The following is a 115343-nucleotide window of genomic DNA, read 5'->3' as shown; positions in this document are numbered from 1 at the left end:
TTCCGCCGGCCGTCGACGGTCGACGGCGAGATCGTGCCGTTCACGGCGCAGACCCGCATGAGCGGCATCGACTTCGCCGACGGTCGCCAGATCCGCAAGGGCGCCGGCTCGGCTGTCACCGCCTGGGCCCGCGAGACGGGCACCAAGGGCAGCTCGCTGTTCGACGAACTGCAGGAACAGACCGACGCCATCGGCGAGCTCGGCGGAACGCCGCTCGTGGTGGCCGTGCGCGAGCCCGGCCGCCCCGCGCAGATCCTCGGTGTGGTCTACCTCAAGGACATCGTGAAGGAGGGCATCGCCACCCGGTTCGCCGAACTGCGCTCGATGGGCATCCGCACGGTCATGGTGACGGGCGACAACCCGCTCACGGCCAAGGCCATCGCGGCCGAGGCGGGCGTCGACGACTACCTGGCCGAGGCGACGCCCGAGGACAAGCTCGCCCTGATCCGCCGCGAGCAGGAGGGCGGGCGTCTCGTCGCCATGACCGGTGACGGCACCAACGACGCCCCGGCCCTCGCGCAGGCGGATGTCGGCGTGGCCATGAACACGGGCACCTCGGCGGCCAAAGAGGCCGGCAACATGGTCGACCTCGACTCCGACCCCACGAAGCTCATCGACATCGTGGCCATCGGCAAGCAGCTGCTGATCACGCGCGGGGCGCTCACCACGTTCTCGATCGCGAACGACGTGGCCAAGTACTTCGCCATCATCCCCGCGATGTTCGCCGCGGTCTTCCCGGGTCTCGCGCTGCTCAACATCATGCAGCTGCACTCGCCGGCCTCGGCGATCCTCTCGGCGGTCATCTTCAACGCCCTGGTGATCGTGGTGCTGATCCCGCTCGCGCTCCGCGGTGTGAAATACCGGCCGATGTCGGCATCGCGCATCCTGAGCCGCAACCTGCTCGTCTACGGGCTCGGCGGCGTCATCGCCCCGTTCATCGGCATCAAGCTCATCGACCTCGTCGTGAGCCTCATCCCCGGTTTCTAGAAAGAAGGCTCCTGCTCTCATGGCTCCTACACGCGGTTTCGCCCGCCCCTACTGGGTGGCGTTGCGCTACATGATCGTCGCCACCGTCACGCTCGGCATCGTGTTCCCCCTGGCGGTGCTCGGCGTCGGTCAGCTCGTGCTGCCCGCCCAGGCCAACGGCTCGATGGTGACGGATGCCGACGGCACGGTCGTCGGTTCGTCGCTGATCGGGCAGTCGTTCACCGACGACGACGGCAACGCCCTGCCCGAGTGGTTCCAGTCGCGGCCCTCGGCCGCAGGCTATGACGCGGCGGCATCCGTCGGCAGCAACTACGGCCCCGAGAACCCCGACTTCCTGGCCGAGATCGACGCCCGCAAGGCCGCGATCTCGGAGCTGGAAGGGGTGCCGGTGGCCGACATCCCGGTCGACGCGCTCACCACGTCGGGCTCCGGACTCGACCCGCACATCAGCCCCGCCTACGCTCTACTGCAGGTGCCTCGTGTCGCAGAGGCGCGCGGACTGGAGGAGTCGCAGGTTCATGATCTGGTCGAGTCCTTCATTCAGGGCCGTGACCTCGGCTACCTGGGCGAGCCGACCGTCGACGTGCTGCGGCTCAACATCGCGCTCGCCGCGCTCTGACGAGGTGGGCCCCTCGGCGCTCCCTGACGGGGGCCGGTCGTGAAGCAGGGCAGGCTGCGGGTCTTGCTCGGCGCCGCTCCCGGCGTCGGCAAGACCTACGCCATGCTCGAAGAGGGGCGGCGCCTGCGGGCGGCCGGAAAAGACGTGGTGGTCGCCGTGGTCGAGACGCACGGGCGGGCGGCCACCAAGGCGATGACCGCCGGCTTCGAGATCGTGCCGCGCGTGCTCGTGTCGCACCGCGGGGTCGAGCTCGCCGAGATGGATCTCGACGCCGTGCTCGCCCGAGCTCCCGAGTACGCGCTCGTCGACGAGCTGGCCCACACCAACGCCCCTGGCCTCGCCCACGAGAAGCGCTGGCGCGACGTCGAGACCCTGCTGGATGCCGGCATCGACGTGATCTCGACCGTCAACATCCAGCACATCGAGTCGCTCAACGACGTGGTGCAGCAGATCACCGGCGTGCCGCAGCGCGAGACGATTCCGGATGCCGTGCTTCGCGAAGCCGACCAGATCGAGGTCGTCGACCTCGCGCCCCAGGCGCTGCGCGACCGGCTGGCCGAGGGTGTGGTCTATCCCGAAGCGCGGGTGGATGCCGCGCTGTCGAACTACTTCCGGCTCGGCAACCTCACGGCGCTTCGTGAGCTCGCCCTGCTCTGGCTCGCCGACGAGGTCGACTCGTCGCTGCAGAAGTACCGCAGCGACCACGGCATCGGCGACAAGTGGGAGGCGCGCGAACGGGTGGTCGTGGCGCTGACCGGCGGGCCCGAGGGCGAGACGCTCATCCGCCGTGGCGCCCGCATCGCGGCGAGGTCGTCGGGCGGGCGGTTGCTCGCCGTGCACGTGACCAGCCAAGACGGGCTGCGCGACCCGAATCCGGGCGCGCTGGCCGCGCAGCGGCAGCTGGTCGAGAGCCTGGGTGGCAGCTACCATCAGGTGATCGGCGACGACATCCCGACCGCCCTGGTGGAATTCGCCCGGGCGAGCAACGCGACGCAGCTCGTGATCGGGGTGAGCCGGCGCACCCGCCTGAGCGCGCTGCTCACGGGTCCCGGCATCGGCACCACGGTCATCCGCGAGTCGGGCGACATCGACGTGCACATCGTGACGCACGCGGCAGCCGCCCGCGGTCTGCGCGTGCGGTTGCCGGGGTCGCACGGGGCGCTCTCGCTGCGCCGCAGGCTCTACGGCTTCGCCTTCGCGCTCGCCGCGGGGCCCCTGCTCACCTGGCTGCTGTCGGCGTTCCGCAGCGAGGAGTCGATCACGTCAGACGTGCTGAGCTACCAGCTGCTCGTGGTGGTTGCGGCGCTGATCGGCGGCATCTGGCCGGCGCTGTTCGCCGCGGTGCTGAGCGGACTCACACTCGACTTCTTCTTCGTGGCACCGCTCTACACCGTGACGGTGAGCGACCCGCTGCACATCCTCGCGCTCGTGCTCTACGTGGTGATCGCCGTGCTCGTGAGCATCGTGGTCGACCAGGCGGCCCGGCGCTCGCGCATGGCGCGGCGCTCGGCGGCCGAATCGGAACTCGTGGCCACCGTCGCCGGCAGCGTGCTGCGGGGCGAGGACGCCCTGCAGGCCCTCGTCACCCAGACCCGCGAGGCGTTCGGCCTCACCGGCGTGCGCCTGCTGCGCGCCGGCCGCCCCCTCTACACCGACGGCGAGCCCGCCCCCGCGGCCCCCGCCGCGCCCCCGTCCGCCCCCGACGCGCCCCCCACCCCCTCCACCCCTTCGCCGAGTGGTCACGAAGTGCGCCAAAACGCGCCGGATGCCGCCGAAAGTGACCACTCGCGGGAGGGTGGGTGGCGCGAGGAGCGCTCGGGAGGCCGAGGACGCGAGGAGCGGGAGGGTGGGGACGGGGACGGGGTCGTCGAGGTGCGGGTCGACGACGAGACCGTGCTCGAGTTGCACGGGCGGGAGCTGGCGGCATCCGATCGCCGGTTGCTCGCCGTGATCGTGGTGCAGCTCGCGGCAGCACTCGAGCACGCGGGGCTCGAAGAGACCGCGCGCGAGATGGCGCCGCTGGCCGCCGCCGACCGGGTGCGCTCGGCCCTGCTCGCCGCCGTGGGCCACGACCTGCGCCGCCCGCTCACCGCCGCGACCGCCGCCGTCACCGGGCTGCGCGCGCGGCAGTCGTCGCTCACGCCGGCCGACCGCGACGAGCTGCTCGAGACGGCCGAAGAGAGCCTCGCCTCACTTGCGCAGCTGCTCACCGACCTGCTCGACGTCAGCCGCGTGCAGGCCGGGGTGCTCGGGGTCTCGCTCGAGCCCGTCGATCTCGACGACGTCATCCCGGCCGTGTTCGACGAGCTCGGGCTCGGCCCCGAAGAGGTCGACCTCGACATCCCCGCCGATCTGCCGGCGTTCGACGCCGACCCCGTGCTGCTCGACCGGGTGCTGGTCAACCTGCTCTCGAACGCCGTGCGCTACAGCCCCGAGGGTGAGCGGGTCGTGGTGGCGGCGAGTGCGTTCGCCGACACGGTGCAGATCCGGGTGATCGATCGCGGCCCGGGCATTCCGAGCGATCGGCGCGACGAGGTGTTCGTGCCCTTCCAGCGGCTCGGCGACACCGACAACCTCACCGGGCTCGGGCTCGGTCTGGCCCTCTCGAAGGGCTTCGCCGAAGGCATGGGCGGCACCCTCGACACCGAGGAGACTCCCGGCGGAGGCCTCACAATGGTGGTGACGCTGCCGGTGGCTGCGCCAGTCGACCAGGAGGGCGCCGACCGATGAAGATCTTGATCGCCGACGACGACCCGCAGATCCTGCGGGCGCTGCGCATCACCCTCGGCTCGCAGGGCTACGACATCGTCACGGCGGCCGACGGCGCCGAGGCGATCCGGCTCGCCGCCGAGAGCGCTCCCGACCTCATCATGCTCGACCTCGGGATGCCGCGGCTCGACGGCCTCGAGGTCATCCAGGCCGTGCGGGGCTGGTCGGCCGTGCCCATCCTCGTCGTGTCGGGCCGCGCCGGGTCGGCCGACAAGGTCGACGCCCTCGACGCGGGGGCCGACGACTACGTCACCAAGCCGTTCGCGATGGACGAGCTGCTCGCGCGCATCCGTGCCCTCACCCGGCGCGCCACCCCCGGAGCCGCGAGCGACGAGCCCGTCGTGACGTTCGGCGGCGTCACGGTCGACCTGGCGGCCCGGCAGGTCACCCGAGCCGGCGATCGCACCGCCATCCGCCTGACGCCCACCGAGTGGAAGGTGCTCGAGCTGCTCGTGCGCAACCCCGGCCGGCTCGTCACCCATCAGGAGCTGCTCACCGAGGTCTGGGGCACCCATCACGTCAAGGAGACCGGCTACCTGCGTCTCTATCTCGGCCAATTGCGCAAGAAGCTCGAACCCGAGCCCGCGCATCCGCGCCACCTGCTCACCGAAGCGGGGATGGGCTACCGCTTCGTGCCAGACTGATGGTGTGGTAACGATACAAGACGTGGCGAAAGCGGCCGGGGTGTCGCCGATGACGGTGTCGCACGTCATCAACGAGCACCCCCACGTCAAGACCGCGACGCGCCAGAAGGTGCTCGTGGCGATCTCGGCCCTCGACTACCGCGTCAACATCGCCGCCCGCAACCTGCGCACCGGGCGCACCGGCACGATCGGCCTGGCGGTGCCCGAGCTCGACCGCCCCTACTACGGCCACCTCGCGGCCCTCATCACCGAGGCCGCCGCCGAGCACAAGCTCCACGTGGTGGTGGAGCAGACCGGCGCCACCCGCGAGAGCGAGCTGCGCGCCCTCGCCCTCTCACGCAACCGGCTCTACGACGGGCTCATCCTGGCCACCGTGGGGCTCGGCGCCGCCGACTCCGACCTGCTGCGGGTCGATCACCCCGTGGTCATTCTGGGCGAGCGCATCTTCGACGGACCGGTCGACCACATCGCCCTGCCCAACGTCGACGGGGCGCAGACGGCTGTCACGCACCTGATCGAGAGCGGATGCCGCCGCATCGCCATCCTCGACGCCGCCGCGCCCGAGGCACCTCACCCCGACGACGCGGCCCCGGGCGAGCGTGCCGCCGAGGTGAACGTCTCCACGCTGCGGCACACCGGTTACCGCACCGCCCTCGCGGCCGCCGGCATCGCCTACGACCCCGCCCTCGTGACGGGCGTCGAGCGGTTCACCATGCGCGGGGGCGCCGAGGCGGCCACCCGTCTGGTCGAGAGCGGGGTGCCCTTCGACGGGGTGTTCTGCGTCACCGACACCGTCGCGATGGGGGCGCTGCGGGCCTTCGCGACCCTGGGCATCCGGGTTCCCGCCGACGTCAAGGTGATCGGTTTCGACGACGTGCCCGAGAGCGAATACCTGGTGCCGTCACTCTCGTCGATCGCACCCGATCACGACGAGACGGCCCGCACGGCGGTGCGACTGCTGGTCGACAGGATCCAGCACGGCGCGACGGGTCGTCCGGCGCGCGAAGTGGTGAGCGGCTACCGGCTGGTGGCTCGTGAGACCACCGCCGGCTGAGCCGGCGCCCCCGAACACCGAAGACGCGATCGGCCACTCGCCGAGAACAGGATCACCCCATCGTGACCGTGTTGAAGAAGTCCTTCTCGACCATCGAACTCGACCAGCGGCATCCGGTTCGCTCGGTCTTCCACCTGCTCGGCCGCTACCGGGGGCGCGTCGTGGCGTCGGTGGCGTTCTTCGCCCTGAAAGACACCCCGCTCTGGCTGCTGCCCGTCGTGACGAGCGCGATCATCGACGTGGTGGTCGCCGGCGGCCCGGCATCCACTCTCTGGCTCTGGGCGGCCATCGCGCTCGTGGCGCTGGCCCAGAACTACCCCAACCACGTGCTCTACACGCGCTATTTCATGAGCGTGGTGCGCCAGACCGGCGCCGACCTGCGCAACGCCCTCGCGTCGCGGCTGCAGAGCCTGTCGATCGGCTACCACTCGCGGGCCAGCTCGTCGATCGTGCAGACGAAGGTGGTGCGCGACGTCGAGAACGTGGAACTGATGCTGCAGCAGGTGGCGCATCCGCTGCTGTCGGCCACCATGGTGCTGATCGGGGCGATCGCGACCACGGCCATCAACGTGCCGGCGTTCCTGCCCGTCTATGCGCTGGCGATTCCGATCGCGGTGCTGCTGCGGGCCTTTCTCAGCCGGCGCTCGCGGCACGAGAACGAGCAGTTCCGGCTCGAGGTGGAGCGGTTCTCGGCCCGGGTGGGTGAGATGGCGACGCTCATGCCCATCACGCGCGCGCACGGCCTCGAGCGCACCGCGGTCGATCGGGTGGCTCAGGGCGCCGAGGGGCTGCGGTCGGCGGGTTTCAGCCTCGACCTGCTCAACGGCCGCTTCGCGTCGCTGTCGTGGGTGAGCCTGCAATTGCTGGGTGTCGGATGCCTCGTGCTGGCCGCCTGGGTGTCGATCAGCGGCTGGCTGCCCATCACTCCCGGTCAGGTGGTGCTGCTGAGCTCCTACTTCGCGCTGATCACGGGCGCGATGACCAACCTGCTGATGCTGCTGCCGGTCGTGGCCCGCGGAACCGAGTCGGTGCGCTCGATCGCCGAGGTGATGCAGGAGCCCGACCTCGAGTTCAACGAGGGCAAGCACCGGTTCGAGAACGTGACCGGCTCGATGCGGCTCGAGCACGTCGACTATCGCTACGCTCCGGATGACGCGCCGGCGCTCTCAGGCATCGACCTCGAGGTGCGGGCCGGCGAGACCGTGGCGTTCGTGGGGTCGTCGGGGTCGGGCAAGTCGACCATGCTCAACCTGGTGCTCGGGTTCTTGCGGCCAACGGCCGGGCGCATCCTGCTCGACGGCATCGACATGGAGACGGTCGACATGCGCAGTTACCGCCGCTCGGTGTCGGTGGTGCCGCAGGAGTCGGTGCTGTTCGAGGGTTCGATCCGCGACAACGTGACCTACGGGCTCGGGTCGGTGAGCGACGAGCGTGTGACGGCGGCGCTGCGCGACGCGAACGCCCTCGAGATCGTGGAGGCGCTGGCCGACGGCTGGGACTCGGTGGTCGGCGAGCGCGGTGCTCGCCTGTCGGGTGGCCAGCGGCAGCGCATCGCGATCGCCCGCGCGCTCGTGCGCGACCCGCGCCTGCTCATCCTCGACGAGGCGACGAGCGCCCTCGACCCGGAGTCGGAGGCCCTCGTGAAGCAGGCGCTCGAACGCCTGATGAGGGGGCGCACGACGCTCGTCGTGGCGCATCGGCTGTCGACCATCCGCTCGGCCAATCGCATCGTGGTGCTCGAGCACGGCCGTATCGTCGAAGTGGGCAGCCACGACGAGTTGCTCGCCGCGAAGGGGCGCTACGCGACCCTGCACCACGTGCAGTCGGCGTGACGGGGGCGGTTCGCCGCGCGCCTGCCCCGACTGCCGTGCCCTGACCTGCCTTGCCCCCTGACCTGCCCGACCTTGACCCGCCTGCTCCCGCCTGACCTGCCCCTCCCCGCCCCCCAGAAGGAACCCCGCTTGCAGCCCATCACCTACGTCACCGACACCGCCCCCGGCTCCGGAGCGCGACGCGCGCCCCGAGCCCGCCTGAACTCCGACGCGCCCACGCTCTCGCTCGACGGCGACTGGCGCTTCCGGCTGCTTGCGGGCGCTCCCGGCACGCCGGGCGGGTCGGGCGTGCTGCCCGAGGGTGAGGCGACCGACGACGTGGGCCGGCCCGACTACGACGACTCGGGGTGGAGCAGCATCCCCGTGCCGTCGCACTGGGTGCTCGAGGGCGACGGGGCCTACGGGCGGCCGATCTACACCAACGTGCAGCTGCCGATTCCGCTCGACCCGCCTTTCGTGCCCGACGAGAACCCCACCGGCGACTACCGCCGCACCTTCGAGCTGCCCGAGCGGTGGGGCGCCGCCGACGTCGACGCCATCGCGCTGCGTTTCGACGGTGTCGAGTCGCGCTACAAGGTGTGGCTGAACGGGGTCGAGATCGGCGTGGGCAGCGGCAGCCGTCTGGCGCAGGAGTTCGACGTGACGGCGGCGGCGCATCCGGGGCTCAACACCATCGCGGTGCGCGTTCACCAGTGGTCGGCCGCGACCTACGTCGAAGACCAGGATCAGTGGTGGCTGCCCGGCATCTTCCGCTCGGTCACCCTCGAGGCCCGGCCCGTCGGGGGTCTCGACGACCTCTGGCTGCGCGCCGACTACCGGCACGACGGCACCGAGGGCGGCACCGACAGCGGCACCGGCATCCTCACGGCCGAGCTGCGGGGAGCGGGCTCTCCGGTGACCCTCCGGGTGCCCGAGCTCGGCGTCGACGTCACCTGGAACACGGCCACGGATGTCGCGCCGATCGTGATCGCCGGCGTCGAGCCCTGGTCGGCCGAGCAGCCGCGGCTCTACGACGCGGAGGTGTCGAACGCGGCCGAGACGGTGTCGACGCGGCTCGGCTTCCGCACGGTCGAGATCAGGGGCGACCGGTTGCTCGTGAACGGCCGCCGGGTGGTGTTCCACGGCATGAACCGGCACGAGATCCATGCCGAGCGCGGGCGGATGTTCGACGAGGAGTTCGCCCGGGCCGATCTGGCGATGATGAAGCGGTTCAACGTCAACGCCATCCGCACGAGTCACTACCCGCCGCACCCGCGGTTGCTCGATCTGGCCGATGAGCTGGGGTTCTGGGTGGTGCTCGAGTGCGACATCGAGACGCATGCGTTCCACAAGCCGGGCCAGGGCGCCGAGTGGCGCGGCAACCCGAGCGACGACCCCGCCTGGCGAGAGGCCTACCTCGACCGCATCGAGCGCACCGTCGAGCGCGACAAGAACCACCCCAGCATCGTGCTCTGGTCGCTGGGCAACGAGGCGGGCACCGGCGCGAACCTCGCCGCGATGGCCGCCTGGGTGCACCGGCGTGACCCCGGGAGGCCGGTGCACTACGAGGGCGATCATGCGGGGGAGTACACGGATGTCTACTCCCGCATGTATGCCGCGATCGCCGAGGTGCAGGCGATCGGCCGCGACGACGACCGCTCCCTGCTGATGGACTGCTCGGCGGCGCAGTCGGCCTGGCAGCGCACGAAGCCGTTCCTGCTCTGCGAGTACGTTCACGCCATGGGCAACGGCCCGGGCGCGATCGACCAGTACGAAGACCTCGTCGACCGCTACCCGCGTCTGCACGGCGGATTCGTGTGGGAGTGGCGCGACCACGGGCTGCGCACCCGAACGCCCGCCGGCGTCGAGTACTTCGGCTACGGCGGAGACTTCGGCGAGATCGTGCACGACGGCAACTTCGTGGTCGACGGCATGGTGCTGAGCGACGGCACACCGACCCCGGGGCTGTTCGAGTGGAAGCACGTGGTGGCCCCGGTGCGGATGCGGTTCGAGGGCGTGACCGGCCGTGCCGAGCACGTGGGCGGAGGCGCCGGTGAGGGAGCGCTCACCGACGGGCGGATCGTGATCGAGAACCATCGCCATTCGGCCGACACCGGTGACCTGGAGTTCCGGTGGAGCCTCACGCTCGACGGGCGCGACGCGGCCGCGGGCGTGCTCGAGCTCGACGCGCCCGTGCGCGCGGGGGCGACTGCGGCCGTGCCCGTGCCGCGGGCGGCGCTCGACGCGGTGTCGCTCGATGCGGAAGCCTGGCTCACGGTCGACGCGGTGCTCGCTCGCGACACCTCCTGGGCTCAGGCCGGCCATCTGGTCGCGCGCTCGCAGCTGGACGTATCGCTGACGCGCGTGCGGCCAGCGTGGCTGGACTCCGCGACGTCGTCGGCGTTCGCGCGCCCCGCGGTCGGGGCGGCGCCGGCGGTCGAGGTCGCCCCGGCGGGAGTGCCGGCATCCGCTCGGTTCGACGCTCGAGGGCTCGTCGAGCTCGCGGGGCTGCCGGCATCCGGGCCGCACGGCGAGTTCTGGCGGGCGCCGACCGACAACGACAACGGGGGCAACTTCCCCGGTGGCGAGGGGAGCTTCGGCAGCTACGATCTCGTCGATCCCTGGACGAATCGCGGGCTCGGCGTGCCCTCCTACTCGTCGGCCGAGCTGTGGCGCCAGGCCGGTCTCGACCGGCTGACCGCCCGCACCGAGCAGGTCGCATCCGACGGCACCTCGCGTCGCACGCGCTACGCGGCCGCCGATTCGCTCGAGAGCTTCGTGGTGGAGGAGTCGTGGCAGGTCGACGGCGAATCGGCCGTCGTGACCATCGACATCCTTCCAGTGGGCGATTGGCGCATCCATCTGCCCCGCCTGGGCGTGCGGTTCGGCCTGCCCGGCTCGATCGACCGCGTCGCGTGGTTCGGCGCGGGGGAGCGCGAGTCCTACCCAGACAGCCGCCGGTCGACCTTCGTCGGTCGCTACGAGGCCGCGGTCGACGACCTCGTGGTCGACTACGCGCGGCCGCAGGAGAGCGGTCACCGTAGCGACCTGCGCGAGCTCGTGCTGTTCGAAGGCGGCCGCCCGGCACTGCGGATCGAGACGGCACGCGACGCCGGGGGAGCGCTGCCCGGCTTCGCCCTGCGCCGGCACACGGTGCAGCAGGTCGATGCGGCCGAGCACCCGCATGAGTTGCCGGCATCCGATGGCGTCTTCCTCTGGATCGACGCGGCGCAGAACGGACTCGGGTCGAGGGCGTGCGGCCCGGATGTCTGGCCCGACCACATTCTGCGGCCGCGCGCGTGCACGCTCACGCTGCGGTTCACGCCTCTGGCGGAGGGTGCGGCCGGCCCGAGTACCTAGATTGCGGAGCGAATACCTACACGTCGGTTGTCGAATACCTAGATTCCCTCGGGCGCTGTTCAGCGCCACCTAGGGTTGCAGCACGTCGGACCGGGCCCCGTCACACGGGCGCACCCACCGGGCTCCGACACAGCATGGGGGACTTGCTATGACACAGAACCGCCGTCATTCGCGCATGGGCTGGGGAGCGAGGTCGCTCGCGCTCGTCGGGGCGACAGCGCTGCTGGCCTTCGGATCGGTCACGGCCGCGCACGCCGATCCGGGGGATGTGTCGAATGCGACGGGCACCTATCTCGGGGGCTCGATCCTGGGGCTCAACACCGACGTGATCGCCGAGCTCGCGGGCGAGTCGGCGACGAGCGACGGCGTGACGCCCGAGACGAACGCGAATAATCTCGACCTCTCGGTGCTCGACATCCTGACGCTCGAGGCGGGCGGGGGCGTGCAGCTTCCGCTGAGCCTCGTCGACGCCGGCGTGGTCAGCCAGTATGCGAGTGCGCAGACCGATGGGTCGTCGGTCGGGGCATCCGGGCTCGTCAGCGAAGGCGGCCTGATCGGCACCGGCGTGACCCCCGCACCCGGCGTGGCGCCGGGGCCGCTGTCGCTGGAGTTGAGCGATGTGGTCGCGGCGCTCGGGCTCGACGCCGACATCACGGCCGAGCTGGCCGACCTCAGCCTCCAGGTGGGTGTCACGAGCGCCCGCGCGAGTCAGGCGGCGCCGGCTGCGGCAGAGGGCAGCTATGAGATCGCGGGAGCCGACCTGCTCTTCACCAGCCCCACGGTCGCCGGTCTGGCCGGCGAGGTGGGTGACCTGGTCACCGCGCTGCAGTCCAGTGTCGATGAGCTGAGTGTCAGCCTCGACGCGGCGCTCGGGCTGCTCGACCTGGGCGCCCTGGCGACGGTCGACGTCGATGTGAGCTCGGTCACGCTCACCGATGCGATCGCCGGGCTTTTCGACGGACCGGTCACCGACCCGGCCTACCCCGGGGTATCGGTCGATCTGTCGACCGGTGTGGTGTCGGTCGATCTGGATGCGATCCAGCCGCTGAACGGGCTGGACCCGAACACGCAGATCCTCACGCCCGCGGTGATCGAGCAGATTCAGGACTCCGTCTTCAATCTCATCGACGGCGTGCTCGACGACGTGGTCGAAGACCTCACGGAGGCGATCAACGGCATCACCATCACCGGTGGTGTGACCGTGCTGGTCGTCGGGCCCGTGATCACGCTCGACACGAGCGTCGGCGCACTGCTGAGCGGTGACACGTCGGGCATCTCGCTCGCGGGCGTCGGTCTCACGCTGGGGCTCGACCTGATCGTCGACGCTCTGACCGCCCCACTGGACGACCTGATCACCTCGGTCACCTCCGTCGCGACGACGGCGTTGATTCCGGTGAACGAACTGCTCGTGCCGGCGATCACCGACATCCTGTCGCTCGCGCTGTCGCTCGAGGTCAACCACCAGGAGACGAACGCCGGGGTGTTCTCGGAGACCGCGCTCGTGGTCACCGTTCTGCCGGGCCTCGACGCGGTCACCCTCGAGATCGCGAATGCGACGGTCGGGCCGAACGCGATCGACATCACCGACGTGCTGATCACAGGCCCCACCGAGGGCGCGGTGATTCCGGCGGGCCAGGCCACCGAGACCGCCACGGTCATCGTGTCGGGAGAGGGTGAGCCTCTCGCCGACATCGTCGTGTCGATTCCCGGTCAGCCGGATCAGCCGACCACGGTCAACGAAGACGGTACGTGGGAGGTGACGTTCCTCGACCTGCCGGCCGACACCTACACGGCCACCGCCGTGCAGACCGCCGGTGAGGCCGAGAGCGACGACACCGTCACCTTCACCGTGCAGGTCGAGGCCGCCGACGCCGACGCCGACACGGATGCCGCGGCCGACGCCGACGTGGCGGCCGACGCCGATGCTGCGGCCGACGCCGATGCTGCGGCCGACGTAGATGTGGACGTGGACGTCGACGTTGATGCGGATGCGGATGCGGATGTGGATGCGGCGGCTGACGCCGATGCTGCGGCCGACGCCGATGCGGCCGCTGATGTGGACGTGGATGCGGATGTGGATGCGGCGGCTGACGCCGATGCTGCGGCGGACGTGGATGCGGACGTCGACGTTGATGCGGATGCGGATGTGGACGCCGCTGCCGATGCCGCGGCCGACGCCGACGCGGCCGCTGATGTCGACGTGGATGCTGACGTCGATGTAGATGCGGATGTGGATGCAGCGGCCGACGCCGATGCTGCGGCCGATGTGGATGCCGCAGCCGACGTGGACGCGGCGGCTGACTTGGACGTGGACGTGGATGCCGACGCTGATGTGGACGTGGATGCCGACGCTGATGTGGACGTGGATGCTGCGGCTGACGTAGACGCAGCGGCCGATGTGGACGCGGACGCGGATGCTGACGTGGATGCCGCGGCAGACGTGGATGCTGCAGCCGACGTTGATGCGGATGCAGACGTGGATGCCGCTGCTGATGTCGATGCGGCGGCCGATGTGGACGCGGCTGCGGATGTGGACGCCGACGCGGATGCGGATGCCGACGCGGATGTGGATGCTGCGGCGGACGTGGATGCGGCGGCTGATGTGGACGCGGATGTTGATGCTGCAGCCGACGTGGATGCTGCGGCCGATGTGGACGCTGACGCTGATGTGGATGCAGCGGCCGATGTGGACGCTGACGCTGATGTGGATGCAGCGGCCGATGTGGACGCTGACGCGGATGTTGATGCGGCTGCGGACGTTGATGCGGCAGCCGACGTTGACGCTGACGCTGATGTTGATGCGGCCGCGGACGTCGATGCTGACGCGGATGTTGATGCTGCAGCCGATGTGGATGCAGCTGCGGACGTAGACGCAGCGGCAGACCTCGATGCGGACGTGGACGCTGCGGCCGACGCGGACGCTGACGTTGATGCAGCGGCAGATGTGGATGCCGATGCGGATGTTGACGCTGCAGCCGACGCGGATGTTGATGCGGCCGCTGACGTAGACGCGGCGGCTGATGTGGATGCTGCCGCTGACAGTGATGCCGACGCAGACGCTGCAGCCGATGTGGATGCGGCTGCCGACGTCGATGCGGCCGCTGATGTGGACGCCGATGCTGCCGCAGACGTGGATGCTGATGCTGCGGCCGATGCGGACGCGGATGCCGCGACCGACGCTGATGCCGCGACCGACGCTGATGCTGACGCCGCGACTGATGCTGATGCTGCGACTGACGCCGACGCCGCAACGGACGCAGATGCTGCAGCCGACGTGGACGCGGATGCCGCAACTGACGCGGATGCCGCGACTGACGCGGATGCCGCGACTGACGCCGATGCCGCGACGGACGCCGATGCCGCGACGGACGCCGACGCCGATGCCGCGACCGACGCCGACGCCGCGACCGACACCGACGCCGCGACGGACGCCGACGGCGACACCGACGCCGACTACGCGCCCGAGTCGTCGGTCAAGTACTCGAGCATCGTGCGGGGTATGGGGGTGGTGCAAGAGATCTACGGCACCGGCTTCGCCCCCGGCGAGACCGTCACCGCGACGCTCGACGGCTTCACCTTCACCCCGCAGGTCGCCGATGCCGCAGGCAACGTGACCTTCACCCTTCCGATCGGGGCCCAGTTCCCCCTCGGAACCCACGTGGTGTCCCTGACCGGCAGCCAGACCGGCCCGGTTCCCTCAGAGAGGAACAACGCCTCGTTCACCGTCACCGCAGCTCCGGCCACGGCGGGCAGCGGCCCGGCCACCCCGGCCGGGGGCCTCGCGAACACCGGGCTCGACGGCCCACTCATCGGAGGGTTCGCCCTGCTGCTGCTACTCGCCGGCGGAGCAGTGATGGGCGTGCGGAGAATGCGCCTACGATGACCGACCCGGGTGGGCCACGCGACGCCACGTGACCCACCCGCCGATCTCAGACGCAGTGGATGCAACCGTCCACTGCGTCTGAGGTTTCTGAGGGGAAGACAATGACTACTCGCACACAGAAGGTCGCGGCATCCGTCGCCGTCGCGGTCGTGGCCGTCTACATCTTCGTGACGCTCGTGACCGTGCTGCCGTCGAGTCCGCTGCGAAGCTCGGTGGTCACGGCGACCGCTCCCTACTTCTCGCAGAAGTGGAACGTGTTCGCGCCGAGCATCATGAAGACGAACACCGAATTCGTCATCGAGGCCCAGTGGCGCGGCGACGGCGGCGAACTGGTCAAGAGCGACTGGGTGAGCGTCACCGGCATCGAACAGCAGTCGGTGCCCGGCCACGCGATGCCCTCGCGCATCCAGAAGTCGTCGTGGAACGCCATGCTCGCCTACTACGGCCGCTACGTCGCGCTCAACGAACAGCAGCGCGAGGTGGTGCGCGACACCTTCATCGAGCGCGACGGCGAGGGCGGCTACCGCGCCAAACCGCCGGCGCCCCTGATCGAGCAGCTCGAAGCGGTCGACGGAACGGATGCCGCCGCACAGGGCGACATCGTGCGCTTTCTGCGCTACGACTACATGCTCAAGGAGTACGCCACCGACTTCGCCACCGCCTACTTCGGCAAACCGATCGAACGGGTGCGCTGGAAGCTCGTGCGCACCAGGCCGAACGACTTCGACCATCGCTTCGACGAACAACAGCAGTTCGACCCCTACACGGTGACCTTCGGATGGCGCCACGTCGACGACGTGGTCGACCCCGAGACGCTCGCCGTCTACGACGACATGCTCAAGCGATACGGACCGACCTCATGAACCAGCCGAACGCATCCCGTCGCCTCCTGCCGGCACTCCCTGAGCCTCGGCAGGTGCCCGCGCTGCTGATCGGCTGGCTGACCCGGTCGAAGCACGCCACGTTCAGCCTCTCGTTCCTGCGCATCATCTACGGCGGCATCATCCTGGCGTTCCTCGCCACGAACGTCGCCGACCGGCACTACCTCTGGGGCGTCGCCTCGCAGTGGGTCGAGCCCGAGGCGAAGCGCCGCGGCTGGATCGGCCTGTTCCAGATCGCGTTCCCCAAAGACGACGCCGCTCTGTTCGACCTCTCCTACGCGATTCTCGCCATCCTGGCCCTGCTGTTCCTGATCGGCTGGCAGACGCGCTTCGTCACGCCCCTGCTGCTCGTCTTCTGGGTGGGCCTGGCGACGAACAGCACCGTGCTCACCAACGGCGGCGACACGATCATGCGCATCACGCTGCTGTTCCTCGTGGTCGCCGATCTGTCGCAGCACTGGTCGGTGGATGCGTGGCTGCGCCGGCGAGGCGCGCGTCAGGTGCGACCGCTCTGGCGAGGTGTGATCGCCGAGACCGTGAAGAACACGGCGAGCAATGCGGCCGTCGTCCTCTGCGCCTACCAGATCATGCTCGTCTACGTGAACTCGGCCATCTACAAGCTGAGCGGCGTCGAGTGGCGCGACGGCACGGCCTTCTACTACTCGCTCGTGCTCGACGTGTTCCGGCCGTTCCCGGCGCTGAGCGACCTGGCGTGGCAGTGGGACGTCGGGGTCTTCGTGGCCACGTTCCTCTCCGTCTGGGTGCAGCTGCTGTTCCCACTGCTCGTGCTCTGGCGGCCCACCCGCATCGCGGCCCTCATCGTCATCCTCGGCATGCACCTCGGCATCGGCCTGTTTCTCGGGCTCTGGCCGTTCTCGCTCGCGATGATCGCCCTCGACCTGCTGTTCGTGCGCGACTCGTCGTGGCGGCGCATGCTGGCGTGGGGTCTCAGCGCCGTGAAGGCGCTGGTGGGGGCGGTGCGGCCGCTGTTCACCGACCGGCGGCCGGCGCCGAAGCCCGCGGCGACGACGTCGGGGGTCGGGGCTGCCGCCGGGGTCGCGGCGACGGCTGCGGTCGCCCAGCCCGACTCAGGGCGCTGAGCCGGGGCCGTCCGGCGGCAGCACGGGGCCGGTCAGCACCTCGTCGCGATTGCAGACGAGGGTGCCGTCGACGACCCGCACCCGCGCGACCTGGATCGACGACCGCCGCTCGGCGACCGTGTCGAGCGGCCCACCGGTCTGGCGCCCGGGATGGGTGAAGTAGAAGATCGAGGCCATGGAGTCCGACGTCGGCACGACGTCGGCGTGATGACCCACGGATGAATCATCCGGCCCCCTTCCCGGCTGATCGAGAATCAGGCCCTGCGCGGTCCACCCCGCCAGATCGTGGGAGCGGAAGACGCGCTGCCCGTTCCATTCGTCGACGATCATCCACCACCAGCCCCCGAGCGGGAAGACGTTCGGGCCCTCGTGCGGGGCGTGCGTGAGCACCGGGCCGACGACGGTCCAGGTGGCGAGGTCGGGGCTGTCGGCGGCCCAGGTGTGGCTGTCGTCGGCCTCGTCTTTGAACCACATGCGGTGGCCACCGCCGGGCAGGGGAGCGACGGCCGCATCGATGACCCGGTCGGACGAGAGGTCGAGCGTCGACACGAACGCCCAGCGCACGAGGTCGTCGCTGGTGTAGTGGCGGATGCGGCGCGGGTGGCCCGGCCAGCGGTCGGGAACGCCCGTGACCACGCTGACGTACATGTGGTAGCGCGAGCCGTCGTCGATGATCTCGGGCGCCCAGTAGGTGTCGCGGCCCCAGCCGAGGTCGAGCCCGGCGATCGTGCCGCGGTAGAGCCAGGTGAGACCGCCGTCGGGGGTCGAGGCGACGCCGAGGTCGGTGCCGTGCATCCATTCGACGCCGGGCAGCTCGGGGCCCCAGGCGCGGCGGGCGGTGTAGACCATCCACCAGGCCTGCTCGTGGCGGTTCCAGACGAGCACCGGGTCGGCGGCGCCGTCGAAGACGGGGTCGCGGAAGAGGGGTTTCGGCACGGGCGACGGCTTCGTCGGGATGGGGCGTTGCGACATCCTGTAACGATACAACGGCGAGTACCCAGCCGCAGCGAAGTACTCTCAGCACAGGAATCGCACGCGAGGAGGCAAGACGTGGTGATCGTCGACAACGCGGTCTATGTGGCGGGGCGTCGCACCGCCGATCCGGAGAACCTCGACGAGACGTTCGAGGTGATGCGTGCCCGTGCCGGCTTCGCCTGGATCGGCCTCTACCGGCCCGGCCCCGACGAGCTCGACGCGGTGTCGAAGGAGTTCGACCTGCCGCCGCTCGCCGTCGAAGACGCCCTGGCAGGCCACCAGCGGGCGAAGATCGAGAAGTACGGGTCGTCGACCTTTCTCGCCCTGCGGCCGGCGCGCTACATCGACGCCGACGAGCGGGTGGAGTTCGGCGAGCTGCACGTCTTTCTCGGGCTCGACTACGTCATCACCGTGCGGCACGCCGAGTCGCCCGATCTCGCCCAGGTGCGCAAGCGGCTCGAGAACGACCCGGCGCTGCTCGCGAAGGGACCGCTCGCGGTGCTCTACGCCGTGCTCGACCAGATCGTCGACGAGTATTCTCCCGTCATCAACGGCCTCGAGAATGACATCGACGAGATCGAGGACCAGTTGTTCAACGGCGACCAGGAGGTGTCGAAGCGCATCTACCAGCTCTCGCGCGAGGTGATGGCGTTCCAGCGCGCGACGCATCCGCTCTCCGACATCCTCGAGACACTGAGGGATGCGCTCGCCGAGCACGACGCCGACACCCAGTTGCGCGACAACCTGCGAGACGTGCACGACCACGTGCTGCGGATCGTGGAGCGGGCCGACTCGTTCCGGCAGCTGCTGCAGAACGCGCTCATGGTGCACACCACCCTCGTCGGACAGGATCAGAACAACGAGATCAAGAAGATCTCGTCGTGGGCGGCCATTCTGTTCACGCCCACCCTCGTGGGCACGATCTACGGCATGAACTTCGAGTACATGCCTGAGCTGCACTGGCTGCTCGGCTACCCGTTCGCCCTCGCCCTCATGCTCGGCCTCGGCTTCGCCCTCTACAAGATCTTCAAGCGGCGCGGCTGGCTGTAGTCGTTGCGCGGCTGCGTGTGAGTCGCGACCTTCGCGAAGGTGACGGCTGGGCCGGCCCGGGTGGGCGGGGTGCAGGGTGCGGCGGGCCGACGGCTACGCGGCGGGCCGACGGCTACGCGGCGGGCGGGGCCGGCAGGTCGGCGAGGGTGCTCGAGGGGAGCGCCATCCAGCCCTCGCGGCGGGCGCGGGCGAGGTAGAACAGGGGCGGGGGTGCGTAGAGGCCGAGGGCGGCGTTGCGCGCGGCGAGGGCTGCGATGACGGCGTCGAAGGCGTCGCCCGAGGTCACCATGAGCTCGGCGAACGGCGCGAGCGACAGCCAGGGCGCGGCTTCGGCGAGACGCTGCAGCAGGGCGGAGCGCGCGTCGGTGTCGGTGCGGTATCCCGCGGTGTCGAACCCCCAGAGTCGCAGCGAGGCGCCCGGGTACACCTCCACCACGAGTCCGCCGCCCGCCCGGTCGACCTCCACGCCGCGGGCCTCGAGCCTCGCGAGCAGGCCGGCGCAGCGCATCGCCGTGAGACCGAGCCGATCGGTCGACACGCTCAGCGGCCACCGACCGGTGATGCGGCGCGCCTCGCGGTCGGTCTGCCGATAGGCGAGGCTGCGGCGCCAGTCCATGCCGCCGTCGACCGCGGGCGACGACTCGTGGCGGGCGTGCGCCGCCACGAAGCGCACGAACTCGTCGGGCCAGCCGAGTGCGCAGTCGATGCCGAGCTTCGCCACCCCGTGCCCGAGCGCCGCATCGACGATGGTGGCGTCATCCGCGCCGGCCGTCAGACCGACGAGCGTCGCGCCCTGATTCGACCAGTCGATGAGGGCGAGGGCGGTGCCCTTGGCCTCGGCGGCGAGATCGACTCCTGCGGTGAGCATCTGCCCACCCTAACCGGGGCGTCTGCGCCCGTCAGGAGCGTTCGGGTGAGGATGCGATAGTTAAGCGACCTAGCCGTTTCAGAGGGAGTCGACAACGTGCATTTTCTCGCCGTTCTGAGCATGAAGAACCGTGCGCTGATCGCCCTCGTCACGATCGTGGTGGCGGTGTTCGGCGGCCTGGCGCTCACCAGCCTGAAGCAGGAGCTGATCCCGTCGATCGAGTTCCCCCAGCTCGCCGTGCTCACGACCTACCCGGGCGCGAGCCCCGAGGTCGTGAACGACGACGTCTCGACGCCGATCGAGAGCGCCATCCAGGGCGTCGAGGGCATCGAGACCACGAGCGCCACCAGCAGCACGAACCTGTCGATCATCTCGGCGACCTTCACCTACGGCACCAACCTCGCCACGGCCGAGCAGAAGATGACGCAGGCGATCAATCGCATCAAGTCGACGCTGCCCGAAGACCTCGACCCGCAGGTGCTGTCGGGCAGCATCAACGACCTGCCCATCATCTCGATCGCCGTGACGGGCGAAGACACCAAGACCCTCGCGCAGCAGCTCGAGACATCCGCGGTTCCCGACCTCGAAGAGGTGGAGGGCGTGCGCGCCGCGGAGGTGCTGGGACAGGTCGGCCAGCGGGTCACCATCACCCCGTCGCCCGAGTCGCTCGCCATCACGGGCGTCACGACGCAGAACATCAGCGACGCGATCTCGACCAACGGCCAGCTGATCCCTGCGGGCACCCTGACGCAAGACGGCCAGAGCTACTCCGTGCAGGCGGGCTCGAAGCTCACCTCGACCGACGACATCGCTGCGCTGCCGCTGCCGGCGCTGAACGGCGACGGCACTCCGGTGACGATCGGGCAGGTGGCATCCGTCGCCCTCGTCGACGACCCGGTGACCTCGATCTCGCGCGTCAACGGCGAAGACGCCCTGACGATCTCGATCACCAAGCTGCCCTCGGCCAACACCGTCGAGGTGTCGAAGGGCGTGCGCGACCTGCTGCCCCAGCTCGAGAGCGCCCTGCCCGGTGCGACCTTCACCGTCGTGTTCGACCAGGCGCCCTTCATTCAGCAGTCGATCGAGTCGCTCGCCACCGAGGGCCTGCTCGGGCTGTTCTTCGCGGTGCTCGTGGTGTTCGTGTTCCTGCTGTCGATCCGGTCGACGATCGTCACGGCCATCTCGATTCCGACGTCGGTGCTCATCACCTTCATCGGACTGCAGACGGCGAACTACACGCTCAACATCATCACGCTGGGCGCGCTCACCATCGCCATCGGCCGCGTGGTCGACGACTCGATCGTGGTGATCGAGAACATCAAGAGACACCTATCGACGCTCGACCCGCGCGGGCTCACGCCGAAGGAGTCGGGCGCCGCGCGCTCGGCCCTTATCGTCGACGCCGTGCGCGAGGTCGCCGGCGCCATCACCGCCTCGACCATCACCACCGTCGCCGTGTTCCTGCCGCTCGCCTTCGTGGGCGACACCACCGGCGAGCTGTTCCGGCCGTTCGCGCTGACGGTGACGATCGCGCTGCTCGCGTCGCTGCTCGTGGCGCTCACCATCGTGCCCGTGCTGGCCTATTGGTTCGTGCGCCCGCCGAAGCCGAAGGGCGCCTCGCGGGGTGCCGCCCCGGCTGCGCCGACGGATGCCGCCGCCCTCGCCTCGACGGATGCCGGTGCGACCTCTGCCGCCCCTGACTCCTCGCACGCTCCCGCGCACGCGGCCGGGCTCGCGCCTGACGACGCGGCAGCCGCTGAGCACGTGCCCGCCCACGCGGCGCCGGGCGGCGCGGCCGCCGTGCCCGCCGCCGCAGTCGCCGTGGCGCCCGCCCCGACGCGGCGCGAGCGCAACCACAACAAGGCGACGATCGACGAAGAGCCGCTCACCGCCCTGCAGCGCCGCTATCTGCCCATCATCACCTGGACGCTCAAGCACTCGGTCGTCACCATCGTCATCGCGATCGTGGTGCTCGTCGGCACCCTGCCGCTGACGCTGCTGATGAAGACCAACTTCCTCGGTTCCAGCGGCCAGAACACCTTCACCGTCACCCAGACCGTGCCGGTCGGGTCGAGCCTCGATGCGCAATCGGCCGCGGCATCCGACGTCGAATCGGCGCTGGAGGGCATCGACGGCATCGCGACCGTGCAGCTCACCATCGGCTCGAGCGGGTCGGCGCTTCGCGACGCGTTCGTGGGCGGCGGCGACAGTGCCATCACCTACAACATCACCACTGACGACGACGTCGACCAAGACGCCCTGCAGGACACCGTGCGCACCGAACTCGAGAAGCTGCCCGACGCGGGCGAGATCTCGGTTTCGGCGTCGGCCGGTTTCGGGGGCAACTCCGACATCGCCGTCGACGTGACCGCAACCAACCAGACCGACCTCGGCACGGCCGCCGCCGCGGTGCTCACCAGCATGCAAGCGCTGGATGCCGTCAAGCAGGCCTCGAGCAACCTCACCGATTCCCGGCCCTACGTGCAGGTCGCGGTCGACCGGGCAAAGGCCGCGCAGGCCGGACTCAACGAGGTGGCGGTCGGCGGGATCGTCTCGCAGGCGATGCAGCCCACCACCGTGGGATCGATCGTCATCGACGACACCAACTACACGATCTACATCGCGGCCGACAACCCGCCCACCACGGTCGACGCGCTGTCGAACCTGCAGATCCCGACTGTCGCGGGGGTCGTGCCACTTTCGTCGCTCGCGACGGTGTCGATCGTCGACGGTCCGGCCGCGATCACCACGGTGAAGGGGGTGCGCACGGCGACCGTGTCGGTCACGCCGAACAGCGAAGACCTCGGCACCGCCAGCGCGGAGGTGCAGCAGGCACTCGCCGACGTCGAGCTGCCGGCGGGAGCGACGGCGACCGTGGGTGGCGTGGTGACCGATCAGTCCGACGCGTTCTCGCAGCTCGGCATCGCGCTGCTGGTCGCCATCCTGATCGTCTACGTCGTCATGGTGGCCACGTTCAAGAGCCTGCTGCAGCCGATCCTGCTGCTGGTCTCGATTCCGTTCGCGGCCACCGGCGCGGTGGCGCTGCAGGTGATCACGGGCATCCCGCTCGGTGTGCCGTCGATCATCGGCGTGCTGATGCTGATCGGCATCGTGGTGACGAACGCCATCGTGCTCGTCGACCTCGTGAACCAATATCGAGGCCGGGGTCTGCCCGTGCGCGAGGCGTTGGTCGAAGGGGCGAGCCGTCGATTGCGGCCCATCCTCATGACGGCGCTCGCCACGATTTTCGCGCTGCTGCCCATGGCCATCGGCCTCACCGGCCACGGCGGCTTCATCTCGCAGCCCCTCGCGATCATCGTCATCGGCGGCCTCGTGTCATCGACGCTCCTCACCTTGATCGTGCTGCCCGTGCTCTACAACCTCGTCGAGGGCACCCGCGAGCGCCGCCGCAACCGCCGCGAGATCGCGGGCTGACCGGCTGGCTGGCTGGCTGCGGTTGCGGCCGTGCTGCGCGCGGCTGCAACCGGGCGCGCCGCCGCCTCTGCGGCGCGCCGCGACACCTGAGCACGCGGTCGCTGCGCGGCCACGCGCTCAGCCTGGGTCGTCGAGCGCGGCCTGCAGCCTGCGCCCCCGTTCCCCACCCCTCCCGAGAAGTCACGTTCAGCTGCTTCGAGCGCGAACTTGCACCAAGTATTGGCTTCTCGCGGGGGTGGGCGTGCTGTTGACTTCTCGCGGGACGGCCGGCGCGGCTCGCGGCACCCTCGTCCAGTCGCGCACCCTGGTCGACCCCGCCCACCCTCTTTGCCCCCTCCCACCCCCTCGAGAAGTCACTTTTGGGTGCTTGGAGGGCGGATTTGGAGCGAGATTTGACTTCTCGCGGGGTGGGTGGGGGTGCCGCTAGCTCAGCACGAAGAAGATCAGGCCCAGCAGGGGCAGCGTGCCCTGGGTCGCGGCGGCGCGCAGGCGGGAGCGGCCGGTCGAGAGCAGCACGAGCGAGGCCGCGAACATGGATGCCGCCGAGAACACCGCGAGGGCGAAGCCGGCGTCACGAGCGCCCGCCCAGTAGAGGATGACGCCGAGGCCCGCGCCGATGGCGAGGAAGAGGTTGTAGAAGCCCTGGTTGTAGGCCAGGGGAGCGGTGGTGTCGGCATCCGCTTGGCTGGCGAGTCCGAAGCGCTTCCAGATGGCGGGGGTGCGCCAGGCGAGGCTCTCCATGTACCAGATGTAGACGTGGAGCAGGGCGGCGAGCCCTACCAGAACGGATGCGACGACGGCCATGCGGTCAGCCTAGCGGCGAGGCAGCAAGAGGCCCGCGGAAGCCCCGCGCGAGCCCAACGCAAGCCCGGCGCGAGCCCCGCGAGGGCTCCCGCGGGATACTGGAACCACACCCCGACCCGAGGAGCACACATGACACGCATCGTCGTCACTGGAGGAAGCGGAAAGCTCGGCCGGGCGGTGGTGACCCACCTGCTCGACCACGGCTACGACGTGGTGAACCTCGATCGGGCGCCCTCGACGCATCCGGATGCCCGGGCGCAGTTCGTGCGCATCGACCTGAGCGACTACGGCCAGGTGCTCGAGGCGTTCACGTCGGTCGACGACCGCTACAGCGAGGTCGACGCCGTGGTGCACCTGGCCGCCATTCCGGCACCGGGCCTGCTGACCAACTCGGCGACCTTCGCCAACAACGTGCCGAGCACCTACAACGTGTTCGCCGCGGCGCAGGCCGCCGGCATCGACAACGTGGTCTGGGCGTCGAGCGAGACCGTTCTGGGGCTGCCGTTCGGGGAGACCCCGCCGCCGACCTTCCCGGTCGACGAGGGTTACCCGGTGCGCCCGCAGTCGACCTACTCCCTCGGCAAGGCGGTGGAGGAGGAGATGGCGCGGCACTTCACCCGCTGGAACCCCGACCTCAAGCTCATCGGGCTGCGCTTCTCGAACGTCATGGACGAGGCCGACTACGCGGCGTTCCCCGCGTTCGAGAGCGACCCGCCGAGCCGCGCGTGGAACGCCTGGGGCTACATCGACGCCCGCGACGGCGCACAGGCGGTGCGGCTGGCGCTCGAGAGCACCATCACCGGCTTCGAGGCGTTCATCATCGCCGCCGCCGACACCGTGATGTCGACGCCCTCGGCCGAGCTCGCCGCCCGCTACTTCGCCTCGGTGCCGTTCACGCGCCCGGTGGAGGGCGTCGAGACGCTGCTCGGCATCGACAAGGCGCGGCGCATGCTCTGGTATGCCCCGCAGCACAGCTGGCGCGACCACGTCGCCACCCCGGAGGCGTGACGTGAAGTACACCAAGCTCGGCAACACCGGCCTCGACATCTCGGCAATCGCCCTCGGCTGCATGACCTACGGCGACCCGAACCGCGGCAACCACGCCTGGACCCTGCCCGAAGAGCAGAGCCGCCCCCTCATCCGCCAGGCCGTCGACGCCGGCATCACCTTCTTCGACACGGCGAACGTCTACTCCGACGGGTCGAGCGAAGAGATCGTGGGCCGCGCACTGGCCGACTTCGCCGATCGCGACGAGATCGTCATCGCCACGAAGGTGCACGGCGTGATGCGCCGGTCGCCCAACGGCGGCGGCCTCTCGCGCAAGGCCATCTTCACCGAGATCGACGCGAGCCTGCGCCGCCTGGGCACCGACTACGTCGACCTCTACCAGATTCACCGCTGGGATGCCGCGACGCCGATCGAAGAGACCCTCGAGGCGCTGCACGACGTGGTCAAGGCCGGCAAGGCGCGCTATCTCGGCGCGTCGTCGATGTGGGCCTGGCAGTTCAGCAAGGCCCTGCACCTGCAGCAGACCAACGGATGGTCGCGGTTCGTGTCGATGCAGGATCACTTCAACCTGCTCAACCGCGAAGAGGAGCGTGAGATGTATCCGCTCTGCGCCGACGAGAAGATCGGCGCGATTCCGTGGAGCCCGCTCGCGCGCGGCAAGCTCACGCGCGACTGGCACGACACCACCGCCCGGTCGCAGACCGACGAGTTCGGCAAGACCCTCTACTCGGCCGACCTGGGCGACCGCGAGATCGTCGAGACCGTGGCGGCGATCGCGGCCGAGCGCGGAGTGAGCCGCGCGCAGGTGGCGCTGGCCTGGGTGTCGCGGCATCCGGTGGTCTCGGCGCCGATCGTGGGCGCCTCGAAGCCCGAGCACCTCGACGACGCCGTCGCGTCGCTCGAGCTGTCGCTCACCGACGACGAGCTCGCGCGCCTCGACGCGCCCTACCGCGCGCATCCGGTGGCCGGCTTCTGACCCGCGACCGGCGGATGCCGCCAACTGCCTGAACCTGACAGAAATCTCCTAATCTGACCGATCGTGCAGGCGCTGACCGATCGGTCAGATTAGGGTCGGAACGTGTCTTCGATTCAGCCGATTCCGCGCATCCAGAACGATGTGAACGCTGAGTTGCGCCTGATCGCCCTGCAGATGTTCGCCGAGAACGGCTACGCCGGCACGAGCCTGCAGCAGATCGCCGACGCGGCCGGCTACTCGAAGTCGAGCGTGCTCTACCACTTCCGGTCGAAGGAGGCCCTGCTCGAGGAGTCGCTCGCGCCCGCGCTGAGCGAGCTCGGCGAGTTCCTCGACTCGGTCGTCGCCCGCGCGTCGAGCGACGAACTGCGTGCGGCGTTCGTGGAGGAGTTCGTCGACCTGCTGCTCGAGCACCGTCTCGCGGCACACATCATCATCAACCAGGGTCAGACGCTCGCCGACATCCCGGCCATCGACGCGGCCCGCGGCTACATCGACCGCATCGGCGAGTCGTTCATGTCGGAGCTGCCGACCACCAAGCAGCGCATCCGTCTCGGTGTCGCCCTCGCGGGCGCCGCCTACGTCCTCGTGGCCGCGCGCCCGAGCACCGCTGAGATCGAATCCGTCGACGAGATCAGGGAGGCTCTCATCGACGTCGTGTCCGAACTCATCACCGGCCTTTCCGCCTGACCGCGGATCGACGAAACCGGCGACCGAACACCACCCCAGGCACCACCCCCGAACACAACACCCGAGATCACCGAGGAGCCCTCCCGTGGCGACACTGCTCTACCGAATCGGACGATTCGCCTTTCGCAAAGCCTGGTATGTCGTCGCGGCCTGGGTGCTGATCCTCGGCGCACTGCTCGGTGGGGGCATGCTGCTCGGCGGCCAGACCCAGGAGAGCTTCACCATCCCGGGCACCGAGTCGCAGCAGACCATCGACAAGCTCGAGAACCTGTTCCCCTCGGCGGCCGGTGCGGCGGCCACGGTGGTGGTGGTCGCACCCGACGGCCAGAGCGTCAACGACGACACCGTCAAGCAGCAGATCAGCGACGTGGCCGACGACCTCGCCGACCTCGACCAGGTCTCCGCGGTCATCTCGCCCTACTCCGAATATGCCACGAACGCGATCTCCGAAGACGGCACGACCGCCCTCGTGAAGGTGCAGTTCGACGGGCCGGCGACGGATGTCACCGACGCCACCCTCGAGCAGGTGACCACCGCGGGCGACACCCTCGACGCCGACGGCATGACCGTCTCGTACGGCGGCGAGGTGTTCTCGAACCAGACCTTCGGCATCACCATCACCGAGGGCCTCGGCGTGCTTTTCGCCGGAGTGGTGCTGTTCATCACGTTCGGCTCGCTGCTCGCGGCGGGCCTGCCGCTGCTGTCGGCGCTGATCGGCGTGGGCGTGTCGTTCGCGGGCATCTCGGTGGTGGCCGCGTTCACGAGCGTGTCGAGCACCGCCCCGATGCTCGCCGTGATGATCGGTCTCGCGGTCGGCATCGACTACGCGCTGTTCATTCTGTCGAGGCATCGATCCCAGCTCGCGCGGGGGATGGGTCCCGAGGAGTCGGCGGCCCAGTCCGTGGCCACCGCCGGCGCCGCGGTCGTGTTCGCCGGTCTCACGGTGATCATCGCGCTGCTCGGCCTGCTGGTGGTCGGCATCCCGTTCCTCTCGGTGATGGGCGTCGCCGCGGCCTTCGCCGTGTTCGCCGCCGTGAGCATCGCCATCACGCTGCTGCCCGCCATCATGGGCATCGCCAAGGGCAGGCTCGCCGCCAAGCCCGGGTCGCGGGCCGCGCGCCGCGCGATCGCCGAGGCGTCGCACGACGACGAGGAGACGACCGCGGCTGCCCAGGGCACGCCGGCCACCGCGGCGGCGCAGGGCGCGCCGGCCACGCCCGCGAAACCCGCGAAACCGGCCAAGCCCTCCCTCGGCGGCCGCTGGGTGCGGCTCGTCATGAAGGCGCCGATCGTGTTCATCGTCGCGGTGATCGGGCTGCTCGGCGTCGTGTCGATCCCGGCGTTCAGCCTCGACCTCAACCTGCCGACCGCGGCGTCGCAGCCCGAGGGCAGCTCGTCGCGCACGGCCTACGACACCATCGCCGACAAGTTCGGCGCCGGCTACAACGGCACGATCGTGGTGGTGGCCGACATCACGCAGACCACCGACATCCAGAACGTGCTCGAGGGCATCCGCACCGACCTCGAGGCGGTCGACGGCGTCGCGACGGTGGGCCCCGGCATTCCCGACGAGACGCTCGACACCGCGATCTTCCAGGTGGTGCCCACCACCGCGCCCGACGACCCCGCCACGAAAGCATTGGTCGAGCGGCTGCGCGACATGAAGGGCGAGGTCGACGACCAATACGGCACCCCGTTCACGGTGAGCGGCCAGACCGCGGTCGCCATCGACGTGTCGAACCAGCTCTCGAACGCACTCATCCCGTTCGGCATCCTGGTGATCGGCCTCTCGATCCTGCTGCTCGCCATGGTGTTCCGCTCCATCGCGGTGCCCGTCAAGGCGGCCCTCGGGTTCGCCCTCTCGGTCGGCGCCTCGTTCGGCGTGACGGTGGCGGTGTTCCAGTGGGGCTGGCTGGCCGACCTGCTGAGCGTGCACTCGCAGGGGCCCATCATCAGCTTCCTGCCGATCCTGCTGATGGCCATCCTGTTCGGCCTCGCGATGGACTACGAGGTGTTCCTGGTGTCGGGCATGCGCGAGGAGTACGTGAAGACGAAGGATGCCCGGCGCGCCGTGCGCGTCGGCTTCCAGCACGGCGCCCGGGTCGTCACGGCGGCCGCGCTCATCATGTTCTTCGTGTTCTTCGCCTTCGTGCCCGAGGGCGAGGGCGCCATCAAGGCCATCGCCCTGGCGCTCGCGGTGGGCGTGTTCGTCGACGCCTTCCTGGTGCGCATGACACTCGTGCCGGCCATCATGACCCTGCTCGGCGACCGGGCCTGGTACCTGCCGAAGTGGCTCGGGCGCATCCTGCCGAACGTCGACGTCGAGGGCGAGGGTCTGCGCGACCACATCGACGAGACCGAGTGGGCCGCGCAGCACACCGCCGACGCCATCACCGCCGAGGAACTCGCCGTCGAGGGTGCGGGCGCGCCGGTCTCGTTCGCCGTGCCGGCCGGATCGGTCGCCGTGATCACCGGCCCGACCGCCGCTCGCCGGCTCGTCGGCGCCGCGATCGCCGGGCGCATCACGCCCGAGAGCGGGCACCTGCAGGTGCTCGGCCACAGCCTGCCCTCCGAGGCGAGCGCCGTGGCGAAGCGGGTGAGCCTGGTCGACCTCGAATCGCGGCGACCGGATGCGACCACCGCGGTCGGCGACGCCATCAACGAGCGCTTGCGGCTCGGCCGCCCGTGGTTCCGGCGCGTTCCCCGCGACGGCGCCGACCACCTGGTGCAGCGCATCAACGCCGGGTTGTCGTCGGTCGAGGGCGAGCAGCCGATCGACGTGCACCGCACGATGGACGAATTGTCACCGGTGGCGAGCGCCCTGCTCGCGGTGTCGCTCGGTGTGGCCGACGGAGCGTCGGTGCTGGTGGTCGACGCCGGTGACGGCGAGTTCGCGCAGCCCGCGAGCCCGTCGTTCGCGGGCGCCGTGGTGACCGTGGCCGGCCCCGACATCACCCTCGTGCTCGGCGTGCTGTCGGAGCCCGCCACGCACGCGGCAACCGTGGGCGGCCGGGCGCTGACCCGCATCGAGCTGAGCGACGCGGGCGACCCGAACGACCCGACCGGTTCGAACGGCCCGGGCACAGCGGCGCCGAGCGGCCTGGCGGCATCCGTCGGCGCGTCGAGCGGGCGCGCTCCGGGCGGCCTCGCCGCGTCGGGGGCTCGCTCCGCGGCATCCGATTCCCCCTCCGGCGGCCGCAGCGCCGCCCCCGATTCCTCCTCGAAGAAGGGCCTCCGATGAGCGCCTCCACCACAACGCCGACCCCCCGCACGCGCCGGCGCACCACCATCGCGATCGTGGTGCTCGCCGTGCTGGGCGTGATCTTCACCCCGCTCGCCGTGAACGGCCTGTTCGCCGGTGCCCTCTCGAACGCCGACACCAACCTGTCGACCATTCCGGCCGCCATCGTCAACAACGACAAGATGACCACCACCACCAACGCCGACGGCACCGAGACCACGAACTTCGCCGGCCGCGGGCTCGTCACCGAGCTCACCGGCGACGGCGAGACCGGCTTCGACTGGCAGGCCACGAACTCCGACGACGCCCAGAAGGGGCTCGAGAACGGCACCTACTACGCGGTGCTCACCATTCCCGAAGACTTCTCGGCCACCCTCAACACCGTCGCCACCGCCGACCCGAAGCAGGGTCTCATCGACATCACCACCGACGACGCACACGGCTACCTCTCGGGCATCGTGGCGTCGACGGTCGCCTCGGCGGTGCAGTCGGGCTTCGGCCAGCAGATCACCGCCACCGTCGTCAACGGGCTCTACACCGGCCTCGGCGGCGTCGGCACGAGCCTCTCGGATGCCGCGGGCGGAGCGACCCAGCTCGCCTCCGGTGCCGACCAGCTCGCCACCGGCGCCGGCCAACTGGCCGACGGGCTCAACCAGCTCGGTTCGGGCGCCGCGACGGCCGCGTCGGGCGCGACGCAGCTGAGCACCGGCGTGACCGCCTACACGGGCGGGGTGTCGCAGCTCGCGACCGGGCTCGACCAGCTCGCGGCACAGACGGCGCCGATCGCCCAGCTTCCGGCGGGCATCACCGGCTACGTCGGCCAGGTCGACGTGGCGAAGCAGAATCTCGACAACGCGCTCGCCGAGATCCAGACCAACCCCACCGTCTCGGTCGAGGCGCAGACGGCCCTCGCGACCGCGCAGGGCTACCTCGCGGGTCTCAGCACCACCGGCCCGGGCGGCTCGCAGCTGATCAGCAGCACCGCCGGGCTCGGCAGTCTTCCCGGCGGCATCGCCCAGCTCGCCTCGGGTGCCGACCAGCTCGCCGCCGGCGGCCCCGAGCTCGCGAGCGGGGCATCCGGTCTCGCCGATGGCGTCAGCCAGCTCGCCACCGGCGTTCAGCAGACCGTGCCCGGCGCCCAGCAGCTCGGCACCGGCGCGACCCAGCTCGGTGACGGCGCCCGCACCCTGGCCTCGGGGCTGCAGTCGGGCGCCGACCAGATCACGGCCAACGCGTCGAGCGACGCCGACGGAACCTCGAACGCGGCCGATGTGATCGCGCAGCCCGTGAAGGTCGACGTGAACACGGTCAACCAGGTCTCGAACATCTCGCAGGTCGTGTCGACCATCCTCGTGCCGACCGCGCTGTGGATCGGCGCGCTCGCCGTGTTCCTGTTCCTGCGGCCGTTCTCGCGGGCCGTGCTCGCCAGCTCGGCGTCGACCGCCCGGCTCACCACGCGCACCTTCGCGCGAGCGGGCGGCATCGCTGCGGCGCAGGTCGTGCTGCTCGTCGGCTTCCTGCACATCGGTCTGGGCGTGGCGTGGAGTTCACTGCCGGCGACCCTCGGCTTCTCGCTGCTGGTGGCGCTCGCCTTCACCGCGTTCCACCAGCTGCTGTCGACGGCCTTCGGCCGCGTCGGAGCGGTCGTCTCGCTCGTGCTGCTCGCCCTGCAGCTGGCGGCGACCGGCGGGCTCTACCCGGTCGAGATCCTGTCGGGGCCGTTCCAGGTGATCAGCGCGATCAGTCCGATGAGCTACGCGGTCTCGGGCATCCAGACGATCCTCACGGGTGGTGACGCGGGCACCGTGGTGACCGCGGCCCTCGTGATGGCGGCGCTGCTGCTCGCCAGCATCCTGCTCTCGGGCGTCGCGCTCGCCCGTCGCCGTCGGCCGGTCGAGATCGGCTGGCTGGTGCCCGCTCGCGGCGCCTCGCCCCGGCCGGTGCGGCACCGGCCCGCGTCGCCCTCCTCGAAGCCCACCACCCCGACGCGTCCCAAGCTCGCCTAGGGCGCGGATTCCTGTCGGCTCAGTCGCTCTCGGGGCTGCGGAAGCCTGTGCTGGAGGTCACGGCGAGGTCTCCTGATTCGAGCGCGATGCGGGTGGGGCCGCGGCGCACCTTTCCCCCGGCGGTTCTCGGCAGGTGATTCACGGGCAGTGTCGCGATCGCGAGAGATGGCAGCGAGAACGTGCTCATCAGGCTGTCCTTCACCCGCTGCACGAGCGACTCCAGGCTCTCTCCGGAGGTCGCGACCGTCTCGTCGTCGACCTCGAAGACGAGGCCCACGGCGGAGGGGTGACCGGTCAGCTCGAAGGCCGACCCGATGCCGACGGCGGGCGAGACGGCTCGGGCTGCGGCCTCGATGTCTTGCGGGTAGAGGTTGCGGCCCCGGATGATGATCATCTCCTTGAGCCGGCCGGTGACGTAGAGCTGTCCGTCCACGAGCGCCGCGAGGTCACCCGTGCGCAGGTACGGCAGGTCATCGCCCGGCAGGGAGAGGCCGAAGGTCTCCGCGGTGGCTTCCGGGCGGTGGAAGTAGCCCGGCGACACCATGTACGACGACACCCAGATCTCGCCGACGCGGCCATCCGGCAGCACCTCGAGGGTCTCGGGGTCGACGATCTTCATGGTGACGTCGTCTGCGACGCGGCCGCACGAGACCCACTCGACGGTGTCGTCTCCCTCCCCGTCAGCCGGCACGAGTTCGCCGGATTCGAGCGCCTTCAGGTCGAACCGCCGGATGATCAGGGGCTCGCCCGCGAACTTGGCCGAGACGAGGCCCGACTCGGTCTGACCCATCGAGGGCGCGATGACGTCGGGCGCGAGACCGGCCGGCGCGAACTTCTCGATGAAGGCCCGCATCGTGCCCGGCAGGATCGGCTCGCTGCCGCAGATGAGTGCTCGCAGGCTCGACAGGTCGAGATCGGCCACCTGCTCGTCGGTCACGAGCTGGGTGCACAGCGCGAAGGCGAAGTTCCCCGCTGCGCTCACCGTGCCCTGATGTTTGCTGATCAACTGGAGCCAGAGGATCGGCCTGCGCTGAAACTGCTCGGTCGGCGTGATGACGGTGTCGACGCCGATCGTCGCCGGGATGAGGAGGCTGATCGACAGTCCCGTGATGTGGTGCAGTGGCGCCCACCCCACCATCGTCGAGTCGCCGTCGACGTCGCCGTAGAAGGGCCGGTTGCCGAAGCAGGTCGACGTGATGCTTCCGTGAGCGGCGATCACGCCTTTCGGGTCACCCGTCGAGCCCGAGGTGAAGAGCAGGTAGGCGAGTGAGTCGCCGTCGATGTCGGGTCGCACCCACGCATCCGCATCGCCATCGGCCAAGAGGTCTTCGACGAACACCGTCGAACCTTCGAATCCGGGCAGCGACCCGCCAAGCTTGGCGAGTGCCTGCCGGTCGGTCACGAACAGGCCGGCTTCGGCGGCTCGCCCGATCCCGGCGGCTTTCTCGGCGATGCTGTCGGCCGACCCGTACCCCGCGATGGGCGCCGGAACGAAGCCGAGGCCGGCATACATCACGCCGTACACGGCCGGGGCCCACCCCAGGCCGGGCGAGACGGCGATGAGTGCCGTCTCGCCGACCTCGTGCCCCGCGGCGATCAGGCTGACGGCGATCGAGCGCGCGTTCCGGTCGATGTCGGCGTAGCCGATGAACTCCGACGACGTGGGAGTGCCGTAGTAACGAACGCCTCGATCATTGCCGTGACGGCTGACGGTCGAGCGGAGTGCGTCGACGAGGGTCTGAGGGGGGACTGACATGACGCACCTTTGCGGAGAAGGGGGTGCAGACGGCGCTGGGAACTCGTGACTGCGCTGTCCGACCCTCGGGAGGGCATTCGAGCGTCGGGGGAAGCCCCCGCCGCCTCCAGTGTAGCCAGCGGCCGGTGGGATCGAATCGGCGAGGTGCCGTCAGCATCGGGTGCGAGCGAGCGGGCGCCTGGGCGCGAGCGGGCGCCTAGGCGCGGCCGTCGACATAGACGCGTAGGCGGGCGTAGGCCGCCGACAGCAACGGCACCGAGACGCCGAGAGACGCCGCCCTCGCCACGAGATCGCCGACGATGGCGTCGGCCTCGACGGGCCGGCCGGCCTGCAGGTCGCGGTACATCGAGGTCGTGAAGCCCGAACCGGGCTCGGTCACCTGGCGTTCGACCGCCTCGATCGATCGAGGAGGCAGCGCGAACCCGGATGCCGCCGCCACCGCCGCGCACTCCGCCACGATCGCCCGTGCCGTCTCGGGCCCGGTCGGCGTCGCCGTGATCTGGCCGACCGTGCCGTTCAGCAACGTGGTGACCGCCCCGCCCGACGAGAGGAACACCCATTTCGACCACAGATCGGCCTCGATCTGCTGCGACGCGCGCGCCTTGAACCCGCCGTCGGCGGGGGCAGGCAGCTGGAACTGCTCGTCGAGGGCCCGGATGCGTGGCGACAGCGATCCGTCGAGCTCGCCGTAGGTGATGGTCGCGCCCGGCGCGAGCAGCCGCACCGTGCCGTCGGGGTCGAGTTGCGCGGCCACCACGCACAGGCCGCCGAGCACCCGGTGCTCGCCGAATCGCGCGACCAGCGTGTCGATGTGACGCAGTCCGTTGAGCAGCGGCAGCACCATCGTGTCGGGCCCCACGAACGGCTCGATGTCGTCGAGGGCGGCGTCGAGCGCATAGGCCTTCACTGCCACGACGATCACATCGAAGGGGCCGCCGACCGGGGTGGACCCGTCGGCCACCACGGCGTGCACGTCGTGCAACACCTCGGTGGCGGCATCCGGGGCCGGGCCCAGGGCGACCCGCAGACCGTCGCGGCGGAGCGCTTCCGCTCGCCCGCGGTGCACCAGGAACGACACGTCGCGCCCGGCCGCGGCCAGTCGCGATCCGAAATAGCCGCCGACGGCTCCGGCTCCGACGAAGAGTATGCGCATGAGGTCCTTTCGGGTCGACTCTCACGCTACGCGTAAGATCGAGGGTGCACCCCGCGAGAACACCGAAGACGGACCGCCCTTGGCGGTGACCGACGGCGGCCCGGGAATCGAGACCAGCAGATGAACCGGAAGCGCCGATGAACCGGCTGACCCGCAACGGGTTCCCCTGGACTCTCGTGGTCGGCATCGTGTTCATCGGGTTCATCCTGCGCGGGCCGCTCGTGGCCGTCGCGCCGATCACCGGCCAGATCAGCGAAGACCTGTCGATGACCGCCGCCCAGGCCGGGCTGCTGACCAGCCTGCCGGTGCTGTGCTTCGCGCTCATCACGCCGTTCGCGTCGCTGTTCGTCGGCAAGGCGGGCGCGAACTTCGCCACCACCGTCGCGATCATCGGCGTGGGCATCGGCTCGATCGTGCGATCGGCCGGGGGAGTGGAGGCCACCTTCACGGGCACGATCATCATGGGGGCGTTCATCACGATCGGCAACGTGGTCATTCCGGTGATCATCAGGCGCGACGTGCCGACCGAGCGGGTGGGCATCGTGACCGGGGCGTACACGTCGGCGATGAACGTGAGCTCGATGATCACGTCGCTCGCGACCGTGCCGCTCGCCGTGCTGTTCGGCTGGCGCGGGGCGCTGCTCGCCTGGCTCGGGTTCGTCGTGCTCGCCGCGGCGGCCTGGCTGGTGGCGGTCGGCCCGAAGCGTGCGCTGCACTGGGGGCCCGTGCGGCCCGCCATCGAGACCGGCGCGTTCGAGACGGTGGCCATCGACACCCGCGGCATCCCGCTCGCCGCGCCCGAGCCGCGCACCTGGCGCAATCTCTCGGCCATCTTGCTCGCGCTCGCGTTCGCGGGGCAGGCGTTCTCGTACTACGGGCTCACCGCGTGGTTCCCCACAATCCTCGAGCAGGAGGTGGGCTACACGGCGGCGGCGGCCGGCACCAGCTCGTCGATCTTCCAGATCGCGGCAGTCGTCGGAGCGCTCGGTGTGCCGCTGATCTCGCAGCGCATCGGCATCCCGAAGACCTTCATCGGTGTGGCCGTGCTGTGGATCAGCTTTCCGCTCGGCATGATCCTGGCGCCCGAGGCCTGGCTCGCGTGGGGCTTCTTCGGCGGCGTCGCGCAGGGCGGCGGCATCACCATCGTCTTCATGCTGATCGTGCAGCTGTCGCTCTCGGGCACGCACGCACGGCGGCTCTCGGCCATGATCCAGGGCGTCGGCTACGCCCTCGGCGCCACCGCCCCCACGCTCGTGGGCGCCGTGCACGACGCCACCGGCGCCTGGACCCTCCCCATCGGCGTCGTGCTGGTGGCCACCCTGGTGTTCAGCGGGGCGGGCCTGGCCGGCGCCCTGCGCGCCACGGGCAAGCGGCCCCGCGCGACATAGGGTTGTCGGGTGGACTTCAGAATCTTCACCGAGCCCCAGCAGGGCGCGAGCTACGACGACCTCCTCGCCGTCGCCCGGGCCACCGAGAGACTCGGCTTCGACGGCTTCTTCCGCTCCGACCACTACCTGCGCATGGGGCCGGGTGACCCGGGCTACGGACCGACGGATGCCTGGACCACCCTGGCCGGCCTCGCCCGCGACACCGAGCGCATCCGGCTGGGCACCCTGGTGTCGTCGGTGACCTTCCGCTGGCCCGGTATCCTGGCCGTGCAGGTCGCCCAGGTCGACCAGATGTCGGGCGGCCGCGCCGAACTCGGGCTCGGCACCGGATGGTTCGACGAGGAGCATCGGGCCTACGGCATCCCGTTCCCGCCGAAGCGCTTCGACCTGCTCGAGGAGCAGCTCGAGATCGTGACGGGACTCTGGGCCACCGAGCGGGGCGAGACCTATTCGTTCGCGGGCGAGCACTACACGCTCGAGAACTCGCCGGCCCTGCCGAAGCCGGTGCAGTCGCCGCTGCCGGTGATCGTGGGTGGCAAGGGGTCGAAGCGCACTCCGCTGCTGGCGGCCCGCCACGCCAGCGAGTTCAACGCCCCGTTCCCCGACCCGGGCACGATCCCGGGCTTGTTCGAGAACGTTCGCCGCGCCTGCGACGAACTGGGTCGCGACCCCGACGACCTGGTCTACTCGGCCGCGCTCATCGCGGTGGCCGGCGCCGACGAGGCGGAGTTCCGCCGCCGGGCGGCCGCGATCGGCCGCGAGCCCGGCGAACTGCGCGCCAACGGCCTGGCCGGAACGCCCGCCGAGATCGTCGACAAGCTCGGCGCCCTACGCGACCAGGGCGTCGAACGCGTCTACCTGCAGATCATGGATCTGGGCGACCTCGACCACCTCGACTTCGTCGCCGCCGAGGTCGTGCCGCACCTGGCCGACTGAGCCAGCCGAGTCAACGTCGACACCATACTATTGGTTACGCCATAACCAATAGTATGGTGATCGTATGATCGCGGATGTGCGGAGCTCGCTGACTCCCGGTGGATGGCCGGCAGTAGGTTACGAGCCGAGACCCTGGGCGGCGGAACCGTCACCGTTCGCGTCTCGCCGGCAATCGCTGCGGGCGCGCGGGCCGTACTCGGCCGCGGTGCCGGCGACCATCGCCCGACTCACACCGACCGTCGACTCCGCACTCGCCGCGCGCGCGGAGGAAGCGCTCACCGAGCTCTCGCGATTCGACGCCGAGGTCGGGCGCATCCCGGCGCCGTTCAGCGCGATCCTGCTCCGCAGCGAGAGCGCCTCCAGCTCGGAGATCGAGAACCTCTCGAGCGGAGCGCGCGCTCTCGCCCTCGCGGAGCTCGGTGCGAAGAGCACACCCAACGCGCGGCTGATCCTGGGCAACGTCAGGGCGATGCACGCGGCGCTCGAGCTCGCCGAACACCTCGACTCGACCGCCATCGTGCGCATGCACGATGCGCTGCTGCGTGACTCGCAGCAGGAACACGTGGGGAGTTTTCGCCATGAACAGGTCTGGATCGGCGGTGCCGGCCCCCACTCGGCCGATTTCGTGGCTCCCCATCACGAACGCGTCGCGGAAGGCATCGACGACCTACTGGCCTTCGCTGATCGCACCGATCTGCCGTTGCTCAGCCAGATCGCCATCGTGCACGCCCAGTTCGAGACGATCCATCCGTTCCCCGACGGCAACGGGCGAACGGGGCGCGCCCTCGTTCAGGCCCTGCTGCGGCGAAGCGGCACGACGCGGCATCTCACCGTGCCGGTGTCCGGCGGTCTGCTGGCCGACACCGGTCGCTACTTCCGCGCCCTCTCGGCCTATCGCGAGGGAAGCATCGAGCCGATCGTGTCGGAATTCGCGGATGCCTCGCTCGCCGCGGTGTCGAACGGGCGAGAACTGGTCGCCGATCTCGCGTCGATCCGAGCCGATTGGGCGCGGCGATCGACGTCGCGCCGGGGCTCGCTCGCCGATCGGTTGCTGGACGTCTTGACCGAGCAGCCGGTGATCGATGGCACCACGGCCGCGCGCATGGGCGGGGTGACCCTGGCGAACGCGCTTCTCGGCATCGAGCGACTGGAGGCCGACGGCGTGCTCAGCCGCGTCAACCAGGGCGCACGCAATCGCCTGTGGCAAGCCGCTGAGGTTCTCGACGCGCTGGATCGGTTCGCCGAGAGAGCGCGGCGGGGCGCACGCTGACGGTTCGGGCGGAATCGCGCCTACTGTGTCGCACCCGTCGAGCCGCTGAAGGGGTCTTCGATGGCGGGGTCGTGCTCGTTGATCAGCGCCTTCACGATCTGGTCCCAGTCGCTGCCCTCGACGTTGCCGGGGGAGCCGTCGACCAGGCGGGTGCCGTAGACCGGCTCGCCGCCTTCGCCGACGGGCGAGATGAAGATGAGGTAGCCGAACAGCAGTCCGTCGCGGCCGATCGCCCACTCGGGAGGGTTCTCGCTGAAGGTGAGCGTGTAGGTGCGGTCGCGGTGCAGCATGACCGCATCGCCGAGTTCGAGTGCCATCGCAGTTCCTCTCCCGGCCGGCCAGGGCGGGCGGCCACTCCAAGCATCCGCCCGTTCGCCGCGCCGCACCACCTCGGCGCGCGACCGGTAGACCCGTGCGGGCGAACTCGTCAACCCCCTCACGCAAACCGCCCGACCGGCGTAAGCCGGAAGCATGAGAGCTTTGACCTGGCAGGGAACGATGAAGGTCCGCGTCGACGATGTGCCCGATGCGGTGATCGAAGAACCGACGGATGTCGTCATCCGCGTCACCTCGACGGCGATCTGCGGCTCCGACCTGCATCTCTACGACGTGCTCGGGCCCTTCCTCGCGAAGGGCGACGTGCTCGGACACGAGCCGATGGGCGTGGTCACCGCGGTCGGATCGGCGATCACGAAGTTGCAGGTCGGTGACCGCGTCGTCATCCCGTTCGTGATCGCGTGCGGCCACTGCTACATGTGCGAGAAGGGTCTCACCACCCAGTGCGAGACCACCCAGAACCGTGAGCACGGCACGGGCGCCGACCTCTACGGCTACACCGAGCTCTACGGATCGGTGCCGGGCGGCCAGGCCGAACTGCTGCGGGTGCCGTTCGCCGACTTCAACGCTCTGAAGGTGGGCACCGAGCTGCCCGACGAGCGCTACCTCTTTCTGAGCGACATCCTGCCCACGGCCTGGCAGGGTGTGCAGTACGCCGAGCTGCCCGAGGGCGGTGTGCTCGGCGTGATCGGGCTCGGCCCGGTGGGCCAGTTCGTCGCCCGCATCGGCAAGCACCTCGGCCACCGCGTGATCGCCGTCGACCCCGTGCCCGAGCGCCGCGCCATGGCCGAGCGCCACGGCATCGAGACGCTCGACCTCTCTGACGACGTCGCCGACAGCCTGCGCGAGCTGACCGACGGCCGTGGCCCCGACGCCATCGTCGATGCCGTGGGCATGGAGGCGCACGGCAACCCCGGCGCCGCATTCGCGCAGTACGCGGTGGGCCTTCTGCCCGACGCCATCGCGAAGAAGGCGATGACCACGGTGGGTGCCGACCGGCTCGCCGCCCTGCTGCTCGCGCTCGATGCGGTGCGACGCGGCGGAACCGTCTCGCTGAGCGGCGTCTACGCCGGTGCCGGCGACCCGATGCCGTTCATGACGATGTTCGACAAGCAGATCACCCTGCGCATGGGCCAATGCAACGTGCACCGCTGGCGCGACGAGATCCTGCCGCTGGTCGAAGACCCGGCCGACCCGCTCGGCGTCGACGACCTCGTCACGCACCGGGTGTCGCTCGAGGAGGCGCCCCACATGTACGAGATCTTCAAGAAGAAGCAAGACGGCTGCATCAAGGTGGTGCTCACACCGTGACCGCCGGTTCCGCGCCGGTGCGGTGAGGAATAGCCTGAGCCCATGACAGTGATCTCTCTGCTCGACCTGCACGTCAAAGCCGACGAACTCGACGGCGTCGAAGCGGTGCTCCGCTCGACACTCGTCGCCACGAGGGCGTTCGACGGGTCTCTCGGAGTCGACGTCGTCGTCGACGTCGACGACCCGGCCCACTACGTGCTGGTCGAGAGGTGGCAATCGATCGAGCACGACGACGCCTACCGCGCGTTCCGGGGCACGCCCGAGGGGGCGTCGCCGCTCGGGGCACTGATGGCGGGGCCGCCCACGTTGACGCGGTTCACGGTGGCCGACGGGGTCTGATCGGCCGCGGCATCCGGATGCCGCCGCCGCGGTGGTCGACAAGCCGGCGTTGCTCGTGTAACGTTGGTCAGTCGGCTCTGGACACCGCGAGTTGCATCGCGGAAGGGTTTGTAAGTCTGGTGGGCCGGTTTCCCAGTCAGTGCAATGGATGCGCTGGTCACTGGTGAATGTCGCGTACGACACGGCCCCGGCTACTCCCCGGGATCTAGTTAGCACTGCCAACACATTCGGTGTTGAGGTGTGCGCATTTCGAGATAACCCGGAAAGAATCATGCCCAAGACCAACAAATCCGGTGGCTTCAAAGCCGCCAAGAACTACGAGCCCCGCACGCCCGGCAAGGGCGGCCCGAAGGCCGGCAGCCGCAGCCCCGGACACCGCGGCTACAAGGCCGTCGACGAGACCTCGCCGCGCAAGCAGCGCTGGAACGCCGACGACCGCGCCTCGCGTGGTGCCGCGCCCAGCGGCCGTGGCGCCGAGCGCCCCTCCTACACGGAGCGCTCTGAGCGACCGCTCTACAACGACCGCAACGGCGGCCGCCCGGCCCGCGAGGGCGAGCGCGGCGGCTACGATCGCCCGGCACGCGGCGGCTACGAGCGACCCAGCCGGGAGAACGGCTTCCACAAGTCGGGCACCGGAACCGGCCGCTCGGAGCGCCCGGCCTATGACCGCGGCGACCGTTCCGACCGCCCGTCGTACGACCGCGGTGACCGGCCGGCCTACGACCGCGGCGACCGCCCGGCCTACGACCGCGGCGAGCGTTCCTCCTACGACCGTTCGTCTTCTGACCGTTCCTTCTCCGACCGTTCCGCTCGCGAGGGCGGCCGCGGTGGCGCTCCGAAGCGCACCGACCGCCAGCTGTGGAACGACGCCCGCAACGAAGAGCGCCGTGCTGCTGCCGCCGCCGAGCGTGGCGCCGAGCGCGCCGCGGGTGGCAAGCCCCCGCGCGCCGATGACCGCGGCTACAACCGCAGCGCGCGCCCCACGGCCGACTACCAGCCCGGCGAGCGCGCCGACCGCCCCGCGCGCAGCTACGACGACCGCCCCAAGCGCAGCTACGACCGCGCCGACCGTCCCGCCTACGGCGACCGCGCTCCGCGCACCGGCGGCTACGACCGTGCCGAGCGTCCGGCCCGCACCGAGCGCCCCGCCTACGGCGACCGTCCGGCCACGAGCGACCGCGCGCCCCGCACGACCGGCTATGACCGTGCCGACCGCGCCGACCGCCCGGCCCGTGCCGACCGCAGCGAGCGCCCCGCCTACGGCGACCGCGCCCCCCGCACCGGCGGCTACGACCGCCCGGCCCGCTCGTTCGACGACCGCCCGAAGCGCTCGTTCGACCGCGACGACCGCGCCCCCCGCAGCGGCGGCTACGACCGTGCCGACCGCGCCCCGCGCAGCGACCGCGCCGACCGCGGCAGCGACTTCTACCCGAGCCGCGACGCCAAGCCCGCCTTCCACGGTGACGACGACGTGGTGCTCGAGCGCCTCGAGGCCCAGGCCACGCTGGCCGAAGAGGTCGAGGGCGCGACCTTCGCGAGCCTCGGACTCGGCGGCAACATCGTGCGCGTGCTCGGTGAGCTCGGCGCCGAGAGCCCGTTCCCGATCCAGTCGGCCACCATCCCCGAGGTGCTGAAGGGCCGCGACGTGCTCGGCCGCGGTCGCACCGGATCCGGCAAGACCATCGCCTTCGGCGCCCCCCTCGTGGAGCGCCTGATGGAGAACGGCGGCGGCGCCAACCGCAAGCCGGGCCGCAAGCCCCGCGCGCTCATCCTCGCTCCGACTCGCGAGCTGGCCCTGCAGATCGACCGCACCGTTCAGCCCATCGCGCGCGCCGTCGGCCTCTTCACCACCCAGATCTACGGTGGCGTGCCCCAGGCCCGCCAGGTGGGTGCCCTGCAGCGCGGTGTCGACATCATCATCGGCACGCCCGGCCGCATCGAAGACCTGATCGAGCAGCGTCGGCTCGACCTCAGCGAGGTCACCATCACGGTGCTCGACGAGGCCGACCACATGTGCGACCTGGGCTTCCTCGAGCCGGTGCAGCGCATTCTGCGTCACACCAAAGACGGCGGCCAGAAGCTGCTCTTCTCGGCCACCCTCGACAAGGGCGTGGCCAACCTCGTCGACGAGTTCCTCGTGAACCCGAGCGTGCACGAGGTCGCCGGCGAAGACCAGGCGTCGTCGACCATCGACCACCGCGTGCTGATCGTCGAGAGCCGCGACAAGAGCGAGATCATCCGCCAGCTCGCCGACCGCGACGGCAAGACGCTCATCTTCGCCCGCACCCGCGCCTATGCCGAGATGCTCGCCGAGCAGCTCGAAGACGCGGGCTTCCCGGCCACGAGCCTGCACGGCGACCTCAACCAGTCGCGCCGCACGCGCAACCTGGCCCAGCTCACGAGCGGCCGCGTCAGCGTGCTGGTGGCGACGGATGTCGCAGCCCGCGGCATCCACGTCGACGACATCGATCTCGTCATCCAGGCCGACGCGCCCGACGAGTACAAGACCTACCTGCACCGCGCCGGCCGCACCGGCCGCGCCGGCAAGAAGGGCACCGTCGTCACGCTCATTCCGCGCAGCCGTGGTCGCCGCATGCAGGAGCTGCTCGGCCGCGCCGAGATCGAGGCCGAGATGATCACGGTCGCTCCGGGCGACACCCTCGTGCGGGAGCTCGCCGCCGATCACGAGATCGTGGCCGCGGGAACCCGCGACTGAGGCGCCCACTCGTCGCATGACCACCGCACCACCGTCGAACGCCGGCCGTCTGCCCCTCTGGGCGGCGGTCGGCGTCGCCGTCGTGTGCGGGGTGCTCATGGCGACGCAGTCGCGCATCAACGGTGAACTCGGTCACCGTCTGGGTGACGGCTTCACCGCCGCGGCGATCAGCTTCTCGATCGGGCTCGGAATCGTTGCCCTCATCGTTCTGGCGATGCCCTCTGCGCGGCGCGGAACGAGCGTCGCCCTGGCCGAGGTGCGCGGGCGCCGTCTGCCGGCGTGGATGCTCTTCGCCGGGGTCGGCGGCGCCGTGTTCGTGCTCTCGCAAGGACTGGCGTCGGCCGTGGTGGGGGTCTCGCTGTTCACGGTCGCCTTCATCGGCGGCCAGACCGTGAGCGGCCTCGTGGTCGACCGCATCGGCATCGGCCCGGGCGGCCGCCGCTACCTCACCGTGCGCCGCGTGCTGGGCGCGGCGATCGCGCTCGCCGTCGTGGCCTGGTCGGTGTCGGCGCACATCACCCCCGACATCCCGCTGTGGATGCTCGTGCTGCCGTTGATCGCCGGCGCAGCGGTCGCCGTGCAGCAGGCGGCGAACGGACGCGTCGCGGGCGCGAGCGGATCGGCCGTGACATCCACCCTGTTCAACTTCATCGCGGGCGCGCTCGTGCTGATCGTGATCGCGCTCGTGCACGCGGCGCTCGCCGGCGGGTTCCCGGCCGTCTACCCCACGGAATGGTGGCTCTACCTGGGCGCACCGCTCGGCGTCACGTTCATCTTCGGTTTGGCGACCGCCGTGCGCACGACCGGCGTGCTGCTGCTCGGCCTGTGCTCGGTGTCGGGCCAGCTCGCCGGGTCGATCGTCATCGACGTGATCGCCCCGGGCTCGGGGCACTCGATCGACTGGACGACCCCCATCGCCGCCGCCCTCGTGGTGGTCGCCGTGCTCGTGGTGTCGCTGCCGTCGCGCGGCCGGGTCTGACGCCGTAGAAACCCCAGCCCTACGCGCCGTGCCCTACGCGCCTGGCGCTCAGCCCGCGGCCGCGTGGCCGGAACGCCAGTAGCCCACGAAGGTGATGTCGCCCTTGCCCATCCCGGCCGCTACCAGATGGCGCCGCAGACCGGTCACGAGCGCTGACTCGCCCACCAGGTGCGCATACCCGCGGCCGGGTTCGAGCGGCCCCCCCGCGACGGTCTCGAGGGCGAGCACCCCGGGGGTGCGATGGTCGGTGCGCGGCAGCCAGTGCACGGCGAGGCCGGGTGGTGCGTCGAGGGGTTGGGCGTCGGCGGCATCCGGAAGTTCCAGGAACGCGTGCCCCCGGGCCTGGCGCGGTAGTGCGGCCAGCACCCCCGCGGCCGCCGGCAGGCCGGTCTCGTCGGCGACGATGAGATGCCAGTCGACGGCGGGGTCGGCCACGTAGGTGACACCCTGGTCGAGGATGCCGGCGGTCGCGCCGGGTCGGGCGCTCACCGCCCAGTCCGACGCGGGGCCCGAGGCCGGCTCGTGCACGACGAAGTCGACGTCGAGCTCGGGATGCGCGAGCACGCCCCCGCCGGCCGGGGTTCCCGCGGCCCGGTAGGCGCGCACCGTGTAGTTGCGCACGTAGGGCCGCTGCTGCTTCGGCATGCGGAGGAACTGCGCATACCAGAGGGCGCTCGAGCGGGTCGGCAGACGCAGCACGTCTTGCCCCGCGCGCGGCAGGAAGAGGCGGAACCACTGATCGAGCCCCATCGGCTCGAACTGCCGCAGCGCCTCGCCGCCGAAGGTCACCCGCACGACGTTCGGGCTCACCCGCTCGGTGCGCGCCACCTCGGCGAGGATGACGTGGGCGTTCTGGGGTCTGACCTGTTTCATGCGTTCATCACTCCGATCACGACGGCGGCGGTCGCCGCCCAGAACACCAGCACGAACACCACGTCGCGGGCCCGGAACGGCACCAGGTGCCGCTCGGTGCGGTGCGGTGAGGCTCCGAACGCCCGTGAATCCATGGCGAGGGCCACGCGCTCGGCATGGCGGATGCCACCGGCCAGCAGCGGCACCACGTAGCCAATACGGCGACGGATGCCGGCCACCGGCCCGCGCCCGCCCGCCATGCCGCGCACCCGATGCGCCTGCCGGATCACCTCGAGCTCGTAGCCGAACCGCGGCACGAAGCGGTAGGCCGCCAAAGCCGTGTAGCCGATGCGGTAGGGCACCCGCAACTGCTGCACGGTGGCGCGCACGAGGTCGGGCCCGGTGGTGGTGAGGCCGGCGACGAGCGACAGCAGCAGGATGCCGGCGAGCCGCAGCGCCGTCGTGCCACCCACGCCGAGGGCACCGAGGTAGAGCCGGTAGTCGCCGACCTGCACGAGCACGGGGGTGCTGTCGACCCGGCTCGCGTCGGTCCAGAGCCCGAAGCTCACCGTCAGCACCGCGACCGCGAGCGGCAGCACCACGAACAGCCCGAGCGCGGAGCGCGCCGACAACTGGGCGCCCACGATCAGCAGGGCGAGCGCGATCACGATGAAGGCGAGCGGCACCGCGACGTCGTGCGAGAAGATCAGCACGATCATCGCCGGCAGCGGCCCCGCGATCTTCGCCAGCGGGTTGAGTCGGTGAAGAAACCGGAGCGGCCCGTGGTCGGCCGCCTCGGCATAGGGGTCGCGCGCGGCATCCGTCACGACGCCGCCACCCGGTCGAGGTCGCGGAGCCGGGTGACCGCGTGCCACGCCGGGTCGGCGGCCGCACGCATGGCCCGCACGAGCGGCGGTGCGCGAAGGCCCGCCGCCTCGAGCGCACCCGAGGCGAGGATGCGGGCGGTCGGGCCCTGCGCCTGCACCTCTCCGTCGGCGAGCACCACCATGTGACTGGCGTAGTCGGCCACGAGCTGAACGTCGTGCGTGACCACGAGCACGGTGGTGCCGGCGTCGTTGAGCTGCTTCAGCATGTCGAGCAGCTCGGCGGCGCGCTCGCGATCCTGCCCGAACGTCGGCTCGTCGAGCGCCAGCACCGGCGCGCCGGCGATGAGCGCGGTGCCGACCGACAGGCGGCGCTTCTGCCCGCCCGAGAGCAGGAACGGATGCGTGTCGCGGTGGTTCTCGAGACCGAAGCGCTGCAGCATGCGGTCGACCCGGCGGTCGATCTCGCTGCGGTCGAGGTGCTGCAGTTCGAGCGAATGGGCGAGCTCGTCGGCCACGGTGCTGCGGATGAACTGGTGCTCGGGGTTCTGGAAGACGAACCCGATCGTGCCGGCGAGCCGCCGCACGTCGGCCCGGGCCGGGTCGAGGCCGAGCACGTCGACCGCTCCGCGGGGCGGGGCGACGACGCCCGCGATCGCCTGCAACAGCGTGGTCTTGCCCGCGCCGTTCGTGCCCACGACGGCGACGAACGACCCCGCCGCCACCTCGAGATCGATGCCGTGCAGCAGCTCGGTGCGCGACCTCGACACCCGGAGGCCGGTCACCCGGATGGCCGGCAAGGGGTCGGGTGCCGGTAGGGCAGACGGGAGGGCCGGAGCTGACGGAAAGGCCGGAGCGGCCGGAAGAGCCGGCCCGGCTGCACGACCGGGCAGGGCGTCGAGCAGCGCGGTGAGTTCGGCCGGGGTGAGCGGCAGCCGGGCCACGGCGACGCCCGCCGCGCGCAGGCGCAGCGCCGCGAGCGTGGCGGTGGGCAGCCACACACCGAGACCGAGCAGTTCGTCGGCGTGGTCGCGCATGACCTCGTCGACCGGGGCGTCGAATGCCAGCCGGCCCTCGCGATCGAGCACCACCACCCGGTCGACCAGCCCGATGGCGGCGTCGAGGTTGTGCTCGATCAGCACGAGCGCCCGCGAGCCGTCGCTCACCAGGTCGGCGAGCACCGCGTAGACCTCGTCGATGCCCACCGGATCGAGGTTCGCGGTGGGCTCGTCGAGCACGATCACGGGCGATCGCAGGGCCAGCGCGCAGGCGATCGCCAGGCGCTGCCGGCCGCCGCCCGACAGCCGATCGGGGTTCTCGGTGCGCCGGTGCCAGAGTTTCACCTGACGAAGTGCCGTCTCGGCCCGCTCGAGAACGTCGGCGACCGGCAACGACAGGTTCTCGGGCCCGAAGCACACCTCGTCGAGCACGGTGCCCGTGACGATCTGGGCATCGGGATCTTGGAACACCATCGACACCCGCTCGCTCAACCACGCGACCGAGGTGTCGACGGTCGGCACGCCGTCGACGGCGACCGTGCCCTCGAGCGTCGCCGGAACCGCGTGGGGAACGAGCCCGTCGAGCGCGAGGGCCAGCGTCGACTTGCCGCTGCCCGACGGGCCCAGCACGAGCACGACCTCGCCGGGCCGCACCTCGAACGACACGCCGTCGGGCGTGTCGATCAGGCTGTCGAGGTGCCGGATGCGCACATCCGACACCCGGATGGCGGGGCGGGTCGAACTCATGGCGCCTTTCGTGCCGGCGGCCATCAGCGTGCGCCGCGCACCCCCAGCTTAGGTAAGGCTGCCCTGCCTCGAAAGATGCATGTCGATGGAGATCGGCGCGCGCCCTGGAATTTTTCAGGCAGCACCGGCTAATGTCGAAGGGCCCGCGGCAGTGGCTCCACTGCCCCGGATCAAGGCCAGCACCAGAACCCGAAAGCTCTCCAGTTTGACACCTCCGGACTCGCGATCAGACGGCATGCCGTCTCGCGGAGCGAACCTCGACGCATCCTCGTCGACCCCGCTCACCCGGCGGCACCTGCGCGAGCAGCGCGAGGCGGAGAAGCGTGCGGAGGCACAGCAGCGTGCGGAGTCCGAGCGCGAGCAGCGTGGGGCCGAACGGGCGCCGGTGCCCGTGGTCACCACCGAGATCGTGGTCGTGAAGCCCGCCGAACCCGCTCCGCTCACCCGCCGCCAGGTGCGCGAGCGGGAGCAGCTCGAACGGCAGCGCCAGCTCGAGCTCCAGGCCGAGGAGCTCGCGACGCTCGAGATCGCCGAGATCGGCTCAGCACCCCTCGAGCCCGCGGTGGAGCTCGCGCTCGAACCCGTCGAGGCGGAGTCGGAGTTCGACGGCCTGGCCACGACCGAGATCCCGATGCACGTCGCCGCGACCTACACGCCCCGGGCCCGCTCGCTCGCGCTGAGCCGTGACACCCACGACGCCCGTGCCGCCGCGCTCGCCGAGGCGACGCCGTCGGCCCACGCCCTCGCCCTTCCCGCGGCCGCCGCACGTTCACGCCGCTTCGCGAAGCGCTCGGCCGGCGCTCCGCGGTCGCGGCGCTCGGCCTGGGCGAAGACGGGGCTCAGCGGCGTCGCCATGGCCTTCGTGCTCGGCATCACCGCCGTCACCGCCATCCCGTCGACCGTCTCGGCCAGCCCGGTCGATGTCAACGTGGTCAACCTCAGCCTCAACGCGAACTCCGCTCCGGCCACCCAGCAGCTCATCACCGCGGGGGCGTCGTCGAGCGAGGTCGTCGACCGCGACGGCTACGGCGTGACGGATGCCGGCGAGCTGCAAGCCGCCGGTTACTCGACCGCGCAGCTGCTGGTGGGCCGCTCACTGGCCCAGGAGCTCGTGAACGCCATGGATGCCGGCAAGCTCGTGGGCTCCACGCCCGACCACCTGAAAGAGATCCGCTGGATCGCGCAGGGGGTCACCGTCGCCGACTGCGGCGTCGACTACCGCATCCTCGAGATCATCGCGATCGCCGTGCGCAACTTCGACCAGGTGGGCGTCAGCGACATCAACCGCAAGTGCACCGGCCAGATCGAGGGCGCGGGCTCGAGCTCGTCGCACTACATCGACGGCGGCGGCCACGCGGTCGACTTCTACCTGCTCAACAACCAGAGCCTCAACGGCAGCGACGTGAACACCCTGCGCATGATCACGCTGCTCGACCCGGTGATGCCGGTCGGTGCGCGCGTGGGTCAGGCGGGCTGCCGGGCCTCGGCGGGCGTGTCGGTGCACCTGACGAACTGGACCGAGTTCGACGACACCTGCACGCACATGCACGTCGACGTGCCGGTGACGGATGCCCCGCTGCTGCTCACCGACGCCGACGCGCCGGTGCTCGCCTCGCAGTAGCCGCCGCCCGGTCGTCGACCGGGCGTGCGAGCCCTCGGGCCACGCCGGTCGCGGCCAGAGCTCGGGCGAGGGCGAGCGCGACGAACGTGAACACGATCGGCGACAGCACCGAACCGGCCACCAGCACGACGGCGCCGACGACGTCGAGGTCGCGCGACCCGACGAGGCGGTACATGCCGAACGCCAGCACGATGCCCGAGAAGGCCGCACCGACGACGAACAGCCAGATCGGCCAGTAGCGGTAGCGGGCGATCAGGAACGGCAGTTCCTGCACCGCCCCGATGCCCACGGCGATCAGTGCCGCGCCGAAGCCGAGCGGCTGGAAGGCGGCCGAGACGAGCCCAGAGATCACGGCGACCAGCAGTGCCACGCCGCCCCGGCGGAAGAGGAACTGCGCGATCGCGCCCGGCACGAAGTAGACCCCCAGGGTGAGGCCGTAGAGCATCGGCACGACCGCGTTCACGGTTCCGCCGACGTAGGAATTGACGACGAACAAGATGCCGCCGGCGACGCCGATCGCGGCGCAACTCAGCAGCAGACGGGTGCTCGTGTTCTTCATGGGGCCTCCGGCGCAAGTTTAGAGGCCGCGAGCGTGCTCACGGATGCCGCCCGGCGTGGGACGATCGACGCATGGAGGAACGCTACACAGCCGAGAAGCGCCGTCGCCGTGCCCGGGTGCGCTTCGCCGTGATGGGCGTGGTCGGCGTCGCCGTCACGGTCGTGCTCATCCTGCTGGGCCAGGTCGACATCGCGGCCATCGCCGGCTGGGCGGCGGCCTGCCTGGTCTACCTGGTCTGGATCTGGGCGACCATCGGGGGCATGGACGCCCGCACCACCGAGATCCTCGCCCACCGCGAAGACCCCACCCGCACCACGAGCGACGTGCTGCTCGTGCTCGCCAGCACGGCGAGCCTCGTGGTGGTGGTGTTCATCCTCGTGCTCTCCAACGGCAAGGCCGGGCTGGCGCGCGACGTGCTGAGCGGCGTGGCCATCCTCAGCGTCGTGGTGAGCTGGTTCCTCATCCACACGCTCTACACCCTGCGCTACGCCGTGCTCTACTACTCCGGCACCCGCGGCGGCATCAGCTTCAACCAGAAGGAGCTGCCCACCTACGGCGACTTCGGCTACCTGGCGTTCACCCTCGGCATGACGTTCCAGGTCTCCGACACCAACATCGAGTCGTCGGTGATCCGCATGGCCGTGATCCGGCACGCCCTGCTGTCATATCTCTTCGGCGCCGTCATCCTCGCCACACTCGTGAACCTCATCTCGGGATTCACCTTCTGAGCGACCCGAGCGACGGCAGTGGCCGGCGCCTTTCGGCACCGGCCACGAGTCGATCCGTCGCGAATCTAGTTCTTGAACGCGTCTTTGACGTTCTCGCCGGCCTTCTTCACGTCGGCCGACGCCTGGTCGGCCTTGCCCTCGGCGACCTTCGAGTCGTCGTTGGTGGCCTTGCCGATGGCCTCTTCGGCCTTGCCCTTGAGGTCCTGGGCGGCATTCTTGATCTTGTCGGATGCGCTCATCGCGATCTCCTTCGTTGTGTCGTCATTTCATTTCGGTCAGCAGTGGCACCGGGAGACCCGGGTCACTGCAACCGCGACGCTTTCGCGACGCGGGTCGAGAGCCCGCCGCTGATCTGGATCAGCACGGGAACACGGATGCCGAGCAGCTCGTCGAGCGCGCGCACGGCACGCTCGACCACTTCCACCACCACGGCCGGCGAGACGCCCCGACGGGCGGTCGCCGAGATCTTCAGCACCGGCGTCTTCTTGACGCGGTAGGTCGACACGTGGCTCGACACGATCTCGGGGGAGTCGGCCAGGGCTTCCGAGAGCGCCGACTCCGCGAATCCGGAGTCGATCAGCGTGCGGCCGTCGGCATCCGGTTCGCTCTCGAGCACGCGGCCGTGGTGGCCGCGACCCTGGCGCTGGATGAACACCACGAGCAGCACGACCACGACGGCCAGTGCGGCGAGCGCGACGATCCAGAGCACGCTCAGGGATGTCGCGGCGACCCCGGTCTCGGCGCTGAACGAGCCGAGGGTGCCGATCGCCGACGACGCACCCGTGTCGAACGCGTCTCGGGCGCCGGCGACGAGCCCGAGCGCGATGGCGCCGGCGCCCAGGGCGAGTGCCAGCAGGCCGAAGAGAAGAATGACGAGCCGGTTGGCGCCGCGGTTGGTGCTGTTCATGCGCCCACCACCCCTCTCTTCTCGATCGTCGTGCGGGAGCGCAACGTCGGCGCGAGCCCGCTCTCATCCAACTCCCGTTGCACGGCCTCCGCCGCGGCTGCCCGGTCGATCGGCTGGCCACTGCGCGGGGTCATGGTGACGACGGCCGATCGCCGCGAGACCGAGGCGCGCACGCCGTCGGGCGACACCAGGGCAGCGCGCGAAGCGGTGCGGGCGAGAGCAGAGGCGATCACCTCGTCGTCGACCACCACGGCGCTGCGCTCGGTCACGAGGCGGTGGCGGGCACGGCGGCCCGGTGCGATCGCCACGATGACGAGCCACAGGCCGATGAGCGCGACCACGGCCCCGGCGACCACGAGCAGCCAGGTCTCGACCGAGCTGATCGAGGCGATCGCCGCCGCGATGTCGGCAGGAGCGGCCAGCAACGGCGCGACGCCGAGCAGGTGCAGCACGATCTCGGTCGCGGCGTAGAGGCACGCGACGATGCCGACGATCGCCAAGACGATCGCGAGCGTCGAGCGCGGCGAATGCGACTCGCGTCGCAACAACCGCTTGTAGGGGGCGTCGTAGGTCATGCCACTCTCCGTGTCTGCCTGATCTGTGCCGAGGTGACGCGCAGTGCGACGTCACCCACGTGCGAGCCGGTGAGTTCTTCGACCCGCTCCCGCACGATGCGTCGCGCGTCGTCGGCCCGAGCCACGACCGTGCCACCGAAGTGGTCGATCACCGTCGGGTCGTCTTCGATGCGTCCGAGCGCCGGAATGGCGATGGGGGAGCGGATGACGACTGACACGGCCCCGGCGGAGTCGGTGAGGTCGACCGAGACGCGTGCGGGGTTGACCTGCAGCGCCTCGCCCGCCACCGCCGACACCACCGCCGAGAGGGCGCGAGCCGTGACACGGTTGCGTCCCCGGAAGGCGGCGGGTGCCGCGGCATCCGCCGGTTGCACGGGCGTCGGCCGGTCGGTGGTCACAGTGACGTCCGTCGGCCTCTGACTGCATCGACGAGCCCGGTGACGCTGAGCTTTCCGTCGATCGCCCGGCCGATCAGGGCGCCGATGGCCATCGCGACGGCGACGAACACGAACACCCAGAAGCCGAACACGACCCAGGTGAGGGCGAGCACGGCGCCGATCAGGATTCCGGTCTTGGCGGAGGTCACTGGACTCGCACCTCGGCCTGGGCGTCGGTGTCGTCGGAGGGCAGGTGCACGTCGTTGACGGTCACGTTGACCTCGGTGACCTGCAGGCCGACGAGCGTCTCGATGGCGTCGACGACGGCGGAGCGCACGTCGTCGGCGACCTTCTGCAGCGGCATGGGGTATTCAGCGACGATCGAGATGTCGGCGGCGACCTGGGTCTCGCCGACCTCGACCGAGACACCCTGCGAGAGGTCGGTGGCGCTGATGGCGTCGCGGATGGCTCCGAACGCGCGGGCCGCGCCGCCGCCGAGGGCATAGACGCCGGGAACGTCGCGGGCAGCGATGCCGGCGATCTTCGACACGACGCCGGTGTTGATGACGGTCTTGCCCAGGGTGCCGGTGAGCGGGTCGATGCCCGTGTAGGCGACGGACTCGCCGGAGGTGGACGCGGAGCTGGTGGCGCTCGTGGTGTTGGCCATTGTGTGATCCCTTGTTCGGTGACCGGTCGAGCCGGCCTGCGGGTGGTTCACTAGTAAGACGCATCTCGACCCGAGATCGTCACGAAATCGCTCGAGAAAAATTCTGAACGGGGTGCGATGGCCGACGTGGATCGCCTCTCGTCGCTCGCCGAGGCATCCGATCGCATCCTCGCCGGGCGCGCGGCAGACGGCGACGTGCGCGGTTTCGAGGTGCTGATCCGGCGGCACGGTGCGCTCATGCGCGCCTACGCCGCGCGCATCCTGGGCAGCAATGCCGACGTCGACGACGTGGTGCAGGACGCCTTCATCACGGCCTGGGACAAGCTGCCCGAGCTCGAAGACCTCTCGGCCGTGAAGTCGTGGCTGATGCGCATCGTCAACCACAAGGCGATCGACCGCATCCGGGCCCGGCACGACCACGCGCCCATCGAGGACTGGGACGACCCGGCCCCCGAGCGCGAACAGCCCGAACGGCAGGCCGAGACCCACTCGCAGCAGGACAGCCTGGTGCGAGCCCTCGAGTTGCTGCCCGACGCGCAGCGCAACTGCTGGGTCATGAAGGAGGTGGGGGGCTTCAGCTACGACGAGATCTCGGCCGAGCTGGGCGTGCCCCCCTCGACCGTTCGCGGACTTCTGGCTCGGGCTCGACGACGACTGATGACAGAGATGGAGGAGTGGCGATGAACGCAGCGAACGACGACCCGGCCGACGACATCGTCGACGTGTTGAGCGACTACCTCGACCGCGGCGTCGAACCTCCGCGGGAGCTGATCGAGCAGTCACCCGAGAACCACCTGGCTCTCGCGGCGCTGCTGCGGGTGCGTGAGGCCGCCCGATCGCTGATCGACGTCGACGAGGGCGGGTTGTCGACGGGCGACGAGGGCTGGATCGACTCCATCCTCACCAACCTGCACCGCGAGGTGAAGGCGGGCCGCGCGATTCCGCTGACGCACCCGTCGCCGCGGGCGAACCTGACGCTCACCGAGGGAGCCGTGCGCGGGCTGGTGCGCGCTGCCGGCGACTCGGTCGACGGCGTGCTGGTGGGGCGCTGCGTGCTCGACGGCGACGTGACGGTCGCCGGTTCGCCGGTGGTCGTGCGCGTCGAGGCGAGCGTGTTCTGGGGCGAACCCATCCCGGCCGCGGCGGAGCGGTTGCGGGTGGCCATCGCCGGCGCACTCATCCAGCACACCGAACTCGCCATCGAGGCGGTCGACGTGACCATCACCGACGTGCATCTGCGACGCACCGATGACGAGGGGCAGCAATCGTGAACGACAGCGAACTCGCCCGCGAACTGGGCCGGCTCGTACTCGAGGTGCCGGGCGTGCTGCAGAGCTACGACACCCGGCCCGCGGTGGTTGCCGCCGTGACGGATGCCGCGGCCGCGCTTCTGCGCCAGGCACCGGCCGAGCCCATCACGCTCAGCCGGGGGCCCGAGGGCATCGCCGTGGCGGTGAAGATCGCGGTCGACGACGACCGGCCGGCGGCCGAGACCTGCCGCGACGTCTATTCGGTGCTGATGGATGCCTTGCAGGAGCAGGGGCCTCCCGCCGGAGTCGCGTCGATCTCGGTGGAGGTGAGCCGCATCGGGTGAGCGGGCCAGGCACAGCGATCAGAGCAGCACGATGAGCGCGAACACGGCTCCGAGCGCGGCGGTCGCGATGAGCAGCACGGCGATGCGGGTGAGGGCGGTCCACGGCGAGGTGCCGGTCGATCGTGTGGCCCCGCGGCGGGCGGCGAAGAGCGTCGCGCCCGCGCCCAGGGCGATCAGTGCGGCGATCGCGGTGCCGACGAGAAAGCCGCCGCGCAGGCACGCGAACGCCAGCAGCAGCGCGATCATGGCCACCGACAGCGCCGTGCGCTGCCACGCCAGGGCGGTGCGCTCGGGCTGAAGGCCCGGATCGCGCGCGGGAGGCGGCTGGCTCATCGGCGCACCCGGGCAGGCTCGGCCGTCACGCCGCCTGCGCGATCTCGACCAGCGCGAAGACGCCCAGCACGAGCGCCAGCACGACCACCCCGCCCACGAGCCAGGGCAGCGCGGCGGGAGCGGGCAGCGGCCGGTCTTCGCGCAGGGCACGCTCCACCCGCCGCCACGAGAACAGGGCGGATGCCGCCAGGGCGCCCCCGGCCAGACACGCGACCAGGGCGACGAGGTCGATCACCCACGGCAGGTCGGCGATCGCGGCCACCGTGGTGAGCGCCACGCCGCCGGCCACGAGCGACAGCCCCGTGCGCACCCAGGCAAGGGCGGTGCGCTCGTTGGCCAGGCTGAACCGCACGTCGGGATCGCGGCCGACGCCGTAGACCGAGCGCGGGCGGCGCTCGTCGTGCGCGCCCGGGGTCGCCCCCTGCGCCGATCGGTCGTCCATACCGGCACTCTATTGCGGCGCAGCCAGTCAGCGGATGCAGAAATAACGACGACCGAGGCCGTAGAGGGCGTCGCTCGCCGATATTCCGGCATCCGCTGACCGATCCCGGCCGACGGGGGTCAGGCCAGGGAGAGCATGGCTGCGGCGACGAACGCGAGCACGAGTCCGACGACCTGCACCGGCGCGACCCGTTCCTTCAGCAGCACCGCGGCGAGGACGACGGTGCCCGCGGGGTAGAGCGCGGTGAGCACCGACACGACGGTGAGCTCGCCGGCCCGCAGCGCGAGCAGCAGAAGCACGTTGGCGAGGGCGTCGACCACCCCGCACACGATCGCGAGCGCCAGGGCGTTGCGCGCCCACCGCGGCACGGCGGCATCGGCGGGGGTCGGCGTGGCGGGCCCGTCGGCCGCCGGCGCGGTGAGCGCCGGGTCGGCCGCTCGCCGTCGCCGCAGGGCGAGAAGCGCCAGCACCCCCACGGCCGCGCCCGTGACGACGGTGTTCACGGCGCGACTGAGCAGCAGCGGGGCGAGGCCGGAGTCGGCGGGCGTGAGGTCGATCACCACGAGGAAGACACCGATCAGCGCGCCCGACCCGACCGCCATCACGAGACCGCGCAGACTCGGCCGCGCCGCCCCCTTCTCGGGAACGAAACCCACGAGCACCACGGCGACGAGAGCGATCGCGAGGGCGATGTAGCCGATGAGGGGCAGGCGCTCGCCGCTCAGCAGCCCGACCGTCATCGGCACGAGCGCCGACACGAGAGCGGTCAGCGGCGAGAGGATGCTCATCGGGCCGATCGCGAGACTGGCGTAGAGCAGGGCGATGGCCCCGGCCCCCGCCACTCCGGAGACGATGCCCCACAGCACCGCCTCGGGCGACCAGGCCGCGCCGAGAAGAGGCGAGAGCGCCACGAGCAGCAGCAGGCCCGCGAACGCGGAGAGGGCGGTCACGCGCAGGGGGTTGATGCGCCGCGACGCCAGCGCGCCGAGGAAGTCGGAGCCGCCGTAGATCATGGCTCCGGCCAGGCCGAGGATCGCAGAGAGCATGTGCCGGCCAGCCTAGAGGCAGCCTCGTCGGCCGAGCCACCCGACGGGCCCGCGCGGCGCGGGAACGCCGGAAGGCCGGCCGCGACGAGCGCGACCGGCCTTTCGGCTGTGGAGCGGATGCCTTACATGGGGGGCATCAGCACCGTGTCGATGAGGTACACGGTGGCGTTGGCGGTGTGCACGCCACCGCAGATGACGGCAGACGAGCCGTTCACCGTGAGGGTGTCGCCGCTGCCCTCGACCGTGAGGTCGGCGCCTTCGACGGTGGTGTGGGTTCCGACGATCTCGTCAGGAGCGATCTGGCCGGGAACCACGTGGTAGGTGAGGATCTGGGTCAGCGTCGCAGCGCCTTCCGGGGTCTTCAGGGAGTCGACCGTGGCGGCGTCGAGCTTGGCGAACGCGTCATCGACCGGGGCGAAGACGGTGAACTCGCTGCCGTTCAGTGTGTCGACCAGGTTGACGTCGGGGTTGAGGCCGCCCGACACCGAAGCGGTGAGGGTGGTCAGCAGCGGGTTGTTCGACGCGGCGGTGGCCACCGGGTCTTCGGCCATTCCGGCGACCGAACCGGAGCCGTCCGGCACGGCGTCGGCGTAGGCGGCGCAGCCGGAGCCGACGAGGTCGGCGGCCGGGTCCATCGCGGCGGGCGAGGTCTCCATCGGCGCTGCGGAGGTCTCGGGAGCCGATGACTCCTCCGTCGACGACGCCGTCGTGCTGGAGCCGGAACAACCGGCGAGACCGAAGGTGGCGACGGCCGCGATTGCGAGGGCCGTCAGGGTGTGGCGCTTGGTGATACGCATGGGACTTCTCCTTAGAGGAATGGATGAATCCGGCCGCTGACCTGGGATATCAGCGTGCCGAGCCTTCAGAGGGTCTTCGGAGGAGCCCGGAGATCGGATTGGAATCCGGCTAAGATCGGCTACACCCGACCACGCGTGCGAACGTTTCAGCATGACTCGACGAGGAGAACCAGATGACTCTCAGTTATGACGTCGCGACCGCCCCGGCGGCGCTGGCGGCCACCGGAGCGAACGGACAGCTCGCCCTCATCATCGGCGGCATCGCCGTCGCGGCCCTCATCGTCGGCGGCATCGTGCTGTTCGTGATGCGCCGTCGCCGCTCGGGCGGCAACTAGCCGAACGCCGGTCTGAGCCGAACGCCGGTCTCAGCAGAACGCTGGTCTCAGCCGAACGCCTCCACGATCGGGCGGAACTTCATCTTCGTCTCGAGGTATTCGCGCTCGGGGTCGGAGTCGGCGACGATGCCACAGCCCGCGAACGCGGTGATGTCGCCCGACGGGCTGACCTGCGCCGACCGCAGGGCCACGGCCCATTCGCCGTCGCCGTCGGCGCCTACCCAGCCCACCGGCCCGGCATAGCGCCCGCGGTCGAAGGGCTCGAGTTCGTGGATGAGCGCGAGCGCCTCGGCGCGCGGCGTGCCCGCCACCGCCGCGGTCGGGTGCAGCGCGGCGATCAGGTCGAGCGAGGTGGAGCCGTCGCTCAGCGTGCCGACGACGTCGCTCGCGAGGTGCCAGAGGTTCGGCAGCTTGAGGGTGAACGGCACCTCGCTGGTCACGAGGTTGCGGCTGTGCGGGGTCAACGCGGCCACCACGCTGTTCACGGCGTAGCCGTGCTCGTCGAGGTCTTTGGCCGAGGTGGCGAGAGCGACGGCCTTGTCGTGGTCGGCCGCGGCATCCGCCCCTCGTGAGGTGGTGCCGGCGAGCACGCGGGCGCTCACGGTGCCGTGGTCGACGCGCACGAGGGTCTCGGGGCTCGAGCCGATGAAGCCGTCGACGGCGTAGGTCCAGCAGTCGGGGTAGCCGAGGGCGAGGTCGGTGAGCGGGCGTCGCAGGTCGGACTCGGCCGGCAGGTGCCCCACGAGGTCGCGTGCCAGCACCACCTTGCTGAGCTCCTGGTCGTCGATGCGGTCGACGGCGGCGTCGACCGAGGCGCGGAAGGCGTCGGGCGACACGGCGCCGGGCAGCAGGCTGAGCCGGAACTCCGGCCCGAGCGGCCGGGCGGTGGGCACGGGCACCGAGGCGGGGTCTTCGCCCTCCACCAGGATGCGGGTCACCCAGAAGGTGCCGTCGCGCTTGCCGAGCAGCAGGCGGGGAACGATGAGCACGCTCACCGCGGCGGAGTCGTCGGCGAAGGCGAACGATCCGAAGGCCACGAGACCGGTGCCCGGAGCACCGATCGGGTCGACCACGGTGGCGGCGTCGGCGACGGCCTTCCAGGTCTCGCACGCGTCGCGCATGCGGTCGGGGCCGGTGAACTCGAGTCGCAGCGCTTCGCCCACGCCGGCCATGCCCTGCCCCTTGCGCATCCAGATCAGCGGATGCCGGCGGTCGATGAGAGGGATCAGCAGTTTCAACTCGTCGACCCGGGTCGTTTCGACGTGCAAACGGGGAACCGGGTGCGATGTATCGCTCACATCTCGAGCTTACGCCCGGTCTTGCAGGGCTCAGGCTCCGCTGTCAGGCAACTGAACGTAAACTGAGACGGTGACTAAGGCAGACCTCACCAAACGACCCGAACAGGTCTCCGCGATGTTCGACCAGGTCGCCGCCGGTTACGATCGCACCAACACCGTGCTCTCGGTCGGCAACGCCCTCTTGTGGCGCGTGGCGACCACGCGTGCCGTGGCGCCGCGGCCGGGCGAGCAGATCCTCGACCTCGCCGCCGGAACCGGCACCTCGAGCGCCTCGCTCGCCAAGAGCGGCGCCCACGTGGTGGCCGCCGACTTCTCGCCCGGCATGATCGAGGTCGGCCGGGATCAGCAGGCCGGTGTGCCGAACATCGAGTTCGTCGTGGCCGACGGCATGAACCTGCAGTTCGCCGACGACACCTTCGACGCCGTCACCATCTCGTTCGGTCTGCGCAACATCGTCGAGCCGCGCACGGCCCTCGCCGAGCTCTACCGGGTGACGAAGCCGGGCGGCCGCATCGTGATCTGCGAGTTCAGCACCCCGCTGAAGCCCATCCGCTCGTCGTACTACTGGTATCTGAAGCACGTGATGCCCACGCTCGCGAAGGCCGTCTCGTCGAACGTCGACGCCTACGACTACCTGTTCGAGTCGATCGAGTCGTGGCCCGACCAGAAGACCCTCGCCTCGTGGCTGCGCGACGCCGGGTTCGCGGATGTGCGCTACCGCGACCTCAGCGCCGGCATCGTCGCGCTGCACAAGGGGGTCAAGCCGCTCGGCGCGGCCGACTCCTCCGAAGAAAAGTAGGCTAGTGTCCGTGCCCCCCAGCCTTCGCCGCGCCACCGGCCGGTCGACCCCGGTCTCGCTGGCCGACCGCCTCTTCTCCACCGGCGAAGACCGGCGCACCGCGAAGCTCATCGAAGCGTCGATCGAGTCGCTCGAGGCGCGCCTCGCGACCGAGACCAAGTTCGCCGGTGGTCTCGTCGACGTCGTGGCGCGCTACCTGCTCGACGCCGGGGGCAAGCGGGTGCGGCCCATCCTCGCGTTCCTCACCGCCCAGCTCGGTGACGGCGTGACCGACGAGGTCGTCACCGCCGCCACCTCGATCGAGCTCACCCACCTCGCGTCGCTCTACCACGACGACGTGATGGATGACGCCGACCAGCGCCGCGGGGTGCCGAGCGCCCAGAACGTGTGGGGCAACTCGGTGGCCATCCTCACCGGAGACCTGCTGTTCGCCCGGGCCAGCGCCCTGCTCGCCCAGCTCGGGGAGCGGGCCATCCGCCTGCAGGCCGACACCTTCGAACGACTCTGCCTCGGCCAGCTCAACGAGACCATCGGCCCGCAGCACGGCGAAGACCCGGTCGACCACTACCTGCGCGTGCTCGCCGACAAGACGGGCTCGCTCATCTCGGCGTCGGCGCAGCTGGGCGTGATCTTCTCGAACGGCTCGCCGACCTTCGAGCAGCCCGTGCGCGAGTTCGGCGAGAAGGTCGGCATCGCCTTCCAGCTGGTCGACGACGTGATCGACATCGCGCCGAGCGACGAGGAGTCGGGCAAGACGCCGGGCACCGACATCCGTGCCGGTGTGGCGACGCTGCCGGTGCTCTACCTGCGCCGCGACGCCGAGACCGACCCGGCCGCCGCCGCCCTGCTCGAACGCCTCACCCCGCAGGCGCTCGAGGGCCACGACAGCGACGACGCCATCACGCTGCTGCGGGAGCATCCCGTGACCCAGCGAACGATCGATGAAGCCCGCCGGTTCGCCCGCGAGGCCATCGAGGCGCTCGACCCGCTGCCGTCTGGCACCGTGAAGAAGACCCTCATCCGCTTCGCCAACACCGTCGTGGAGCGCACGAACTGACCTCGCACCTCTGCGCATCCGCCTCGGGTGCGCGCACCTCAGGCGCACAGCGCCTCTCACCAACACGAAGGAATTCACCGTGACCAAGCTCCGTTTGGCCATCGTCGGAGCCGGCCCCGCCGGCATCTACGCCGCAGACCTGCTCGTGAAGGCCGAGCGTCATTTCGACGTCTCGATCGACCTGTTCGAGCAGCTGCCCGCCCCCTACGGCCTCGTGCGCTACGGCGTCGCGCCCGACCACCCGCGCATCAAGGGCATCATCACCGCTCTGCGCGAGGTGCTCGACTCGGGCGTCATCCGCTTTTTCGGCAACGTGCGCTACGGCGTCGACATCACGCTCGACGACCTGAAGAAGCACTACAACGCCGTCATCTTCTCAACCGGCGCCATCCGCGATGCGTCGCTCGCCGTTCCCGGCGTCGAGCTCGAGGGCTCCTACGGTGCGGCCGACTTCGTGAGCTGGTTCGACGGGCATCCGGACGTGCCTCGCACCTGGCCGCTCGAGGCCCAGTCCGTGGCCGTGATCGGCAACGGCAACGTGGCGCTGGATGTCTCGCGCATCCTGGCCAAGCACGCCGACGACCTGCTCGTGACCGAGATTCCCGCCAACGTCTACGAGGGTCTGAAGACCTCGCCCGTCACCGACGTGCACGTGTTCGGGCGCCGGGGGCCGGCGCAGGTGAAGTTCACGCCGCTCGAGCTGCGCGAGCTCGGCGAGATGAACGACGTCGACATGATCGTCTACGACGAGGACTTCGAGCTCGACGAGGCCTCGAAGGCCGCGATCGAGTCGAACAAGCAGGTCTTCGTCATCAACAAGGTGCTCAACCAGTGGCGTGAGCGCCCGGTGGGGCAGGCCTCGCGCCGGCTGCACCTGCACTTCTATGCGAAGCCCCTCGAGATCGTCGGCGACGACGCCGGCCGGGTGGCCGCCATCCGCTACGAGCGCACGAGGCCGGATGCCGCGGGCGGGGTGACCGGCACGGGCGAGATCCGCGAGATCCCGATCCAGGCCATCTACCGCGCCGTCGGCTACTTCGGGTCGCCGCTCGACGGCATCCCGTTCGACGAGCACCACGGCGTCATCCCGAACCACGAGGGCCAGGTGCTCGACGACTCGAACACGGTCATTCCGGGGGTCTACGCCACGGGCTGGATCAAGCGCGGGCCGGTGGGCCTCATCGGCCACACGAAGTCCGACGCCATGGAGACCCTGTCGCACGTCGTGCGCGACCAGGCCAACTGGTGGGCTCCGGCCGAACCCGCCGAAGAGGCCATCCCGGCGCTTCTCGAGTCGCGGGGCATCGCCTACACCGACCTCGAGGGCTGGCACAAGCTCGACCGGCACGAGCTCGCCCTCGGCGAGGCCGCCGGGCGCCTGCGGGTCAAGGTCGTGCCGCGCGACGAGATGATCGACATCTCGCGCGCGTGATCGCGGTGACGCCCGGGCTCTACCGGCACTACAAGGGCAACGACTACGAGGTTCTCGGTGTGGCACGCCACAGCGAGACCGAGGAGGAGTTCGTCGTCTACCGCCCGGTGCTCGGCACGTCAGGGATGTGGGTGCGGCCGCTCGCCATGTTCGCCGAGACCGTGGAGGTCGACGGGCGCACGGTGCCGCGCTTCGCGCCCCTCGCCTGAGCGGCGGGCGCGTAGGCGCGTGGGCGCGTGGCGCGCCATAAATGGTCGGGCGCGCCGGTCATGACGGGCGCGGTCGACCGAATCGGGCGCGCTGAGCGCCGCGCGCGTCGGGGCGCCCTTTGTGGTCGAACGCGCGGGGGCGACTCACTGCCGCCGCACGCGGGCGCGCACCGCGAGTGCGGCGCACGCGATGACCGCGAGCGCCCCCACCACGGTGAGCACCGTCAGCGGTTCGCCGAGCAGCAGTGCCGCCCACGCGATCGTGAGCACCGGTTGCACCAGCTGCATCTGGCTGACCGAGGCGATGGGGCCGATGCCGAGCCCGCGATACCAGGCGAAGAAGCCGAGGAACATGCTCACGACCGACACGTAGGCGAACGCGAGCCACCCGTCGAGAGGGGCGGCGAGCGGATGCGTCGCCGCCGAGAGCACGGTGAGCACGAGCATGACGGGCGAGGCCACCAGAAGCGCCCAGCAGATGACCTGCCACGAACCGATCTCACGAGCCAGCAGGCCGCCCTCGGCGTAGCCGACGGCGGCCGCGACCACCGCTCCGAGCAGCAGCAGGTCGGAGACCTGCACCCCGCCGAAACCGCCCGACGAGGCCAGGGTGAAGCCGATCACGGCGGCGGCCCCGGCGAGGCTCGCCACCCAGAACAGGGGGCTGGGGCGCTCCTTGCCGCGCAGCACGGCGACGGCCGCGGTCGCCGCCGGCAGCAGCCCGATCACCACGGCGCCGTGACTGGCGGGCGAGGTCTGCAGCGCGAACGAGGTGAGGAACGGAAAGCCCACCACGACGCCGGCCGACACGACCACGATGCGCAGCCAGAGCCTCCGTGGCGGCAGGCCGGTGCGGGTGACCAGCAGCACGATGCCGGCGAGGATCGCGGCGACCACGGCCCGCCCGGCCCCCACCACGAGCGGGTCGAGCGTGGCCACCGCCACGCGCGTGAACGGCAGGGTGAACGAGAAGGCCAGCACGCCGACGAACCCCCAGACGAGCCCAGGCGAGAGGGTGCGGGCCCCCGATAGCGGACGAGCGCTCGAGACAGTAGCGCTATCATCGTGTGTCATGAGCAACAGTAGCAGTGCTGCGCGCATCGCGGCCGACATCCGGAGCGACCTCGGCGGGCTGCGTGCCGGGGCCCGGCTGCCGTCGACCCGCGCGCTCACCGTGCGCTTCGGGGCGAGTCCCGTGACGGTGCAGCAAGCGATCCGCATGCTGGTGCGCGACGGGCTGGTCGAGTCGCGCCCCGGCGCGGGCAACTTCGTGCGGCACGAGCGACCGGCACCGCGCAGCGACTTCGGCTGGCAGACGGGCGCGCTCGGCGCGCTGCCGCCCCACGGCGCCTTCGTCGGATCGACCATGCAGACCCCGGCCGACGACGTGATCGCCCTGCACAGCGGTTATCCCGCCGACGACCTGCTGCCGGCGCGGGCCGTGCAGTCGGCCCTCGCTCGCGCGGCGCGGTCGCGGTCGGCGCTCGACCGGCCGCCGGCCGCCGGGCTGCCCGAGCTGCGGGCGTGGTTCGCGCGCGAGGTCGCCGAGACGGCGCCGGCCGGCGGAGCCGCCCCACCGGCATCCGACGTCGTCGTGATGCCGGGCGGGCAGAGCGCGCTCTCGTCGGTGTTCCGGGCGCTCGCGCGGCCCGGCGACCACATCATCATGGAGTCGCCCGGCTACTGGGGCGCGATCGCGGCGGCGCGTCAAGCCGGGCTCGTGGTGGTGCCCGTTCCGCGTGACGGCGGCGCGGTCGATCCGATCGTGCTGACCGAGGCGTTCGAGCGCACCCGCGCGCGCCTCCTCTATGCCATGCCGCACTTCGCGAACCCCACCGGCGGCAGCTGGTCGGCGGGGCAGGCCGCGGCGGTGCTCGACGTGGTGCGCGAGAACGCCGCCTTCCTCGTCGAAGACGACTGGGCGCACGATTTCGCGCTCGATGCTCCGGTGCGGCCGCTCGTGGCGCAGGATGCCGACGGTCACGTCGTCTACGTGCGGTCGCTCACGAAGGCCATCTCGCCCGCCATCCGCATCGCCGCCGTGATCGCGCGCGGGCCGGCGCTCTCGCGCATCCGCACCGATCGGGTGGTCGACGGTCTCTACGTCAGCGGGGTGCTGCAGACCGCGGCGCTCGAGGTGGTGACGTCGCCGGGCTGGCAGCCGCACCTTCGGCGCATGCGCGAGCAGCTACGGTTGCGGCGTGACGGATTCATCGCCCTCGTCGACGAGCTGCTGCCCGCCGGCACCCTGACCGCGGTGCCGTCGGGCGGCCTCAATCTCTGGCTGCGCCTGCCGCCGGGGGTCGACACGACCGCGTTCGTGGCGGCCTGCGCCCGCGACGGGGTGCTCATCTCGCCGGGCGACGAGTGGTTTCCGGCCGAGCCCACCGGGGCGTTCGTGCGCGTGAACTATTCCGCCGCCCCTCCGGCGCGCTTCGAGCAGGCCGTGCGGGTGCTCGCGGCGAACATGGCCTGAGCGTCGGCCGCGCGGGGCGACTCGGCACCTCACGGCTGCGCGGCGCTGGATTGACGAGGCGCTGGATTGACCAGGCGCTAGCGCTGGATTGACCAGGCGCTAGATTGACCAGATGACCCCCGCGGCCGAACGCTGGCGCCCCGACATCCTCGGTCCCCGGTTCGAGCAGCGCACGCTCGAGCTCGAGCCCGACGCCGAGGGCGAGGTGGTGGCGACCCTGGTGCGCTACCGCCCGCCGTTCGCCGCACGCTTCTCGGACTCGCCCGTGCGCGGGGCCGACGTGCTCTACGTGCACGGCTGGTCGGACTACTTCTTCCAGACCGAGCTCGCCCGCTTCTGGGGCGACCGGGGCGCCCGGTTCTTCGCGCTCGACCTGCGCAAGTACGGCCGCAGCCTGCGCCCGCACCAGACCCCTGGCTACATCACCGACCTGGCGGCCTACGACGAGGAGATCGGTGCCGCGCTCGCCGTGATCGCGCCCGCCGACGGCCCGCGGCGGCCGCTCATCCTGATGGGGCACTCCACCGGAGGCCTCACCCTGAGCCTCTGGGCATCGCGGCATCCGGATGCCGCCCGGGCGGTCGTGCTCAACAGCCCGTGGCTCGAGTTCCAAGCCGGCCAGCTCGGCCGGGAGGCCCTCGCACCGCTCACGCAGTGGCAGGCGCGCCACCGCCCGCGCGACCCCTACCCCGTCGTCGACCTCGGCTTCTACACCCGCTCGGTCTCGTCGGCGTTCGAGGGGCACTGGCACTACGACCTCGCCTGGCGGCCAGAGCACGGGTTCCCGGTCTACCCCGGCTGGCTGAACGCGGTGCTGCACGGGCACGCGCAGGTGAGCGCGGGGCTCGGCATCGAGGCGCCGGTGCTGACGATGCTGTCGAGTCGCAGCATCCTGAGGCCGCGCTGGGAACCCGCGATGGCGTCGGCGGATGTCGCCCTCGACGTCGACGTCGTGGCTCAGCGGTCGCTGGCGCTCGGCCAGACCGTGACCGTGATGCGGGTGACCGACGCGCTGCACGACATCACGCTCTCGGCACCCGAAGTGCGGCTCGGGGCCTATCGGCGGCTGGGCGCCTGGATCGACGGCATTTTCGCCGATTGACGGCCGATGCACAACGGCCCGGCACCGCATGAATTCTGCGGTCGTAGGTCTGGATCGCTGTCGGTGCTGGTCGCTACAGTCGCTGTCATGACCTTCACAGACGAATCCTTCGCCGAGCTCGCCGGTGGCGTCTCCGGCGTGGTCTTCCGCCGGGGCGACGCCGGTGTCGCCGACGAGACGGCCGCCCAGAACGTGCTCGTGAAGCACGACCCCGACGTCGTGGTCGGTGCCGCCGACGAGCAGGATGTCGCGGCGGCGGTGCGCTTCGCACGCTCCAACGACCTCGCGGTGCACGTGCTCGCCACCGGGCACGGCGCCTACGTGCCGGTGACCGACGGGGTGCTCATCACCACGTCGCGACTCTCGGCGCTCGCCATCGACCCCGAGCGCCGCGTCGCCCACATCGGCGCGGGCAACCACTGGAGCAGCGTGGTCGCGGCGGCGGCCGAGCACGCTCTGGCGCCGATCACGGGCGCTTCGGGGCACGTCGGCGTGGTCGGCTACCTGCTCGGCGGCGGGCTCGGGCCGCTCGCCCGCACCTACGGCTTCTCGAGCGACTACGTGCGCTCGTTCGAGGTGGTGACGGCCGACGGCGAGGTGCTGCGGGCCTCGGCCGACGAGAACGCCGATCTGTTCTGGGCGCTTCGCGGCGGCAAGGGCGGGTTCGGGGTGGTGACGTCGGTGCACCTGGCGCTCGTCGACCTCGAGAGCTTCTACGGCGGCTCGCTGTTCTACGACGCCGAGAGCATCCCGGCGGTGCTCGGCGCCTGGGCCGACTTCACGGCGACGGCACCCGAGCGGGCCACGTCGTCGGTGGCCGTCATCCGGTTTCCGCCGTTCGACGTGGTTCCCGAGCCGTTGCGCGGCAAGACGGCCATCACGGCGCGCATCGCCTACATCGGAGACCCGGCCGAGGGCGAGCGGCTGTTCGCCCCGGTTCAGGATGCCGCGCCCGCGATCTTCGGCCACGTCGGCGTGATGCCGGCGAGTGAGGTGTCGATGATCCACAACGACCCCACCGACCCGTCGCCCGTGTTCGACCGCGGAATGCTGCTCGACACGGTCGACCACGACTTCGTCGCCGCGTTCCTCGAGGTGCTCGGGCCCGAGCAGCAGGTGCCGATCGTGGCCGCCGAGCTACGCCACATCGGCGGCGCCACCGCTCGCGACGTGCCCGAGGGCAGCGCGGTGGGGGGTCGGTCGGCCGGGTACACCTTCATCATGATCGGCGCGCCCGACCCGTCGCTCTTCGGCACTGTGCTGCCGCAGATCGCCGACGGCGTCACCGCCCACCTCGCGCGGTGGGTCTCGACGGAGAACAACGTCAACTTCGCCGGAGACCTCTCGGTTCCCGGCTCCTACGAGGCCAGCTGGCCGGCTGCCACGTTCGATCGCTTGGCCTCGGTGCGCGAGGCCTACGACCCGACGCACCTGTTTCCCTATCCCGACGCCCCGACGGCCTCGTGAGGCGTCGAAGCCCGGGCGTTCTCAGCGGCTGAACGGTCCCGTGAGCGCCGCCCACTGCAGCAGCATGATCGTCTTGGCATCGATGATGTCGTCTCCGATGCGGCGCAGCGCCTCGTCGATCGTCAGCTCGACCAGCTCGATGTCCTCGCCCTCGTCGGCGAGCCCGCCGCCGGCATCCGCTCGCTCATGGGCGAGATAGGGGGCGGCGAAGAAGAAGAGCTTCTCGGTGACCGAGCCGGGGCTCATGTAGGCGTCGAAGAGGTGCGTGACCTCGCCGATCTCGTAGCCGGTCTCTTCGCGGGCTTCGCGACGGATGGCGGTCTCGGGGTCGTCTTCGTCGAGCAGACCGCCGGGCACCTCGAGCAGCATGCCGTCGTCGAGCCCGTTGACGTAGGCGGGGTAGCGGAACTGGCGGATGAGCAGCACCGTGCGCCGCTCGGCGTCGTAGAGCAGAATGGTGGCGCCGTTGCCGCGGTCGTGGGTCTCGCGCTCTTCGCTCGACCAGTGGCCGTCGCTGTGCTGGTAGTCGAAGCGCGTGGTGCGCGTGACGTACCAGTTCGACGTGAGCAGCTGAACGTCGGTGACCCTCACCCGCGGGTTGCCGGTGAGGTCGTAGCCGAGCCGGTCGAGGCCGGTGCGGCCGCGGCGGTCGGGCACGTCGATGCCGGGGGTGCCGGGGCGGCCGGGGGCTGCTGCCGCGGCATCCGTCTCGATGCTCACCCGCGTCAGCGGAAGTTGATGAACTGGAGGGCCACGTCGAGGTCGGCGCCCTTGAGCAGCGCCATGGTGGCCTGCAGGTCGTCGCGGCTCTTCGACGACACCCGCAGCTCGTCGCCCTGGATCTGCGACTTGACGCTCTTGGGGGCTTCGTCGCGAATGAGCTTGTTGATCTTCTTCGCGTCGTCTTGCGCGATGCCGTTCTTCATGGAGGCCTCGATGCGGAACTCCTTGCCGCTCGGGAACGCCTCGCCCGCGTCGAGCGACCGCAACGAGATGCCGCGCTTGATGAGCTTCGACTCGAACACCTCGAGGATGGCCTTCACGCGCTCTTCGGAGTTGGCCTTCATGAGCACCTTCTCGCCGCTCCACTCGATCGACGCCCCCACGTTCTTGAAGTCGTAGCGCTGCGCGACCTCTTTCTGAGCCTGATTGAGGGCGTTGTCGGCCTCCATTTTGTCGACCTTGCTGACCACGTCAAACGATGAATCTGCCATGCCCTCCATTTTACGCGGCCCGGCCGTTGTGACGAAGTCTCAACATGGCTAGGATTTGTGGCTAGGGAGGTCGGGGAGACCATGGAGCGATACGACGTGCTGTACACGAGGAACAATCTGTCGAAACTGATCGCGCGCGCTGAGGGGGGTGAAGAGATAGAGATCACCCGGCGAGGAAAACCGGTGGCGAAGCTCGTTCCGACGCAGCCGAGACGCGGCTGGACGGGCACGGAGATCGTGCAGTGGCTGGAGGCCAATCCCATCCCGAACGAGCAGCAGAAGACATCGAAGCAGGTCGACGAGATCATCCGCGAGATCGCCGCGGGTCGCGAAGATCGCGAACTCGACTTGTGATCTACGTCGACACCAACATCCTCGTCTACCTCGTCGAGAGCCGCTCTGAGCGAGGAGATGCGATCCGTCAGCGATTTGCCGAGATGTCGGCCGAGGTCGCCATCAGTCCTCTGGTCGTGTTGGAGTGCCGGGTCGCACCTCTGCGGCGCGGTGATGTCGTGCTCGCCCGCCGGTACGACCGGCTCTTCGAGAGCCTGACGATGCTGGAGATCGGGCCGGAGATCTACCGTGCCGCGGCCCAGTTGCGAGCCACCCACGGGTTGTCGACGATCGACGCGATCCATCTCGCGACGGCGCAGTTCCATCTGTGCGACGGATTCTGGACGCATGACGCGAGGCTCGCGAGAGCCGCGAGCGGGCTGACGGTCGAGGTCGTCTGAGTCCGGCGCGGCGCCGGCTGTCAGACGGGTCTGGTTGAGTGGGGGCGTGCGAAAGACGTGGGGTGCTGCTGTGGCCGGGGTCGGGGCGGCGGTTCTGCTGCTGAGCGGCTGCACCGTGGGTGACGGCAGTGCGGCTCCGAGCGGGCCGGATGCCACGTTCGCGGTGTTCGCGCCGGCGGAGGCCGCGGCATCCGTCGGCACCTACCGCGACGGCACCCCGACCGCGCAGTTGCCCGACGGAGCCTGGCTCGACCGGGTGGCCGATGCCACCGGCATTCCGCGGCGCGCGCTGCAGGGCTACGCGGGCGCGGCCCTGGCGTCGAACGAGGTGCGCCCCGAGTGCCACCTGGGCTGGAACACCCTGGCCGGCATCGGCTGGGTGGAGTCGCATCACGGCACGATCTTCGGCGGGCACATCGACGACGACGGAGTCACCAGCGACCTCATCATCGGCGTGCCGCTCGACGGCGACGGGTTCCAGCAGATCGCCGACAGCGACGAGGGCGCGGTCGACGGCGACACGGAGTGGGATCGCGCGGTCGGCCCCATGCAGATCGTGCCCACCACCTGGGCCGCCTGGGCCACCGAGGCCAACGGAGACGGGGTGCCCGACATCCACAACATCGACGACGCGTCGCTCTCGGCGGCCGAATACCTCTGCTACTCGGGCGGCGATCTGGGCACCGAAGACGGGTGGCGGGCGGCCATCACCGGCTACAACGAATCGCCCGCCTATCTCGACGAGGTGCTCGACTTCGCCGACCGTTATGCAACCGAGGCCGAAGCCGCCCGCTGACACCGGCAACGGATTTCGCGCTGGGAACTCTGCCGGGTATTCTTGTCCAGCGCCTTCGGTTGTGTTGCAGAACGTGGTCGGGTGCGCCTGGCGAGTTACCCAAGTGGCCAAAGGGATCTGACTGTAAATCAGACTGCTTCGCATTCGGGGGTTCGAATCCCTCACTCGCCACTCGTTCTACGAAAGACGGTTCATGCCCGCTTCGCCCGCTGACTTCCTCGAGATCGCCCGCTCGATCGGTGTGGAGGCCGGCGCTCTCATCGCCAAGCGGCGTGCCGAAGGCGTGACGGTGGCGGCGAGCAAGTCGTCGCCCGAAGACGTGGTGACCTTCGCCGACCGGGAGTCAGAAGACTTCATCCGTGCCCGACTCGCCGAGCTGCGGCCCGACGACGGGTTCTTCGGCGAGGAGTCGGCCGCCACGCTCGGCACCTCGGGCGTGACCTGGGTCGTCGACCCCATCGACGGCACGGTCAACTACCTCTACGACATCCCCGCCTACGCGGTCAGCATCGCGGCGGTCGAGGGCGACCCCGACCCCTCGACGTGGACGGCGCTCGCCGGCTGCGTGGTCAACCCCGTGCTCGGCGAGGTCTTCACGGCCAGCGCCGGCGGGGGGGCGTTCCTCGGCGAACGACGGCTCGCTGTGAACAGGGATGTCGCGCTCGCCCAGGCGCTCGTCGGCACCGGTTTCGCCTACAGCGCCGACCTGCGGGTGAAGCAGGGCCAGTTCATCACGGGCCTCGTGGGCCGGGTTCGCGACATCCGGCGGGCCGGTTCGGCCGCCCTCGACCTCTGCTCGGTGGCGGCCGGGCGGCTCGACGCCTATGCCGAGCGGGGCCTCAACCCGTGGGACCACGCTGCCGGCGCCCTGATCGTGCGCGAGGCCGGCGGACGCGTGGGCGGATTCCTCGGCGCGGCAGAGAGCACGGTCATGACCTTCGCGGCCGACCCGGTGCTGGCGGCCGAACTCGAACCGCTTCTCTACGAACTGCACCGCGACGCGGGCCTGCCGCTCTGATTTGTCGCGACACCCGGGGGTCACGCGGGTTTCTTGCGCGAGGTGGCATTTCGATACCGGCGTATGTAGCCTTGATCAGTCCGTCATCGCGCTTACCCCGAGATGAAATCCGACGTTCTACCCGGAAGCTCCCACATCTTGACACGTTCGACTTCACGCCCGGATGACGACTCATCCAAACGCGAGGCCCACGGTTCATCGAAGCACCCCTCCCCGTCTCTGCCGTCGCGCCGCAGCCTGCGCGCGAGCCCGTCGGGCGACGCCGTGAAGGCTGCCGCGGGCGACGGCGACGGCGCTGTCGATGCGGCTGCTGCTGCAGCTGCTGCCCCGGCGCCCGCTCGTGATGAAGCGGATGCCGCGGCCGCCGCGTCAGGCGGTGCCGGTGCTTCTTCCCGCGCCACCGCCGCGCCGGTTGCCGGGTCGACCCCGGTGAGCCGCCGGGCCCGTCGTGCGGCCCAGCCGGCGACGGATGCCGCAGCTGCGGACTCGACCGACACGTCTGGTCGCCCCCAGCCCGCTGCGGCCCAGGCCGACGAGGGTTCGATGGCGCCCCGCCCCGGTCGCCGCCGCGCACGCACCGAGGTCGTCTCGGCCCCGGCCGGCGACGGCGCCACTGAGGTGGAGATCGCGACGGAGTCTTCGGCCGCTCGCGAGGTCACGGCCGCTGCTCCGACCGCGACCGCTGCTCCCACCGCGACCGCCGCACGCGGACGACGCGCTGCCCGCGAAGCCGCCTCGCCGACGGTCGGTGACGCCGTGATCACCCCGTTAACCCCGGAGTCGGGCAGCGCCTCGAGCGCCGAGACGTCTGCAGACGCTGCGACCGCGCCGCACGACGAAGCCGTCGTCACCCCCATCGCTCCCGCTTCGAGCAACTCGTCGGCGGCGGCCAGCACCGTGGCGGCACCGCGGCCGCACTCGCCCCGCATCGGGCGCCGGGCGGCATCCGCGTTCTCCGATTCGATCGAGAAGCCCGCCGGTGGTCGTCGCGCGATCGTCTCGACCCCCACCACCGCGCTGCCCGCCGTCGACGCGCTTCCCGCGGCGGAGAGCGCCCCTTCGGCCGCACCGACGCCGGCTGACGACGCCATCGAGGTCGAGATGGTCGCCACCGGATCGGTCGACATCTCCACCACGGTCGCCCTGCCCGAGCCGACGATCGCCGAGATCGTGCCGCTCGCCGAGCAGCCCGGGCCGGGGCGCGAGTCCACCGCCGCCGTCGCTCCGACGCAGAAGGCCCCGGATGCCGCGCCGAAGCAGGTCTCCCGGCGCACGTTGCGCACGGGGCTGGCCGAGTCCGGATCGGGGGACGCAGCGCCGGTCGCTCCGCACGAGAAGGCCATGCGTGACGCGGTGGAGGCCGCTGCATCCGATACCGCTGCATCCGACGCCGCTGCATCCGAAGCAGCCAAGACGACCCGTCGCGGCCGCCGCGCCAACATCGCTAAGGGCGGGCTGAGCGCGCTCGCCCTCATCTTCGCCACCGGAATCGCCGTCGCCACGTCGATGCCGGCCTCGGCGCTGCACGCGGCATCCGCGGGGCCCGTGGTCAGCGAGAACGTGCTCGCCGACATCGCGCCCGCGCTGCCCGGACAAGAACTCACAACCAGCGCCGACGTGCCCACCTCGAGCATCGCGCGCGATGGCTACAGCGTGCGCGACACGGCGGCTCTGAAGGCGGCGGGATTCCGGGTCGCGGACACGTTCACGAACAACCCGACCGGCACCATCCAGTGGCCGTTCCCGGTCGGCGTGCCGATCAGCGACTACTTCGGCGCCCGCGAGTCGCCCGGTGGCATCGGCAGCACCGACCACAAGGGCGTCGACTTCGCGCCCGGTCAGGGCACGCCCATCCAGTCGATCGCCGACGGCGTCGTGAGCAGCGTTCAGCCCTACGACAACAGCGGCCTCGGCGTGCACGTCATCATCGACCACATCGTGAACGGCCAGAAGGTGTCGAGCGTCTACGGGCACATGCTCACCGGCTCGATCCAGGTCGAAGAGGGACAGGTCGTGAAGGTCGCGCAGACCATCGGCCTCGTCGGCAACACCGGGGCGTCGACCGGCCCGCACTTGCACCTCGAGATCCGCCTCGACGGCGTGACCGCGGTCGACCCGTGGGCGTGGTTGCAGAGTAACGCGAACTAGCTGCTGTGCTAGCTGCTGCGGGCGGCGTGCTGCGCGCGGCGTGCGGAGGGCGCGCCGGTCCCTGCCCGGCGCGCCGCGACATGTCACGACGCGGTCGCGGGCGCGGCCACGCCGCCACCCTGGGTCGTTGAGCGCGGCCTGCGGGTTGCGCTGCCGTGCCGGGTGTGGCGGGGTTCATCGGGGTGGGGGCGGGTTGGACGCCGTGCGCCGGGCGTGCCGTCCCCGGCCGGCGCGCCGCGACATGCTCACCTTGGGTCGTTGGGCGCGGCCTGCGGGTTGCGCTGCCGTGCCGGGTGACTCGGGGTGGGGCGACGTGGGGCTCGGTTGGGTGGGTTGTTCGTAGGCGTGTGGCAGGTCGGATGCGCCGGTATTGGTTGGGGGCGCCGGTTTGGACGGGCGGGGGGGCAGGAGGGGCGCGCAGGTTTGTCGGCGGGGGCCCGCGCGAGGGATGTGCGCCGGGCCGAGGCCGGCGGGGGCCGCCTGCCCGGCGGGGCACCGCCGCCCCCGCGGAGCGCCAGGCCTCCCCCCGCGGGGCGGGCTAGGCGATGAGCCAGACGGTGGTGTCGGCGGGGAGGGCGGGTTCGGTGAGGGATTCGCTCGAGAGCAGCACGTCGGCGGCGTGGGATTCGACCGGGAGTTCGACGGGGGTGGTGCCCGTGTTGGCGATGACGGTGACCTGGCCGTTGCGGAACGCGATCACGTCGGCGCCGTAGCCGGGCAGCCACTCGACCGAACCCGTGCCGAGCTCGAACTTCGAGCGCAGGGCGAGCGCGAGCTTGTAGAGCTCGAGTGTCGACCCGGGCACGCCGTCCTGCGAGTCGCGCGCATACGCATCCCAGTCGTCGGGCTGGGGCAGCCAGCTGAGGGAGGATGTCGCGGGGCCGAAGCCGTAGGTGGGGCGGCCGGCCTCCCACGGGATGGGCACGCGGCATCCGTCTCGTCCGTAGCGCTCGCCGTTGGTGCGGAACCAGGTCGGGTCCTGCCGCGCGGAGTCGGGCAGGTAGATGCTCTCGGGCAGGCCGAGTTCTTCGCCCTGATAGATGTAGGCGCTGCCGGGCAGGGCGAGCATGACGGCGGTCGCGGCGCGCGCACGGCGCAACCCCACCACCGGGTCGGGCAGCCCGGGGGAGTCGGGCCCGATGCCCGCCCCCTGCAGGTTGTCGGCCGTCAGCGCGAGGCGGGAGGCGTGCCGCACCACGTCGTGGTTCGACAGCACCCAGGTCGAGGGGGCGCCGACCGTGCCGAACGCGTGGATCGAGGTGTCGATCACACGCCGCAGCTCGGGCGCCGACCAGCCGGCCGACAGGTAGGTGAAGTTGAAGGCCTGCTGCATCTCGTCGGGGCGCACCCAGCGGGCGAGCTTCGTGAGCGGCTCCACCCATGCCTCGGCGCAGAGCACGCGGTCGCCCTCGTACTCCTCGAGCACTGCGTGCCAGCCGCGGAAGATCTCGTGCACGCCCTCCTGCGCCCAGTAGGGCGGGGTCGACGGATCGGTCGACGCGTCGGCGTCGATGCCGGGCTCGAGACCCACCGGGGCTCCGTCGCGCGACTCGCCGCTCGCGGCGAGCTCGGTAATGGCATCGAACTCGTCGGCCAGCGCGGGGTCTGATGCCGGCACTCCACCGCCCATGCTGCCGGCCTCGGCCGGGGGCGTGTAGTCGGGCAGACCGTCCTCCTTGACGAGGCCGTGCGCCACGTCGACCCGGAAGCCGTCGACTCCGCGGTCGAGCCAGAACCGCAGGATGTCGTGGAAGCGCTCGCGCACCCACGGGTTCTGCCAGTTGAGGTCGGGCTGCGACTTGTCGAAGATGTGCAGATACCACTGCCCGAGCGTGCCGTCGGGGCGCACCTCGCGCTCCCACATCGGGCCGCCGAACACCGACTCCCAGTTGTTGGGCATGATGTCGCCGTTCGGGCCGAGCCCGTCGCGGAACATGTAGCGGTCGCGCTCGGGGCTGCCCTCGGGCGAGGCGAGTGCCTCTTGGAACCACCGGTGATCCCAGCTCGTGTGGTTGGGCACCAGGTCGACGATGACCCGGATGCCGAGGCCGTGCGCCTCGGCGAGCATCGCGTCGAAGTCGGCGAGTGTGCCGAAGAGCGGATCGACGTCGCAGTAGTCGGCGACGTCGTAGCCGGCGTCGTGCTGGGGCGAGATCATGAAGGGCGAGAGCCACACCGCGTCGACGCCGAGGTCGGCGAGGGCCGGCAGACGCTTGGTGATGCCCACGAGATCGCCGATGCCGTCGCCGTCGTCATCGGCGAACGACCGGGGATAGATCTGGTAGATGACCGCCGAACGCCACCATTCCGCACCCGTTCCGACGAGGGTCTGGGTGGGCTGCGCATCCGTTTCGACGTCGGTCACCTCCGTGGTGGGGAGGTCGGATTCGGGGGTGTTCGCGATAGTCATGAGGAGAACTCTAACCGCTGGGCCTGCAGACCTGGAACCGTTTGCACACAGGCTGGCGCGGAGGCGACCGAGCCGCCCGGTCACCGGCGGCGAAACGCCGTCGCGAGGGATGCTATTCTCTACTGGTGCCAAAAGCCGTTCGCGGCTTCGCGCGCCCCCTTAGCTCATTGGTAGAGCACTTCCTTGGTAAGGAAGAGGTAGTGGGTCCGATTCCCACAGGGGGCTCCGGCTTCGGCCGGCCCGGCCCTCGTGGCCGCGGCCAACGTTCGGAGTCAAGGCGGGGTAGCTCAGGTGGTTAGAGCACACGGCTCATAATCGTGGTGTCGCGGGTTCAAGTCCCGCCCCCGCTACGAAAACCCCCAAGATCTCGCCATCTTGGGGGTTTTCGCTTTGCCGTACGGGTGCGGTGTCGAGCTTCCCCCGCGCGCCTGGGCCGGCGTGATCCCGCCGGTATGACACAGCGGCAAATTACGCGATTCTTTTCGAGATGCCTTCCGTTGCGCGGGGCGAATTCTCTCTAGCCTCGGAAATATGACGATGTTTTCGGGCCAGCCCGGCGAGGTGCACAGGGTCGACAGGCCTGCGTCTCCGGTCGTTCGGGTCTTCTTCCTCTCGGACAGCACGGGCATCTCTGCCGAGACCATGGGAAACGCACTCCTCCTGCAGTTTCCCGGGTTCGCATTCGAGCGCCGCCTCTACCCCTTCATCTCCACTCCCGCCGAGGCGGACAAGATCGTCGCGGTACTCGATGCCGCCGCTGCCGCAGGGCCGGCCATCGCATTCTCGACCACCGCCGTCGACGCTGTGCGGGAGCGGCTGCACCGCAGCCGTTGCGAGCTCATCGACTTCTTCGACACCCACATGTCGCGGATGGAAGAGCTGCTCGGAGTGTCCGGCGTGCGCCAGCCGGCCCGGCTGCACGGCATCGGCGACGCGGTGCGCTACAACGCGCGGATGGCGGCGGTCGAATACGCCCTGGAACACGATGACGGCCAAAGCAGACGCGCCCTGGAGAAGGCCGACGTCATCCTGATCGGACCCTCGCGCTGCGGCAAGACGCCCACCACCATGTACCTCGCCCTCCAGCACGGCCTACTCGTGGCCAACTATCCGCTCGTCGACGAAGACCTCCGCTCGGGCGAGTTGCCGGGCGCGATCGCCCATCTCGCTCCCCGCCTCTACGGCATCACAACCACCGCCGCGCGACTGGCACAAATCCGCACCCAACGCCGTGCCGATTCTCGCTACTCATCGCTCGAGCAATGCACGTGGGAACTTCGGCAGACCAACCGGATCTATTCGGCCCACCGCATCCCGCACATCGACTCGTCCACTCGATCCGTCGAAGAGATGTCGACCGTCATCATCCAGAATCTCGCGCACCGCGACTGAACGAAAGCAGAACATGAGCCGAAACATCCTCTGGTTCACAGACCTCTCTTTGTCCGACGTCGACAAGGTGGGCGGCAAGAACGCATCCCTTGGCGAGATGGTGAACAATCTCGCGCACCTGGACGTGCGGGTGCCGAACGGATTCGCCACCACCGCGGATGCCTATCGCGACTTCCTGTCGGGGGAACTCGAGAGCCAGATCGATGCGATCCTCCGGGGCTTGGACGCCGACGATGTCGACGCTCTCGCCTGCGCGGGCAAGGAGATCAGAGCGGCGATCCTTGCGCGGCCCTTCTCGGCCGGTCTCGAGGCCGACATCCGGGCCGCCTTCGCCGACCTGGACGGCGGCCGCGGCAACTCCTACGCCGTTCGCTCCTCGGCGACGGCGGAAGACCTGCCGGATGCATCGTTCGCCGGTCAGCAGGAGACCTTCCTCAACGTCACGGGTATCGAGGCGGTCCTGCGCTACGCCCACGAGGTCTACGCCTCGCTCTACAACGATCGGGCCATCGCCTACCGCATCCACAGTGGTTACGACCGACTACCCATCGCCCTCTCGGTCGGCGTGCAGCAGATGGTGCGCTCGGACCTCGCCGCATCCGGTGTCATGTTCACGATCGACACCGAATCCGGGTTCGACCAGGCCGTTTTCCTCACGTCGTCCTACGGTCTGGGCGAGATGGTGGTGCAGGGAGCTGTGAACCCCGACGAGTTCTATGTCTACAAGCCTGCGCTGCGGGACGGGCGGCCCGCCATTCTGAAGCGCTCTGTCGGAGGCAAGGCTCTCAAGATGGTCTACAGCGAGCCCGGGACCACCGAGACCACACGCATCGTGCCGGTCGAGGAGGCCGACCAGCGCAAACTGTCGCTGACCGATGAGGACGTGACGCAACTGGCCCGGTATGCCCTCGTCATCGAAGACCACTACGGGCGACCCATGGACATCGAGTGGGCGAAGGACGGTAGCGACGGAGGCCTTTACATCGTGCAGGCTCGGCCGGAGACGGTGCAGTCCCGAAGGAGCGCGGGCACCGTGACCCGGTACTCGCTGCGAGAGAGCGGCGACGTCGTGATCGAGGGCCGCGCCATCGGTCAGAAGATCGGCACCGGCCAGACCCGGATCCTCACCGATCTGCGCGAGATGGCGGAATTCCGTCCCGGCGAGGTGCTGGTCGCCGACATGACAGACCCTGACTGGGAGCCCATCATGAAACGAGCCTCGGCCATCGTGACCAATCGCGGCGGCCGCACGTGCCACGCGGCGATCATCGCACGTGAACTCGGCATCCCCGCCGTCGTCGGAACCGGCCACGCGACGGAACTCCTCGCCACCGGCCAGCCGGTGACCGTCTCCTGCGCCGAAGGTGACACCGGCCTCGTGTACGCCGGAGAACTGGCCTTCGACCTGGAGGAGACCGACGCCGGCGAGCTCCCACCGCTCCCGGTCGACATCATGATGAACGTCGGCACCCCCGACCAGGCTTTCGCCTTCGGTCAGCTGCCGAGTGCCGGCGTGGGCCTGGCGCGGCTGGAGTTCATCATCAACCGGCAGATCGGCATCCACCCGCGCGCGCTGCTCGAGCCCGAGCTCGTCGACGAGAGCATCCGCGCTGCGATCGCTCTGCAGACAGAAGCCTATGCATCCCCCCGCGACTACTTCGTGACCCGACTGGCCGAGGGCATCGCCACGATCGCTGCCGCGTTCGCCCCGCGGCCCGTGATCGTGCGACTCTCGGACTTCAAGTCGAACGAGTACTCGAACCTGCTGGGCGGTGAGACGTTCGAGCCGGATGAAGAGAACCCGATGCTCGGCTGGCGCGGGGCGGCACGGTATCTCACGCCGGAGTTCCAGGACTGCTTCGCCATGGAGTGTGAGGCGCTGCGATTCGTGCGCGACGAGATGGGGCTCACGAACGTCAAGATCATGGTGCCCTTCGTGCGCACGGTCGCTCAGGCGCAGGGCGTCATCGAGTTGCTCGACGCGAACGGGCTCCGCCGCGGCGAGAACGGGCTGAGCATCGTGATGATGTGCGAACTGCCCTCCAACGCGCTCCTCGCCGACCGCTTTCTGGATCATTTCGACGGCTTCTCGATCGGCTCGAACGACATGACCCAGCTGACACTGGGCCTCGACCGCGATTCCGGCCTGGTCGCGGATGTCTTCGACGAGCGCGACGACGCGGTCTTGGCGCTGCTGGAGATGGCGATCTCGGCTGCGCGTGCGAGGGGAAAGTACATCGGCATCTGCGGCCAGGGTCCGAGCGACTACCCCGACTTCGCCGAGTGGCTGATGCGGCGCGGCATCGGCAGCATCTCGTTGAATCCCGACACGGTGGTGTCCACCTGGCAGAGCCTCAGTCAGTCCGTGGCCGCGCGGTGATCGGGAAACGGCGCAACTCTCTGGAGTTGACTGTATGAATGTCATATAGTTGGCCTACTGACTAAAAAACAGGAGGCTGCGATGGAGCAGATGGACGGATCGGCCGACACCCCGGAACTCGAGCAGCTCTACCGTGATTTCGCCGCCAATGACATGGCTCCGCTGTGGACCCAACGCGACGACCTGATGCCGATGACACCGGCTCCGCAGGCGATTCCCTTCGTCTGGCGCTGGAAGACCCTGTTCGACATCGCCGAGCGCTCGGGCCGGCTCGTGCCGGTCGGCCGCGGCGGCGAGCGTCGCGCGGTCGGCCTGACGAACCCGGGGCTACCGGGCACCGGCTACGCCACGCCGACGCTCTGGTGCGCCATCCAGTATCTCGGCGGTCACGAAACCGCCCCCGAGCACCGCCACGCCCAGAACGCGTTCCGGTTCGTGGTGGAGGGCGAGGGAGTGTGGACGGTCGTGAACGGCGACCCGGTGCGGATGAGCCGCGGTGACCTGCTGCTCACCCCGGGCTGGAACTTCCACGGCCACCACAACGACACCGCGAACCCGATGGCCTGGATCGACGGCCTCGACATCCCGTTCTCGAGCCAGATGGATGTGGGCTTCTTCGAGTTCGGTTCTGAGCGAGTGACGGATGAGGCGAGCCCGGAGTTCTCGCGCGCCGAGCGGCTCTGGGCGCACCCAGGCCTGCGACCGATGTCGGTGCTCGAAGACAAGATCTCCTCGCCGCTCAGCGCCTACCGCTGGGAGCACACCGACGCCGCCCTCACCGAGCAACTGAAGCTCGAGGACGAGGGCTTCCCGGCCACGCTCTCGCAGGGGCACGCGGCCATCCGCTACGTGAACCCCACGACCGGCGGCGACGTGATGTCCACCATCCGGTGCGAGTTCCACCGGCTGCGTGCCGGCGCTTCGACGCCGCCCACCCACGAGGTCGGCTCGGCCGTCTGGCAGGTGTTCGAGGGCTCGGGCACGGTCGTGCTCGGCGACACCGAGACGAGACTGGAAACCGGCGACCTGTTCGTGGTGCCCAGCTGGGTGCCGTGGTCACTGCACGCCGACACGCAGTTCGACCTGTTCCGCTTCACCGACGGCCCCATCATGGACCGCCTCAACTTCGCCCGCACCTACACCCCCGCCCAGCACGAGAACGAGAGAGCACGATGAAACTGGCGACCCTGAGAACCGCATCCGGCACCGTGGCGGTGCGCGTCGAAGCCGATCAGGCGATCGAGATCGCCGGATGCACCGACGTCGGAGCGCTGCTCGCCCAGCCTGACTGGCGCACCGTCGCCGACACGGCCGACGGCCCCACGCATCCGCTCGCCGCGATCGACGACGCGTCGTGGGCGCCCGTCGTCCCGTCCCCGTCGAAGATCATCTGCGTCGGCCTCAACTACCGCAACCACATCCTCGAGATGGGGCGGGTGCTGCCGGAGTTCCCGACCCTGTTCTCGAAGTATCCCGAGGCGCTCATCGGCGCATTCGACGCGATCGTGGTGCCTGAATACGCCTCCCACGCGCTGGACTGGGAGGCCGAGCTGGCCATCGTGATCGGCTCGCCCGCGCGGCGACTCGACCGGGACGCGGCGGCCGCCGCCATCGCCGGCTATTCCGTGATCAACGACATCACCCTGCGCGACTACCAGGGCCGCACGCTCGAATGGCTGCAGGGAAAGACGTTCGACAAGACCGCTCCCTTCGGGCCGGTGCTGGTCACCTCCGACGAGTACGGGGTCGACACGGAGATCCGCGCCGAGGTCGACGGCGAAGTCATGCAGCGCTCCGACACGGGCGACCTCGTGTTCGACCCGCCCACACTGGTGTCGTACATCTCGCACGTGCTGACCCTGAACCCGGGCGACGTGATCGCCAGCGGCACCCCCGGCGGTGTCGGACACGCGCGCAAGCCACCGCGCTACCTGGCTCACGGCAGCACGGTGGTGACGACGATCGAGGGCATCGGCACCCTGGTGAATCACGTGGTCGTCGAAGAGGGCCCCGGTGGGCGCGAGGACTGACCGCACGAGCGACCCGGCGCTCCAGCGCGCTCTGCTGCTCGCCCGCCACGGGCAGGCCTACTTCGCGCGCACGGTGCATCGGCTGAGCGACGAGGAGTTCGACGCGCCCTCACTGCTGCCGGGCTGGAACAGGCGGCACGTCATCGCCCATGTGGGACTGAATGCCCGCGCCCTCACCCGCTTGATCGAATGGGCGGACACGGGGGTGGAGACGCCGATGTACTCCTCGCCAGGGCAGCGCGCCGAGGAGATCGACCTCGCGGCCACTCTTGCGCCGCAGGCCTTGCGAAACCTGTGCGATCACGCCGCCATCCACCTCTCGGTCGAGTGGAGGGACCTCCCCGACGAGAGGTGGTCGAACCTGGTGCGCACCGCCCAGGGGCGCACGGTTCCGGCCTCGGAGACCGTCTGGATGCGCACCCGCGAGGTCTGGATGCACGCCGTCGACCTCGCCAGCGGCGCCGCGTTCGCCGATTTCCCGCCCGAGCTCGTCGACGCTCTCCTCGCCGACGTGCGTGCCTCCTGGGCGCGCAGGGCCGCGACCGAAGAACTGCCCGAGTTCGTCTTCGAGCCGACCGATCGCCTCTCGACCACGGCTGAGCCACACCCCGGAGTCGTCGTCGTCTCCGGCCCCGCGGCCGCCCTCGCGAGCTGGGCAACCGGCCGAGGCGGTGCCGGCGTCGAGCGCGCCGGCGGGGGAACGCTCCCGGCCCCGCCGCGCTGGCTGTGACGGATGCGACAGTCGATCACCATGCACCCGACCCAGCTGAGCGAGTACACCGGCTATCTCATCCGCCGCGCGCAGCAGGCCCATGTGGCCGTCTGGCAACGGGAGGTCTCGGCCGAGGTGACGAGCGTGCAGTTCGGCGTGCTGAACGTGCTCGCGGGAACGCCCGGCGCCAGTCAGCAGGAGTTGGTGGTGCAGCTCGACCTCGATCGCTCCACCATCGCCGACATCGTCTCCCGGCTCGAGCGGCGCGGGCTGATCGCACGCGCCCGCGATCTCGGTGATCGCCGACGCAACGTGCTGCGGCTGACTGACGACGGCCGAGCCGAGCTCGCCGCCTTGCAGCCTCGCGTGGCGCGGGTCGACGAGGTGCTCACCGGCGCACTCGATGCGTCGGAGCGTGAACAACTCAGACACCTCCTCGCCGCAGTCCTGCGCGCGACGGCACCACGGAAAGAGGAATGACCATGGCAAGACTCGACGGCAAAGTCGCCATCGTGACCGGAGCGGCAGGCGGGATCGGGGATGCGACAGCGCGCCTGCTGGCCCGGGAGGGGGCCCGGGTGGTGGCCACGGCGCGATCGGCGGCGTCACTCCAGCCGATGGTCGCCGAGATCACGGCCGAGGGGTTCGACATCATCGCCCTGTCGCACGACGTGTCGCGGGAGGCCGACTGGAAAGCGGTCACCGAACGGGCCGTCGAGGCGTTCGGCACCGTCGACGTGCTGGCGAACGTGGCCGGCAAGGCCGACGAAGACCCCTTCGATACTCCGGAGACCATCACCGAGGCCGAATGGGACCTCATCCTCGACACCAACACCAAGAGCATCTTCTGGAGCACGAAGTACGTCATCCCGATCATGAAGCAGAACGGTGGCGGCTCGATCGTGAACGTGGGATCGTTGTCGTCGTTCCTCGGCAGCGTCAGCGGCTTCGCCTATTCCGCCTCCAAAGGCGGCGTCGCGGGCATGACGAAGGACATCGCCTGGCACTACGGGCCGCACAACATCCGCTGCAATTCGGTGCATCCCGGGCCCACCGACACACCCATGATGGGGGCGGCCCTGGAGAACCCGGAGATCAGGGCCAACATCCTGGGCGAGATCCCGCTGCGCCGGGTGTGCGACCCGATCCAGCAGGCCTACGGCATCCTCTATCTCGCCTCCGACGAGTCCGACTTCGTCACCGGCACGTCGCTCGTCATCGACGGCGGATACTGCATCCAGTAGCCATGACCGCTGAGAACCCGCCCCTCCCGCCCTACGCCATCGAGTCGGTCGACAACGCCCTACGCCTGCTGTTGCTGTTCCAGACACGGCAGAAGCTGAGAGTGAGCGACGTGAGCGCCGAGCTGGGTGTCGCCCGATCGACCGCACACCGGCTGCTGGCGACGATGTCCCACCGTGGGTTCGTCTTCCAGGAGCGCGGTTCGCGCTGGTACTACCTGGGCAAGGCGCTGCTGGAGATCGGACTCGCCGGCGCCGGCGGCCATGGACTCCGGATGCTCGCCCGGCCGCACATGCACGACCTCGTCGACGAAGTGCGCGAGACGGTCAACCTCCTGGTTCTCGAGGGTGATTGCAGCCGTTTCATCGAGAGTGTCGAGAGCGATCAGCTGATCCGGGTGGCCTCGCGCACCGGCACCCTGCTGCCGGCGCAGTCTTCGTCGGGCGGCAAGGTGCTGCTGGCGGGGCTCTCGGAAGAGGAGCTCGAGACGGTGTTCCCGAACGGGTTCAGCACGCTCACCGGCCAGACCATCGGCAGCTGGGACGAGCTGCGCAGCGAGCTGCGGCTCGTGCGCGCTCGCGGCTACGCCACCAACCGCGGCGAGACGCTGGCGGGGCTGCGCGCCGTCGCCGTTCCGGTGCACGACCGGGCCGGCGCGGTGGTCGCCGCGCTGGCGGTGAGCGTTCCCGAACAGCGTGGCTCGTCGACGGCGCTCGAGGCTCTGGTGGCGCCGCTGCGGCGCACGGCCGATCGCATCGAGCAGGCGCACTGACCAGATCGTTCCGCCGAGAAGAATCTTCGGGCTGGAATTCTGGCAGCCGCACCGATCGGCTTACGCTCGCTCCAGAACGACGAAGGAGTGCGGCATGGATGAATCGCGGGTTCTGATCATCGGAGGCGGGATCGGCGGCCTCGTGCTGGCGCTCGAACTGCACGCGGCCGGCATCCCGTGCACCGTGTTCGAGGCGGCGCCCGAGCTGCGTCCCCTCGGGGTGGGAGTGAACATCCTTCCGCACGCCGCTGGGGTTCTGGATCGGTTGGGACTCACCGAGGCGATGCGCTCCATCGCGGTGGAGACCCGCGAGTCCGCTTTCTACAACCGCTTCGGGCAGGAGATCGTCACCGAACCGGCCGGGCGCTTCGCCGGCCACGAGCACTACCAGTTCAGCGTGCACCGGGGCGAGTTCCAGATGATGCTCTACCGCACCGCCGTCGAGCGGCTGGGTGCGGATGCCGTGCGCCTCGACCACGCCCTCACCGGCTTCGAACAGGACGACGACCGGGTCGTCGCGCGCTTCCGGTCGATCGCGACCGGCGAGGAGCGCGCCGAGGTCACCGGCCGGGCCCTGATCGGGTGCGACGGCATCCACTCGGTGGTGCGACGGCAGCTGCACCCCGAGGAAGGGCGTCCACGGTACTCGGGCATCAAGATGTGGCGCGGCACCACTGTCTGGTCGCCCATTCTGAGCGGCGCCACCATGGTGCGCGCGGGCTGGCTGCAAGGCGGCAAGCTCGTCATCTACCCGATCCGCGACGACGTCGACGGCCGCGGGGGCCAACTCGTCAATTGGGTCGCCGAACTGGAGAGCCCCTTCGAGGCCGACCGCAGCTGGGGCGCCCGCGGCAATCCCGACGAGTTCCTTCCTGCCTTCGCCGACTGGCACTTCGACTGGCTCGATGTGCCGGCTTTGCTCGCGGGCGCTGACGACGTGTTCGAATTCCCGATGGTCGACCAGGACCCGCTCGAATGGTGGGGGACCGGCCGCGTGACCCTGCTCGGCGACGCCGCGCATCCGATGGTGCCCCGCGGATCCAACGGTGCGGGACAGGCAATCCTCGACGGGCCGGCACTCAGGCAGCGCCTCGAGCAGATCCCGGATGCCCGTGAGGCGCTCGCCGCCTACGAGCTCGTCCGGCGGCCGGCGACCACGGCGGTGGTTCTCATGAATCGCGAGAACCCGCCCGACGCGATCCTCCGGGAAGTCTGGGAACGAACGGGTGACCGTCCGTTCGAGAACGTCGACGACGTGATCTCGGCCGACGAGCTGGCGAGCATCTCCGGGGCCTACCGGACGGTGGTCGGGTTGGACCACCGCGAGACGCTCCCAGATGTTTCAAACAAGTAACAATCAAAGGGTATGACATTTATACCCTTGCGGGCCCCCATATCGAAAGTAGTAACATCCTACAGTAGGCTATTTGACTATGAGGGGTCCGCATCGGCGCGGCCAACCGAACAGCTGCACGGTCGCAGCTGCTCGCATCGGAGGTGCCGAAGCGAAAGACTCTCGAAGGAATTCGTGTGTCAGGCTCCATGCACCCGATGCTCGGCCGGAGTCATCCGGTCGACGGAGAAGAGGATCGAATGAACAGGTCACGGCAACGAAGCCTGGCTGTAATCGCAGCGGTCGGATTGGTCGGCGCGCTCGCCGCCTGTTCGTCCTCCGGAGGCTCGCCCGACGCCGGCGCCTCATCGGCACCCACCGGCTCCGACGTGAACGTCTGGACCACCTACCCCGCCAACGTCAACTCCGATCAGATCGGGGCCGGCGTCAAGGCCGGCGTTCGGGCGATCAACGCCGACGGCGGCCTCGCCGGCCACAACGTCGTGGTCAAAGAGTGCAAGAGCGACCTCACCCCGCAGGGCGAGATCGCGTGCTTCCAGCAGGCCGTCGACGACCCCGACGCGGTCGCGCTGATCAGCCCGCTGGTCATCACCGCCGGCGACGACACCGACGCGATCATCGAAGAGGCCGGCCTCCCCGCCATCAACTCCAACCCCGACACTCCGGCCGCGCTCAAGGGTGCGATGCAGTTCCCGCTCGGTCAGAACCTCTACGACCAGCCCGGATGCGCGGTGCTGGGTGGCGACGCCGTCGGCGCCAAGAGCATCACCCTGGCCGTGTCGGAGACGCCGAACGCCCAGGAGCAGGCCGCTGACGCGGCGGCTCTCGTCGAGGCACGCGGTGTCACCACCGAAACCCTCACCTTCCCCGTCTCGACGACCGACATCTCGCCGTACGTGCAGCAGGCCATCGACACCGACGCCGACCTCATCATGCCCGCGGCGCCGCCGCAGCTGATGGGCGCCTGGATCACGGCACAGGGCCGCAGTGGCTACGAGGGCGCGATGTGCGTCTCCGACGGCCTCGCCCCCTACCAGGTGCTGGCGGGGCTCGGCCCGGACATCTCGGACATCTACCTCACCGGGTCGTTCCCCGAGGTCACCTGGGACTACCCGCTGCTCGACGAGTTCAACAAGCAGGCCCAGGCGGAGGTCGACGCCGGAGACGCTCTCGCGAGCCCGGCTCCCGAGAACAACCCCAACCTGGTCTTCCGCGGATGGCTCGGAGCCTACGCGCTGGCTCAGGCGGCTGAGAACCTCTCGGGCGACGAGCTCACGAAGGAGGCGCTCGTCGAAGCGCTGAACTCGACGACCGTCACCTTCGGACCGGAGGGCGACGCGCCGATGCCGCCCATCGACTTCTCGGTGCCGAACCCCAACCCGGACATGCCGCGTCAGTTCAACACCGGTGTCATCCTGAAGAAGTGGAATCCTGAGACCGTCACCATCGATCCCGTCGGCGACGGACTGCCGGTTCCCGGCGACGAGCTCTGACCCGCCCGCACCCGAACACCATGTAGCACTCGGCCAGGGGCCGGCGCAGGCGACTGCCCGGCCCCTGGTCACTCAAAGGAGAGTCTTCGCACATGAGCGACATCATCCAGTTCGGCCTGCTGGGCCTCGGCCTCGGGGCCATCTACGCCCTGCTCGGGCAGGGCGTGCTGCTGATCTATCGCGGTTCGGGCGTCGTGAACATCGCTCACGGCGGCTTCGCGATGATCGGCGCGTACCTCTATCTGCAGTTCAGCTCTCCCTCGAGCTTCAACGCCTCCGTGCCGGTGACGGCGGGGCTGCCACCGGTGCTGGCGTTCGTGCTCGCCGTCGTCGTGACCGCCCTGCTCGGGCTCGCGGTCGACCAGCTCGTCCTGCGCCGGATGCGCAACGCCTCGCCGCTCACCCGCCTCATCGCCACGCTGATCGTTCTGCTGGTGCTGCAGGCCGGAGCTGCGAAGATCTGGGGCTACGCGCCCCCGTTCGTGAAGCCGATCCTGCCCTCCAGCCTTCTGAAGATCGGCGACGCGTCGATCTCCGAGAGCTACTTCTGGCTGCTCGGCATCGGCATCGTCATCACCGCGGCCCTGATGATCGTCTGGCGCTACACCCGCATCGGCTGGGTGACCGCCGCCGTGTCGCAGAACGAGCGCGGTGCGGCCGCCCTCGGCATCTCGCCCGGCTTCGTCTCCTCGGCCACCTGGGTCGCGGGCACGGCCCTGGCCGCCGTGGCCGGCATCCTGGTGGCGCCGATCACGCAGGTGTCGCCCACGGCGCTCAGCCTGCTGATCATTCCGGTGCTCGCCGCCCTCGTGCTGGCCGACTTCAAGTCGTTCCCCCTGGTGCTGGCCGCTTCGCTGTTCATGGGCGTCGCGCAGACGATCCTCATCCGCTTCAACGCCGACTTCAAGAACCTCACCGGCATCGCCGCGGTCTCCGACGCGTTCCCGCTGATCGTGCTGATCGTGGTGCTGCTGGCGAGAGGCTCGAGCCTGCCGCTACGCGGCCAAGCGGGTGAGCGGCTGCCGCTGATCGGCAACGGCCGCTTCCGCTGGGGCATCGTCATACCGCTGTTCGTGGTGGTCATGCTGCTGATCTTCCTGGTGTTCCCCACCACCTGGCTCTCCGCGCTGTCGGTCACGTTCGTGGTCTCGATCATCCTGCTCTCGCTCGTGGTGCTGATCGGCTACACCGGGCAGGTGTCGATCGCACAGTACGCGATCGCCGCAGTGGGCGGCCTGATCGGGGCGCGACTCACGGTCGACCTCGGTTTCACCTTCATTCCGGCACTCATCGTCGGCACGCTGGCCGCGGCCGTCATCGGGCTGCTGTTCGCGCTGCCCGCCCTCCGCACGCGCGGCGTCAACCTCGCCGTGATCACGCTCGCCGCCACCTGGGCGGTGAACGACATGATCCTCACCAACTCGAACTTCTCGGGCACCTCGGCGGGCCTGCGCGTGGGCCAGGCATCGATCCTGGGGCTGGACATCAGCGGCTCGACGCATCCGGAGCGGTATGCGGCCTTCACCTTGATCGTGCTCGTGATCGCCATGTTCGTGGTCACCAACCTCCGTCGTGGGCGGCTCGGGCGCAGCATGATCGCGGTGCGCTCGAACGAGCGAGCCGCCTCGGCCTCAGGGGTCAACGTCTCGCGCACCAAGATGATCTCGTTCACCATCTCGGGCGCGCTCGCCGGCCTCGGGGGCATCCTGCTCACCTACCAGTTCACCACCGCGTCGTTCACGCAGTACGACACCTTCACCTCGATGCTCGCGGTGGCGTGGATCGTGATCGGCGGTGTGGGCTTCGTGGTCGGCGCGATCTTCGCGGCCGTCGGCGCACCGAGTGCCCTGTCGTCGTTGATCGCCCTGAACTGGCAGGGCTTCGTCGACTGGCTGCCGCTGATCGCAGGTCTCGGTTCGCTCGGCGCCATCATCTTCAATCCGCACGGCATCGTGCAGGATCTCTCGGTGCGCTTCGGCAAACTCGAGAAGCGCATCGCGCCGAAGCTGCCGTGGGTGCGGCCCGTGAAGCGGTTCGAGCCGTCGACCGAAGCCGTGACGCCCACGCGGGTCGAGCCCAAGAACCTCACGGTCACGGGTCTGAGCGTGCGCTACGGGGGAGTGGTGGCCGTCGATTCGCTCAGCTTCGAGGTGCGGCCGGGCCAGGTGGTCGGCTTGATCGGGCCGAACGGTGCCGGCAAGACCTCGCTGATGGATGCCGTCTCGGGTTTCACCCCCTACTCCGGCTCGGTCTCGCTCGGCGACGAGAAGATCGACGGCTGGGCCCCGCACCGCAGGGCCGGACACGGCATCGTTCGCTCCTTCCAGGGACTCGAGCTGTTCCCCGAGATGACGGTGCTGGAGAACCTGCAGGTTCCGCAGGACCGCAAGATCGGGCTCAAGGCCCTGCTCGAGCTCGTTCGACCCTCGAAGACCGTGCTCGACCCGGTGACCATGGCGGCCGTGCAGGACTTCGGCCTTGCGCCGCTGCTGCACAAGACACCCGACGACATCTCCTACGGCGAGCGGCGTCTCGTGGCGATCGCCCGGGCCGTGGCCGCGAAGCCTTCGGTGCTGTTGCTCGACGAGCCCGTGGCCGGCCTCAGTGACAGCGAGTCGGCGGAGTTCGGCCGCCTGGTGCGCCGCCTCGCCGACTCGTGGGGGATGGCGGTGCTCGTGATCGAGCACGACATGAACTTCGTGATGAGCATCTGCGACCGCATCACCGTGATCGACTTCGGCAAGCACGTCTGCGACGGCACCGCCGGCGAAGTGCGCGAGAACCCCGCGGCGATCGCCGCCTACCTCGGCGACGACGCGGAGGAGAACGACTCCGAGCCGACCGGGGCGACACCGGTCGTGGCCGGGAAGGGAGCACACCGCTGATGCCCGAGACCTTGCTGGAGGCGCGCGGTCTTCGAGCCGGATACGCCGGGGTGGACATCGTGAAGGGCATCGACCTCCACGTGAACGAGGGAGAGGTGGTGGCCCTGCTGGGTGCCAACGGCGCCGGCAAGACCACCACCATGCTGACCCTGGCCGGTGAACTCTCGCCCCTGGGCGGGGAAGTGCTCTTCCAGGGTCACTCGAAGGCCGGCGCGTTGCACAAACGGGCGCGCAACGGCCTCTCGTTCGTCACGGAGGAGCGCTCGATCTTCTCGAACCTGACCACTCGGCAGAACCTCTCGGTGGGCCGGGTCGACCCCGACGACGCCATCGCGATCTTTCCCGAGCTGCAGGCCCTGCTGGGTCGCCGCGCCGGGCTGCTCTCGGGTGGCGAGCAGCAGATGCTCACCCTCAGCCGGGCGCTCTCGCGCGCCCCGAAGCTGCTGCTGGCCGACGAGCTCTCGCTCGGACTCGCTCCGAAGACCGTCGGCCGGCTGCTGCGCGCGGTGCGAGCCGCGGCAGACCGGGGCGTGGGAGCGCTGCTGATCGAGCAGCACGTGCACCGGGTGCTCGACATCGCCGACCGGGTCTACCTGCTGCACCACGGCCGCATCCAGTTCGAAGGCACCGCCGCGGAGACGCGTGCGAGCCTCGACGACATCCAGGCCGCCTATCTGTCCTCCGGATCGGATACGTCCGCCGCGGAATTCGCGGAATCAGACTCGGCCGGCTGAGATCTCTCACCGGCCGGCCCACCACTAGGTACGACGAAAGGAAACCACTGTGCCTGAAAAGACCACGATGCGCGCCCACCGACTGCGCACCCGCGAGGCGAAATGGACGATCGAGACGGTGCCGATCCCGGTCCCCGGTCCCGACCAGGTGCTGATCAAGGTGGCGTTCTGCGGCATCTGCCACTCCGACCTGAGCTTCAACTCCGGCGCCTTCGAGGTGGCCAACGACCAGACGTCCGGCTCGCCGCTGCGCCGCGTTCCCGAGGTCGTCACCTCCGGCCACGAGGTCACCGGCACCATCGCCGCGCTCGGACCCGGCGTCACCGGATGGGAGATCGGCGACCGTGTGATCGCTCCCACCGGCCAGCCTGACCACACCTGCGAGGTCTGTCGCACCGGCGTGTTCGAGGACTGCCCGAATCTCGAGGTGCTCGCGGTCACCAAGGACGGCGGCTGGGCGGAGTACGTGCTCTCGCGAGCCATCGCCCCCATCCGCATTCCCGACTCGCTCCCGCTGGACCAGGCCGCGATCATCCCCGACGCCCTCTCCACGCCTTATGGGGCCGTGGTCAACACCGGCCAGGTCAAGGTCGGCGAGGCCGTGGGTGTCTGGGGCATCGGCGGAGTCGGCACGCACCTGGTGCAGGTGGCGCGCCTGGTGGGCGCCAACCCCATCATCGCCTTCGACATCAGCGAAGAGACGCGTCAGCGCGCCCTCGACCGCGGAGCCGACTTCGCCTTCGACTCCCGCGACCCCGACCTCGAGCAGAAGGTGATGGAAGCCACCGGTGGCCACATGTTCGACGTCACCTTCGACGCCGTCGGCATCAAGCCCACGTTCACGCAGGCGCTCGCCTTCACCCGTAACCGCGGCCGGATGATCGCGGTCGGCGAGACCATGGACGAGGTCTCGATCGGCACGACCCTGCACTTCGGCGTGAGCCGCAAGCAGGTGCGCGGTCACCTCGGCTGCCCGAACGAAGACGTGGAGGCGCTGGTGAAGCTGGTGGCCGCCGGCCGCCTCGACGTGAGCCAGTCGATCTCGAACGTGGTGTCGCTCGAGAACCTCGCCGACGGCATCGACCAGCTGCACCACCACACCGACAACCCCATCCGCATTCTGGTGAACCCGAACCTGTAGCGGCTGTTCACGAAGAAGGCCCGCACCCCTCGGGGATGCGGGCCTTCTTCGTGTCGGCGGCACTGCCCCGCGTCAGACCTCGGTGCGGAACAGGGCCGCGTCGAGCACCACGAGCTCGCCCTCCGCGGTGACGGCGACCGGGTTGAGATCGAGGCCGCCGAGTTCGCCGTCGTGCTCCACGGCGATGCGCGCGAGGGCGTCGACGAGTGCCGAGAGAGCGGCCGGGTCCACCGGGGTGCGGCCGCGGGCTCCCCGCAGCAGCGGCGCGCCCTGCAGGTCGTCGACCATGCGCTCGGCCTCGTCGGGGCCGAGCGGGAGCCCGCGCATCGTCACGTCGCCGAGCACCTCGGCCCAGATGCCGCCGAGCCCCAGCAGCACGACCGGGCCGAAGGTCGGGTCGATGTGGATGCCCGAGATCAGCTCGAGCACCGGCGTCACCATGCGGCTCACCGTCACGCCCTCCAGCACGGCGTCAGGGCGTGCGGCGGCGGCCGATGCCAGCACCTGCTGCGCGGCGGCCTTCACCGAGGCGGCATCGCCGAGACCGAGGGCCACTCCGCCGACCTCGGTCTTGTGCGCGATCTGGGGCGAGCTGATCTTCACGGCCACCGGGTAGCCGAGCTCCTCCGCCGCCTCGGCGGCGGCCTCCGGGGTGGCCGCGAGCAGCTGCCGGGCCACGGGCACGCCGTACTCGCTCAGCCACTGCAGGGTGGAGTTCTCCGTGATGGTCGCCGGGAGCGGGATCGGCTCACGCTCCTCAGCCGGGGCGGCCGGCTGCGCGGCGGACTCCACGGCGCGACCGAAGCGACGCAGGAGCTGCAGCGCCTCGACGGCGGCGGCGGGAGACGAGAACACGGGCACCCCGCGGTCGCGGAGGCGCTGACGCAGACCGTCGGACTCCTTGCCCGAGAGGATGACCGAGACCACCGGCTTCGGCGAGCTGTGCACCGTGTCGGCGAGCCGGTCGACCCACTGGCCTCCGGCAGGGCCGCCGCTGCTCGGCACCGCGTGCACGACGCCGCCGACCGCCGGGTCCTCCACCAGCGCGTCGACGATGTCGACCATCGAGAACGGTCGCTGCATGCTCTGCGCCGTGACATCGATCGGATTGCCCACCGCCTGGTCTTGAGCGAAGGCGGGGAGATTCTCGCGCACCTTGCCCTGCGCGAGCTCGCCCAGCTGCGCCAGCGGCACACCCAGTTCGTCGGCGCGGTCGGCCGCGATCGCCGCTGCGCCGCCCGAGTTCGTCACCACGGCGATGCCGTCGACGGTGGGGAGGTGGCCGAGCAGCGCGGCGGCGACCATGCCCGGGATCTGATCGAGGTCGGTGACTTCGATCACCCCGTACTGCCGCAGCAGCGCCTTGAGCGTCGGGTAGGAGCCGGCGAGCGCGCCCGTGTGCGACTTCACCATGGCCGACCCGCTCTCGGTGCGGCCCACCTTGAGCGCCACCAACGGCTTGCCCAGCTCGCGCAGCCGCCGCAGCACGGCGATGAAGCGGGTGCCGTCGCGCACCTCTTCGAACACCGCTGCGATGACCTTCACCCGGTCGTCTTCGGCGAGGTGTTCGAGCACGTCGACCACGGTGACGTCGGCCTCGTTGCCGGTGGCGATGCCGTAGCCGAGCGGTAGCCCCGCGTCCAGCAGTCGATCGCTCAGCGATGTCATGCCTGAGCCGCTCTGCGAGACCACGGCCACGGTGCCGGCGGGGTCGGATGCCTTGCGGCCGTACCAGACGAACGACAGCGGCAGTCCGCGCACGTAGTCGTGAACGCCGAGCGTGTTCGGGCCGAGCAGCAGCATCCCGTGCTCGCGGGCGATCTCGCCCATCCGCGCCTGGGCGGCGGCGCCCTCCGCGCGATCGCCCTCGCCGAATCCGGACGAGATCACCACGGCGGCCTTGGCGCCGCGCTTCGCGAGCGCTTCGACGGCGGCGACGACGGCCTGGGCGGGCACCAGCACGAGGCCGACGTCGGGCGCCTCGGGCAGTGCGGAGGGATCGGGGTAGGCGGTGTAGCCGCCGATCTCGTCGCGCGAGGGGTTCACAGGATAGACGGCCACGTCGACCCCGGAATCGCGCAGGAAGGCGACCGGCTTGCCGGCCAGCGCGGTGAGGGTGCTCGAGGCGCCGACGATCGCGATGCTGCGGGGAGCGAGGAGCGGGGTGAGGTCACGCATCGGCGGCGTCCCGGCGGTAGGCCGCGAGGCCGGGCTTAAACTCCTTGGTGTCGAGGAACTGCGACAGGCCCTTGAGGCGGCCCTTCTCCGGGTCGCGCGAACCCAGCTGCGCCGACTTGGCGGCGAGGTAGTCGGCCGACTGCTCGTAGTTCATGTCGGCCGAGTGGCGCAGCGCCTCCTTCGTGGAACGCAGGGTCTGCGGGTTCAGTTTCAGCAGGGTGTCGGTGAGTTCACGCACGGCCTCGCCGAGTTCCGCGCGCGGCACCGAGTCATTGACCAAGCCGATCTCCTTGGCGCGCTGCCCGCCGAAGGTCTTGCCGGTGAGCGCGTAGTACATCGCGTCGCGATAGCCGAGCGCCAGCGTGACGTCTTTGGTCACCAGGCCGCCGGGCAGGATGCCCCAGTTCACCTCGGACAGCCCGAACTGGGCCTCGTCGGCCGCGATGGCCAGATCGCACGACACCAGCGGCATGAACCCACCGCCGAAGCACCAGCCGTTGACGGCGGCGATGGTCACCCGGGGGAAGAAGCGCAAGCGGGTGTACGACCACTCGCGCATCGTCCATTTGGCGCGCTCGGAGAGCACCGGGTCGTGTTCCGTGCCGCGGAAGTACTCCTTGAGGTCCATTCCGGCGGTGAAGGCGTCGCCCTCGCCGGTGAGCACCAGCACATCGGTGTCGGGGTCGGCGCCGAGGCGGATCAGGGCGTCGAGCATCTCGTCGTTCAGCTGCGGGCTCATCGCGTTGCGCTTGTCGGGCCGATTGAGAGTCACGGTGGTCACCCGGTTCTCGTTCTCGACCTTGATGCATTCATAGTTGGGCATCGTTGCTCCTTGGTGTCCATCGAAGTTGTGGCGAGCAAAACGTATAACGATCAGACGGCGGCCGTCAATCAGCTGATACAGACCCGAGATCCAGAACGCGCGCGTAGTAGTCGGCCGATCCCTCCGACAGCAACGAATGCGCGTCTTCGAAAAGACGCCGCGCCTCGTCGCCCTGCCATCCGGCCGGCTGCAGGTCGACCGGGAACTGCGGGTCGCGACGCGTGAACGACCGGTAGGCATGCACCAACTGGATGCGTGCAACCAGCGCCTCGCGCCCGTCGAGCGCGGCTTCGCGGTAGGAGGGCAGCTTCGCCCTCACGTCGCGGATGAAGTCGGAGTAGTCGGCGCCGAGTGCATCCAGGTCCCAGCAGCGCGCGGCGATCGCGCGGTCTTCGGCCAGGCCCGACGTGCGGGTGGTGAGCAGCGTGAGCCGGGCGGCCGAGAGGGCTGCGACGGCGTTCGCGATGTCGTCGAGCTGCGGGCGTGGCCGGATCCAGGTGGCGGGCGCCAGAGGGCCGAAACCGAGCCAGGCCAGTTGCCGGCGGAGTTCGTCCCTCGTCTGGCGGTCGCTCTCGGGCACGGTGTAGATCACCATCGACCACTCGCCCGCCCAGCGTTCGGGGGCGGGGCGGTGCAGCCGCTGCCCGCCCTCGTGGATGGCGACCAGTGCGAGCGGGCTGAGTCGGTAGATCGACTCCCGGCCCTCGCGCTCCACGTCGAACCAGCCGCGCTCACGCAAGCGGGCCAGCGTCACCCTCATCGTCGGCCCGGCGATGCCGAGCTGCTCACCGAGCTCCACCAGGGCCTTGAGGCGCAGTTCGCGACCCCCGATGCGGTTGAAATCCCCCAGCAGATCGATGACCAGGGCGCCGGAGCGCACCTTCTCCTCGTTCGTCATCATCGAATAATAGCAATCAAATGTGTAACATATATGCGTCGGAGTGTGCAGAAACGCTATACTACCGAAACGAGCCAGCACCCGAAGGAGCGTGATGAGCAGCAGCACCCCCACCCTGAGCCCGACACCCGGAGGCGCTCTCGACCCCGGCCTCGACGCCGAGGAGCTCGAGGCCCTGCGCGAGTCGGTGCGCGGGGTGAGCGCGCGCCTCTGGGCCGACGCGACGCAGGCGGTCGCGGCCGACCCGGCAGAACTCTGGCGCATCGCCGCCGAACAGGGCTGGACCGGTTTCGGCGCCCCCGAGTTCCTGCCGGCCGCCGTGGCCGTGCACGAGGAACTCGGCCGGTTCGCCGTGCCGTTCCCGGCGGTCGACGTGTTCCTGGCCGGTCTGGTGGCCGAGGCCCGGGGTGATGACGAGCTCGCCTCGGCCATCGCCGAGGGCACCGTGCGGCCCGCGATCGCGCTGGCGGCCCTTCCGGTCGACGGGGGAGTCGTGGCCCGCCACGTCGAGGCCGGCTCGGCGCTCACGCACCTGATGGTGGTCGACGAGGCATCCGGTCGCCTCGGCTGGTTCGCACTCGACGGCGCAACCGTGACGGCTCTCCCGGGCCTCGCCGTTCCGGCGTGGAGCGAGATCCGCACGGCGCAGAGCGCGGAATGGGTCGACGACCTCTCCGCGCATCCGGAACTCGTGCGCAACCGACGGCTCGGACTCGCCGCGCGCGCGACCGCTGCCGTGGCCCGCACTCACGAACTGGCTCTGGAGTATGCGAAGCAGCGCCGGCAGTTCGGCACCGTGATCGGCTCGTTCCAGGCGGTGTCGCACCGGCTGGTGAACTCCGAGATCGCGCTCACCGCGGCCCGTGAACTGCTGGCACATGCCTTCGAGCTGCGGCAGGCCGGAGACCCCGCGTGGCACGTGGCCGCCGAGATCCAACTCGAGTTCGTGACCGCGCGGCTGGCCGGCCTGCAGTTCGACGCGCACCACACCCTCGCCGCCACCGGTTACTTCGAAGAGAGCGAGGCGCCCTGGCTCTTCCGCCGGGCGCACGCCGACCTGGCCGCACTCGCGGCGATGGGCCGCGATGCCTCAGTGGGCGAGTACCTCATCGACCACGGCCTCCGGCTGCCCGAGCACTACCGCGGCGAGTCGGCCGACCGGGTGCGCAACGAGGTGCTCGAGGCCTTCGCCCCCTACACGGCGGGTGCCCCCTCGCACCTGCACTCCTGGGACGACGCAGCCCGCGCGGTGCTGCGCGATCGCGGCTGGATCGGCGTGGGCTGGCCGAGCGAGTTCGGTGGGGGCGGATGGCCGGTGGGCGACGTGCTCGCGTTCAGCGAGGCGCTCGCCTACGCGAATCCGCCGCTGGGCAACATCATGATGGGCATCAACTCGATCGCACCGATGGTGATGAAGGTGGGCACCCCCGAGCTGCGCGAGCTGGTGCTCTCCGAGATCCGAAAGGGCGATCTCTCGATCGCGCTCGGCTACTCCGAGCCCGAGGCCGGCTCCGACCTGGCGTCGCTGCGCACGCGTGCCGAGCGGGTGGAGGGCGGCTGGCGCATCGACGGCCAGAAGATGTGGGGCACCTGCTTCCCCGACTCGCGCTGGGTGGTGCTGGCCGCACGCACCGATGCCGAGGCGACGCCCAAGCACGCCGGCATCACGCTGTTCCTGGTCGACACCGATTCCGACGGCATCACCGTGAGCCCACACACGGCGCTCGGCGGCGATGTGTCGGCCACGACCTTCTGGGACGACGTGTTCGTGCCCGACAGCCGCGTGATCGGCGAGGTGAACGGCGGGTGGGCGGCCCTCACGCAAGCACTGGCCGGTGAGCGCGTGCTCATCGGCGCCAGCGTCATGCGCGGGCACCGCGCCTTCGACCGCCTGCTCGACATCCTCCGCAGCACGCCCGACGTCGTGGTGCCCGGTCACCGCTCCGACTACCGCGCCGAGGCCGGGCGCATCGCGGTGCGGTTGCAGGCAGCGCGGTCGCTGGTGAACCTCGCGGTGCGCGGCATCGTCAACGGATCGGCATCGCGCGTGGCGCCGCCGATGGCCAAGATCGCGGCCACCGAGCTGGCCGAAGATCTGAACGCCACCGCTCTGGCACTGCTCGGACCCGACGCACTCTACCAGTGGGGCGTCGACGGGGCGGTGGGCGACGGCTACTTCGAAGACGGCCTGCGCGCCTCGATCATGGGCGTGATCGCGGGTGGCACCGGCGACATCCAGCGCAACCTGGTGGCTCGTGGCCTGGGGCTTCCGAAGTGATGCCCGTCTCGACATCATCCGCACCGCTGCGGGAAAGGAGGACGCGATGAAGATCGTCGTTCTGGTGAAGGAAGTGCCTGACACCTACGGAGAGCGCAAGCTCGACCTCGAGACGGGGCTGGCCGACCGCGACGCCGGCGACCGCGTGCTCGACGAGATCGGGGAGCGCGCCGTCGAGCTGGCGGTCACCCTGGCCGAACACATTCCGGGCACCGAGGTGGTGCTGCTGTCGGCCGGTCCGGTCACCGTGCCGGCGAGCCTCCGGAAGGGGCTGGCCATCGGAGCGTCGAGCGCGGTTCACGTGCTCGACGACCGCATGCAGGGTGCCGATCTTACTCTCACGGCGCAGGTGCTCGCCGGTGCGGTCCAGCGCATCGGTTTCGATCTGGTGATCGCCGGCGACGTGTCGACCGACGGAACCGGCGGGGTCATCCCGTCGATGGTGGCCGAGCTGCTGGGGGTGGCGAGTGCGACGAATCTCGCCGAGGTCGAGCTCGACGACGGTCAGCTGCGGGGCGAACGGCTGAGCGATGCCGGCGTCACGCGCCTCTCGGTCGCACTGCCCGCCGTCATCTCCGTCACCGAGCGCCTGCCGGAGGCTCGTTTTCCGAGCTTCAAAGGCATCGTGGCGGCCAAGAAGAAGCCGCTCGACGTGCTCACCCTGGGCGAGATCGGCGTCGACCCCGATGCGCAGATGCCACGTTCGATCATGGTGGCCGTGGCGCAGAAACCGGCCCGCGCCGCCGGCGTCACGATCGTCGACAGCGGAGACGGAGGAACGCGAATCGCCGAGTTCCTCGTCGAGAACCGACTGGTGTGAGGAGAGATCATGAGTTCATTCCCGACTGATTCGATTCTGGTGCTTGCGGAGCTGACGCCCTCGGGTGCCGTCGCCTCGAGCTCGGCCGGCCTCCTGGGGGCAGCGGCCTCGGTGGGCACGCCGGTGGCCCTGCTCGTCACCGAACCCGGGGCCTCGCCGGCTGCCGCGTCGGCGCTCGGCGATCTGGGCGCGGCGCACGTGCTGGTGGCCGAATCGGCCGAGCTCGCCACCAGGCTCACGACTCCGGTGGCCGACGCGCTGGCCGCCGCCTACGACCTCGTGCAACCCGGGGCCGTGCTCATCTCGAACTCCGTGGAGGGCCGCGACGTCGCAGGCCGGTTCGCCGCGCGCGCCGGCATCCCGCTCGCGGTCGACGTGGTCTCCGTGGCGCGCGACGAGGAGGGCATCACCGCCCACCATTCGGTGTGGGGTGGAACCTACGACACCGACTCCGCCGCGAGCTTCGGAGCGCTCGTGGCGACGGTGCGGCAGGGTGCGGTGACCGATCGGGCTGCGGCGGTCGAGCCCCGGATCGAGGCGCTCGCCGTCGCGCCGTCGGGGTCGGCTGCCGCCGAGATCCTGTCGTTCACACCCGCCCAGGCTGTGTCGTCGCGGCCGGAACTGCGCGGTGCCACGACGGTCGTGGCCGGAGGCCGTGGACTCGGCACGGCCGAGAAGTTCGTTCTGGTGGAGCAGTTGGCCGACGCGCTGGGCGCAGCGGTGGGAGCATCCCGAGCCGCCGTCGACGCGGGCTACATCGCCCACGGCAGCCAGGTGGGCCAGACCGGCGTGTCGGTGTCGCCGCAGCTCTACGTGGCCCTCGGTATCTCGGGAGCCATCCAGCACCGGGCGGGCATGCAGACCTCGAAGACCATCGTGGCCGTGAACAAAGACGCGGATGCGCCGATCTTCGAGGTGGCCGACTTCGGCGTGGTGGGCGACCTCTTCACCGTCGTGCCCCAGCTGATCGAGGCCCTCGAGGCCAGAAAGCACTAGCCGTGTCCGAGCCACCGCCCCCCGTTCGCCGCGGTCTGCCGCGCACCCCGACTCCCGCTTCGGCCGCCGATGCGCCCGCGCCCCCAGAGGCGCCCGCCTCGGTGAAGCCCGAGGTGCCCACCGCTGCGCCCGCTCCGCGTCGGGGCCTCCCGCGACCGACGGCAGCCGCCGTGTCGGCACCCGTCGGGCCGGCGCCCGTCGAGCCGGCGCCCGTCGCCACCGCATCCTCCGCCCCCACGTCCGGCGCGGGCTCGCCCGAGCGCCGCACGCTCTCGCGGCGCGCCATCCGGTTCCTGCTGGGCGGCGTGGTGATCGTGCTGCTCGCAGCGGCCGCCGTGCTGCTCGCGCGCTGGTTCGTCGGCACGGCGGGGGTGGGCGACTTCCTCGCTCGGTTCCCCGGTGAGACAGAGCTGCCCGAGGGTGCGCCCGTCGGCATCCCGGCCTGGCTCGCCTGGCAGCACTTCCTCAACACTCTGCTGCTCGTACTCATCATTCGCACCGGCTGGCAGGTGCGCACCGAGAAGCGGCCCGCCGTGTTCTACACGTCACGCTCCAGCCGAACCAGCCGGCGCAAGATCAGCATCACGCTCTGGCTTCACCAGGCATTCGACCTGCTGTGGGTGCTGAACGGCGTGGTGTTCTTCGTGCTCCTGCTGGCCACCGGCCAGTGGATGCGTGTCGTGCCCACGAGCTGGGAGGTCTTTCCGAACGCCCTGTCGGCCCTGCTGCAGTACGTGTCACTCGACTGGCCCACCGAGAACGGCTGGGTCAACTACAACAGCCTTCAGGTGCTGGCCTACTTCGCCACCATCTTCCTCGCTGCGCCGCTCGCCATCCTCACGGGCGTTCGCATGTCGAGTCTGTGGCCCGCCAAGGCGCCGCGCCTGAACCGGCTCTACCCGATCGAGTGGGCCCGCGCCGTGCACTTCCCGGTGATGCTCTTCTTCGTGGCCTTCATCGTCGTGCACGTGGCCCTGGTGCTCGCCACCGGAGCCCTGCGCAACCTCAACCACATGTACGGGGGGCAGGATGCGGTCAACTGGGTGGGCTTCGGCATCTTCGCCGGTTCCCTCGTCGTGATCGCCGGCCTCTGGATCGCCGCCCGGCCGGTCGTGGTTGCGCCCGTCGCGAGCCTCTTCGGAAAAGTAGGTCGCTGACCGCGTCGCGGTTCTTGTAGCCGGAATCCCGGTTCGAATGTATGATCTTTATATGTTGAATCCAACGGCGGAAGAAACGCGACATGACTGACCCGATCACCAGGCCGAGCATCCGGAATCTGGAACCGATCCACTCGAGGTCCGACACGCGGGATGTGCTCTCGCATGCGACCAAGCAAGCAGCCAAGAGCTACGACGACTACTTCATCGTTGACATCGACGCCCACGTGTCGGAAGACCAGTTCTGGTCGGAGGTGCTCGAGCTCGTCGACAACGACGTCTGGCGCCAGATCGGGCAAGACCAGAACCGCGGCTTCGGAGGGAACAACGCCCTCCTGAACATCACTCCCGGTCTCTCGCAGCAGAGCGTCGGAGGCCGCATCGGGCACCAGGGCCGCCGCGAGCCGGTGGAGGGCGTCGAGGGGCATCCCTTCGTCATCTCGGCCCGGCGGGGAATGGATGCGCTGGGCCTGGACTACCAGGTCGTCTTCCCGAGCGCGATGCTGCTTCTCGGCATGCATCCGCAGGACGAGGTGGAGGTCGCGCTGGCACGCGCCTTCAACCGCTGGATGACCGAGGTCACCCTTCCGCAGGACGACCGCCTCAAAGGCATGATCTACCTTCCCTACAACACGCCCGAAGCGTGCGAGGAGATGGTGGAGCGCTTCGGGGCCGACGACAACATCATCGGCTTCACCGTCTGCTCCACCCGCAACAACGCCATCCATTCGGATGTCTACATGAAGCTCTACGCGATGATCGAGGAGACGGGCAAGCCGCTCGCCTTCCACTCCGGCTACCACTGGGGCGACCCGTCGTTCGCGCAGCTGAACCGCTTCCTTTCGATGCACGCGCTCTCGTTCACGCACTACAACCAGATCCATGTGACGAACTGGCTGATCAACGCGATGCCCGAGCGCTTCCCCAAGCTGAAGATGGTGTGGGTCGAGAGCGGCCTGGCCTGGATTCCGTTCCTCATGCAACGGCTCGACCACGAGGTGCTGCTGCGGCCGAGCGAGGCCCCTGGGCTCAAGCGGCTGCCGAGCGAGTACATGAAGGAGATGTTCTACACCACGCAGCCGATGGAGCGCACGAACATGAAGCTCCTGCAGGCCACGATGGAGTCCTTCAACTCGGAGACGCAATTGCTCTACTCCTCCGACTGGCCGCACTGGGACTGGGATGCCCCGTCGACCATCACCGAGCTGCCGTTCCTCTCGGAGCAGGCCAAGCGCAACATCCTGGGCCTGAACGCGGCCCGGGTGTTCAATCTCGACACCACACGCAAGAAGCCCGCTGCAGCGCAGGTGCTTCAGGATCGACCGGGGGTTTCCTGATGAGTGACCAGGCCACGAAGACCGACCTCGAGCTCTACGCCGAGACCGTCGCCACCCTGCGCGAGGTCGCCGCGCGCCTCGCCGCCGACGGGCTGGCGGCCGAGGTGCGGCCCGAAGACGTCGCCGAGCCGCTCTACGTCGCGGCCCGGTTGTTCTCGGCCCAGACCGACAAGCTCGGCCGGGGCGCCCAGTGGCCGCTCGAAGAGAACGCGCTGAACGCCACCGACACCGTGGTGCTGGTGACCGCGTTGCTCGAAGCCGCCGACGTCAACCTCTTCGACATGGCGATCTGGTACCGGAGGGCCCAGTGAACGACGGGTCGCCGCTGGCCCCGGAGACCATGCCCGACATCGTGCAGCCCGAGACGGCCACCGGCCCCGCGCTGCAGGATGTCGCGATCGCCCGCCTGGAGGACCTGCAGGAGAAGGAGCGCATCGTCGTCGACATCGACGGCAAGGAGGTGGGCGTCTACTTCCTGAACGGCGAGGTGCGTGCCTGGGTCAACATGTGCCCGCACCAGGGCGGGCCGGTGTGCCAGGGCAAGATCATGCCGCGCACGCTGCAGCTGGTGCGGGAGGGCATGAAGAGCGGCGGGCTCGGCTTCTCCGAGACCGAGCGGCACATCGTGTGCCCGTGGCACGGCATGGAGTTCGACATCCTCACCGGGCGGCATCCCTCCAACCAGGAGGTGCGCCTGCGCGGTGTGCCGGTGCGTGTGGTCGACGGCGAGGTGGTCGTCTCCGTCTGACGGGGCGACGACCTGATGGAGACCCCCACGTGAAGCCGGCGGAGATCCGCGCCCTCGTGCGCCTCAAACCCCCGGAGTTGCGACCGGGCGTGCGACGGCTCGCCTCGGCCCACGACATCGACGGGCTGCGCAGCGCCGCCCGTCGCGCGAGCCCGCGACCGGTGTTCGACTACGTCGACGGCGGCGCCGACGACGAGGTGAGCCTGCGGGCCAACCTCGACGCCTTCCGCCGTCGCCGCTTCGTGCCGCGAGCGCTCGCCGGGGTGGCGGATGTCGACGCCACCGCCCAGATCCTCGGGCGCTCGTCGGCGCTCCCACTGGTGCTCGCACCGACGGGACTGACCCGGATGATGCACTCGTCGGGCGAGACGGCCGTCGCCGCGTCGGCCGCTCGGGCCGGACTGCCCTACGCGTTGTCCACGCTCGGCACCACCTCGATCGCCGACCTGGCCGGGTCGCCTCACGGCGAGCTCTGGTTCCAGCTCTACATCGGCCACGACCGCGCCCGCACGGCCGAGCTGGTCGACGAGGCGGCGGTGCACGGCTATGGCGCCCTGGTCATCGCGGTCGACACGGCCGTCTCGGGGCGTCGCCTCCGCGACACCCGCAACGGGCTCACGCTGCCACCGGCTCTGAACCTGAAGAGCCTCGCGGGCATCGGCATCCGCCCGGGCTACTGGCTCCGGATGCTCAGCAGCCCCGGCATGACCTTTCCCAGCTTGCACGGCGGCGCCGCCCCGGCCCGGGGTCTCACCGGCGCGGCCACCTGGTTCGACCCGTCGATCAACTGGACCGACGTGGCCGACATCCGGCGGCGCTGGCGCGGCCCATTGCTTCTCAAAGGGCCTCTCGGCCCTGCGGATGCGCGGCGTGCGGTCGAGGCCGGAGTCGACGGCGTGCAGCTGTCGAACCACGGCGGTCGTCAACTCGACCGCTCGGCCGCACCCATCGACCTCGTGGCCGCGGTGCGCGCGGAAGTCGGGCCGCAGGCCACGGTGATCGTCGACTCAGGTGTGCGGAACGGCGCCGACATCGCGCTCTCGGTCGCTCTCGGCGCCGACGCCGCGGCGGTCGGCCGGGCCTATCTCTACGGCCTGATGGCCGGAGGTGAAGCCGGGGTCGACCGGGCCCTCGGCATCCTCGGTTCGGAGTTCCGGCGCACCATGCAGTTGCTCGGCGTCACCTCCGTCGCCGAACTGCGCGCCCAGGGCCCCGACCTCGTGCTCTGAACCTTCCGCCGAGTTGCGCCAAATTGCCCTTCCCGGCACGGGAATAGGGCAATTTGGCGCAACTCGGCGGAAGGAGGGTGGGGTGCTAGTGCGCTTGTGCTGCGTGCTCGGCCTGAAGCTCGCTGTAGTCGGGCAACGTGATCGAGGCGGGAGCCGGCCGCTGGTCGTGCATGGCCGCCATGATCGCCGGGTCGCTGATCGCCGCGTTGCGCGCGGCGAGGTCGCCTTCGCTCCGCGGAGCCAGCTGGAACACCATGCCCTCGATGCCGGCCTGCGTGGCCTCCACGAACGGTCGCAGCAGTGCGTCGTACGACGCGAGCGCGCTCTCGAGGTCGGCGCCCCGAGCGAGCTCGCCGGCCAGGATGTAGGCGCCGATCATGGCCATCGTCGAGCCCTGTCCGGTGAACAGCGACGGCCCGTAGCCGGCGTCGCCCACCAACGCGACGCGACCCGTCGACCACTGGGGGGAGGCCACGTAGTTGGCCGAGTCGTAGTAGGAGTCGTCGCTGGTGCGCAGCTCCTCGAGAAAGCGCGGGATCTCCCAGCCGTAGCCGGCGAACTGTTCGGCGAAGAGCGCGTACGCCTCCTCCCGGGTGCCGAAGATCTCGGCCGGCGGCTCGGGAGTCGCGAAGGCGAGCATGGCGTGAAGGTGCGTGTCGCTCTCGGTCGGCAGCATCACGGCCATCTTGCCGGGGATGTTCCACGACCGGTTCTCGTGCTCGAGACCGAGGAAGTTCGGCATCGAGTAGAGCGCGAACGTGTAGCCGAGGTACTGCACGGCGTCACCCGCCGGGTCCATGGCCAGCCGCCTGGTGCGCGAGCGCACACCGTCGGCGCCCACGACGAGGTCGAAGCTGCGCCGGATGCCGCTGCTGAAGGTGACCTCCGCCGCGTCGGCGCGGTTATCGATCGCCACCACCGAATCGTCGTAGATCCACTCGGCGGCGTCGCCCGTGACCTCGACGATCGCCCCCACCAGTTCGCGCCGGGGGATCTCGATGTCGGTGCTGGTGTCGCCCCCGGAGATCGCCTCGATGTCGATCATGCCCACCGGCTCGCCCTCGCCGTCGACGAACGACACCTTGCGGATGTCGACGTTGTAGGAGCGTGCCAGGTCGAGGATGCCCATCTTCTCGGCGATCGCGATGGTCGGCCCGCTGACGTCGACCGAGTGGCCGTCGACACGGAACGTGGGCGATTTCTCCACGACCGTGACCTCGAAGCCGTAGCGGGTGAGCCAGTAGGCCAGCGTGGGGCCGGCGATGCTCGCGCCCGCGATGAGGACGGTGCGGATGCCTGAATTCGTGCTCATCGATGAGCCTCCTGGTTCAATCGTCATTGATCAAAGCGCGGCCGGAGGGGTCGCGCTGAAGATAGTACCGTCATAACTTGACGACAGGCAAGGAGCAATCAGGCGGGTGTGATGTTGTGGTTCAGGGCGAACACGTTGTGCGGGTCGACCTCGCCCTTGATGCTCCGCAGGCGCGCGAGCACCTCGGCCGGGTAGATCGCCTCCGCGGCGCCCGCCCGTTCGTCCATCGTGAAGTTGCCGTACATGCCGAGCGTGAACCCGGCGAGCTTGGCCCAGCGCTCGGCGATGATCTCCTGCTGGCCCTCGGTCGAGGCCCCGGGCGGAAAGACGACGGCGGCCACGACGAGGGCCTCCGCGGCGCGGTGGGCGAAGGCGGTCTCGTCGGCGGGCACTCGGTTGAGCGCGCCGGCGATCCAGCGCACCATCAGCACCGAGCTCTCGGCCGCCCGGTTGAGCACCACCAGTGCGTCGATCAGCTCGTCGGTGACGTGCTCGACGAATCCGTTGTTGTCGAGGATGGTCAACCCCTCGGGCAGGTGCTCGTCGCTGAGCATGTCGGCGTAGTCCTTCTCGGCGATGTCGGAGTCGAGAGCCGTCGGCAGGTCGAGCAGCGGCTGGATCGCGGCATCCGCCGCCGCCCGGTCGGTGCCCGGGTAGCAGAGCGTCACCGTGATGCTCGGCGGCACATCGGGCCCGAACGCCGGTCGCACGGTGAGGGTGGAGTTGAGGTTCTCGGGTGCGCCGCGCATGACGTCGCGCCATCCGGCCAGGGCCGTCTTCAGGTCGGTGGCGTCGAGGCTCACCCAGCCGGCGATCACACGGCCGAACGGATGCGCCTGGAACGTGAAGCGGGTGACCACGCCGAAGTTGCCACCCCCGCCCCGGATCGCCCAGAACAGCTCGGGTTCAGACCCGGCGGAGGCCGTGACGACCTCGCCCGACGCGAGCACGACCTCGGCCGAGACCAGGCTGTCGATGGTGAGGCCGACTTGCCGAACCAGCCAGCCGATCCCTCCGCTCAACGTGAGGCCGCCCACCCCGACGGTGGTGGCGTCGCCCGAGCTGAGGGCCAGTCCGTGCGGTGCCAGGGCGGCCGCCACCTCGCCCCAACGGGCGCCCGCGCCGATGCGCACGAGACCGTCGTGGAGAACTTCGATGTCATGGAACTCGGCGAGGTCGAGCACCAGCGAGCCGTCGACGCTGGCGTAGTCGGTGTGGCCGCCGCTGCGCACCGCGAGCGGCAGTTGCTCCGCGGCCGCGTAGGCGATGGCAGCGGAGACGTCGGCCGTCGTGACCGGCCTCACGATCAACGCGGGGGCGGCGCGCCGGGCCCGGTGGGTCACGATGGCGGTGTCGTAATCGGTCGTTCCGGGGGCGATGACGACGCCCCCGAATCCCTGAATCTGGGTCATCGGAGGTGTCCTCTGCTGGTGGTGTCGGAGAAAATCGGGTGCTCGTCCATGGCGTCCTCGCTATCGATCGGGAGCATCACTGTCTAAATAACGTAATGTAGTACATTAGAACCGCAGAGGCCGAGAGCCTGGGCGCAACTGTCAGAGAGGACGGCGTTAGATGCTTGGCGACTACTTCATCGTGGATGGCGTGATTCACGGATACAACTGGTCGGAGCCGAATTGGCACATCCCGGAGGCGCGATTCGCGGCTCACGGAGGATTCGGTGGCCACCGCGGGCTGCAGCCCAACCCGGCCTGGCACCTCAAGTGGGAGGAGTTCAGCCACGACTGGCAGATCGACGAGCTCGAAGAGGCCGCCTTCCTGGAGTCGGGCACCGACCTCGTGGTCTACCACGGCACCGCCATCCGCGACCTCTGGAACGACGGTCACTCGGCCGACGCCAAAGGCGTGGAGTGGAAGAAGCGCGAGCCGAACCGGGTGATGTACTACGGCGGCGCCAACCCCCTCGACGGCAAGGCGGCTCTCGACGAGATCTCGCGCAACCGCGACAACGGCGCCGACGCCGTGAAGATCTACCCGGCGTTCTACCACGGGCACGGCGACACCCGTCGCATCTCGCTCGACGACCCGGAGTTCGGCTACCCCTTCATCGAGAAGGCGATCGACCTGGGCTACAAGACCATCGCCACGCACAAGGCCATCCCGTTCGGGCCCGTCGACGTCAACCACTTCGATCTCGCCGATGTGCCGAGTGCGGCGGGTCGTTACCCCGAGGTGAACTTCGAGATCCTGCACGCGGGCATGGCCTTCGTGGAGGAGACCGTGCTGGTGCTGCAGTCGTTCCCCGAGAACACCTACGTGAACCTCGAGGGCTCGAACAGCCTGCTTCTGTCGCAGCCCAAGCGGTTTGCGCACTTCCTCGGCCAGTTCCTCAACGTCGGCGCCGAGGATCGCATCATCATCTCGAGCGGCATGACCTTGGTGCACTCGCGTCCGGTGTTCGACGCCATCATCAACTTCGAGATGCCGGAGGACCTGCAGCGCGACTACGGCTACCCCGCCGTCACGCCCGAGATGAAGCAGAAGTTCCTCGGCGGCAACTTCATGCGGCTGCACGGCAAAGACATCCCTGAGTTCCAGAAGACCGTCGAGGGCGACTACTGGGACAAGCGGCAGAAGGAGGAGGGCACCGATCACGAGTTGTGGTCGCACTACCGTGCCCTCGCCGCCGCGAAGCAGCTGGAGACGGTCCGATGACCGACGAGGCAGCGCTCAAAGAGGCCGTGGTCGAGGCCCTCAACGGGGTCGTCGACCCGTGCGGACTGTTCAACGGCAGCATGACCACGATCGGCGACCTGGGCATGTACCGCGACATCATCGTCTCGGACGACACCGTGCACATCGAGGTCTTCCTCGACGACCCGAGCTGCGCCTTCGCGGGCCAGATCATGATCGACATCGCCAAGGCCGTCGATCCTCTCGCTGAGGGCCGAAAGGTCGAGATGAGCCTCGTGGTCGACGACTACTGGGATGTCGACCGGGTGAACGCCACGGGGCGGCAGAAGCTCGACCAGGCGCAGGAGAAGCGTCGCCGGATGCTGCCCCTGCGGGTGGCGTCGGGCACCCGGAGCGCTTCGTGAAGGTGCACGAGGTCTTCGCCGACGCCCTCCTGCAGCACGGCGCCGACGTGGTCTTCGGGCTCATGGGCGATGCGAACCTCTCCTACCTCGCCGACTACCGCGACCGTGGTGGCCGATTCGTGGCCGCCGTGCACGAGGGCAACGCGGTCGGCATGGCGGATGCCTGGCACCGCCGCTCAGGCCGCATCGGCGTCGCGTCGATCACGCATGGCCCCGCACTGACCAACTCGATGACCTCGTTGGTCGAGGCCGTGCGGGCGGGTAGCCGCATGGTCGTCGTCACCGGGTCGACACCGCTCGAGCCCACCCATTTCCAGCGCCTCGACCTGTCGGCGAGCGCGCTGGCCAGCGGTGCCGGGTTCGAGGTGGTGACCAAGGCGCAGAACGTGGTGCGTCACCTCAACCGAGCACTGCAGCGCACCGTGGCAGAGAATCGGCCGATCGTGCTCGACCTGCCGATCTGGATGATCGACGCCGACGCCGGAGATCAGCGCATGATCTCGCCGCCCCAGCACGCCTCACCGCAGGTGCCCGACCCCGACAGCCTCGACGAGGCACTCGGGCTGCTCAGCTCGACGCCCCGCCCTGTCGTGTTGGCCGGTCGTGGTGCCTACGACGCCGGCGCGAAAGACGCCCTGATCGAGCTCGCCGAGCGTATCGGCGGCGCGCTCGCCACCACGCTCTGGGCGCGCGACCTGTTCGCCGGGCATCCCTCCAACATCGGCATCTACGGCAATCTGGCCCACTCGGTGGCTTCCTCCGCCATCGGCGAGGCCACGTGCGTGATCGCCTTCGGTGCGAGCCTCAACCCGCTCACCACCTACCGCGGTGAACTCACTCGGGGCAAGAAGATCATCCAGGTCGACACCGATCCTGGCCGGTTCGGCTGGTTCATCGGCGTCGACGAACCGATCTCGGGCGATGCCAAGGCGGTGGCCGAGGCGATGAACGAGGCGCTGACCGATGCCGAGCACGAGCCATCGACCGGATGGATCTCAGGCATCCAGGCGGCGCTGGCCGCCCACGATCCCCACGACGACTTCCGCGACATCTCGGGCGTCGACACGGTCGACATGCGCTCGGCCTCGATCGTGCTCGACGAGCTGCTGCCCGCGCAGCGCACCGTGGTGGCCGATGTGGGGCGATACATCCGGGGCACCCTGCCCTTCCTGGCGGTGCCGGAGCCTCGCAATTTCGTGGGCATGGGCGCCTTCGGCTCGATCGGCTTGGGCCTGGCCGGCGCCATCGGCGCGGCCGTGGCCGCTTCCGGCGAACTCACCGCGCTGGTGGTGGGCGACGGGGGGCTGATGATGAACTTCGCCGAGTTCTCGACGGCGGTGCGCGAGCGGCTGCCCCTGGTGGTGCTGACCTTCGACGACGGCGCCTACGGCGCGGAATGGGACAAGCTCGTCGCGGGCGGCTCCGATCCGCTCTATTCCACGATGGTGTGGCCTGATTTCGCCGACCTGGCCCGCGCGTTCGGCGGCCAGGGTCTCACCGTTCGCACCTTGTCCGACCTCGACGGGCTGCCGACGCTGCTCGAGGGGCTCGCCGGGCCGTTGCTGGTGGACATCCGCCTGGATCCCGCCGCGATCACGGTGTGACCGCGGCATGCGGATGCGGGCGGACAGGTCTGCGGTAGCCTGCCCCCATGCCACGGCGTAGCGGGAGAACCCGGGAGGACATCAGGGAGGTGGCGCTCGAGTTGATCGCCGAGCGCGGTTTCGAGCAGACCAGCTTCCGCGACATCGCCGAGCGGCTCGACATCACCAAGCAGGCGGTGCAGTACCACTTCTCGTCGAAGGACGCGCTCATCGACGAGCTGATCCGGCCGATGATCGTCGACCTGGAAGCCTTCCTCGGCGAGGCGACCGAGGCGGGGGCCGAGCGCCCCCGTCTCATCCTCGAGCTCTACCTCGACCTGCTGCACCGGCACCGCCAGATTCTGCAGGGCCTCATCCGCGACCACAGCGCGCTCGCCCGGCACGACGTGATCCACACGCTGCTGCACGAACGATCGGGCCTCGACGAGCTGCTCGTGGGCACCCGCCCGGCAGACCGAACGCGGGCCATCGTGGCACTCGGCGGGCTGCAGGACTGCGCCGTGCTGCTGGCCGACGTGCCGCTGGCGGAATACCGCCGGTCGGCTGTCGACAGCGCGCTGCGGGCCCTGACCCCCTAGCGGTATTCGCCGTCGAAGGTGGAGTGCCGCTTCACCTTCGTGGTGATGAACTCCAGCAGCGCCGGCCGCCCCTGCTCGGTGGCCTCGATTCCGCGCAGAATGGCCGGGATGATCTGCTCGGGCGTGGTGACGCGCTCGCCGTAGCCGCCGAGGGCGACGGCGAAGTCGGCGTAGTTGCCGGAGATGTCGGTGGAGTTGTACTTGGCGGTCGAGGTGGGCATCACCGGGATCTCCATCGCCATCGAGAAATTGTTGAACAGGATCGACAGGATGGGGATGCCCTCGCGCACACCGGTCTCGAAGTCCATGCCGGTCATGCCGATCGCGGCGTCGCCCCAGACGTTGATGCAGAGCTTGTGCGGTTGCGCCAGCTTGGCCCCGAGGGCGAGCCCGAGGCCGTAGCCCAGCTGCGTCGACTTGCCCCAGCCGAGATAGCTGAGGGGTGCGATGCTCTGCCAGAACGGCACCAGTTCGTCGCGTGGGCTGCCGGCATCGTGGGTGATGATCGTGTTCTCCACATCGACGGTGGCCATCAGGTCGCGGATGACCCGGTAGGGCTCGAGGGGGGAGTCCTCGCTGTCGAGCAGGGGAGTCCATTCCGTGAGCCACTCGGCGCGCTGTGCGTCGATCCGCGCCACCACCGCGTCGAGGCGCCCGCGTGGCGCGCCGCCCAGCCGCCGGCCGACGGCCTCGATCAGGGCGCGCAGGGTGAGCCGGGCGTCGCCGAGCAGCAGGTGCCGCGTAGCGATGTTCTTGTTGAAGTCGGTGGGGTCGACCGTGCTCTGCACGAAGACCTTCCCGCGGGTGGGGAAGCGGATGCCGAAAGCCGTGTCGCTGAAGCTGGCCCCGATCCCGAACACCAGGTCGGCATCCTGAACGTGGCGGAACACCGGGCCCGGCATCGCGAGCCCGCCGGAGCCCAGCGACAGCGGATGGTTCTCGGGAAAGGAGCTCTTTCCGTTGAGGCTCGTGGTGACCGGCGCCTCGAGCAGTTCGGCGAGCTCGCGCAGCTCGGCCCAGGCGCGCGAGTAGTGCACGCCCTGGCCGGCGTAGATCAGGGGGTGCGAGGCCGCGATCAGGGCGTCCGCCGCCTCGTCGACGGCGTGCGGTTCGGGTGCCGAGAGCACCCTCCGGGTGGGCTCGTAGTCGAGTTCGCCGTCGAGCTCGGCGCCCCAGACCTCGCGCAGGATCTCGACCAGCACCGGGCCCGGCCGGCCGTTGCGCGCTTGCGTGAACGCGCGCCGCATCGCCTCCACCACCCCGTGGGGTGAGGTCACCTGCTCCGCCCACTTGGTGACGTGCTGGAGGTTGAGGGCGGCGTTGAAGGCCGGCTTCACCCAGGTGCGGTTGTGCGCAGCCCCGACCGGCATCACGATCATGGGCACGCCCTCGGCGTAAGCCTGGGCCACCGCGCCGAAGGCGTTCTCGACGCCGGGGCCGGACTGCATGCAGAACACGCCAACGTCGTCACCGGAGGAGAGCCGGGCGGCGGCGTCGGCCATGTGCCCGGCGATGCGTTCTTGACGAACGATGATCGGCCGGATGTCGGCTCGCGCGGCGGCCTCGATCAACGGGTTGAGCGGGTAGGCGAAGAGGTGTTCCACCCCTTCCCGTCTCAGGATCTCGGCGACGACATCGGCGACCTTCATCCGCAGCTCCCTTGCTTCCGACCCCCTTGACTTCGGGGCGCGTGTTAAACATCATATATTCAGGTAGTTAGTCCGCGACGCCGTTGTCGTGCATTTCTGCCGCAGAAGGAGAGATCGCATGTGGGCTCACACGCTCGTCGCCCCGGGCCGATTCGAAAGCACCGAGGCGTCGACCTACACCGAAGCGGATGTCCGCGAGGGAGAGGTGCTGCTCCGCGCACTCGTCGGTGGGGTATGCGGCAGCGACCTGCCCACCTTCCGGGGTCGAGCGCACCACCATCCGGATGACGCCGGCGGATGGGCGAGCAACGTGGCGGGTGTGCCGTTGCACGAGATCGTCGGCGAAGTCGTGTTCTCGCGTGATTCCGCGTTGTCGGTAGGGGATCGAGTAGTGGGGTGGGCCTCCCGGTTCGACGGCATCTCCGAGCTCGTCATCAGTCACGGCAGCGGTCTGGCACCCTACGACCCGTCGCTGACCCCGGCCGAAGCCATCACGATCCAGCCTCTGGCCTGCGTGCTCGGGGCCGTGGAGCGACTCGACCTGCACCCCGGAGTCGCGGTGACAGTGCTGGGCCAGGGTCCGATCGGCCTCTTGTTCAGCCATGTGCTCAACCAGGCCGGCGCCGTGGTCACCGGTGTCGACCGCATCGACCGCAGCGAGGCGGCGGAGACGTTCGGCGTCACGAACACCGTCACCACCACGGCCGACCGCTGGGCCGGTGCCGTCACCGACGCCGAGCGTCCCGAGATCGTCGTGGAAGCAGTGGGGCACCAGATCGGAACGCTGGAGGATTCGCTCGCCGCGGTGGCGTTCGGCGGTCAGGTCTACTACTTCGGGGTACCCGACGACCCGATCTATCCGATCAGCATGCGCGCGATGTTCCGCAAGAACCTCGTGCTTCTCTCGGGCGCCACGCTCGACCGGCGCCGGCTGCTGCTGGTGGCGAACGACTACCTGCTGGCGCATGACGCCCTGCGGCGTGAGTACGTCAGTCACGTGTTCCCGGTCGACCGGGTGCAGGAGGCCTTCGAGGCCGCGATCGAGCCGCGACCCGGGCAGTACAAGATCGCACTCGACATGGTGGGCTAGTGACGGCGCCGCAGACGGCTCCCGAGACGACGGTTCCCCGCGCGGCGGCCGAGCTGCTCGAACAGCGTCTGCGCGAGGTGGTGGAGGGCGTCGTCGACGGCTCCACCCGGCGCCGCGCGGAGTACTCCAGCGACGCATCCAACTACCGCGTGGTTCCCGAGCTCGTGGTGTTCCCGACCGATGTCGGCGACGTGGTGCGCGCACTCGGTGCGGCGCGGCGGAGTCAGGCCCCCGTCACCGCGCGCGGCGGAGGAACCTCGGTGGCCGGCAACGCCGTCGGCCCAGGCGTCGTGATCGACTTCTCGCGCCATGTGAACCGCATCCTCGACGTCGACGGCGAAGCACGCACGGCCCGCATCGAGCCGGGCGTCATCATGAGCGACCTCCAGAAGGCGGCTGCGCCCCTCGGTCTGCGGTTCGGGCCCGATCCATCCACCCAGAACCGAGCCACCCTCGGTGGCATGATCGGCAACAACGCCTGCGGTCCGCACGCCGTCGCCTACGGCCGCACGGCCGACAACGTGGTCGAGCTCGAGGTGGTCGACGGCAGCGGCCGGCGCTTCTCGGCGGGGCGAGGTGACCCGGCCTTCGCCGCGGTGCCGGGTCTGGCCGAGCTGGTGCGCGACAACCTGGCCATCATCCGCACCGAGTTCGGGCGGTTCAGCCGGCAGGTCTCGGGCTACAGCCTCGAGCACCTGCTGCCCGAGAACGGTTCCGATCTCGCCAAGGCCCTGGTCGGCACCGAGGGAACCCTGGTCACGGTGCTCGAAGCCACGGTGCGCCTGGTGCCGGTGCCTTCCGAGCCGACCCTCGTGATCCTCGGCTACCCCGACATGCCCTCCGCGGCCGACGACGTGCCCGGTCTGCTGGATCTCAAGCCGCTCGCGGTCGAGGGGATGGATGCCCGACTCGTCGACGTGGTGCGCCGGGCGCAGGGTGCCGACGCGGTGCCGCCCCTGCCGGCCGGCGCGGGATGGCTGATGATCGAGGTGGGCGGTGCCACGGCCGACGAGGCGCTCGTCACCGCTCAGGCCATCGTCGCGGCCTCGCAGAGCGATGCGTCGATGATTCTGCCCGCCGGGCCCGAGGCGACCAAGATGTGGCGCATCCGGGCCGATGGCGCGGGGCTCGCCGGCCGCACTCCTTCGGGCGAGCAGGCCTGGCCGGGCTGGGAGGACTCCGCGGTGCCGCCCGAGAGACTCGGCGCCTACCTGCGCGACCTCGACGCGCAGATGGCGCGATTCGGTGTCGACGGATTGGCCTACGGACACTTCGGCGACGGATGCGTGCACCTCAGGATCGACCTGCCGATGACGGAGTCGACCGCCGTACTGCGCGCTTTCATGACCGAGGCGGCGGCCTTGGTGGCCCGCTACGGCGGCTCGATGTCGGGCGAACACGGCGACGGTCGCGCTCGGTCGGAACTGCTGCCCGTGATGTACAGCCCCGAGGCCATCGCGTTGATGGCTCGGTTCAAGGCCCTGTTCGACCCGCTCGATCTGATGAACCCGGGCGTGATCGTGCGACCGGCCTCCCTCGACGTCGATGTTC

99 protein-coding genes, 3 tRNA genes and 1 pseudogene (2 of these 103 running past the window's edge) are annotated in these 115343 nt (G+C 70.0%); 72 read left to right on the top strand and 31 right to left on the bottom strand.

The genetic code is table 11. The features are described from left to right. The 10 genes from kdpB to N1032_RS12820 all read left to right on the top strand — a co-directional run. A protein-coding gene (gene kdpB / locus N1032_RS12865) for a potassium-transporting ATPase subunit KdpB (protein WP_259539494.1) crosses the window boundary here: on the top strand, nt 1-987 show its final stretch. 1086 nt of this gene lie to the left of the window's left edge; the window shows 987 of its 2073 coding nt (coding positions 1087-2073); its start codon lies beyond the left edge, outside the window; it ends in the stop codon at nt 985-987. Nucleotides 988-1006: 19 nt separating this feature from the next. Beyond that, the gene (gene kdpC / locus N1032_RS12860; protein ID WP_259539493.1) at nt 1007-1606 is read left to right on the top strand and encodes a K(+)-transporting ATPase subunit C; all 600 of its coding nucleotides are present in this window, start codon (nt 1007-1009) and stop codon (nt 1604-1606) included. Nucleotides 1607-1645: 39 nt separating this feature from the next. After that, the gene (locus tag N1032_RS12855) at nt 1646-4336 is read left to right on the top strand and encodes an ATP-binding protein (protein ID WP_259539491.1); all 2691 of its coding nucleotides are present in this window, start codon (nt 1646-1648) and stop codon (nt 4334-4336) included. Then, nucleotides 4333-5019 (top strand): response regulator, encoded by a 687-nt coding sequence (locus tag N1032_RS12850; protein WP_259539490.1) that lies wholly within the window; start codon nt 4333-4335, stop codon nt 5017-5019. Before N1032_RS12855 ends, N1032_RS12850 begins: the two co-directional genes overlap by 4 nt. A 4-nt stretch (nt 5020-5023) precedes the next feature. Further along, a complete protein-coding gene (locus N1032_RS12845) occupies nt 5024-6073 on the top strand; it encodes a LacI family DNA-binding transcriptional regulator (protein ID WP_259539488.1) in 1050 nt (349 codons plus the stop codon). A 68-nt stretch (nt 6074-6141) separates the two neighbouring features. Then, on the top strand, nt 6142-7905 hold the full coding sequence (locus N1032_RS12840) for an ABC transporter ATP-binding protein (protein WP_259539681.1): 1764 nt from the start codon (nt 6142-6144) through the stop codon (nt 7903-7905). A 138-nt stretch (nt 7906-8043) separates the two neighbouring features. Then, nucleotides 8044-11244: a glycoside hydrolase family 2 TIM barrel-domain containing protein gene (locus tag N1032_RS12835; protein ID WP_259539680.1), complete on the top strand. Its 3201-nt coding sequence runs from the start codon at nt 8044-8046 to the stop codon at nt 11242-11244. Between the two features lie 148 nt (nt 11245-11392). After that, the gene (locus tag N1032_RS12830; protein WP_259539486.1) at nt 11393-15127 is read left to right on the top strand and encodes a choice-of-anchor G family protein; all 3735 of its coding nucleotides are present in this window, start codon (nt 11393-11395) and stop codon (nt 15125-15127) included. Nucleotides 15128-15228: 101 nt separating this feature from the next. Beyond that, a complete protein-coding gene (locus N1032_RS12825; protein ID WP_259539485.1) occupies nt 15229-15990 on the top strand; it encodes a DUF5819 family protein in 762 nt (253 codons plus the stop codon). Beyond that, nucleotides 15987-17108 carry an HTTM domain-containing protein gene (locus N1032_RS12820; protein ID WP_259539484.1) on the top strand — a complete coding sequence of 374 codons (1122 nt, stop codon included), beginning with the start codon at nt 15987-15989 and terminating at the stop codon, nt 17106-17108. The genes N1032_RS12825 and N1032_RS12820 overlap by 4 nt, the downstream gene beginning before the upstream one ends. Here N1032_RS12820 and N1032_RS12815 read toward each other — a convergent pair. Further along, nucleotides 17097-18080 carry a glycoside hydrolase family protein gene (locus N1032_RS12815; RefSeq protein WP_259539483.1) on the bottom strand — a complete coding sequence of 328 codons (984 nt, stop codon included), beginning with the start codon at nt 18078-18080 and terminating at the stop codon, nt 17097-17099. The two genes, N1032_RS12820 and N1032_RS12815, sit on opposite strands and share 12 nt — an antisense overlap. A gap of 78 nt (nt 18081-18158) precedes the next feature. Between N1032_RS12815 and corA the strand changes: the two genes are divergently transcribed. Next, complete coding sequence (gene corA / locus N1032_RS12810) at nt 18159-19133, top strand: magnesium/cobalt transporter CorA (protein WP_259539482.1); 975 nt, start codon at nt 18159-18161, stop codon at nt 19131-19133. Between the two features lie 112 nt (nt 19134-19245). On the opposite strand, the gene N1032_RS12805 is transcribed toward corA, so the two are convergent. After that, entirely contained in the window at nt 19246-20001 is a 756-nt protein-coding gene (locus N1032_RS12805; RefSeq protein WP_259539481.1) for a DUF429 domain-containing protein, read from the bottom strand. 96 nt (nt 20002-20097) lie between these two features. Between N1032_RS12805 and N1032_RS12800 the strand changes: the two genes are divergently transcribed. Continuing rightward, a complete protein-coding gene (locus tag N1032_RS12800) occupies nt 20098-23436 on the top strand; it encodes an efflux RND transporter permease subunit (RefSeq protein WP_259539480.1) in 3339 nt (1112 codons plus the stop codon). A 423-nt stretch (nt 23437-23859) separates the two neighbouring features. Here the strand turns inward: N1032_RS12800 and N1032_RS12795 are convergent, their stop codons facing one another. Then, the gene (locus N1032_RS12795) at nt 23860-24240 is read right to left on the bottom strand and encodes a DUF1304 domain-containing protein (RefSeq protein ID WP_259539479.1); all 381 of its coding nucleotides are present in this window, start codon (nt 24238-24240) and stop codon (nt 23860-23862) included. 129 nt (nt 24241-24369) lie between these two features. Between N1032_RS12795 and N1032_RS12790 the strand changes: the two genes are divergently transcribed. The 5 genes from N1032_RS12790 to N1032_RS12770 all read left to right on the top strand — a co-directional run bounded on the left by N1032_RS12790 (nt 24370) and on the right by N1032_RS12770 (nt 32158). After that, nucleotides 24370-25248, top strand: a complete 879-nt coding sequence (locus N1032_RS12790) for an NAD-dependent epimerase/dehydratase family protein (protein ID WP_259539478.1) — start codon at nt 24370-24372, stop codon at nt 25246-25248. A 1-nt stretch (nt 25249) separates the two neighbouring features. Continuing rightward, entirely contained in the window at nt 25250-26224 is a 975-nt protein-coding gene (locus N1032_RS12785; protein WP_259539476.1) for an aldo/keto reductase, read from the top strand. Nucleotides 26225-26326: 102 nt separating this feature from the next. Further along, entirely contained in the window at nt 26327-26911 is a 585-nt protein-coding gene (locus tag N1032_RS12780) for a TetR/AcrR family transcriptional regulator (RefSeq protein ID WP_259539474.1), read from the top strand. A gap of 85 nt (nt 26912-26996) precedes the next feature. Next, nucleotides 26997-30152: an MMPL family transporter gene (locus N1032_RS12775; RefSeq protein WP_259539473.1), complete on the top strand. Its 3156-nt coding sequence runs from the start codon at nt 26997-26999 to the stop codon at nt 30150-30152. Then, nucleotides 30149-32158 carry a YhgE/Pip family protein gene (locus N1032_RS12770; protein ID WP_259539472.1) on the top strand — a complete coding sequence of 670 codons (2010 nt, stop codon included), beginning with the start codon at nt 30149-30151 and terminating at the stop codon, nt 32156-32158. The genes N1032_RS12775 and N1032_RS12770 overlap by 4 nt, the downstream gene beginning before the upstream one ends. Before the next feature lie 19 nt (nt 32159-32177). On the opposite strand, the gene N1032_RS12765 is transcribed toward N1032_RS12770, so the two are convergent. Together N1032_RS12765 and N1032_RS12760 are read right to left on the bottom strand one after the other, a co-directional pair. Continuing rightward, entirely contained in the window at nt 32178-33914 is a 1737-nt protein-coding gene (locus N1032_RS12765) for an AMP-binding protein (RefSeq protein ID WP_259539471.1), read from the bottom strand. 196 nt (nt 33915-34110) lie between these two features. Beyond that, nucleotides 34111-35067: a ketopantoate reductase family protein gene (locus tag N1032_RS12760; protein WP_259539470.1), complete on the bottom strand. Its 957-nt coding sequence runs from the start codon at nt 35065-35067 to the stop codon at nt 34111-34113. A gap of 137 nt (nt 35068-35204) precedes the next feature. Here N1032_RS12760 and N1032_RS12755 point away from each other — a divergent pair, with 137 nt between their 5' ends. From N1032_RS12755 to N1032_RS12745, 3 genes are all read left to right on the top strand, one after another. Beyond that, entirely contained in the window at nt 35205-36455 is a 1251-nt protein-coding gene (locus tag N1032_RS12755; protein WP_259539469.1) for an MFS transporter, read from the top strand. Nucleotides 36456-36464: 9 nt separating this feature from the next. Continuing rightward, on the top strand, nt 36465-37391 hold the full coding sequence (locus tag N1032_RS12750; protein WP_259539468.1) for an LLM class F420-dependent oxidoreductase: 927 nt from the start codon (nt 36465-36467) through the stop codon (nt 37389-37391). A 64-nt stretch (nt 37392-37455) separates the two neighbouring features. Then, nucleotides 37456-38661: a Fic family protein gene (locus tag N1032_RS12745; RefSeq protein ID WP_259539467.1), complete on the top strand. Its 1206-nt coding sequence runs from the start codon at nt 37456-37458 to the stop codon at nt 38659-38661. 20 nt (nt 38662-38681) lie between these two features. Here N1032_RS12745 and N1032_RS12740 read toward each other — a convergent pair whose 3' ends face one another. Beyond that, a complete protein-coding gene (locus tag N1032_RS12740; RefSeq protein ID WP_259539466.1) occupies nt 38682-38978 on the bottom strand; it encodes a hypothetical protein in 297 nt (98 codons plus the stop codon). 154 nt (nt 38979-39132) lie between these two features. Between N1032_RS12740 and N1032_RS12735 the strand changes: the two genes are divergently transcribed. From N1032_RS12735 to N1032_RS12720, 4 genes are all read left to right on the top strand, one after another. Next, entirely contained in the window at nt 39133-40308 is a 1176-nt protein-coding gene (locus N1032_RS12735; RefSeq protein ID WP_259539465.1) for an alcohol dehydrogenase catalytic domain-containing protein, read from the top strand. 42 nt (nt 40309-40350) lie between these two features. Further along, nucleotides 40351-40647 (top strand): putative quinol monooxygenase, encoded by a 297-nt coding sequence (locus N1032_RS12730; RefSeq protein ID WP_259539464.1) that lies wholly within the window; start codon nt 40351-40353, stop codon nt 40645-40647. 271 nt (nt 40648-40918) lie between these two features. Then, nucleotides 40919-43363 (top strand): DEAD/DEAH box helicase, encoded by a 2445-nt coding sequence (locus tag N1032_RS12725; RefSeq protein WP_259539463.1) that lies wholly within the window; start codon nt 40919-40921, stop codon nt 43361-43363. A gap of 16 nt (nt 43364-43379) precedes the next feature. Further along, nucleotides 43380-44342 carry a DMT family transporter gene (locus N1032_RS12720; RefSeq protein ID WP_259539462.1) on the top strand — a complete coding sequence of 321 codons (963 nt, stop codon included), beginning with the start codon at nt 43380-43382 and terminating at the stop codon, nt 44340-44342. A 48-nt stretch (nt 44343-44390) separates the two neighbouring features. Here the strand turns inward: N1032_RS12720 and N1032_RS12715 are convergent, their stop codons facing one another. Genes N1032_RS12715 through N1032_RS12705 form a run of 3 tightly spaced genes read right to left on the bottom strand, consistent with a single transcriptional unit; the run spans nt 44391 to nt 47763 of the window. Next, entirely contained in the window at nt 44391-45215 is an 825-nt protein-coding gene (locus N1032_RS12715) for a siderophore-interacting protein (protein WP_259539461.1), read from the bottom strand. Beyond that, nucleotides 45212-46021, bottom strand: coding sequence for an energy-coupling factor transporter transmembrane component T family protein (locus N1032_RS12710; protein WP_259539678.1), 810 nt, complete (start codon nt 46019-46021; stop codon nt 45212-45214). Before N1032_RS12710 ends, N1032_RS12715 begins: the two co-directional genes overlap by 4 nt. After that, complete coding sequence (locus N1032_RS12705) at nt 46018-47763, bottom strand: ABC transporter ATP-binding protein (protein ID WP_259539460.1); 1746 nt, start codon at nt 47761-47763, stop codon at nt 46018-46020. Before N1032_RS12705 ends, N1032_RS12710 begins: the two co-directional genes overlap by 4 nt. A 235-nt stretch (nt 47764-47998) precedes the next feature. Here N1032_RS12705 and N1032_RS12700 point away from each other — a divergent pair, with 235 nt between their 5' ends. Continuing rightward, complete coding sequence (locus N1032_RS12700) at nt 47999-49384, top strand: hypothetical protein (RefSeq protein ID WP_259539459.1); 1386 nt, start codon at nt 47999-48001, stop codon at nt 49382-49384. Here the strand turns inward: N1032_RS12700 and N1032_RS12695 are convergent. After that, complete coding sequence (locus tag N1032_RS12695) at nt 49347-49943, bottom strand: ECF transporter S component (protein WP_259539458.1); 597 nt, start codon at nt 49941-49943, stop codon at nt 49347-49349. The two genes, N1032_RS12700 and N1032_RS12695, sit on opposite strands and share 38 nt — an antisense overlap. Nucleotides 49944-50014: 71 nt before the next feature. Here N1032_RS12695 and N1032_RS12690 point away from each other — a divergent pair, with 71 nt between their 5' ends. Further along, complete coding sequence (locus tag N1032_RS12690; RefSeq protein WP_259539457.1) at nt 50015-50671, top strand: DUF1345 domain-containing protein; 657 nt, start codon at nt 50015-50017, stop codon at nt 50669-50671. A 65-nt stretch (nt 50672-50736) separates the two neighbouring features. Here the strand turns inward: N1032_RS12690 and N1032_RS12685 are convergent, their stop codons facing one another. From N1032_RS12685 to N1032_RS12660, 6 genes are all read right to left on the bottom strand, one after another. Beyond that, nucleotides 50737-50910 (bottom strand): CsbD family protein, encoded by a 174-nt coding sequence (locus tag N1032_RS12685; RefSeq protein WP_259539456.1) that lies wholly within the window; start codon nt 50908-50910, stop codon nt 50737-50739. Nucleotides 50911-50972: 62 nt separating this feature from the next. Next, the gene (locus N1032_RS12680) at nt 50973-51578 is read right to left on the bottom strand and encodes a hypothetical protein (RefSeq protein ID WP_259539455.1); all 606 of its coding nucleotides are present in this window, start codon (nt 51576-51578) and stop codon (nt 50973-50975) included. Further along, on the bottom strand, nt 51575-52153 hold the full coding sequence (locus N1032_RS12675) for a DUF6286 domain-containing protein (protein WP_259539454.1): 579 nt from the start codon (nt 52151-52153) through the stop codon (nt 51575-51577). Before N1032_RS12675 ends, N1032_RS12680 begins: the two co-directional genes overlap by 4 nt. Continuing rightward, nucleotides 52150-52551 carry a hypothetical protein gene (locus tag N1032_RS12670; protein WP_259539453.1) on the bottom strand — a complete coding sequence of 134 codons (402 nt, stop codon included), beginning with the start codon at nt 52549-52551 and terminating at the stop codon, nt 52150-52152. The genes N1032_RS12675 and N1032_RS12670 overlap by 4 nt, the downstream gene beginning before the upstream one ends. After that, entirely contained in the window at nt 52548-52739 is a 192-nt protein-coding gene (locus tag N1032_RS12665; protein WP_259539452.1) for a DUF2273 domain-containing protein, read from the bottom strand. Before N1032_RS12665 ends, N1032_RS12670 begins: the two co-directional genes overlap by 4 nt. Then, nucleotides 52736-53197 (bottom strand): Asp23/Gls24 family envelope stress response protein, encoded by a 462-nt coding sequence (locus N1032_RS12660; RefSeq protein ID WP_259539451.1) that lies wholly within the window; start codon nt 53195-53197, stop codon nt 52736-52738. The genes N1032_RS12665 and N1032_RS12660 overlap by 4 nt, the downstream gene beginning before the upstream one ends. A 117-nt stretch (nt 53198-53314) precedes the next feature. On the opposite strand from N1032_RS12660, the gene N1032_RS12655 reads away from it, so the two are divergent. From N1032_RS12655 to N1032_RS12645, 3 genes are read left to right on the top strand one after another with little or no spacing between them, the layout of a single operon-like run. Further along, entirely contained in the window at nt 53315-53881 is a 567-nt protein-coding gene (locus N1032_RS12655) for an RNA polymerase sigma factor (protein WP_259539450.1), read from the top strand. After that, nucleotides 53878-54468 carry an Asp23/Gls24 family envelope stress response protein gene (locus tag N1032_RS12650; RefSeq protein ID WP_259539449.1) on the top strand — a complete coding sequence of 197 codons (591 nt, stop codon included), beginning with the start codon at nt 53878-53880 and terminating at the stop codon, nt 54466-54468. Before N1032_RS12655 ends, N1032_RS12650 begins: the two co-directional genes overlap by 4 nt. Then, nucleotides 54465-54791, top strand: a complete 327-nt coding sequence (locus tag N1032_RS12645) for a hypothetical protein (protein ID WP_259539448.1) — start codon at nt 54465-54467, stop codon at nt 54789-54791. The genes N1032_RS12650 and N1032_RS12645 overlap by 4 nt, the downstream gene beginning before the upstream one ends. An 18-nt stretch (nt 54792-54809) precedes the next feature. Here the strand turns inward: N1032_RS12645 and N1032_RS12640 are convergent, their stop codons facing one another. The 4 genes from N1032_RS12640 to N1032_RS12625 form a co-directional block, all read right to left on the bottom strand. Further along, nucleotides 54810-55124: a DUF202 domain-containing protein gene (locus N1032_RS12640; protein WP_259539447.1), complete on the bottom strand. Its 315-nt coding sequence runs from the start codon at nt 55122-55124 to the stop codon at nt 54810-54812. A gap of 25 nt (nt 55125-55149) precedes the next feature. After that, nucleotides 55150-55566, bottom strand: a complete 417-nt coding sequence (locus N1032_RS12635) for a YidH family protein (RefSeq protein ID WP_259539446.1) — start codon at nt 55564-55566, stop codon at nt 55150-55152. A 119-nt stretch (nt 55567-55685) separates the two neighbouring features. Further along, entirely contained in the window at nt 55686-56612 is a 927-nt protein-coding gene (locus N1032_RS12630; RefSeq protein ID WP_259539445.1) for a DMT family transporter, read from the bottom strand. 122 nt (nt 56613-56734) lie between these two features. Next, nucleotides 56735-57409 (bottom strand): fasciclin domain-containing protein, encoded by a 675-nt coding sequence (locus tag N1032_RS12625; RefSeq protein ID WP_259539444.1) that lies wholly within the window; start codon nt 57407-57409, stop codon nt 56735-56737. Between the two features lie 173 nt (nt 57410-57582). On the opposite strand from N1032_RS12625, the gene N1032_RS12620 reads away from it, so the two are divergent. Next, complete coding sequence (locus tag N1032_RS12620) at nt 57583-57744, top strand: LPXTG cell wall anchor domain-containing protein (protein WP_259539443.1); 162 nt, start codon at nt 57583-57585, stop codon at nt 57742-57744. Nucleotides 57745-57791: 47 nt separating this feature from the next. On the opposite strand, the gene N1032_RS12615 is transcribed toward N1032_RS12620, so the two are convergent. Further along, nucleotides 57792-59042 (bottom strand): isochorismate synthase, encoded by a 1251-nt coding sequence (locus tag N1032_RS12615; protein ID WP_259539442.1) that lies wholly within the window; start codon nt 59040-59042, stop codon nt 57792-57794. A gap of 70 nt (nt 59043-59112) precedes the next feature. On the opposite strand from N1032_RS12615, the gene N1032_RS12610 reads away from it, so the two are divergent. The 4 genes from N1032_RS12610 to N1032_RS12595 all read left to right on the top strand — a co-directional run bounded on the left by N1032_RS12610 (nt 59113) and on the right by N1032_RS12595 (nt 62539). Continuing rightward, a complete protein-coding gene (locus tag N1032_RS12610) occupies nt 59113-59841 on the top strand; it encodes a class I SAM-dependent methyltransferase (RefSeq protein WP_259539441.1) in 729 nt (242 codons plus the stop codon). A gap of 10 nt (nt 59842-59851) precedes the next feature. Then, the gene (locus N1032_RS12605) at nt 59852-60898 is read left to right on the top strand and encodes a polyprenyl synthetase family protein (RefSeq protein WP_259539440.1); all 1047 of its coding nucleotides are present in this window, start codon (nt 59852-59854) and stop codon (nt 60896-60898) included. 79 nt (nt 60899-60977) lie between these two features. Beyond that, on the top strand, nt 60978-62330 hold the full coding sequence (locus tag N1032_RS12600) for an FAD-dependent oxidoreductase (RefSeq protein ID WP_259539439.1): 1353 nt from the start codon (nt 60978-60980) through the stop codon (nt 62328-62330). Then, complete coding sequence (locus tag N1032_RS12595; RefSeq protein ID WP_259539438.1) at nt 62327-62539, top strand: DUF1653 domain-containing protein; 213 nt, start codon at nt 62327-62329, stop codon at nt 62537-62539. Before N1032_RS12600 ends, N1032_RS12595 begins: the two co-directional genes overlap by 4 nt. A gap of 144 nt (nt 62540-62683) precedes the next feature. On the opposite strand, the gene N1032_RS12590 is transcribed toward N1032_RS12595, so the two are convergent. Then, complete coding sequence (locus tag N1032_RS12590; RefSeq protein ID WP_259539437.1) at nt 62684-63613, bottom strand: DMT family transporter; 930 nt, start codon at nt 63611-63613, stop codon at nt 62684-62686. On the opposite strand from N1032_RS12590, the gene N1032_RS12585 reads away from it, so the two are divergent. From N1032_RS12585 to N1032_RS12575, 3 genes are all read left to right on the top strand, one after another. Then, on the top strand, nt 63612-65015 hold the full coding sequence (locus tag N1032_RS12585) for an aminotransferase-like domain-containing protein (protein WP_259539436.1): 1404 nt from the start codon (nt 63612-63614) through the stop codon (nt 65013-65015). The genes N1032_RS12590 and N1032_RS12585 overlap by 2 nt on opposite strands. A 112-nt stretch (nt 65016-65127) precedes the next feature. Continuing rightward, nucleotides 65128-66117, top strand: a complete 990-nt coding sequence (locus tag N1032_RS12580) for an alpha/beta hydrolase (RefSeq protein ID WP_259539435.1) — start codon at nt 65128-65130, stop codon at nt 66115-66117. Nucleotides 66118-66204: 87 nt separating this feature from the next. Next, nucleotides 66205-67584 carry an FAD-binding oxidoreductase gene (locus N1032_RS12575; protein ID WP_259539434.1) on the top strand — a complete coding sequence of 460 codons (1380 nt, stop codon included), beginning with the start codon at nt 66205-66207 and terminating at the stop codon, nt 67582-67584. Between the two features lie 21 nt (nt 67585-67605). Here the strand turns inward: N1032_RS12575 and N1032_RS12570 are convergent, their stop codons facing one another. Beyond that, nucleotides 67606-68304, bottom strand: coding sequence for an NUDIX domain-containing protein (locus N1032_RS12570; RefSeq protein ID WP_259539433.1), 699 nt, complete (start codon nt 68302-68304; stop codon nt 67606-67608). Between the two features lie 5 nt (nt 68305-68309). Continuing rightward, nucleotides 68310-68798 carry a YajQ family cyclic di-GMP-binding protein gene (locus N1032_RS12565; RefSeq protein WP_259539432.1) on the bottom strand — a complete coding sequence of 163 codons (489 nt, stop codon included), beginning with the start codon at nt 68796-68798 and terminating at the stop codon, nt 68310-68312. Between the two features lie 81 nt (nt 68799-68879). Between N1032_RS12565 and N1032_RS12560 the strand changes: the two genes are divergently transcribed. From N1032_RS12560 to N1032_RS28290, 6 genes are all read left to right on the top strand, one after another. Further along, nucleotides 68880-69152, top strand: a complete 273-nt coding sequence (locus tag N1032_RS12560; protein ID WP_259539431.1) for a type II toxin-antitoxin system Phd/YefM family antitoxin — start codon at nt 68880-68882, stop codon at nt 69150-69152. After that, on the top strand, nt 69149-69532 hold the full coding sequence (locus N1032_RS12555; RefSeq protein WP_259539430.1) for a type II toxin-antitoxin system VapC family toxin: 384 nt from the start codon (nt 69149-69151) through the stop codon (nt 69530-69532). The genes N1032_RS12560 and N1032_RS12555 overlap by 4 nt, the downstream gene beginning before the upstream one ends. 46 nt (nt 69533-69578) lie before the next feature. Then, on the top strand, nt 69579-70328 hold the full coding sequence (locus N1032_RS12550; RefSeq protein WP_259539429.1) for a lytic transglycosylase domain-containing protein: 750 nt from the start codon (nt 69579-69581) through the stop codon (nt 70326-70328). 89 nt (nt 70329-70417) lie between these two features. Beyond that, nucleotides 70418-70499, top strand: a tRNA-Tyr gene (locus N1032_RS12545). A gap of 22 nt (nt 70500-70521) precedes the next feature. Next, nucleotides 70522-71346, top strand: coding sequence for an inositol monophosphatase family protein (locus N1032_RS12540; RefSeq protein WP_259539428.1), 825 nt, complete (start codon nt 70522-70524; stop codon nt 71344-71346). Between the two features lie 138 nt (nt 71347-71484). Next, nucleotides 71485-73494, top strand: coding sequence for a M23 family metallopeptidase (locus tag N1032_RS28290; protein WP_310795946.1), 2010 nt, complete (start codon nt 71485-71487; stop codon nt 73492-73494). Between the two features lie 538 nt (nt 73495-74032). Here the strand turns inward: N1032_RS28290 and N1032_RS12530 are convergent. Continuing rightward, the gene (locus N1032_RS12530; RefSeq protein ID WP_259539427.1) at nt 74033-75904 is read right to left on the bottom strand and encodes a glycoside hydrolase family 13 protein; all 1872 of its coding nucleotides are present in this window, start codon (nt 75902-75904) and stop codon (nt 74033-74035) included. Between the two features lie 153 nt (nt 75905-76057). On the opposite strand from N1032_RS12530, the gene N1032_RS12525 reads away from it, so the two are divergent. The 15 genes from N1032_RS12525 (at nt 76058) to N1032_RS12455 (ending at nt 92039) form a co-directional block, all read left to right on the top strand. After that, nucleotides 76058-76129 (top strand) — tRNA-Thr (locus N1032_RS12525). A 51-nt stretch (nt 76130-76180) separates the two neighbouring features. After that, nucleotides 76181-76254: transfer RNA gene (locus tag N1032_RS12520), tRNA-Met, on the top strand. 181 nt (nt 76255-76435) lie between these two features. Beyond that, nucleotides 76436-77296: a pyruvate, water dikinase regulatory protein gene (locus N1032_RS12515; protein WP_259539426.1), complete on the top strand. Its 861-nt coding sequence runs from the start codon at nt 76436-76438 to the stop codon at nt 77294-77296. A gap of 13 nt (nt 77297-77309) precedes the next feature. Beyond that, a complete protein-coding gene (ppsA, locus tag N1032_RS12510) occupies nt 77310-79676 on the top strand; it encodes a phosphoenolpyruvate synthase (protein WP_259539425.1) in 2367 nt (788 codons plus the stop codon). A gap of 81 nt (nt 79677-79757) precedes the next feature. Next, nucleotides 79758-80852: a cupin domain-containing protein gene (locus N1032_RS12505; protein ID WP_259539424.1), complete on the top strand. Its 1095-nt coding sequence runs from the start codon at nt 79758-79760 to the stop codon at nt 80850-80852. After that, the gene (locus tag N1032_RS12500; protein WP_259539423.1) at nt 80849-81706 is read left to right on the top strand and encodes a fumarylacetoacetate hydrolase family protein; all 858 of its coding nucleotides are present in this window, start codon (nt 80849-80851) and stop codon (nt 81704-81706) included. The genes N1032_RS12505 and N1032_RS12500 overlap by 4 nt, the downstream gene beginning before the upstream one ends. After that, complete coding sequence (locus N1032_RS12495; RefSeq protein ID WP_259539422.1) at nt 81690-82436, top strand: maleylpyruvate isomerase family mycothiol-dependent enzyme; 747 nt, start codon at nt 81690-81692, stop codon at nt 82434-82436. Before N1032_RS12500 ends, N1032_RS12495 begins: the two co-directional genes overlap by 17 nt. A 3-nt stretch (nt 82437-82439) precedes the next feature. After that, nucleotides 82440-82898, top strand: coding sequence for a MarR family winged helix-turn-helix transcriptional regulator (locus N1032_RS12490; RefSeq protein ID WP_259539421.1), 459 nt, complete (start codon nt 82440-82442; stop codon nt 82896-82898). A 2-nt stretch (nt 82899-82900) separates the two neighbouring features. Beyond that, entirely contained in the window at nt 82901-83662 is a 762-nt protein-coding gene (locus tag N1032_RS12485; RefSeq protein ID WP_259539420.1) for an SDR family NAD(P)-dependent oxidoreductase, read from the top strand. A 2-nt stretch (nt 83663-83664) separates the two neighbouring features. After that, the gene (locus tag N1032_RS12480; protein WP_259539419.1) at nt 83665-84432 is read left to right on the top strand and encodes an IclR family transcriptional regulator; all 768 of its coding nucleotides are present in this window, start codon (nt 83665-83667) and stop codon (nt 84430-84432) included. Nucleotides 84433-84526: 94 nt separating this feature from the next. Continuing rightward, complete coding sequence (locus N1032_RS12475; protein ID WP_259539418.1) at nt 84527-85786, top strand: flavin-dependent oxidoreductase; 1260 nt, start codon at nt 84527-84529, stop codon at nt 85784-85786. A gap of 239 nt (nt 85787-86025) precedes the next feature. Further along, nucleotides 86026-87279, top strand: a complete 1254-nt coding sequence (locus N1032_RS12470; protein ID WP_259539417.1) for an ABC transporter substrate-binding protein — start codon at nt 86026-86028, stop codon at nt 87277-87279. Nucleotides 87280-87371: 92 nt separating this feature from the next. Beyond that, the gene (locus N1032_RS12465) at nt 87372-90164 is read left to right on the top strand and encodes an ABC transporter permease subunit (RefSeq protein ID WP_259539416.1); all 2793 of its coding nucleotides are present in this window, start codon (nt 87372-87374) and stop codon (nt 90162-90164) included. Continuing rightward, entirely contained in the window at nt 90164-90898 is a 735-nt protein-coding gene (locus N1032_RS12460) for an ABC transporter ATP-binding protein (protein WP_259539415.1), read from the top strand. Before N1032_RS12465 ends, N1032_RS12460 begins: the two co-directional genes overlap by 1 nt. Nucleotides 90899-90947: 49 nt before the next feature. Next, a complete protein-coding gene (locus N1032_RS12455) occupies nt 90948-92039 on the top strand; it encodes a zinc-binding dehydrogenase (RefSeq protein WP_259539414.1) in 1092 nt (363 codons plus the stop codon). Nucleotides 92040-92111: 72 nt separating this feature from the next. Here N1032_RS12455 and N1032_RS12450 read toward each other — a convergent pair whose 3' ends face one another. From N1032_RS12450 to N1032_RS12440, 3 genes are all read right to left on the bottom strand, one after another. After that, nucleotides 92112-94217, bottom strand: coding sequence for an acetate--CoA ligase family protein (locus N1032_RS12450; RefSeq protein WP_259539413.1), 2106 nt, complete (start codon nt 94215-94217; stop codon nt 92112-92114). Further along, entirely contained in the window at nt 94210-95040 is an 831-nt protein-coding gene (locus tag N1032_RS12445; protein ID WP_259539412.1) for a p-hydroxycinnamoyl CoA hydratase/lyase, read from the bottom strand. The genes N1032_RS12450 and N1032_RS12445 overlap by 8 nt, the downstream gene beginning before the upstream one ends. Nucleotides 95041-95104: 64 nt before the next feature. Continuing rightward, nucleotides 95105-95941: a PaaX family transcriptional regulator gene (locus N1032_RS12440; protein WP_259539411.1), complete on the bottom strand. Its 837-nt coding sequence runs from the start codon at nt 95939-95941 to the stop codon at nt 95105-95107. 91 nt (nt 95942-96032) lie between these two features. On the opposite strand from N1032_RS12440, the gene N1032_RS12435 reads away from it, so the two are divergent. The 8 genes from N1032_RS12435 to N1032_RS12400 all read left to right on the top strand — a co-directional run bounded on the left by N1032_RS12435 (nt 96033) and on the right by N1032_RS12400 (nt 104503). Further along, nucleotides 96033-98216 (top strand): acyl-CoA dehydrogenase, encoded by a 2184-nt coding sequence (locus N1032_RS12435; protein WP_259539410.1) that lies wholly within the window; start codon nt 96033-96035, stop codon nt 98214-98216. A gap of 46 nt (nt 98217-98262) precedes the next feature. Beyond that, nucleotides 98263-99036 (top strand): electron transfer flavoprotein subunit beta/FixA family protein, encoded by a 774-nt coding sequence (locus N1032_RS12430; protein ID WP_259539409.1) that lies wholly within the window; start codon nt 98263-98265, stop codon nt 99034-99036. 9 nt (nt 99037-99045) lie between these two features. Beyond that, a complete protein-coding gene (locus N1032_RS12425) occupies nt 99046-100032 on the top strand; it encodes an electron transfer flavoprotein subunit alpha/FixB family protein (RefSeq protein WP_259539408.1) in 987 nt (328 codons plus the stop codon). Nucleotides 100033-100034: 2 nt separating this feature from the next. Beyond that, a complete protein-coding gene (locus N1032_RS12420) occupies nt 100035-101189 on the top strand; it encodes a cytochrome b/b6 domain-containing protein (protein WP_259539407.1) in 1155 nt (384 codons plus the stop codon). 83 nt (nt 101190-101272) lie between these two features. After that, on the top strand, nt 101273-102526 hold the full coding sequence (locus tag N1032_RS12415; RefSeq protein ID WP_259539406.1) for an amidohydrolase family protein: 1254 nt from the start codon (nt 101273-101275) through the stop codon (nt 102524-102526). Next, entirely contained in the window at nt 102526-102837 is a 312-nt protein-coding gene (locus tag N1032_RS12410) for a hypothetical protein (protein ID WP_259539405.1), read from the top strand. The genes N1032_RS12415 and N1032_RS12410 overlap by 1 nt, the downstream gene beginning before the upstream one ends. Further along, nucleotides 102834-103274 carry a Rieske (2Fe-2S) protein gene (locus tag N1032_RS12405; protein WP_259539404.1) on the top strand — a complete coding sequence of 147 codons (441 nt, stop codon included), beginning with the start codon at nt 102834-102836 and terminating at the stop codon, nt 103272-103274. The genes N1032_RS12410 and N1032_RS12405 overlap by 4 nt, the downstream gene beginning before the upstream one ends. A gap of 29 nt (nt 103275-103303) precedes the next feature. Next, the gene (locus tag N1032_RS12400) at nt 103304-104503 is read left to right on the top strand and encodes an alpha-hydroxy acid oxidase (RefSeq protein WP_259539403.1); all 1200 of its coding nucleotides are present in this window, start codon (nt 103304-103306) and stop codon (nt 104501-104503) included. 85 nt (nt 104504-104588) lie between these two features. Here the strand turns inward: N1032_RS12400 and N1032_RS12395 are convergent, their stop codons facing one another. Further along, a complete protein-coding gene (locus tag N1032_RS12395; protein ID WP_259539402.1) occupies nt 104589-105815 on the bottom strand; it encodes an FAD-dependent monooxygenase in 1227 nt (408 codons plus the stop codon). Nucleotides 105816-105913: 98 nt separating this feature from the next. After that, the gene (locus N1032_RS12390; RefSeq protein ID WP_259539401.1) at nt 105914-107227 is read right to left on the bottom strand and encodes an FAD-binding oxidoreductase; all 1314 of its coding nucleotides are present in this window, start codon (nt 107225-107227) and stop codon (nt 105914-105916) included. 160 nt (nt 107228-107387) lie between these two features. Between N1032_RS12390 and N1032_RS12385 the strand changes: the two genes are divergently transcribed. Genes N1032_RS12385 through N1032_RS12370 form a run of 4 tightly spaced genes read left to right on the top strand, consistent with a single transcriptional unit; the run spans nt 107388 to nt 111053 of the window. Beyond that, nucleotides 107388-108488 (top strand): amidohydrolase family protein, encoded by a 1101-nt coding sequence (locus N1032_RS12385; RefSeq protein WP_259539400.1) that lies wholly within the window; start codon nt 107388-107390, stop codon nt 108486-108488. Then, nucleotides 108485-108871 (top strand): metal-sulfur cluster assembly factor, encoded by a 387-nt coding sequence (locus tag N1032_RS12380; RefSeq protein ID WP_259539399.1) that lies wholly within the window; start codon nt 108485-108487, stop codon nt 108869-108871. The genes N1032_RS12385 and N1032_RS12380 overlap by 4 nt, the downstream gene beginning before the upstream one ends. After that, nucleotides 108868-110475, top strand: a complete 1608-nt coding sequence (locus N1032_RS12375) for a thiamine pyrophosphate-binding protein (protein ID WP_259539398.1) — start codon at nt 108868-108870, stop codon at nt 110473-110475. Before N1032_RS12380 ends, N1032_RS12375 begins: the two co-directional genes overlap by 4 nt. Nucleotides 110476-110522: 47 nt before the next feature. Further along, nucleotides 110523-111053: a TetR/AcrR family transcriptional regulator gene (locus N1032_RS12370; protein ID WP_259539397.1), complete on the top strand. Its 531-nt coding sequence runs from the start codon at nt 110523-110525 to the stop codon at nt 111051-111053. On the opposite strand, the pseudogene N1032_RS12365 reads toward N1032_RS12370, so the two are convergent. Further along, a pseudogene (locus N1032_RS12365) lies at nt 111050-112717 on the bottom strand (thiamine pyrophosphate-requiring protein); the annotation flags it as partial. The gene N1032_RS12370 and the pseudogene N1032_RS12365 overlap by 4 nt on opposite strands. A 103-nt stretch (nt 112718-112820) precedes the next feature. On the opposite strand from N1032_RS12365, the gene N1032_RS12360 reads away from it, so the two are divergent. After that, nucleotides 112821-113792 (top strand): zinc-binding dehydrogenase, encoded by a 972-nt coding sequence (locus N1032_RS12360; RefSeq protein WP_259539396.1) that lies wholly within the window; start codon nt 112821-112823, stop codon nt 113790-113792. Next, on the top strand, nt 113792-115343 hold the 5' portion of the coding sequence (locus tag N1032_RS12355) for an FAD-binding and (Fe-S)-binding domain-containing protein (RefSeq protein WP_407933034.1). 1430 nt of this gene lie beyond the right edge of the window; only the first 1552 of its 2982 coding nucleotides appear in the window; it begins with the start codon at nt 113792-113794; its stop codon lies beyond the right edge, outside the window. Before N1032_RS12360 ends, N1032_RS12355 begins: the two co-directional genes overlap by 1 nt.

The sequence above is a fragment of the Herbiconiux daphne genome (assembly GCF_024979295.1).
GTDB classification, from domain to species: domain Bacteria; phylum Actinomycetota; class Actinomycetes; order Actinomycetales; family Microbacteriaceae; genus Herbiconiux; species Herbiconiux daphnes.
Note: the sequence above shows the minus strand (reverse complement) of the source record. Positions and strands in the feature narration are given on the sequence as shown.

Excerpts from the sequence above, each read along its gene's own strand:
- N1032_RS12675 (WP_259539454.1), bottom strand. The coding sequence starts at position 52,153 with ATGACCTACGACGCCCCCTACAAGCGGTTGTTGCGACGCGAGTCGCAT.
- N1032_RS12590 (WP_259539437.1), bottom strand. The coding sequence starts at position 63,613 with ATGACACACGATGATAGCGCTACTGTCTCGAGCGCTCGTCCGCTATCG.
- N1032_RS12655 (WP_259539450.1), top strand. The coding sequence starts at position 53,315 with ATGGCCGACGTGGATCGCCTCTCGTCGCTCGCCGAGGCATCCGATCGC.
- ppsA (WP_259539425.1), top strand. The coding sequence starts at position 77,310 with ATGAGCCGAAACATCCTCTGGTTCACAGACCTCTCTTTGTCCGACGTC.
- N1032_RS12805 (WP_259539481.1), bottom strand. The coding sequence starts at position 20,001 with ATGCTCACCGCAGGAGTCGATCTCGCCGCCGAGGCCAAGGGCACCGCC.
- N1032_RS12630 (WP_259539445.1), bottom strand. The coding sequence starts at position 56,612 with ATGCTCTCTGCGATCCTCGGCCTGGCCGGAGCCATGATCTACGGCGGC.
- N1032_RS12465 (WP_259539416.1), top strand. The coding sequence starts at position 87,372 with ATGAGCGACATCATCCAGTTCGGCCTGCTGGGCCTCGGCCTCGGGGCC.
- N1032_RS12460 (WP_259539415.1), top strand. The coding sequence starts at position 90,164 with ATGCCCGAGACCTTGCTGGAGGCGCGCGGTCTTCGAGCCGGATACGCC.
- kdpC (WP_259539493.1), top strand. The coding sequence starts at position 1,007 with ATGGCTCCTACACGCGGTTTCGCCCGCCCCTACTGGGTGGCGTTGCGC.
- N1032_RS12760 (WP_259539470.1), bottom strand. The coding sequence starts at position 35,067 with ATGCGCATACTCTTCGTCGGAGCCGGAGCCGTCGGCGGCTATTTCGGA.
- N1032_RS12370 (WP_259539397.1), top strand. The coding sequence starts at position 110,523 with ATGCCACGGCGTAGCGGGAGAACCCGGGAGGACATCAGGGAGGTGGCG.
- N1032_RS12850 (WP_259539490.1), top strand. The coding sequence starts at position 4,333 with ATGAAGATCTTGATCGCCGACGACGACCCGCAGATCCTGCGGGCGCTG.
- N1032_RS12360 (WP_259539396.1), top strand. The coding sequence starts at position 112,821 with ATGTGGGCTCACACGCTCGTCGCCCCGGGCCGATTCGAAAGCACCGAG.
- N1032_RS12740 (WP_259539466.1), bottom strand. The coding sequence starts at position 38,978 with ATGGCACTCGAACTCGGCGATGCGGTCATGCTGCACCGCGACCGCACC.
- N1032_RS12695 (WP_259539458.1), bottom strand. The coding sequence starts at position 49,943 with ATGAAGAACACGAGCACCCGTCTGCTGCTGAGTTGCGCCGCGATCGGC.
- N1032_RS12790 (WP_259539478.1), top strand. The coding sequence starts at position 24,370 with ATGACACGCATCGTCGTCACTGGAGGAAGCGGAAAGCTCGGCCGGGCG.
- N1032_RS12770 (WP_259539472.1), top strand. The coding sequence starts at position 30,149 with ATGAGCGCCTCCACCACAACGCCGACCCCCCGCACGCGCCGGCGCACC.
- N1032_RS12500 (WP_259539423.1), top strand. The coding sequence starts at position 80,849 with ATGAAACTGGCGACCCTGAGAACCGCATCCGGCACCGTGGCGGTGCGC.
- N1032_RS12585 (WP_259539436.1), top strand. The coding sequence starts at position 63,612 with ATGAGCAACAGTAGCAGTGCTGCGCGCATCGCGGCCGACATCCGGAGC.
- N1032_RS12680 (WP_259539455.1), bottom strand. The coding sequence starts at position 51,578 with ATGAACAGCACCAACCGCGGCGCCAACCGGCTCGTCATTCTTCTCTTC.
- N1032_RS12425 (WP_259539408.1), top strand. The coding sequence starts at position 99,046 with ATGAGTTCATTCCCGACTGATTCGATTCTGGTGCTTGCGGAGCTGACG.
- N1032_RS12690 (WP_259539457.1), top strand. The coding sequence starts at position 50,015 with ATGGAGGAACGCTACACAGCCGAGAAGCGCCGTCGCCGTGCCCGGGTG.
- N1032_RS12730 (WP_259539464.1), top strand. The coding sequence starts at position 40,351 with ATGACAGTGATCTCTCTGCTCGACCTGCACGTCAAAGCCGACGAACTC.
- N1032_RS12415 (WP_259539406.1), top strand. The coding sequence starts at position 101,273 with ATGACTGACCCGATCACCAGGCCGAGCATCCGGAATCTGGAACCGATC.
- N1032_RS12620 (WP_259539443.1), top strand. The coding sequence starts at position 57,583 with ATGACTCTCAGTTATGACGTCGCGACCGCCCCGGCGGCGCTGGCGGCC.
- N1032_RS12560 (WP_259539431.1), top strand. The coding sequence starts at position 68,880 with ATGGAGCGATACGACGTGCTGTACACGAGGAACAATCTGTCGAAACTG.
- N1032_RS12720 (WP_259539462.1), top strand. The coding sequence starts at position 43,380 with ATGACCACCGCACCACCGTCGAACGCCGGCCGTCTGCCCCTCTGGGCG.
- N1032_RS12685 (WP_259539456.1), bottom strand. The coding sequence starts at position 50,910 with ATGAGCGCATCCGACAAGATCAAGAATGCCGCCCAGGACCTCAAGGGC.
- N1032_RS12580 (WP_259539435.1), top strand. The coding sequence starts at position 65,128 with ATGACCCCCGCGGCCGAACGCTGGCGCCCCGACATCCTCGGTCCCCGG.
- N1032_RS12825 (WP_259539485.1), top strand. The coding sequence starts at position 15,229 with ATGACTACTCGCACACAGAAGGTCGCGGCATCCGTCGCCGTCGCGGTC.
- N1032_RS12625 (WP_259539444.1), bottom strand. The coding sequence starts at position 57,409 with ATGCGTATCACCAAGCGCCACACCCTGACGGCCCTCGCAATCGCGGCC.
- N1032_RS12430 (WP_259539409.1), top strand. The coding sequence starts at position 98,263 with ATGAAGATCGTCGTTCTGGTGAAGGAAGTGCCTGACACCTACGGAGAG.
- N1032_RS12445 (WP_259539412.1), bottom strand. The coding sequence starts at position 95,040 with ATGCCCAACTATGAATGCATCAAGGTCGAGAACGAGAACCGGGTGACC.
- N1032_RS12830 (WP_259539486.1), top strand. The coding sequence starts at position 11,393 with ATGACACAGAACCGCCGTCATTCGCGCATGGGCTGGGGAGCGAGGTCG.
- N1032_RS12540 (WP_259539428.1), top strand. The coding sequence starts at position 70,522 with ATGCCCGCTTCGCCCGCTGACTTCCTCGAGATCGCCCGCTCGATCGGT.
- N1032_RS12735 (WP_259539465.1), top strand. The coding sequence starts at position 39,133 with ATGAGAGCTTTGACCTGGCAGGGAACGATGAAGGTCCGCGTCGACGAT.
- N1032_RS12725 (WP_259539463.1), top strand. The coding sequence starts at position 40,919 with ATGCCCAAGACCAACAAATCCGGTGGCTTCAAAGCCGCCAAGAACTAC.
- N1032_RS12390 (WP_259539401.1), bottom strand. The coding sequence starts at position 107,227 with ATGACCCAGATTCAGGGATTCGGGGGCGTCGTCATCGCCCCCGGAACG.
- N1032_RS12575 (WP_259539434.1), top strand. The coding sequence starts at position 66,205 with ATGACCTTCACAGACGAATCCTTCGCCGAGCTCGCCGGTGGCGTCTCC.
- N1032_RS12470 (WP_259539417.1), top strand. The coding sequence starts at position 86,026 with ATGAACAGGTCACGGCAACGAAGCCTGGCTGTAATCGCAGCGGTCGGA.
- N1032_RS12765 (WP_259539471.1), bottom strand. The coding sequence starts at position 33,914 with ATGTCAGTCCCCCCTCAGACCCTCGTCGACGCACTCCGCTCGACCGTC.
- N1032_RS12795 (WP_259539479.1), bottom strand. The coding sequence starts at position 24,240 with ATGGCCGTCGTCGCATCCGTTCTGGTAGGGCTCGCCGCCCTGCTCCAC.
- N1032_RS12815 (WP_259539483.1), bottom strand. The coding sequence starts at position 18,080 with ATGTCGCAACGCCCCATCCCGACGAAGCCGTCGCCCGTGCCGAAACCC.
- N1032_RS12565 (WP_259539432.1), bottom strand. The coding sequence starts at position 68,798 with ATGGCAGATTCATCGTTTGACGTGGTCAGCAAGGTCGACAAAATGGAG.
- N1032_RS12435 (WP_259539410.1), top strand. The coding sequence starts at position 96,033 with ATGAGCAGCAGCACCCCCACCCTGAGCCCGACACCCGGAGGCGCTCTC.
- N1032_RS12515 (WP_259539426.1), top strand. The coding sequence starts at position 76,436 with ATGACGATGTTTTCGGGCCAGCCCGGCGAGGTGCACAGGGTCGACAGG.
- N1032_RS12385 (WP_259539400.1), top strand. The coding sequence starts at position 107,388 with ATGCTTGGCGACTACTTCATCGTGGATGGCGTGATTCACGGATACAAC.
- N1032_RS12650 (WP_259539449.1), top strand. The coding sequence starts at position 53,878 with ATGAACGCAGCGAACGACGACCCGGCCGACGACATCGTCGACGTGTTG.
- N1032_RS12530 (WP_259539427.1), bottom strand. The coding sequence starts at position 75,904 with ATGACTATCGCGAACACCCCCGAATCCGACCTCCCCACCACGGAGGTG.
- N1032_RS12485 (WP_259539420.1), top strand. The coding sequence starts at position 82,901 with ATGGCAAGACTCGACGGCAAAGTCGCCATCGTGACCGGAGCGGCAGGC.
- N1032_RS12475 (WP_259539418.1), top strand. The coding sequence starts at position 84,527 with ATGGATGAATCGCGGGTTCTGATCATCGGAGGCGGGATCGGCGGCCTC.
- N1032_RS12490 (WP_259539421.1), top strand. The coding sequence starts at position 82,440 with ATGCGACAGTCGATCACCATGCACCCGACCCAGCTGAGCGAGTACACC.
- N1032_RS12480 (WP_259539419.1), top strand. The coding sequence starts at position 83,665 with ATGACCGCTGAGAACCCGCCCCTCCCGCCCTACGCCATCGAGTCGGTC.
- N1032_RS12705 (WP_259539460.1), bottom strand. The coding sequence starts at position 47,763 with ATGAGTTCGACCCGCCCCGCCATCCGGGTGTCGGATGTGCGCATCCGG.
- N1032_RS12440 (WP_259539411.1), bottom strand. The coding sequence starts at position 95,941 with ATGATGACGAACGAGGAGAAGGTGCGCTCCGGCGCCCTGGTCATCGAT.
- N1032_RS12755 (WP_259539469.1), top strand. The coding sequence starts at position 35,205 with ATGAACCGGCTGACCCGCAACGGGTTCCCCTGGACTCTCGTGGTCGGC.
- N1032_RS12505 (WP_259539424.1), top strand. The coding sequence starts at position 79,758 with ATGGAGCAGATGGACGGATCGGCCGACACCCCGGAACTCGAGCAGCTC.
- N1032_RS12640 (WP_259539447.1), bottom strand. The coding sequence starts at position 55,124 with ATGAGCCAGCCGCCTCCCGCGCGCGATCCGGGCCTTCAGCCCGAGCGC.
- N1032_RS12745 (WP_259539467.1), top strand. The coding sequence starts at position 37,456 with ATGATCGCGGATGTGCGGAGCTCGCTGACTCCCGGTGGATGGCCGGCA.
- N1032_RS12660 (WP_259539451.1), bottom strand. The coding sequence starts at position 53,197 with ATGGCCAACACCACGAGCGCCACCAGCTCCGCGTCCACCTCCGGCGAG.
- N1032_RS12820 (WP_259539484.1), top strand. The coding sequence starts at position 15,987 with ATGAACCAGCCGAACGCATCCCGTCGCCTCCTGCCGGCACTCCCTGAG.
- N1032_RS12700 (WP_259539459.1), top strand. The coding sequence starts at position 47,999 with ATGCCGTCTCGCGGAGCGAACCTCGACGCATCCTCGTCGACCCCGCTC.
- N1032_RS12410 (WP_259539405.1), top strand. The coding sequence starts at position 102,526 with ATGAGTGACCAGGCCACGAAGACCGACCTCGAGCTCTACGCCGAGACC.
- N1032_RS12450 (WP_259539413.1), bottom strand. The coding sequence starts at position 94,217 with ATGCGTGACCTCACCCCGCTCCTCGCTCCCCGCAGCATCGCGATCGTC.
- N1032_RS12635 (WP_259539446.1), bottom strand. The coding sequence starts at position 55,566 with ATGGACGACCGATCGGCGCAGGGGGCGACCCCGGGCGCGCACGACGAG.
- N1032_RS12715 (WP_259539461.1), bottom strand. The coding sequence starts at position 45,215 with ATGAAACAGGTCAGACCCCAGAACGCCCACGTCATCCTCGCCGAGGTG.
- N1032_RS12395 (WP_259539402.1), bottom strand. The coding sequence starts at position 105,815 with ATGAGCACGAATTCAGGCATCCGCACCGTCCTCATCGCGGGCGCGAGC.
- N1032_RS12380 (WP_259539399.1), top strand. The coding sequence starts at position 108,485 with ATGACCGACGAGGCAGCGCTCAAAGAGGCCGTGGTCGAGGCCCTCAAC.